The following is a 115343-nucleotide window of genomic DNA, read 5'->3' as shown; positions in this document are numbered from 1 at the left end:
CGCGGCGTTCAACGCGAAGCACCTCACCATCGAGGCGCACCATCACGGCAACCAGCTGGCCGGGGCCACCGGGTACCGCGAGCTGCTCGATCTGCCGCACGAGGAGGCCTATTTCGTCGAGATCACCGCCATCCCCGCGAAGACGCAGCTCCGCGCGGAGTCCCGCACGCCCTGGCCCCGCATCTACGGATACGAGAACGGCACCGTCGACGGCCCGGCCGAGAGCGAATACGCCCAGATCGACGATCTCGGCCGCTACAACGTGAAGTTCAAGTTCGACGAGAGCAACCTGAAGAGCGGGAAGGCCTCGACGTTCGTGCGCATGATGCAGCCGCACGGCGGCGGTATCGAGGGCTTTCATTTCCCGCTCCGCAGGGGCACGGAGGTGGTGCTCAGCTTCCTCGGCGGCGACCCCGACCGGCCGGTGATCGCGGGTGTGGTGCCGAACGCGCTCACGCCGAGCCCGGTCACGAGCGGCAACCACACGAAGAACGTCCTCCAGACCGGCGGGCGGAACCGGCTCGAGCTCGAGGACAAGACAGGGCAGCAGCGCGTCACCCTCTCGACGCCTTACTCGAACACGTACCTTCGCATGGGCGCGCCGAACGACGAGCACGAGCTCATCGTGAAGACGGACGACAACACGCTGCTCGACGCGGGCAAGAACTTCGACCAGACCGTGGGCCTGAACGGCGGAGGCTCGTGGGTCGCCACCATCAAGGACAACTGGATCACCCACGTGCAGTCCGGGATCCACGAGCTCTTCGTCGACGCCAACACCTCGTACACCGAGGTCAAGGGCGACACGTCGCTCCACGTCCTGAGCGGCAACCTCTTCACCGACGTCGACGCGGGCGTGATGACCACCACGGTGAAGGGAGACACCACCACGACGGTGAAGACCGGCAATTACACGGTCAACGTCGAGGCCGGGGACACCCTCGTCGACACGAAGGCCGGGACCACGACCGTCAAGAGCAAGGGCAAGATGACGCTCGAGACGCAGGACCAGTGCGAGGTCAGCGTCAAGAGCAACATGATCCAGAAGGTCGACGGCAACCTGATGGGGCAGATCAAGGGGGCTGAAGAGCTCAAGACCTACGGTCCGTTCAAGAAGCTCTTCGTCTCGAACAACGTCAACGTGACGGCCGGTATCAAGTCCGACACGTTCCTCGGCCTCTCGAACACCAACGCCGTCGGCGCCAGCGTCTCCACCTTCATCGGCGCGAAGGCGACGCTGGAGCTCTCGGCCGCGCTCACCGCGACCTACGCGGCCAAGCTCGACATCACGGGCGGCGTGGCGCTGGCGTTCAAATGGGGCGCCTCGCTCGCGATCAACAGCGCCGTCGAGGTCACGGTGAAGCCTGTCTCCATCCAGTCGGGCGCGGCGAAGATCTCTCAGCTGCCGACGCGGCTCGCGATGACAGCGCTGCGTTATCACCTCTCCGGCGTCCATGTGCTCAGCTGAGAGAGCGAGCAAGGTCATCTCGTCCAGGAGCTCGGCCTCGACCGCCGGCATCCGCGGCCAGGCCGCGGCTCGGCGCCCGTGAGCCCGAAGGGGAGATCGCGCAGCGACATGGGTACGATCATCGTCCTCTCTGCCATCCTCGTGCCGCTCCTCGTCCTCGCGGCCATCCTCTTCTTCGTCTTCCGCAGGGAAGAAGCCGGCATCCGCGCAGGGCAAGAGCGGATGACCCAGTTCGCCGCGAGAGCGGCTCGCGCGAGCCTCGCTCAGGCCACGGTGGTGTCGAGCCGGACCCTCGGCACCTTCGAAGACGGCGCCATGGCCTTCGTCGAGCTCCGGCTGGAGGTGCAGCCGCCCGGCGGGGCCGTGTACCTCGCGAGGACGGAGTGGGAGCTGAACATCAGCTCGCTGTCGATGGCGGAGCCGGGAAAGCGCGTCGCCGTCAAGATCGATGGTGACGACCCCGAGCTCGTTTATCCTGACGTGAGCTGGGCCAATCTGTCTCGCTCGTACATCGCGCGCGGCGCGAGGGACAATAGCGCCAATAGCGCCACCCGCGCCAACTGAGCGCTCGTCCGGCTTGAGCGACCCCCCATCCCCTATGCGCGTCATCAAACCCCAACGTGTCTCCGTCCTGCAGCGCGTGTTCGAGCTGCAGCAGCAGCGCTTCCTCGCGCTCGGCCTCACGGCGTACCTCCCGCTCGACGCTCCGGAGCTCCCGCTCCCGGAGATCGCGATGTGGCAGGAGATCCCGAAGCAGCTCGGCAAGGACGTCGCGCTCGACGAGGGGCTGCCGAAGCCGCGGGGCGAGGTCCTCGCCTTCGGCAAGGCCTTCGCGGCGGGCGGCACCCCGCGCCCGGCGTTCCGGGCCCGCGTCCAGGTCGGCCCGATCGACAAGGCCGTGTACGTCGTCGGCAAGCGCCGCTGGGAGCGCGGCGTGCCGAGCGAGCCCGAGCCCCTGACCGAGCTCGCCCTCGGCTGGGACAGGGCCTTCGGCGGGCCAGGCTTCGCCCCGAACCCGATCGGGACGGGGTTTGCCCCGGCCGAGGAGGACGGGAAGAGCTACCACCCGCTCCCGCAGCTCGAGCACCCGAAGCACCTCATCACCTCGCCAGGCGATCGGCCGCCTCCCATGGCGTTCGGGCCCCTCGACCCCACCTGGCCCGAGCGCCACGCGAAGCTCGGGACGTACGACGCGGCGTGGCTCGAGAACGACTTCCCGGGCTTCGCCCGCGATCTCGACCCGGAGTACTTCATGGTGGCGCCGCCCGATCAACGCCTGCCCGGCTTCTTCCAGGGCGGGGAGCCGATCGCGCTCGAGCAGCTCCACCCCGAGCAGGCCACGCTGACGGGCCGCGTGACCGAGCTCGTCGCGCGTTGCTTCGTGACCCGGACCTCGCGCGAGGACGCGCTCGAGGAGATCGGGACGAGGCTCGAGACGCTCGTGCTCCTGCCCAACATCCGCCGCATGATCGCGATCTTCCGGGGCGTCGCGCGCGTCGAGGAGGACGACGCCCGCGACGTGAAGTGCCTGCTGGCCGCGCTCGAGCGCCGCGGCGCCCCCCGGCCGAAGGAGCACTACGACGCCGTCCTGGCGCAGCGCCTCGACAAGAAGAAGGGGCACCTCGTCGCCCTGCGCGATCGCGATCTGCTCCCGGACCCCGACCCCGACGCCCCCGCGCTGCCGGACGAGAAGATCAGCGACATGGACGAGCTCCTGCGCCGCGAGGGCGTGCTGGAGCGGCGGTCGCGCGAGCGCGCACAGCGGGAGCTCGACAGCGCCCGCATGTCCGTGCGGGTGCTCGGGCTCGATCCGGACGAGAAGGGCATCCCGCGCGAGCTGCCGCCGCCGGAGGCGCCGCCGAAGCTCGACGAGCTGCCCGAGTACATGGAGCGGGTCGAGGCGGAGGCCGCCCGCCTCGAGGCCGAGGCCAAGGTCAAGCAGGCCGAGGCCCTCGAGCAGGCGCGCCAGAACCTCGCCGAGCACGGCATCGACATCGACGAGGTGATCGAGAAATCGAAGCGCGAGGCAGGCGGGCCGCCCAGGTTTCGCGCGGACGAGCACCTCGCCCGCATGCGAGAGACCGCCCAGATCGGCCGCGACCTCGGCGCCCCGATGGATGAGCTCGAGGCCCAGCTCGAGGATCCGGGGTTCCTCGCGAGGCTGCGCAAGCTCGAGGAGGCGCAGATCCTCGCCTACAGGCAGGCCGCGCACCACATGGCGCCCGCGGCGATCCTGGACGACGCCGCCCAGCGCGACCTCCGCGGGCGCGTGGAGGCGGCGGTCGCGTCGGGGAGCCCGATGACCGGCTGGGACCTCACCGGCGCCGACCTCCGCGGGCTCGACCTGTCCGGGGCCGTCCTGCGGGAGGTGCTCCTCGAGCGCGCGGACCTGCGCGACTGCGCGCTCGCCGGCGCGGATCTGTCGGGCGCCGTGCTGGTGCGGGCCCGCCTCGAGGGCGCCCGCCTCGAGGGCGTCCGCCTCGAGGGCGCGAACCTCGGCGAGGTCGAGGCGCGCGGGGCCGACCTCGGCGGCGCGCGCCTCGCCAAGGCGATCCTGCAGCGCGGCGAGCTCGAGGGCGCGCGCTTCGCCGGCGCCGACCTCCGCGGCGCCGACCTGTTCGAGGCGCGCCTCGCGCGCTGCGACCTCGCGGGCGCGCTCGCGGACGAGGTCCTCTTCTACGAGTGCGACCTCGAGGGGGCGCGGCTGGATCGCGCAAGTCTTCGGAAAGCCACATTTTTCCGGTGCCGCATGGCCGGCGCGAGCCTCGCGGAGGCCGTGATCGAGGGCGCGGCGCTCGTCGAGACGGCCGCCGAGGGCGCTTGCTTCCGAGCCGCCCGCGCGAACAACCTGCGCCTCGTGCTCGCGTGCCAGCTCGGCGGGGCCGATTTCTCGGGCGCGGAGCTCGCCCTCGCGACGATGCGCGGCGCCTCGCTGAAGGGCGCCGGGCTCGCGCGCGTGCGGGCCGACGGCTGCGACCTCAGCGAGTCGGACTTGCAGGAGGCCCGCCTCGCGGGCGCGAGCCTGCAAGGGGCGCGGCTGATGCGCGCGGATCTCGGCGACGCCGAGCTGTCGGACGCGAACCTGATGGAGGCGATGCTGCAAGGCGCGAAGGTCCACGGCGCGTCGTTCCTCCGGGCGAACCTGTTCCGGGCGAACCTGATGGGCACCGAGGGCGACGCGCGCACGAGCTTCAAGGACGCCCACGTCGTCCGGACCTTGTTCCCGAGGCGAAAGCGATGACCAAGGACGATCTCCTCGCCCGCGTCGCGAGCGCGGATCCGGTGGCCGACGAGGATCTCTCGGGCATGGACCTCCGCGGCGCGGATCTCTCCGGAGCCGTCTTCGAGCGCGTGTCGTTCCGGGGCGCCGACCTCACGGGCGCGCAGCTCCACGAGGCCATCTTCTCGGATTGCCGGTTCGAGGGGGCGCAGCTCGCGGGGGCGCGCCTCCGCCACGGCACGTGGGACCGGTGCACGTTCCTCGCGGCCGACCTGCGTGAGGCCGATCTGGTCGCCGCCAGCCTCGTCGAGTGCGATCTGTCGCGGTCCTCGCTCGACGGCGCCGACCTGACCATCGCGAGCCTGATCAAGCCGCGTCTGGAGGAGGCGAGCCTGAAGGGGGCGAACCTCGACCGCGCCGCGCTCGTCGACGCCGACGCCCCGCGGGTGAGCTTCGAGGGCGCGAACCTCGTGCAGACCGTGCTCCTCAAGGCGGACCTGTCGACGGCGCGCCTGCGCGGCGCGCGCCTAGAGAAGGCGATGCTGATCGGGGGCAAGCTCGCTGGCCAGGATCTCTCGGGGATGGATCTCACGCTCGCGCAGCTCATGGAGGTCGATCTCAGCGGCTGCGACCTCCGGGGCGCGCGGATGGCGCAGGCGAATTTCAAGGGTGCTTCGCTCGCGGGCGCGCGCCTCGACGAGGCGAGCCTCGAGCGGGCCCTCTTCGCGGAGGCCTGCCTGTCGGACGCGACGCTCAGGAAGGCGAAGCTCGACCAGGCGCTCTTCGTGAAGGCGCGGCTCGAGGGCGCGAGCCTCGCGGGCGCGAGCGCGCACCAGGCCATCTTCAAGCACGCGAGCTGCGCCCGCGCGACGTTCGCCGGCGCCGACCTGACGTACGCCGATTTCTCGTACGCGGACCTCGCGGGCGCCGACTTCTCGCACTGCACGCTGTTCCGCGCGCGGTTCCACCGGACGCGCGAGCAGGACACACGATTCACGAACCGATCCGCGGCGCTCGGCGACGACGAGGAGCTCAGCAACGCGGAGCGGCGTACGGAGGGCCGATGAGCTCGGCACGGAGGTACCGATGAGAGACAATCTGGCGAGGAAGCTGGCGTGGCCTGCGCAGGAGGTCGCGATCGTGGTGGGCGTCTCGGGTCGCAGCCTGCGTGTCAGGTCGAGCTCGGGCGAGGTGGAGGCGCGGCGGGCCGCCAGCTGTCTGCTCGATCCCGCCCTCGGCGATGAGGTGCTCGTTGCGCACCACGAGCGCGGCTCGCACGTGCTCGCGGTGCTCGAGCGCGACGACGCGGCGCCGGCGCGGCTCTCGGCCGAGGGCGATCTCGAGATCGCCGCCGCGTCGGGCAGGGTCTCGGTGAGCGGGCGCGATGGGGTCGAGCTCATCACGCCCGCCGAGGCCACGATCGCCGCGGGATCCGCGCGCCTCTCGGCGGCGCGCGCCGACGCGGTGGTCGGGGTCCTGAGCCTCCTCGGCGACAGCCTCACGGCGAAGGTCGACCGCATCAAGACCGTGGCGCAGTCGGTGGAGACGGTGGCCGAGCGCCTCGTCCAGCGGCTCGACCGGGCCTATCGCTTCATCGCGCGCTCCGAGACGGTGCGCGCCGAGTACCTGGAGCTCGAGGCGCGGGCCGCGTTCCACGTCAAGGCGGAGACGACGCTCGTGAACAGCGGCGGCCTGACCAAGATCGACGGTTCCCAGATCCACCTTGGCTGAGGGGGCGAGATGTTCGCGAACACGCAGATGATGGGCATGTCTCTCGGCGCACCCGACGTGTGCCTCACGCCGATGCCGGCCCCGACCCCGGTCCCGTACCCGAACATCGCGATGCAGCCGATGGGCATCCCGGCCGCGTACAACGTGCTGTTCATGTGCACGCCGGCGCACAACCTCGCGACCACCGTGCCGCTCACGAACGGCGACAATCCCGGCGTCGCCCTCGGGGTCGCCTCGGGCATGGTGATGGGCCCGTCTCGGCATGTCACGGCGTCGTTCACCGTGCTCGCCGGCGGCATCCCGGCCACGCGACTGACCAGCATGACGATCACGAACTCGACGAACTGCCCGGCCGTCTCGATCGTCCCGAGCCAGGTCAAAGTGCTCCTCCTCGCGCCGTGAGGGACCATAGCAGGCACCGCCTGGCGCTCATCACGAGCCGCTATGCGGCGCGGCAGCAAGAGAAGCTCGCGAGCGATCGCCGGGCCTTCGACGACGCCTTCCGGGCGGTGAGCGGCGAGGTGATAAAGCCCGTCCTCGAGGAGGTCGCCTCCGAGCTCCGCTCCGCCGGGCATGTTCCGCGCATTGCGCTCGATGAGGAGCCCGAGGCGCCGAGCATCGCGCTCGAGCTCGGGATCCGGGGAGCGAGCGCCCCGCCGGGGGCGGACCGCATCGCCTTCGCGGTCATCCAGCGGCGCGAGGCGCCGGAGGTCCTCGCCTATCTCATCGTGAGGCCGCCGCCGATGGATCTCCTGCGTTTCGCGAGCCCCGCCGAGATCACCGCATACCAGGTGGAGCAGCTCGTGATCGACGCGATCGAGCACATCTTCGCGTGCCGCTCCGTGTGATGCGGTGAGCACCGCACCACCCGCGGAGGGGTCGACAGGCATGTCGCGAGAGGATCGGGAGCCTCGTGGAGCAGGCCGGCAGGCAGGTTGCGACCCCGCGACCGGCGCTCCTCGACGCACCCGCGCGCGGCGCGGGGCTCAGCGCACGGTCCGCGCGGGGGACGCCTCGTCGAGCTCGTCCTCGGCGGCGCGCTCGAGCGCCGCGCGGAGCTCGTCGTCTGCCGTGGCCTCGGCGGCGACGCGGATGAGGTCCTGCGCCTCGGGAACTCCGGCAATCCGCAGGAGGAGGGCAGCGCCGATCCGGCGATCCGGCGGAGCCCTGGTGTCGTCGAGGGCGTGGCGCACGTCCTCCACGGTCAAGCCGGCCGCGCGGTAGTCGTCGGCGTTGAGCACCTTGCGGAGCTCCTCGCGCCAGACTGCGGGGTTGCGGCCGCGCCGCTCCAGCGCCTCGACGCCGCGCGGGGCGGCGCCCCTCGCGGCGCGCTTGCGCGCCTCGCGGATGCGCATGGCGAGCGCCTTGGCCATGCCGCGCTCCGCCCGGAGATCGATCGGGCGATCGTCCCCCTGTCGGACCAGCAAGAGGCGATCGCCCCGCGTCCTGATCGCGGTGAGCACGGCGTAGGGGAGCCAGGTGCGCGACAAGGGGCGCTCGACGAGCACGCCGTCGCTGCCCACGACGAGCCGCACGGGACGAGCGACGCTGCGGCTGAACCAGCTGAACAGCACGTAGAGCATCAGGTACTTCGTCTTCAACAGGACGGAACGATCGACGAAGGCGCTGAGGTTGTCGAACAAGGCGCTCGCGGAGCCCATGACGAGCATGTAGGCCAGCATGCCGGTCCAGAAGGCCGCGCGGTCGCGCTTGGTGCTGGCGAGCGAGGCCGCGACGCGCCGCGCTTCCGGGCCGAGTCCGAGGGCCGCGAGGAGCCGCGTGCCCTCCTCCTCGCTCTCGACTTGCACCTCGAGCTGCCGTCCGCCGTGGAGCTCCAGCGCGACGTGGGAGCGCGGCTCGGGCACGACCAGGCCGGAGCGGATCGCGGCGCGCGGGATCCAGCGCGCCGCGGCGCCACGGGTGAGGCGCAAGCCGGTCGCGCCGGCGGCCACGCGCACGTCTCCGCGCTGGGTGAGCGGCGTGAAGGTGACGAGAAAGCTCACCAGCGCGAAGGCGATGCCGGCGAGGAAGCCAGCTTCGCTCAAGGCCAGGATGCTGCGAGCCATCTGCTCGAGGAGCGGGGAGGCGAGCTCCTGCCCGAGGACGGCGGCGAGCGCGCCGGCAAGCAGGGTTCCCACGCTCGCGAGCAGCGCGAGGCACTCGAGGACACGTCCCAGCCCCGGGTGACGCTGCGCAACGCGGGAGCTCGTGAGCTCGAAGGAGAGGTTGGTGGTGGCCGGCATGCGGTGGAATTGCCTTTTCGGCAGACTCGGACCCGAGCATAAATCGTGTCATCCGGCCGTGCCACGATCGCCGTGCATGCCCCGGATCTTCGACCCGATCACGGTCAGCGCCCGCTATCAGGCCAGCCGCAACCGCTGCCGCTGCCAGGCGGCGCCGCCGCGATGCCTTCGGGCCGGTTGAACCACAACAACCAGCACGCAATCGACGACGGACGCTGTGCGAGAAGCGGATGACCTCTCGATCTAGGTCCTCGCAGAGGCGCACCTGACGTACATCGAACTCATGAAGCGCGATGGGTGGGAGGTCGAAGATAAGGCGACGTTGCGAACATGGCTTCGCAAGCGGATCGACCGTCAAACGGGGGCGGGCCGATTGGTCAAAATTGACCAGTAGCTCGCAGAGCAGGCGGCGGGGATGTCGCGATATGGTAGGGCGGCCGGCCGGTCAGCTCGACCTGTTCTCGTGGAGGCGGAAGCTGCGAGCTCCGGTGCAGCCGTCGCTGTTCGGGGATCCGCCAGCCGACACGGAGTGATCACCTGGGTCCGGCTGCCTGCAACATCCGATGGTTCCATGGAACTGGACTCCGCTTGGCCGTCACCTGTACGATCCATGCAATGTCTTCGGAGACAATCGGCCATCGAGCCACTCATCGCACCACTGGAATCATCGTGATCGGAAGCCTCTTGCTCGTCGCGTGCGGCAAGGGGGATCAGTCGACGCCTACCCAGCGGGCCACTGCCACGACGCCTCCGAGGCAGCCACCCCCGACGGTTCTCTCCGAGGGAGAAGAGGTTCGGGCGGTGGTCCAATTCATGTGGCCACATGCCAAAAAGGTCGGTTCGGTCGATTTTCGATGGGCAGGATGCTCCGATCATACCGTTGGATTCGAGGCGTCGCGAACATGTCTCGAAGAGGCGTTGAACGAGGTCAAGGTGCTTCAGTCGAAGATGCCATCGAAGCTCAAGGTGCAGTCTGCGTGCGGCATTGAGGTCGAAAATGTGCATCGTGACTTCGTTGACGGTCGTGTTGCCTACCTTGGAGATGAATTGGCATGGATGGATCAAAACGCGGCCACTCTGAAGAGGCTCATGACCAAGAAGTCCCTGTCTGATGCGTGGGATATGATGCCGGCCAAGGCACAGGAAAGCCGGCCGCTGGGAATCAGCGAGAAATACACGCAGGGCCTGCTGGTCATCACGCAATTGCCATGCATGCAAAAGTTTCTCAGCTGCCGGTCCCTGGGGTGCGGTAGCGACGTCCTCAACAGGGTTGCCGGCCTCCCCGATTGAGACCTAACCGGCAGCGCCGCTTCCTCCTCGCTCCTCCGTTCGTTCACCTAGCGGGTCAGCACGTGGGCGGCGGTCAGACGATAAGTGGCGAAGGAGTTGCTGAAATGGCGCTCAGGTCGCGAGCGGGAAGTCACGCCCGAAGCGTGCTCTCCTCCACGTCCCACCAGTTCCGCTTCATCAACTCCACGAATGGCAGGTGCGCCTCGGGGAAGACCTGCATCAGGACCCTGGAGGAGATCATGGTCGCCGCGCTGGCCGAGCCCGCTGGCGAGAAGCCCGAGCCGCAGCCGCTCGTCGGCCCGAAGCCGGAGGGCGCCGCTCGTGCGCTCACCGCCGGGCGTGGATGGCTGCGGGTGCTCCCGGGCGGCTCCGCTCCGCAGTGCCCAGTGCTCCACGACCGCCGCCCAAGGCGCCCGCCCCGGTGGCTCCTCCGCTGGTCCTCGCGCCCGTCGCAACACCCGCGACGCCGGCCGCCGTCGAGCCCGCTGGGCCTCCACCGGAGCCTCCCGTCAGCTCGCCCTGTTCGCGTGGCGTCCGAAGGCGAGAACGCCGGTGCAGCTGTCGCTGCTCGGAGATCCGCCGGCCGAGACGACCAACGCCCAGTGATTCCCCAGGTGCACGCGGGGCGCCTTGACACCCGTAATGGGCCGCAAGAGGCTGCGCGTCATGAGAGGCAGGAGACAGTCCGCGCCGGCAACGGTGTGCCTATGGGCCGCTGCTGCGGCTGCACGCGGCGGCTGCGCGCAGATCCTTGGCGTGGATTGGGGGGAGTATGGGCCGGGCGCTGGAGCTGGCGGCGTAGCGGGCACGGGCGGCAGTGGCGGAACCGGGACTGATCCCGGCTTGGGCGGCCATGGCGGCACCGGTGGCGCCCAGAACGGTGGCGGGTTGAACGGAAGCACGTCAGATGGTGCGGGCGCAGGTGGCCCCCAGTCATTGTGTGCGTTCCAAACCGAGAAAAGCAATGTTCGGGGAATACGCCACGGCGGTGCAATGATGATGGCCAATGGGAGGATGAGGAGCCGTGCCCGAAAGAGGATCCAGTGTGCAATCGAGGCACGTGTGTCTTACCACCGAGCTGCGAGAGTGTACCGGTGACATGCGGGCCTAGTGGCGATGAAAACTGCTGCTCGATCGCGGAGGCGGTGCCTGGGGGCATGTTCAACCGGGACAACGATACGAGGTATCCAGCGACGGTGAGCGGGTTCTTGCTGGATCGATTCGAGGTGACGGTGGGGCGGTTCCGCAGGTTCGTAGAGTCGTATCCCGGGAGCAAGCCGGCGCCGGGAGATGGGATGAAGGTGCCGAGAATCTGCCGATGAACTGCCTGAGTTGGTATGTCGCGTTCGCGTTCTGCGCGTGGGATGGGGGCCGTCTGGCGACGGAAGCGGAGTGGAACTTCGCGGCGGCGGGTGGAAGGGAGCAGCGGGCGTATCCATGGTCGAATCCGGCGACATCGACCACGATCGATAACGCTTGCGCAGTGTATAACTGCACAGGGGATGGGTCTGCGTCCGACGCATGTGGGCTCAGCGATATCCAGGCGGTTGGGTCGCGGTCGCCGAATGGAGATGGGATGTGGGGACACGCGAACCTGGCTGGGAATATGTGGGAGTGGGTGCTGGACTGGTACGCAGACTACCCCAGCAAATGCGCTAACTGCACCAATGCGAACGCTTCCTCAACCTCGGAGCGGGTGCGCCGGGGCGGGAGCTGGAACAACGCGGTGGCGGACCTGCTCTCGTTCGCTCGCAACAGCCACGATCCGTCGAACCGGTACTACCACGTCGGGGCCAGGTGTGCGAGGACGCCATAGCAACGAACCGAGGCTTCCACGGGGCTGCCTGCTGCACCGGTGGCGCCTCCGCCGCCCGAGGGGCCCGAGCCCGGTAGTGCTCGATTTTGAGCAATGGGCCTCGGTCGATCTTGACGTGCGACGTGCTTCCGAAGGCCGCTCGGACCGCCGCGCAGGCTTGGTGGCGATGCGCGCGGCGCGGGTGCCGATCCATGCCTGTGCACAGTCGGCCCCACCGCAGCGGGATCGGCGCAGCGTCTAGTTACAGCCCTGGCTGCTGAGCCACGACACCCCGCGGTTCTTCTCCGAGGTCCCGTTCGAGCCGCCTCCGTCCGTGTTCGCGAACGACATGGAGACGCTGCTCCCGGTGGAGCGGTTGGTGATCTCCATGGTCATGTTGTTCGGGATGAGCGCGCTGCTGTTCGGGTAGTTCGCGCCGATGTAGTAGCGCAGCCGTCCGCTGGGCAGCGAGCCGCAGGTGGCCATCTTGTTCTCCAGCGCCACCCAGTTCCCGCGGTTGAAGTTCGCGTCCTGGGGCACGAGGTTGGCCCGTCCTCCCCATCCGCCGAGCTGCGAGCCGATCATGTGACCGCCATCGTAGTCGTTGGACGGATTCTCGGCGTCTCCCCAGCGTCCCACATTCGTTTGACAGGTGTCCTTGCGAGGAGCGGCGGCGATCGGCGGAAGATAGGCGTATGCCCTGTAGGGCCGGCCAGAGCCGTCGAGGTAATAGAACTCCCCATCGAAGGAATGCCACACGTTGCGGTCGACCGAAGGGAAATACTGCGGGCAGTCGCTGATGAGCTCCTGGACCGCATAGCCGATCCCGTACTCGTCGAGCGTGGCGCGGATCTCGTCCTCGCTTCCGCTCTCGAAGAGGTCCATCACGCCGTCGGGTCCGCCGAAGTCTCGCTCAAGAGCATCCAGCGGCTCCCCGTCGCCGAACGGCTCGGCCGCGCACCCGACCAGAGCGAGGAAGCTCGCGCAAAACAACGCAGACATCACCTTCATGGTCCTACTCCGTTCCAGGTCCGTATCTGCCAGAGCAGCTGTCACTCGACCCGGTGACAGCCAGGTCGCTGCACGCTCGGCATCGCGGGAGCAGGTCATGTTATGAGAAGGGCAGGGTTTTGTATGGATACGATTTGATTGAGTTCGCGTTTCGGGAATGTTGAGAGTCGCTCCTGTTTGGTGACGTCAACGCTCTCGAAACGGGCGATAGATGTGGACTTGTCGCGAACGCGCGCCGAGTACCGGCTGCCTACGAGCCAGGGCATTCCGTCGGCAGACGGTTCGTGGACCACCCAGTGCGGAGTCTCACCTGTCACCTCGCCCGCCAGCGAGGTGAGTCGTGGGAAATGAGAGAGGGGACTTCTGGGGGACGTTTACGTTCACGAACGGCCGTTGACGACCACGTTCGTGACCGAGGGGGGAGCGGGTTTCACCTGTTTCGCTCGCTCACGCGAGCTCGATGGTCAGAACCTCATGCGCAGGGTCGCGCCCGTGGGGCCGACGGTGAGCTCGGGGGCTTGGAACGACACCTTGTGAGGGATGTCGTCGCGCACCCAGACCCGCTGGTTGGAGGCGAGGCCCGCGATGAGCAGCACGCAGCCGGTCACCTGCGTGGCCCCGTCGAGGAGGAGGAGGGCGGCGGCGAGCTGGCCGTCGTCATCGTCGACGTCGACATCCTCGCCCGTGCCGAGCGTGATGAACGGGCCGCCCACGGGCACGAGCATCGGCGAGTAGCTGACGGCATCCCTGTCTCCCTCGCTGAGGATGGTCCCCGCCGTCAGCGCCGCGAGCGCCCACGCGCTGCCGAGGACGATCGACCCCGCGACCACCAGCCCGCGGTTCATCTGCGTCTCAACGCGATAGCCCGCGGGCCGGATCCCGCCTTCCGTGTAGGTCAGCTTTCGCGGCATGCCGAGGATGACGGACGGCGAATACGGCACGTAGCCGGGCGGCACGTGGTCTGGCGCCGGCGCGTATCCAGGCGGCAGCGCGTAGCCGGGCGGCGCGTGCCCAGGCGGCGGCGCGTAGCCAGGCGGCGCGTAGCCGGGCGGCGCGTAGCCGGGCGGCGGCGCGTAGCCTGGCGGCGGCGCGTAGCCGGGCGGCGCATAGCCTGGCGGCGGCGCGCTCTGCGCGGACGGGGGGGCCTCGCCCTCCGCCGTAGCCGGCGCTGCGAGCGCAAGCGCGCCAACCAGCGCGGCCAGCGAGAGGACGGTGCGGATCGCGGTCACGTGCGTCTCCCTTCGGGGTGAGGGCTGTCGGCGCGGGGTCGCCGGTTCAGAATCGCCATCGGAGGCCAGCGGAGGACGCGCCGATCGAGACCGCAGGCCAGCGGGACACCGCGGGCCCGGGGTCGCGTGAGCTCACCGTGAACTGGCGCTCGAGGTAGACGTCCTCGTTCGCGAGACCGGCGGCGTACAGGAGGAGCCCGCCCACCTGGGTCACGGCGTCCATCGTGAGCCAGAAGGTGCCCGCGCCCTCCGCTTCCATGGTCCCGGCCGCGAGCATCGGGCCGGCAAACGGGATGAACAGCGGCCCGAACTCGTCGAAATCGTCGTTGTCGAGCGACGCGATGCCTGCGACCGTGAACGTGAGCGCGTACGGGATGCCGAACGTCAGCAGCCCCGCCGTGACGAGCTTGCGGTCCGCCCTGGTCCGGAGCGCGTAGCCGCGCGGGATCGGGTCACCCTCCTCGTACTCGATGGTCCGTGGGTTGGCCCACGGCGGGAGCGGCGGCGTCGGCAGGTAGTAGCCCTGCGCGATGGGCAGCAGCGCGCCACCCGCCGGAGCGATCGGGGCGGGCGCCGGGGCGATCGGGGCGGGCACCGGAGCGATCGGGGTGGGCGCCGGAGCGATCGGGACGGGCGCTGGAGCGATCGGGGCGGGCGCTGGAGCGATCGGGGCGGGCGCTGGAGCGAGCGGGGCACCCGCTGTCGCGGGCGCCGTGCCTGGCGCGCCGGGCCTCGCTGCGTCGCCGCGGGCCGGCTTCGGCGCGCCCTGCGCCTGCGCGGCCGCCGGCGCGGCGAGCCCGAGCAGCGCCGCGAGCACCGCGGCGGCCCGCGCGCCGCGGGCGCGCGGCGCGGCGATGCGGCGATGCGGTACGATACTCCCTTTCGTTTGCCCGATCGGCATGCTGGCTCCCGTCACGCTCGCGCGACGACTCCGAGGAACTGCGGGGGGCTTCGGTGCAGCGAGGCCAGGATACGCGGACCGTTCACGAACTCAATCCGCCCGCACACCGTCGACGGGCGCGGCGCTGGAAGCCCCGACGCTGGCGAGCCGCTCGCCCGCTCCGTCGTCGAGCGCGGCCTGAGCGCCCGCGCGGCGCCCCCGCCCCGCCGCGACGGGTCATGAGCCGCCGGCGACGCGCGGTCCAACCATGCACCTGGGACAACCCTGACGGGCAAGGACGTAGCGAGTGGACACGTGGGACAACCACGATGGGTAAGGGGCATGGCGAGTGGACGCCTGGGATAACCCTGACAGGTAAAGACTGTATGTCTCTCACCTGCTCTGGCTCAGCTCGCCACCGTCTCATCGGGCGCTACGCTGTTGTCTGATCAAGGGTGATGTCGCAGCCGCCCCCATGGCGAGCTCGGCAGAACCATGGCCTTCCATGACATGGCGGCGACGACCGCCCGCGGAGGAGCGAAACGATGACAAGGACCTTATTCATGGTGTTGGCGTGCGCGGCAGCCGCGCTGAGCAGCGCGTCGTGCGGAGGGACGGACAAGGGCAATCGGTCCACGGGCGGCGGCGATACGGGCAGCGGCGACGCGGGCGGCAGCGACGCGAGCGGCGGCGACGTGAACGGCAGCGACGCGAGCGGCGGCGCCACGTCGGGGACCGGCGCGCAGCCGGGGTCCGGGCAGCAGTTCTCCGTCGATGCGCAGGGCGCGACCTTCACCGCGGAGGACGGCTTCACGATCGACGTGCCGCCAGGCGCGGTGAGCGAGGACACGGTGATCACCATCGAGCGCATCGATGAGGCGCCCGAGGGCGCGGTGGGGCCCATGTACGTGCTCGGCCCGGAGGGCCTGACCTTCGCCAGGCCGATCACGCTCACGCTGCCGATCACCGTCGAGCTCAAGGCGGAGCTTGGCGAAAACACGGTCCTCGGCGCCTATGGCTTCACCGCGCAGGAGGGCTCGGACGATTTCGCGCCGCTCGCGCGACACGACGTCTCCAGGGACAGCGTCGTCACGGAGACGGACCGCCTCTCCAGGATCTATCCCGGGATGATCCTGCCGACCCCGATGGCGAGCCAGCACCGCTACCCGAGCGCGCTGGCCGCCGACGAGTCCTTTCTCTACTTCGCGAGCGGCGGAACCGAGGACGTCGCGACCGGGGACAACAACGACGGGTTCATCTACCGCGTGAGGCTGGGCACCGCCGAGCCAGAGGCGATGATCCCCGCCGATCCCGATCCCAAGGCGCTGTGGGTCGACGGCTCCCACGTGTACTGGGCGAGCGGCGGCGACGATGATCCCGTGATCCCCTCGGCGCTCCGGCGCGTCGACAAGGCGAGCCTGGAGGTGGAGACGCTGGCCCAGGTCGGCTATGTGGTGAGCGTCATCGGCGACGCGTCGGCCCTCTACTTCGGCGACGGCGACGGCGGGAACATCTACACGATGCCGCTCGACGGCGGCGAGCCGGTCGTCCTCGCGTCGGACGCCGGGAGGCCCGCGTACCTCGCGCAGGACGCAGAGAACCTCTACTGGACCGGCGGAGCCGCGACCAACAAGGTCTACAAGGTGGCGAAGTCGGGCGGGGAGGTCACCGTGATCGCCGACGACGAGGCCGAGCCGGCCGGGATCGCGGTGGACGCGGAGTTCGTTTACTGGGCCAACGCCGGCGACGGCGGCGTCTTCAAGGCGCCCATCGCCGGAGGGCAGAAGACCTTGGTCCATCAGGGGAGCTCGATGTCGGGGCTGGCCCTCCGGGGCTCGACGCTGTTCTCGACGGATACGCGCGGGAACCGCAGCGTCAACGCGCACGATCTCGAGAGCAACAGGACCGTCCTGCTGGCGTTCGGACAGCCCGTCCCCTGGCGCGTCATCGCCCCGGAGGGGCAGGGCGTGTTCTGGTCCAACGCCGGCGACTACCGCTACCAGGGGCAGGTCGCGTCCTACCACGCTCCTTGATCGTCCCTGTCCCCGTTGCCACGATCGCGGCCCTGGCGTTCACCAGCCGGGATCGAGCGCCGGCTCGACAGGCACGAACGGACCGACCTCACCAAGGCTCCCGCCGAGGTGGAGGCGCAAGCCTTCACCGCCCTGCCGATGGAGGAGGCTGCCGCCTCCATCGCTGGGGGCGAGCGGCGGTCTGCCCCACGGCCCGCATCGCGATCCTGCGCTGCGAGATCATCGAAGGCACGGGAGCGCTCAGGGGATCGTCGCAGGCACGCTCCCTGCTCTCTGTTGGAGTGCGGGCGCGGCCGAGAGGCCGGCACACCAAGGGGAGTCGAACCATGAAGATCGCTGCGTATCATCTCTGTCTCGGTCTCATCACCTTCTCGATGGTCACGGGCTGCGTCGCGGCGGACGACGGCAGCATCGATGAGGAAGACACCGTGGAGAGCGCCGAGGCGCTCGGCGGAAACCCCGACCCCTGCGCGATGGGGACCGACCCGAACTTCACGAGCGCGCAGCTCACCGCGGTCGGAGCAAGCGAGAACTACGTCCGCGCCTACCAGTGGATCGACGGCATCTGTCCTGATATCGGGCAGGATCGAGCGACGACGATCGTGGATTTCCCCGTGCCGGGCTATTACCAGCACCAGATCCCGGAGACCTACCGCTTCGATGTGCAGCCGTCCTTCTGGGGGGCCTCTTCCACCTCGTGGAGCGACGCGTCGCAGGCGATGAGCGAGTGCGCGAACACCAAGATGGCCACGCGCGTGCAGCGCTGGGACGCGGCCACGAGCCAGTTCGTTCAGCTCACGTACAAGGAGCAGGCGGGCGCATGGATCTGGGACAGCCCGCTGGCCGGCCGCGGGCACTGCTCGACGCCGGCGTTCGTCTATTTCCACGAGAACTACGGCACCGCGCAGCAGGTCGCCACGAGCAAGTACCGGGTCCGCACCTGGGCCACGCAGCCCGACGGCTCCCACGCGACCGTCTGGATCACGGGGACGCACACGGGCCTGTGATCGGCGCGCGACGATCCGCGGTGTCGAGCGGCCCGATCGAACGCTACTCTTGGGGTCGAGGAGCGCCCATGTCCGATCCGCACGACCTGCAACGATTCGTGGACGCGCAGGCTCCGGTCTATGCCCGCGTCCTGGCCGAGCTGCGCCGAGGAGAGAAGACCAGCCACTGGATGTGGTTCATCTTTCCGCAGCTGAAGGGCCTGGGCCACAGCGCCATGGCCCAGAGGTACGGCATCGCTTCGAAGGCCGAAGCCGAGGCGTATCTGCAGCACCCGACGCTCGGTCCGAGGTTGATCGAGTGCGCTCGCCTCGTGAACCAGATCGAGGGGCGCTCGCTCTACGACATCTTCGATAGCCCCGATGACATGAAGTTTTGCTCGTCGATGACCCTGTTCTCCCGCGCGGCCCCCGACGAGGGGGCGTTCCTCGCGGCGCTCGACAAGTACTGCGGCGGCGAGCCCGATCCGCGAACGCTCGCGCTGCTCGAGTAGCGCTGGCCGTCGTCGGACGCGCCGCTGGATCGCCCCCGTGCTCCGCGCGTCGACGCGCGCTCTCTCTCGTCGCCGTCGCGCGCGTCGTTTCTATCTGTAATATTCCGATGTCACGGTCTCCGATGGCTTGCGCGGGAGCCAGCAAGACCGGCGTTGCGGACGCCAGGTTCCCGGAGGCCAGCTCAAGATTTCGCCCCGGGCGGCCGTCTGGAACCGAGGCAGCGCAATTTCCTACTTGATCCGCCGTCGTGGACGGACAAGTGAGCCGGCGCTCGCTCCGGCCGGGGGCGATCGAGAGGACCATCACCCGTGGATGCATTGTCGTACCAGTCGCTCGTAACGGGCGCCGTCGCGCTCATGGTCGCACGCACCTTCTACGTGCGTGTCAAGAAGGCCCCTGAAGGCAACGAGACGATGGCGCGCATCGCGCGCTACGTCCGCGAGGGGGCGATGGCCTTCCTCGCGCGCGAGTACAAGGTGCTCGCCGTCTACGCCGCCGCCGTCTTCGCGCTCCTGGCCGCGACGCTCGGGCTCCTGTCCGCGGGCGCCTTCGCCGCCGGCGCGTTCCTGTCGCTCATCGCCGGCTTCTTCGGCATGAAGGCCGCGACGTACGCCAACGTTCGCACGGCCGAGGCCGCCCGCGCGCACGGCAAGCCCACCGCGCTCGTCACCGCGCTCGACGGCGGCGCCGTCATGGGCCTCTGCGTCGCGGGGCTCGGCCTCATCGGCCTGGGCGGCATCTATGCCCTGTTCCGCAGCCACGAGCACCTCGCGACGATCGTCCACTCGTTCGCCGTCGGCGCGAGCTCGATCGCGCTCTTCGCCCGCATCGGCGGCGGCATCTACACGAAGGCCGCCGACGTCGGCGCCGACATCGTCGGCAAGGTCGAGGCGAACATCCCCGAGGACGACCCCCGCAACCCGGGCGTCATCGCCGACAACGTGGGCGACAACGTCGGCGACATCGCGGGCATGGGCGCCGACATCTACGAGAGCTACGTGGCCGCCGTCGTCGCCGCGATCGCGCTCGGCCTCACGCTGCCGATCGCCAAGCTGCAGCAGCTCGCCCCGTCGGTGAGCGAGCAGGAGCTCCGCGCGATGGCCGTGTCGCTGCCCCTGCTCCTCGCCACGATCGGCCTCGCGGTCTCGGTCGTCGGCATCTTCATCACGCGCGCGCTCAAGAACCTGCCGCCGGCCCGGGTGCTGCGCCTCGCGCTCATCGTCCCGCCGTTCCTCGTCGTGCTCGCGGCGGCCGGCATCCTCCCCGGGCTCGGCTTCAGCTCCGGCACCGTCATCACCCTCGCGGCCGGCGCGGCGGGCGGGGCCATCGTCGGCCTCGTGACCGACTACTACACGTCGATGGGCCCCATCCACAAGGTGGCCCAGAGCTCGCTCACCGGCCCCGGCACCAACGTCATCCGCGGCATCGCGGTCGGCCTCGAGAGCGTCGCGATCCCCCTCATGACCCTCGTCGCCGTGGGCTGGATCTCGAACCACTACCTCGGCCTCTACGGCATCGCGCTCGCCGCGGTCGGCATGCTCGCGGGGACCGCGATCGTCATGACCGTCGACGCGTACGGCCCGATCGCCGACAACGGCGGCGGCATCTCCGAGATGGCCGGCCTCGGCAAGGAGGTCCGCGCGATCACCGACGAGCTCGACGCGGTCGGCAACACCACCGCGGCCGTCGGCAAGGGCTTCGCGATCGGCTCGGCAGTGCTCACCGTCGTCGCGCTGTTCGCCGCCTTCAACATGGAGGTCGACGCGGTCCGCCGCGCGAAGGGCCTGCCGGAGCTCGTGCTTTACCTGACGGACGCGAAGGTCCTCATGGGGCTCCTCTTCGGCGCGCTCCTCCCGTGCCTCGTCGGCGCGCTCACGATGACCGCCGTCGGCCGCGCGGCCGGGGCGATCGTCGAGGAGATCCGCCGTCAGTTCCGCGAGATCCCCGGCCTGCTCGAGGGCAAGCCGGGCGTCGACCCGCAGCCGAAGGTCATCGTCGACATCGCCACGTCGGCCGCCATCCGCGAGATGATCGCGCCCGGCGCCATCGCGGTGCTCGCGCCGGTCGTCGTCGGCTTCGTGGCCGGCCCCGAGGTCCTCGCGGGCACGCTGGCCGGCGCCCTCGTCGTCGGCGCGGTGCTCTCGCTGATGATGGCGAACGGCGGCGGCGCCTGGGACAACGCCAAGAAGCACATCGAGAAGGGCGGCCTCGACGGCCACGCGAAGGGCTCCGACGCCCACAAGGCCGCGGTCGTCGGCGACACCGTCGGCGATCCCTTCAAGGACACCTCGGGCCCCGGCATCTCGATCCTCATCAAGGTGATGGGCGTCGTGTCGCTCCTCATCGCCCCGCTCATCGCCTGAGCGGACGCGCCGTCGCGGCGAGCGACGATGGAGAACGCGGCCCCTACCGGCCGCGTTCTCGCTTTTGTGGCCTCGCGCGCGCTCGCGAGCGACTGAGGCGGATGTCCTGCCTCAGCCATCGAAGTTCCTCTGCTGACAGCGGAGCTTCCGTGCTGTAAATGGCCTGTCTTCGGCGGGGGAGAAGGATGGTCGGGTGAGGATCAGCCGCCGCTCGCAGGTGCCGCCGTTCGCTGTCATGGAGGTGCTCGCTGCCGCCAACGCGCGGCGCGCGGCGGGTGAGCCGGTCATCAGCCTGTGCGCGGGCCAGCCGGGCTCGGGGGCGCCCGCCGTCGTGCGCGCGCGCGCGGCCGCGCTCCTGGCGGAGGGCGACCTCGGGTACACCGAGGCGCTCGGCATCCCGGCGCTGCGCCGCGCGCTCGCGGAGCACTACGGCCGCTGGTACGGCGTGGATCTCGACCCGTCGCGCGTCGCGCTCACCACCGGGTCGTCGGGCGGGTTCCTGCTCGCGTTCCTCGCGGCGTTCGAGGCGGGCGACCGCGTGGCGCTCGCTCGCCCGGGCTACCCGGCGTACCGGAACATCCTTCGCTCCCTCGGGGTGGAGGTGGTCGAGCTGCCGTGCGGCCCGGAGAGCCGGTTCCAGCTGACGACGTCGCACCTCATGGCCGCGCGCGACGGTGGAAAGCTCGACGGCGTGATCCTGGCGAGCCCGGCGAACCCGACGGGCACGATGGTCGACGCCGCGGAGCTCGACGCGATGGCGCGCTGGTGCGCGGAGCACGGCGTCCGGCTCGTGAGCGACGAGATCTACCACGGCCTCACGTACGGCCCGTGGGCCGGGCGCCAGGCGACGGCGGCGCGCCACGTCGACGCGGGCGCCGTCGTCGTCTCGAGCTTCTCGAAGTACTGGGCCATGACGGGCTGGCGCCTGGGGTGGCTCGTGCTCCCGCCCGAGCTCGTCCCGACGGTCGACGCGCTGGCGGGGAACCTCGCGCTGTGCCCGCCCGCCCTGGCGCAGCACGCGGCGCTCGCGGCCCTGACCCCGGAGGCATACGCCGAGGCGGACCGGCTGGTGGAGGGCTACGCGGCGGCGCGCGACCTGCTGCTGCGGCGGCTGCCCGAGCTCGGCTGGAAGGTCGCGCCGCCCGACGGCGCCTTCTACCTCTATGCCGACGTCGGCACGGACGACTCGGTGGCGTGGTGCGAGCGGCTGCTCGCCGACACGGGCGTGGCGCTCACGCCGGGCACGGACTTCGACGGCATCGGCGGCGCGCGGTACGTCCGGCTGTCCTTCGCGGCCCCGGTCGAGCAGGTCGACGAGGCGGTGACGCGGATCGTCGCCTGGCAGCGCCAGCGCGCGCGGTGAGCGGCGGGGGGTCGCTGGAGGCGCCCGGGGAGGTCACGAGGCGGCGCGCGTCTCATTCGGCTTCCGCCGGCCCTTGGGCATGAGCACGGCGAGCGCCATGTCGATGAACGCGCGCAGCTTCGCCTGCGTCTGCGCGCGGGCGGGGAAGTAGAGGAAGAATCCGGGCCCCGTCGGCGCATGGCGCTCGAGCGCCGTCGCGAGCGCCCCGCTCGCCAGATCCTCGGCGACGGCCAGATCGAACATGTACGCGAGCCCGAGCCCGTCGCGCGCAAGGGACACCGCCAGATTGGCGTCGTTCACCGTGAGCGTGCCAGGAGCGTGCACGGTGATCTCGCGGTGATCGCGCACGAACTCCCAGCGATAGAGCGCGGAGCTCTGGAATCGGTACCGGATGCACGTGTGGGCGAGCAGATCTTCGGGGTCCTCCGGGCGGCCGTGGGCGGCGAAGTACGACGGTGCGCCGACGACGAGCCAGCGGAGATCCGGCGTCAGGCGCACGGCGGTCATGTCCTGGGCGAGGTCCTCGCCGAGCCGCACGCCGGCGTCGAAGCCGCTCTCGGCGAGATCGACCAGGGCGTCGTCCACCGAGATCTCGACGGCCACGTCGGGGTAAGCGCGGCGGAAGCGCGGGAGCACCGGCTCGATCACGAAGGGCACGGCCGTCCGAGGGACGGTGAGGCGGAGCAGCCCCGCGGGCTGGCCGCGGAGCTCGTCGAGCGCCTCGAGCGCGGCGCTGATCTCCCCGGCCGCGGGCGCGAGGCGCTCGTGCAGCCGCTCGCCGGCCTCGGTGAGCCCCACGCGGCGCGTCGTGCGCGAGAAGAGCGGGAGGCCGACGCGGCGTTCGAGCGCGCGGATCGCCTGGCTCACGGCGCCCGTGGTCACGCCGAGCTCCGCGGCGGCGGCGCGGAAGCTGCGGTGCCTCGCCACGGTGAGGAAGACGGTCAGACCCTCGAAGCGGTCCGTCGCGCGGTTCATGGCGCGATTGTATAGCAGCGCTGATCGGCTCGTTTGGCGCCGTGGGTCTACCTGTCGCGGCGGGGCGGGTACATCTAACCAGCGCGCGGCGGGGCATTCCGCCCTGCGCGCAGGGAGAGGACGAAGGAGGCAGCATGGCCATCACCCTGGTGAACCCCAGCGGGTTACCGAAGATCGAGGCGTATCGACAGGTGGCGATCGCCACCGGGTCGAAGCTCGTGTTCATCGCAGGCCAGGTCGCCTGGGATGCCGACGCGAGGACGATAGGCAGGGGCGACTTCGCCGCTCAGGTCGAGCAGTGTTATCTCAACGTCGCCACCGCCCTGGCCGGGGTTGGCGGCTCCTTCAATGACGTGGCGAAGCTGACCATCTACGCCGTCGGCTGGACTCCCGACAAGATGCCGCTGCTGCTGGAGGGGATCGCTCGGGCGGCCGCGAAGCTGGGAGTCACCCCGGTGCCGCCAGGCACGCTGCTGGGGGTCAGCGCGCTCTCCGACCCCGAGCACCTTGTCGAAGTCGAGGCCACCGCGGTCATCGACTGAGCGCAGCAGAGTAGCCCGCGAGTTGCGCGCCGCTTCCGCCGTTGCCGGCGAGCTGGGTCTGGTACAACGCGTGGTAGTGGCCCCCTGCGGCGAGGAGCTCCGCATGCGTGCCGCGCTCGACGATGCGCCCTGCGTTCATCACGAGGAGCATGTCGGCGTCGCGGATCGTCGAAAGGCGATGCGCGATGACGAAGCTCGTGCGCTGGGCGCGCAAGGCGGCCATCGCGCGCTGGACGAGCACCTCGGTCCGGGTGTCGACCGAGGAGGTCGCCTCGTCGAGGATCAGGATCGCCGGGTTCGCGAGGAACGCGCGGGCGATCGTGATGAGCTGCTTCTCGCCGGCGCTCAGGTTGCCCGAGTCCTCGTTGATGACCGTATCGTAACCGGCGGGCAGGGCGCGCACGAAGCGGTCGACGTGCGCCGCGCGCGCGGCCTCCTGGATGTCGGCCTCGGTCGCGGCCGCGTTGCCGAAGGCGATATTGTCGCGGATCGTGCCAGAGAACAGCCATGTATCCTGCAGCACGATACCGAGCTTCGCGCGCAGCTCGCGGCGAGGCAGGCGCGCGATGTCGACGCCGTCGATCAGGATCCGACCGCCGTCGAGCTCGTAAAACCGCATCAAGAGGTTCACGAGCGTGGTCTTGCCGGCGCCGGTCGGGCCGACGATCGCGACCGTCTGGCCTGGCATGATCGTGAGATCGAGGTCCTCGATCAGGGGCTCGTCGGGCTTGTAGCGGAACGTGACGTGCTCGAACCGGACCTCGCCGCTGACCTTCGGCAGGGCCGCGGGCGGGGTGGCGTCGGGGGACTGTCCCTGTTCGTCGAGCAGCTCGAACACCCGCTCTGCGGAGGCAACGCCCGATTGCAGGACGTTCGTGACCGACGCGAGCTGGCCGAGCTGCTGAGAGAACTGGCGCGAGTACTGGATGAACGCTTGCACGCTGCCGAGCAGCATCGCGCCCGACGCGACGCGCAGGCCGCCGACGACGGCGATCGCGACGTAGGTCAGGTTCCCGACGAAATTGACCGCCGGCATGATGATGCTGGACATGAACTGCGCGCGGAAGCTGGTCTCGAACAGCTCCTGGTTCGTGGACTGGAAGCGCGCCTCGACGTCGCGGCGTCGCCCGAGCACGTTGACGAGCGAGTGGCCGGTGAACGCCTCCTCGATCTGGCCGTTGAGCACGCCGACCTGCGCCCACTGCGCGACGAATTTCGCCTGCGCGCGCTTCGCGACCGCCGCGGTGGTGAGCACCGAGAGCGGCACGGTGAAGAGCGTGATCACCGCGAGCACCGGCGAGATCACGACGAGCATGACGACGATGCCGATGAGCGTCAGCGCGCCGTTCATGATCTGCGTCAGCGTCTGCTGGAGGCCCTGCGCGACGTTGTCGATGTCGTTCGTGACGCGGCTCAAGAGCTCGCCGTGCGGGCGGCCGTCGAAGTAGGCGAGCGGCAAGATGGCGAGCTTGTCCTGCGCCTCGGTGCGGAGCTGCCGCACGGTGCTCTGCACGACCTTGTTGAGCAGGTAGCCCTGCAGCCAGGCGAACAGCGACGCGCCGGCGTAGAGCACCATCACGAGCAGGAGCAGCTCGGCGAGCTCGCGGAGCTGGATGCCGCGGCCGGGTACGACGTCCATGTGGCCCACGAGCTCGGCGAGCCGCGCCTGGCCGGAGCGCTGGAGCTCGGCGATGGCCTCGGCCTTCGTGGCGGCCGCCGGGAGGCGAGCGCCGATCACGCCGGAGAAGATGATGTCCGTCGCGTGGCCGAGCAGCTTCGGACCGGTCAGGCCGAGCCCCACGCTGAGCAGCGAGCAAGCAAGCACGACCGCGAGGCGCACGCGCTCGGGGGCGAGGCGGCCGAGGAGGCGCCGCGCGGAAGGCGCGAACTGCTTCGCCTTCTGGGGCGGCGCGGCCCCCATGCCAAAGGGGCCGCGCGGCAGGATCGGGGAGCGCGCCCCCGCGGGGGCGGCGGGAGGGGGACCAGCGTGACGCGCGCTCATGCGGCCACCGCCGTCTCGCGCTGCGAGGCCACGATCTCGGCGTACGTCGGGCACGACGCGAGCAGCTCGCCGTGCTTGCCCTGGCCGACGATCTCGCCGTTGTCGAGCACGAGGATCTGGTCCGCGTCGACGATGCTCGACACGCGCTGCGCGACGATGATCACCGTGGCGGCGCGCGTGCGCTCGGCGAGCGCGGCCCGCAGCCGGGCCTCGGTCGCGACGTCGAGCGCGGAGAAGGCGTCGTCGAACAGGAACACGCGCGGCCGGCGCAGCAGGGCGCGGGCGATCGACAGCCGCTGGCGCTGGCCGCCGGAGACGTTCGTGCCGCCCTGACCGATCGGCGAGTCGAGCCTTCGCGGCATCGCCTCGACGAAGTCGCGCGCTTGCGCGGCGGCGAGCGCCGCCCAGAGCTGCTCGTCGTTCGCCGCGGGGTCGCCGTAGCGCAGGTTCGAGGCCACCGTGCCGGAGAACAGGAAGGGTCGCTGCGGCACGAGCCCGATGCACGACCACACCGCGTCGAGAGCGAGCATGCGCGCGTCGACGCCGTCGAGCCGGACCTCGCCCCTCGTCGGATCGATGAGCCGCGCGATCAGGTCGAGCAGGGTGGTCTTGCCCGAGCCGGTGCTGCCGATGATCGCGGTGACCTGCCCGGGGCGCGCCACGAACGAGATGCCGCGCAGGACGGGCAGCTCGGCGCCCGGATAGCGGTACTCGACGTCTCGCAGCTCGACGAGGCCGGCCGGCTCGACGAGCGTCACGGGCTGGTCGGGAGCGCGCACGGACGGCTCGGTGTCCAGCACCTCGACGATGCGCTCCGCGCACGCGGCCGCGCGCGGCAGCATGACGGCCATGAACGTCACCATCATCACGGCCATCAGGATCTGCACCAGGTAGGCGAGGAAAGCGGTCATCGAGCCGATCGCGAGCGTGCCGTCCGCGATCCGGTGCGCGCCGAACCACAGGACGGCGACGCTCGAAGCGTTGAACACGAACATCACGGTCGGGAACATCAGCGCTTGCAGGCGCCCGATGTGCAGCGCGGTCTCGGTGAGGTCGCCGTTCGCGTGCTCGAAGCGCGCCGCCTCGGCGCGCTCGCGCACGAAGGCGCGGATCACGCGCACGCCGGTGATCTGCTCGCGCAGCACGCGGTTCACCGTGTCGATGAGGGGCTGCATCCGCCGGAACTGCGGCACCATCCGCGACATGATCGCGACGACGGCGCCCGCGAGCAGCGGCACCGCGATCGCGAGCAGCCAGGCGAGCGACTCGTCCTCGCGCAGCGCCATCACGATGCCGCCGACGCACATGATCGGCGAGAGGACGAGCATCGTACAGCCCATCATCACCACCATCTGCACCTGCTGGACGTCGTTGGTCGTGCGCGTGATGAGCGACGGCGCCCCGAACCGCGACAGCTCGCGCGCGGAGAACGCGCCGACGCGGTGGAACACCGCCGCGCGCAGGTCGCGACCGAAGCTCATCGCGGCGCGCGCGCCGGCGTAGTTCGCGGCGACCGAGCAGACGATCTGGACGCCGGTGATCGCGAGCATGATCGCGCCGAGCTCCAGGATCCGCGACGTATCACCGAGCGCGATGCCCTGATCGATGATGTCGGCGTTCAGGCTCGGCAGGTACAGCGAGGCGAGCGTCGCCACGAGCTGGAGCGCGACGACGAGCGCGAGCAAGCGCGCCTGCGGGCGCAGGAAACGGCCCAATAGCTGCCTCAGCAAGGCTCCTCCTCTTCGGGGCGGCGGCGGATACCATCGAGCAGGATCGCCACGACCTCCGCGGCGGTCAGGGGCATGCCGTCGGTGATCCGCGGGTGGGTGCCCGCGAACGTCATCATGCGCAGCAGCCGCGCTGCATACGCCGGATCGCAGCGCAGCTCGTCGCGCGACGCCTCGAACAGGCGCTCGAGCTGCACGTGAACCTGCTCATCCTGGCGCGGCGTCTGAGCGCACCCGGACTCGGGGCGTATGGGGGGCGGCATCGTCATGCCGAGCATCGATATGAGCTGCCAGATGCCCTCGACGCGGCGCTGCAGGATCTCGACCGCCTGGATCGAGCGATCGCGCAGCGGCGCCGCGAGATCGATGCGCTCCAGCTCTCGCAGCGTCGGCGTCGGATCGAACAGGGTCGCGATCGCGGCCTGGATCAGCGACTCCTTGTCGGGGAACACGCGGAACAACGTCCCCTCCGCGGTACCCGCAGCCATCGCGATCTGCGCCGTCGTCACGTTGCGGCCGTACAAGCGCAGCAGCGGGATCGTCGCGGCGATGATGCTCGCGCGACGCTCCTCCGGACGCAGGGGAGGAGCTCGCCGGCTAGGTGGTGCCATGCGTCCCGTGTACCGGAGTGAGCGCTCACTCGTCAAGAGTGAGCGCTCACTCATTCTGTCTGAGGACGGGATCTGGCCTTACTTCGCGGGCATCCTCCGGGTCACGGGCCGACGTGTTCCGTCCCTCGACGGCCAGCCGGCGCATCCGGCGCGCTGGCCTCGCCCTCGCCCGGCGCGCTGGCCTCGCCCTCGCCCGCCGTCCCCGCCGACTCCATCTGCTGCTCGACGACGAAGAGGACCCCATCAAGGGTGTACCCCGCGACCCGGTTGACGAGGCGGATCGCCACGTGGACGCCGGACACCCCCCCCCGGTGCCGGGGCGCCGCGGCCGGCCCCCCGCCTCGCCGGCGCGCAGCATCCGAACGGCGAAGAGCATCGACAGGGGGATGGCCGAGGCCACGATGAGCCCAGCGCGGAGATTGCCCGGGAAGGCACCGCTGCCGCGAGAAGCGCTGATGCTCGTAGGCTTGCCCATAAAGGGGTCGCGCAGCTCAGCCGAGAGGCCTCCGACGATGGATTCGTCGTTTCGTTCGGTAATGAACGGCATCAATAATCCGGGCACGTCGACCCAGGGGAGCCAAGTGCCGTAGAGGGCTTTCACAGCTTCCTTTGAGCTTGTATGGCGTCTGAACTCCATGTCTTCCTGCTTGCCGCCCCGCAGGGTTGCGGAGTGGAGGTGCCGCTACTGCAGGCCGAGCAAGAACTCCCGTATGCGGGCCGACACCACACCCCCTGCCTCGAGGAGCATCGCGTGGCCTGTGCGGGGCACGATCATCCACTGGGCACCCGGGATGAGGCGGCGCAGCGTGTCGAGATCGGCCCGCAAGGCCATCACGTCGCGTTCGGGCGCGATCACCAGGACCGGCACCCGCACATGGGGGAGGACGTCCGACGCGCGTGCCTCCATCAACGACCGTAGAGACGTCCAGTAAGCGCGGAGGTCCATGGTCCCGACGGCGCGGAGGAAATGCTCCAGCTCCTCCCGAGGCGCCTCGGGCCCGAAGACGCCCGCGGCCCGGCCCAGGGGGAAGAGGGCCCTGGACGCCGTGACGCGGCGCACGACCGGCGCAACGCGAGGGACGATGGGGGCCGCTGTCCGCAGCGCCACACGGAGGGCCGCGCGCGCGCCGGGGATCCGGAAGGCGGCGCTCGACGCGTAGGGGTGATCGGCGCCGCCGGCGATGAGCACCATCGCGCGCACGAGATCAGGGCGGCGGCGATAGAGATCGAGCAGCACTGTGACGCCCATGGAAAAGGCGATGTGCACCGGCGCGCCGGCGAACGTGCTGCGAGCACGGACCGCCTCCGTCACCCGTAGAAGGTCGTCTGCGTGGGTCCGAATGGCGTAGTCGCCCGAGCGCGCTATCTCGCTCTGCCCGTGACCCCGGTAGCTCCAGTGGACCAGGTGGGTCGTCATTGCGAGGGCGCTGACGAGGTGCTTCCAGAAGTTCTCCGTCGTGCTGAGGCCGCTCGTGAGGACGACGGGCGGTCGATCTCGCAGCTGCACCTCGCCGCCTGGGCGCTGGTGCGTGTGCCACGCGATGCGCGTCCCATCGCTTGCAACGATGTGCCGCAGAATCGAACCTTCCATGATGGGAACGGACGGTAGCATGCGCGACCTCGCGATCAGCGCTCGACAAGGTTAGCCTTCCACCTGCCGCCTGGCGTCCCAGGTCCGTGTCGCCGTGGTCGGACTGCCGTGCAGAGCAGCCTCGAGTACCGTAGTGTCCGCCGTGAGCCGTACGTTCCGGTCACTATCGCTGAGCGGCGCGGCCTCGCTGGCGCGTTCAGGCGTGTGCGCGCCCCGGGAAGCCCCGCGCACCGCGACGACGTCGGCGCGCCCGTCAAGTCATTGAAATTGTCGACCTATCCATTGTCCGCTGTCCGGCACCAGGGAAGAAGCCCAAGGTCGTCCGCGGTTGTGTTCCTCCGGTGGTCCCCCGGATCAGCGCGCGCCGGAGAGCCTCGCGATGAACCCCCGGGACTCGTTGTCGCTCTCGCTCCCGAGCGGCGCGTCGAGCCCGTCGAGGTGGAGCGCGCCCGTCACGGTGCCGGCGACGTAGACGGGCCCGCCGAGCGCCCCGTCCACCGCGACGACGCGGAGGGCGACGGTGCCGGCTCCTTCGACCTTGGCCGCGGAGATCAGGTTGCCCTGCGCGTCGAGCCGCATCAGGAACCCCGCCCGCTTCTGCGACGTCGTGAGGCTCCCGGCGCTCCCCAGCGGGATCTCGCCCGTGAACTCCCCCGTGACGTAGATCGCGCCCGCGCCGTCCACCGCCACGCCGGCCGCGACCTGGCTCTCCTTGTCGTCGCCGAAGCCGCGGCTCCACACGACGCCCTTCCTCGAGACGCGCGCGACGAAGAAGCTCTCCGTGTCCCCCGCGTCGGGCAACGCCGGGCAGCCGCCGCCGAAGTCGACGACCCCCCGGTACGAGCCGGCGATCACGACGTCGCCGCCCGGGAGCAGCGCGGCGCCGTGCTGCGCCACCTGCTGATCCCCCTCGAGGCTCAGCGTGGTCACGTCCACGAGAGCGCCGCTGATCGCCGCGTAGCGCGCGACGAAGACGTCGCGTTGCTCGGCGGCGAAGGGGGTGTCCCCGCCGAACGTGACCGCTCCGTCGAGCGACTCGTAGTCGCCCACGACCGTCACGAGGTTGCCGCTCGCCTTCGGGTTGACGGGGAGCGCCTTGACGGTCACGGCCGCCCGCGGCCCGAGGCGGTGTTGCCACTTGCACGCGCCGTCCGCCGGGTAGAGCGCGGCGAGCAGCGCCGACTCCGCCGGGACGCTCTTCAGCTCGCACGGGCCGAAGCTCCGGGCGGCGTCCGACACGTCGACGGCGAAGACGACCGCCTCGGAGCTCGCCGCCATGGCGCGCGCCGTGGTGTTGTGCTGCGCGTCGAGGCTCCACGCCCACCCGCAACGGCCGTTCGCGTCGAGCGCCGCGACGAAGCTCGTCGTGTAGCTGGTGGCGACCAGCGGAGGGCCGACGCGGCACGCGTCGAGGAGCCCACCGGGGAGATTGGTGGCCCCCGCGGCCTCCCCGGCCACGTAGGTGGCGCCGTTGCTCGCAGCCAGGTGCAGGCCCCAGACATCGTTCGCCGACAGCCCGTACCGGGAATCGTTGGTCCCGCCGGAGGTCCACTTCGCGACCGAGAAGCGAAACGCCCCGCTGTCGAGGACCTCCGTGATGACCGCCGTCAACGCGCCGTCCGACGCCGCGAGATCGCCGACGTCGAAGCCGAGCGTCGCTCCCCAGCTGGCCGACGGCTCGACGAGGGTCCCCTCGGCGTCGCTGCACAGCGGACCCCCGCCGCCGCTGCCCCCGCCGCCGCCCCCGCCATCGCCGCTGCTGCCTCCGCCGCCGCCATCGCCGCCTGCTCCCCCGGTGCCCGCACCACCGGCGCCCGTACCACCGGCGCCCGAGCCTCCCGTGCCAGGGCCCCCCGAGGAGGAGGAGGCCGAGGCGGCGTCCGCGCTGGACTCCGACGGAGCCAGCTCGCCGACCTCCAGCCCGATGAGCGCGTTGCAGCCTCCCGCCGCCGCGGCGAGCAGGCAGGCGCACGACACGACGGACCGGATGGCACGCGGTTCGGGTCTCATCGGGTCGGCTCTCCGTTGCGTGGCATCCTCGATCCGCCACCGAGGCAGCGCGGGCTCAATGGCATTCCCTGACGTAATTGGGAAAAGTGATGGTCGACTTGCAGGTGAGGTCGCAGGAGCCGAACGGGCCCCGGCTTCCGCACGCGACGTCGCTCAGGAACACGTTGTTCTTCGCGGTACAGACGAGCAGGCCAGTGCATTTGACCGCGTCGAACTCCGTCTCCTCCACGCCGCTGCAGTCGTAATCGAAGCTGCGTCCCGGAGGGATCGGCGTGTCATAGAAGGTGCTCGGCTGGTTCGGGTGGACCGAGGGGTTGTCGTCGTTGCAATCGTCGCCGCCCTCGCACGCGGTCGACAGATAGCCATCCCCGTCGGCGTCGCAGTCGACGGTGCCGCCGCTGGCGCTGGAGGTCGCCGGGCCGGCGCTGGTGCTGGAGGTCGTCGCGCCGCCGCCGGCGCCGGAGGTCGCCGGGCCGGCGCTCGCGCTGGAGGTCGCCGAGCCGCCGCCCGAGCCGGAGGTCGCCGGGCCGGCGCTCGCGCCGGAGGTCGCCGAGCCACCGCCCGAGCCCGCGGAGCTGCCGCCAGCGCCCGGCGCGTCGCCGCCGGCGCCCGTCGAGCCGTCGCCGTTCCCGCCGGCGCTGGAGGTCGCCGAGCCGCCGCCGGGGCCCGCCGCGCCCGAGGACGCGGCGGCGGTGCTCGCCGATTCCGTGGCGCCGCTCCCGTCGCCCGTGCCGGTGCTGGAGCGTTCCGTGAAGGTGGCGTCGGGGAATCCACAGCTGAGTCCGGCAGGAAGGGCCAGGCAGAACAGGAAGAGGCGGTGAAGCGAGCGCATCCTCTCATGGAAGCTGCCAGTCCCCCCTTCGTCAACCCGGGCCGGAATGCGCGCCGCTGCGGTCCGGTCGCAGGCTCCGTGTCGTCGTGCGGAAATGTCATGGACTGCTCGTGTGGTGCGCTGGCGTCCGCGCATGGCGCTCACGGCAACCCCTTCACCCGGGCGATGAACCCTTCGCCCGACGCAGGGCTGGAATGGTCGCTGGGGACGAGAGAGAACGTCTCCGTCAGCTCACCGCCGATGGTGAAGGGATCGCGGATCGTCGCGCCCGGCGCGACCGCCCACACGCCCACGGTGCCTGTCCCCGCGAACGCGGTCGCGGAGAGGACGTTGCCGCCGGGATTGAGCACGATCAGAAAGCTCTGCAGCTCGTCCGCCCCGGCCGTGAGGCTCTCGCCGTTCCCCAGGGCGATCTCGCCCTCGAGCGTCCCGGCGATGTAGATCGCGCCAGCTCCGTCCACCGCGAGACTGACGACCATCTGATCTCGCTTCTCGTCGCCGAACCCGCGGCTCCAGACCACTCCCTCCTTCGAGACGCGCGCGACGAACGAGTTCTCCGTGTCTCCCGTGGGAGGAAGGAGCGGGCAGTCGTCCTCGAAGCTGAAGGACGGCCCGGTGTAGGTCCCGGCGACCACGACGTCGCCGCCCGGGAGCAGCGCGGACCCGTGCCGCGCCGCCGCCTGGCTCCCGGCGGCGGTGAGCGGGATGAGGCCCGTCAGGGCGCCGTCATCGAGCCGGAAGCGCGCGACGAACAGGTCGCGATCCGGCGCGCGGGGCAGCGTTCTCCCCTGGATGGCGAGCGGCCCGTCCGGCGCATCGTAGTCGCCGACGACGAGCACCTCGCCGGTCTCCGGCGCGGCGATGACCTCCGCGACGTGCACGGCCGCGGAGGATCCGAGCGCGCGGCTCCACCGGCACCTGCCGCCTGCGTTGAAGGTCACGAGATCCGTGACCCCGCGCTGGTCGGCGGCCCCGAGGACGCAATCGTCGGTGGTCGCGCTCGTCGCCCGTGATCGCGAGACGGCGAAGGCGACCCGGTCGGCCGTCGCCGCGAGCCCGAGCGGGTGGGCGTTGGACTCGGCCTCCACGCTCCAGGCCCACCTGCACTTGCCCAGCGCGTCGAGCGCCAGCAGGAAGCTCGGCCTGCGGCCGGTGTCCGCGCCCGCGCTGGCGGTGCACCTGCCGCCGGACGCGAGCAAGGTGAGGGGAGCTTCCGACCAGGCGGCCACATAGGCGAGGTCCGAGACGACGGCCAGGTGCTCGGCCGAGACGCTGCCGAGCATGTCGCCGGTCGTCGTCCCGTACGCGCTATCGCGGACCCCGGACGCGCTCCACCTCGCGACCGAGAACCCCGTCCTGATCTTGGTGGGCTCGCTGGCGAGCTCCCGGCTCTCCTTGATCAGGGCCGTCACCTCGCCGTCTCGCGCCGTGAGGCCGACGACCGACAGGCCGGACAGCTTGCCCCACTCTCCCGAGGGTGCCCGGACGGCTCCCTCGCGGGTGTAGCTGCACAACGCCTCGTTCCCGCCGCCCGAGCCGCCCTCGCCGGCGCCGCCCTCGCCGGAGCCGCCCTCGCCGGCGCCGCCCTCGCCGGAGCCGCCCCCGCCGCGACCGCCTTCGCCTCCTGCGCCGCCGGCCGACACGCTCGAAGCGGTCGCGCCCGCGCCGCCCGTCGAGGAGTCGAGCTCGCCGACCTCGAGCCCGATGATCGCGTTGCAGCCCCCCGCGGCCGCGGTGATGAGCAGCCCGGCGCAGAACATGGGTCGAGTGCTCCTGAGATCGCGCTTCATCTCCCGTCTCCTGGTGGCGCGGCGCCGCCGCGGCCGTCAGCGAGAGCTCTCGCCTCGCTCGCCACCATCGACTTCATGGCGAGCGTCGCTCCAGGAGTCGAGAGGGTTCCGGCGCATCCCCCACCGAAAGGCGCGCTCTCCGCCGTCAGCCATCGGCCGGAGCGCGCGCCGCGGCGATCCGGTCGCGGCGGCCGACGCGGGGGGCGGGGCGTCGAGCGCTCACGGCCCGGCGCGCCGGACAGCGGGGATCACCGCGCGCCCGGGAGCTCGGCGATGAACCCGTGCCCCATCGCGTCGGTGAGCGGCGGGTCGCGCCCGATATCGAGGGTGCTGCCCAGCTCCCCGCCGAGATAGAGGGCGTCGCCAGGGGCCGGGCCGGGCGCGGCCGCCCACACGTAAGCGTCGCCCGTCCCCTTCAGCTCGGAGGCGGAGACGACGTTGCCGCGGGCGTCGAGCACGATCAGAAACCCGACCATCGGATCGGCGTCCGTCGCCGGAGCGACGAGCTTCCCGCCGTTCCCGAGGTCGATCTCGCCCTGGTAGTTCCCCGTCACGTAGATCAGGCCATCGGGGTCCGCCGCCACACTGGTGACCCACTGCCGATGCCCCGCGTCGCCGAACCCGCGGCCCCAGACCACGGAAGGGCCGGAGACGCGCATGACGAAGAAGTTCTCCATGTTCGGCGCGTCCTCGTCGGGCGCCGGCGGGCAGCCCTCGCCGAAATCGAGCGAGCCGGCGTAGGAGCCGACGATCACGACGTCGCCGCCCGGGAGCAGCGCGGCCCCGCGCTGATCCACGTCCTGACGCCCGGGCAGGGGGAACGCGTCGATGCCCTTGAGCGACCCCTCGGTCAGCGCGAAGCGCGCAACGAACACATCGCGATCCTGCGAGGGAGGGAGCAGCGCTCCCCCGACGACGTAGCCCTCCTCCCCCTCGTAGCGGCCGATCGCCAGCACCTCGCCGCGCGCCTCGTCGACGAGGAGCTCTCCGACGGTCACGGCCGGCGACGGGCCGATGGGCATCCCCCACAGGCAACCGCCCGCCGCCGGATCGAGCGCGGCCAGCCCCACGGACGTCTCCGCGCCGCCCATCGCGAGGGTGCACGTGCCGTCGTTCACGCTCGGCCCCTTCACCGAGGCGGCGATCACCACCGCGCCGGGCGCCGCCGCGAGGCCGAGCGGGGTGGAGGTGGCGCCGCCGTTCGGCGACCACGCCCACCGGCACTGGCCCTTCTCGTCGAGGGCAGCGAGGAAGCTCGGGTGAGAGAGCGCGCGCCCGGTGATGGCGCACCCGGTGGACGCGCCGGGCAGCTGGGGGCCGCTGCCCGACCACCCGGCCACATAGGCGAGCCCCTGGCCGATGGAGAGGTGCGTGGCCTTGATGTCGCCTTCCAGCAGATCGGTCGCCGTCAGCCCATACCCGGCATCGCGGGCGCCGCCGCGCGCCCACCGCGCGACGGAGATCGTGCCCTTCTCGTTGACGATGGCCGTCACCCCGTCGCCGTGCGCCGCGACGTCGGCGACGTCGAGCCCGAGGGTCGTGCCCCAGCGCGCCTGCGGCCCGCGGATCGCGCCTTCGCGATCCCCGCTGCAGAACGGCGCCTCGCCGCCGCCCCCGGCGCTGCCGCCAGCACCAGCGCCGCCGCCGTCGCCTCCGCCGCTGCCGCCCGCGCCAGCGCCGCCGCTGTCGCTGCCGCCGCCGCCCTCGGCCCCTCCGCCCGCGCCTGCGCCTGCGCCGCCCGTGCCGCCCGTCGATGCGTCCAGCTGGCCGACCTCGAGGCCGATGAGCGCGTTGCAGCCTCCCACGCCCGCCGCGACGAGCAGGACGGCGGAGAACAAGGCTCGGACGCTCCTCTGATCGCGCTTCACCACCCGGGCCCCTCCCTCGCGGCGACGCCGCGCAGCTGCCGTCAAAAGACCACCGTCGCCACCGCACCTCCCGGCACCACGCCGATCGTGGCTCGGGGCGCGGCAGACCCTTGCCCCGAGGAGGGCGCCGTGAAGACGAGCACCGCGCCCGTGCCCAGCGCCGCCGCCCCGACGAGGAACGCGACCGTCGAGATCGTCCCCGCGGTCACGCCCTGCTTCTGCAGCTTGATCCCCTGATCCAGGCAGACGTTGTCCTCGTCGCAGTACGCCTCGGCGTCGCCCTTCTTCCCGATAGCCCGCGCGCCGAACACGGCGCCGACGCCGATCCCGACCGCGCCGACGCCGGCGCTGATCCAGCCGGCCGTCCGCCGGGGCGAGCCCCCCGCCTCCTGCGGCGCTGCCTTCGGCGGGAGCGCAGGCCCCGCGCCCGCGGCGGCCGCAGGCTCCTCCGGCGCCACGAGCAGCTCGATCTGCGCGCCCTCGGCGAGCTGCACCGTGAAGGTCTTCTGCTTCCGGCCCGGCGCCGCCGCCGTCACGTGGACCTCCCCCGGATCCACCGGCAACGGCGAGCCCAGCGAGCCCGCGCCGACCGGGACCCCCGCGCGCTGCACCGCCGTGTCCGCGGGCGCCCCCGGCGCGAGCCGGATCGTGAGCCTCGGGACGCGGGCCTCGAGCGCCGCCGCGCGCGACTGGGCGATGGGGCGGCGGTCGTCGTTCGCGGGCAGATCGCGCGCGAGCTGCCGGAAGATCGACCACGCGGTCGCGACCCTGCCGCGCTTCTCCTCGCAATCGCCGAGGTTCAGCAGGGCCCCGGGCGCCGGATCGAGCTCGTAGCTCTCCCGGAATTTCGGGCACGCGGCGTCGTAGTCCTTCGCCTGCAGCGCCGCCCTGCCGGCGTCGAACAGCGCCTCCGCGGCCGCAGGATCACGCCCCTGCGCGGAGGCGTCGGGGCAGGCGAGGAGCACGGCTCCTCCCACGGCGAGCACCTCCGCCGGGAATCGTCTACGCGAGCTCGATCTACGCATCCGTGCGGCCTCAACGTCTCCGGTTGTACGGGTCCTCCGCCGGCGTCGGCGCGGGGGCCGGCGTCGGCGTTGCGGGCGCCTTCGTCGCGGTCGCGGGGGATCGCGCCCTGCCCCCGGCGGCGGGCCGCGGCGCGGCCGCGCTCGCGCTCGCCGGCGCCGCGGCCGTCGTGGGCGCGGCCTCGGGCTCCGGCGTCGTCGCGGGCGCGGACGGCGCGATCGCGGGGACCGCATCGCCGGACGGCGCCGGCTGCACGCCGGCCCCGGGCGAGCCCGCGCCGTCGGGCGGCGCTGTCGTGGCCCCGGCGCCCGCGGTGAGGCGCGGCTCGGCCTCCACCGTGGAGCCGTGCGACGGATCCTCCGCGCCCCTGGCGCCAGCGCGCTGCCACCACACGAGCGCGACAAGGGCGCCCACGGCCAGCGCGCCGGCGAGGAGCGCGCCCGCGGCCGCCGCGCGCGGCGCGGAGCGCTCCCCGCTGGCCGAGCGCTCCACGACCGGCGAGACCGTGCCGGTGCTGGCCGCGCCGCCGCCGGCCGCGACGCCGCTGGCCGTGCCCGCCGCGGCGAACTCCGTGCCGCGCGGCCCGCTCCCGGGACCTCGCGCCTGCGCCGACGGGCGCCCTGGAGGATCCGAGTGCAGGAGCGCGCGCCCGTGCTCCGAGTGCAGGGGCGCGCGTCCGGCAGAGGGCGCGCCCGGGGCCGGATCGAGCGCCGCGCCGCCGCGCGCCTGGCGGAGCGCGCGCTGCATCGCGCGGGCGTTCGGCCAGCGGCGGTCGGGGTCGAACGCGAGCGCCACGTCCATCACGCCGGCGATCGGCGGGGGCAGGGCGGGCAGGACGCTGCCGACGGGCGGCGCCGGCTGCGTCATCGCCGCGAGGAGCAGCAGCGGGAGCGTCTCGGCCTCGTGCACGTACCGCCCCGAGAGGAGCTGGTACATCGTGCTCCCGACGGCCCACAGATCGCTGCGCGGGTCGACCCTGTCCCACTGCCCCCTCGCCTGCTCCGGCGGCATGAACTGCGGCGTCCCCATCAGGGTGCCGGCGCGCGTGGAGGCGTTCGCCGGCGAGGAGAGCTCGCGCAGCCGCGCGATGCCGAAGTCGAGCACCTTCAGCTGCCCGTGGCGCGTGAGGAACAGGTTGTCCGGCTTGAGGTCGCGGTGCACGATCCCGCGCTCGTGCGCGACGGCGAGCACGTCGAGCAGGTCGTCGGCGATGCCGAGCACGTCGCTCACGGCGAGCACGCCGCCCGGCTCGCGCGCGCGGCGCGCCTCCACGGTCTCGCCCTCGAGCAGCTCCATCACCAGGAACACGGAGCCGTCCTCGGTGACGTCGTCGTCGAGCACCCGGACGATGCCCGGGTGCTCCACGCGGTTGGCGACGTAGCCCTCGCGCAGGAAGCGCGAGCGCGCCTCCTCGTCCTCGGACAGCTCGCGGCGGAGGATCTTCACCGCGCCGCGCATCCCGTTGCGGTGCGTGGCGGCGTAGACCATGGCCATCCCGCCGAAGCCCAGCAGGCGCTCCAGCCGCCACTTGCCGCGCAGGACCTGGCCTACGAGCGCCTCGGGCCGGAAGCCTTCAGGGACCCGGGTCATCGGCGAGGATCACCCCCGGCCCGGGCGACGTGGGTCGTCGCCTCGCCCGCGAGGCCAGCGGAGCCAGCGAGGCCGGCGCGGCTTTGGCGACGGGGACGGCTGACGGGCGCGCGAGGCATGACGGGCGCATGTTACCCCGGTCTGCCGCCGCGGTGCGTGAAACCGTCCAAGGTACGCCCGCGCGCTCGCCGGAACGGGCGGATCCCGGGCGTCGCCGGGCAGCGGCGCGCGGCTCGGCGCGCCCGACGACCTTGACGTCGCGCGCGAACGGGGACGCTTCGCCGGCCTCACAGGGGCCTCACAGGGGCCTCACAGGGGATCGAGCGAGCATGCGCAACACGACCAGGAAGCCCCGGCGCGTCGCCGGCCCGCCGCCCGGCGCGCCGAGGCGACGCGCCGGCGCCCGGGGGGCGCGCTGCCTCCGGAATTCACCGGAACCGCAGGCGCACACGTGCTACGCCCGGCGCCGCTGAGATGATCACGCTCGAAAAGCTCACCAAGCGGTACGGTCCCAAAATTCTCTTCGAGAACGTCACGATGCGCTTCGACCCCGGCAAGCGCTACGTGCTCGTCGGCGCGAACGGAGCGGGGAAATCGACGCTCCTCAAGGTCATCTCCGGCGAGGAGGAGTCGGATCAGGGCTCGGTCGAGATCCCGAAGCAGCTCCGCGTCGGGGTGCTCAAGCAGGACCATTTCGCCTACGAGTCCTGCCGGATCATCGACACGGTCCTGATGGGCAACCGGGCGCTCTGGGACGCGATGCAGGAGCGCGATCGGCTGTACGAGGTCGAGATGACCGACGAGGTCGGCATGCGGCTGGCCGAGCTCGAGGGCACGATCGGCGAGGAGGACGGCTACACCGCCGAGTCGCGCGCCGCCGAGATCCTCGAGGGGCTCGGGATCGCGACCGCCCGGCACGCGAGCGCGGTGAGCACGCTCGCGGGCGGGTACAAGCTCCGCGTCCTCATCGCCCAGACGCTCTTCGGGGGCGCGGACGTCCTGCTCCTCGACGAGCCGACGAACCACCTCGACCTCGACTCGATCCGGTGGCTCGAGTCGTACCTGACCGACACCTTCCGCGGCACGCTCCTCGTCGTCAGCCACGACCGGCACTTCATGAACGCGATCGCGACGCACGTCGCCGACGTCGACTACCAGACGGTCACGCTCTACACGGGCGACTACGACGACTTCATCGAGCAGAAGACGACCGGCAAGCGCCAGTCGGAGGCCGACGCCGCGCAGAAGAAGAAGAAGATCGCCGAGCTCAAGGACTTCGTGGCCCGCTTCGGCGCGAGCGCGAGCCGGTCGAGCCAGGCGCAGTCGCGCGTGAAGGAGATCGAGAAGCTCGAGGCGGGCATCCAGGTGCGGCGCTCGAGCGTCGTGCGCCCGTACATCAAGTTCGAGATCGAGAAGCCCTCCGGCCGTGACGTGCTGCGCGTCGAGGGCCTCTCCAAGGGCTTCGGCGATCGGCGCGTGATCCAGAAGCTCGATTTCAACCTGAACCGCGGCGACAAGCTCGCGGTCATCGGGCCGAGCGGCATCGGCAAGTCGACGCTGCTCAAGCTCCTCGTCGGCGAGTACACGCCGGACGCCGGGGCCGTCACGTGGGGCCACGACACGAACGTCGGCTACTTCGCGCAGGATCACCACGAGGCGATCGAGGCGGGGTTCACGGCCTACGACTGGCTGTACCGCTTCGACCCGTCCGCCCCGAAGGAGCACGTGCGCTCGGTGCTCGGGAAGCTGCTCTTCAGCGGCGAGGCCGGGCTCAAGAAGACGGAGAACCTCTCCGGCGGCGAGGCGGCGCGCCTGTTCCTCGCGAAGCTCATCCTGGTGAAGAACAACATCGTCGTGCTCGACGAGCCGACGAACCACCTCGACGTCGAGAGCATCGACGCGCTCCTCCAGGCGCTCGTCGAGTACAAGGGGACGGTCGTCGTGACGAGCCACGACCGGCACTTCGTGGGCAAGCTCGGCACCCGCGTGCTCGATCTGTCGGCGAAGGAGCCGCGCGTCTTCAACGGCACGTACGACGAGTACCTCGAGGGGCCGGGGAACCCGGAAGCGCTGAAGAACGCCAAGGCCTCGTAGCGCGCCCGCCTGCGCCCTGGGCGCGCGAGCCCCGGGGCGTGTTCGAAAGGGCACTCCTGGGCCCGTGCGGAGCCGTTCGTCCGCTCGGGGCGCGGCCACGGTGGCTATCACCGTGGCGACCCCCTCTCAACTGCTCTCTCCACCGAGCTCCGACCGGCGCAGACGCAACGAACGCTGGGAGACGCTCACGTACCTGTGCGGGGCGTGGTCGTCCGACGAGAACGGCAGCTGCAGCCGGCGGACCAGGGAGAGCCGCTGCTCGACCCAGGCCAGGACGTCCACCGTGGAGCCGAAGCGCGCCGTGTCGGCCCGCTGCAGGGGCTGCTCCGAGAACACCCAGCCTGCCGCGCTCGATCGGAGCTCGTGACCGAAGTGCTCGAACCTCCCGATCGACGGCGGAGGGAACACCGGCACGCTGTCGTTGGCATGGATAGGGCGGATACGGCAGAGGACATGGCGGTAGAGCAGGTGTCCGTAGGTATTCTGACATCTCCGGGCGAAGATCTCGTTTCCGATGCGCGGCTGCCCGTACGTGTAGATGCCGCGCACCACGTCCCTGATGCCCTCGTGCTCCTTGTCCTGGAAGATCGTGGCTGCAGCGAGGGCCGCCAGCGCGCCACCCAGGCCGTGTCCTGTGATGTAGAGCGCCTTCAGGTGGTGCCTGAGGGGCTCGCCGGTCGCGTCGGAGCATACGGGGGCGTCCACCGATACGAGCTCGCCCTCCTGGTCGACGACCGACCGCGCGTTCATCGCCCTCCTCAGACGGCAGGCGATGTAGCGCGCCATCGGCTTGCGGCTGCGGTAAACGCCGCTCCGCACGGCGTCCCACGCGTGGAGCCGATCCGGCGCGACGCTGGCGTCCGCCAGCCGGTCGATGGTGCTCGCCGGCTCTGTGCCGCGTAAACACAGGATCGCCGCCGAGCCATCGACGTGCTGGAGGAGCGATGCGCTCGTGCGCGCGAAGCGGGCGTCGTTGTTCAGCGTGATGGCGTAGCACCGGTTCTCGAACCCGAGGCTGTTCATGACGTCGTGGAGCGCCTGCGGGTCCGCGTAGGACCACGCCGACGCGAGCGAGAGGGCATACGCGATCGCCTCGTCGTACTCTCGCTCGTTCCGCTCCATCTTGCCCAGCAGGTCGATGGCCCTCCCGTTGGCAGGGGCCCCTTTGCGCTCCTCTCGGCGCTCGACGTTGGTGACGAACATGCTGTGCTGTCGCTTTCTGCGCTCGGTGGGGGCTGCGCCACTGTGCCATTTGCTCCGGACGACCCGAGCCGGCCTCGCAGCGAGCCCTCGATGCGTTGAATCCCGAGGCGATTCTTTCGATGACGATGGGTGCGTTTCTGTGCGCGTTCAGGCGACGCAATTCGAATTCGTTGATGGTGATTGCGAGCGCGTGAGTTACCTCACGGCTGCTGGCCATCGCTTGCAGAGTAAGGAATCGCACGCTGCATCAGGATCACGTCGAGCCAGCGGTCGAACTTGTGCCCGACGTCGCGGAGCAACCCGGCGTCCTCGAACCCGAGCGCGCGGTGCAGCGCGACGCTCGCCGCCTGGTCGCCGGCGATCTGCGCGATGATCGTGCGGTGGCCGAGCGAGATCGCGCGGCTCACGAGATCGGCGAGGATGCGGCGCCCGAGCCCCCGCCGCTGGAGGCCGTCGCGCACGTAGACCGAGTTCTCGACGGAGCGGGCGTAGGCCTCGCGCGGGTTCCACTGGGAGAGCGAGCCCCAGCCGACCACGGCTCCGGCCCCGTCGCCCTCGACGGCCACGGTGGCGGGGTGCAGGGGGCCGTGCGCCGCGAGCCAGGCGCGCCGCTCCGCCGGGGTCGGGACGGTGGTGGCGAAGGTGCAGGTCGAGCGCTCGACGTAGAACGCGTAGATCTCCTCGATCGCCGCGAGATCGGCCTCGGTCGCCAGGCGGATGCGCACGCCGTCGCCTGGAGCCGGGAGCGGCGCGAGGTCGGGCGCGACGAACGCGGCGCGGGCGTAGTCCGAGAGCAGCCGCGCGCGAGAGTAATGGGCGAAGAGCGCCTTGCTGCTGCGGTAGCGGTCGAGGAGGCCCTCCGCGAGGTCGTGGACGGCGGCGCTCCCGTGCTCGGCGGCGTGGCCGGCGACGAGCGTGAGCCAGGCGGCCGTGATCGTCTCGTGGTAACCGTTGGTCGGCGGGTGCCGGGCGTTGAAGGCCTGCACCGCGGAGCGCATGCGCGCGAGCGCCCCCTCGGGCCCGTGGGCGCGCACGTAGTGCAGGGCGAGGAGCAGGTGGCGCGCGTGCGAGAAATCACGCTGCGGGATCGCGGCGTCCTCGATGGCGGCCGCGAGCGCCGCGAGGTCGCGCTCGTCGAGCGGGCGATCGCGGCGCTCGCCGGGATCGCTTCGATCCGCGAAGGGCGGCAGTCCGTCGCCGCCGCTCACGGCGCCTCCTTCCGGGAGGCCCCGCGGCCGGGCGCCTTGCGGGGGCGCGCTTCGCCGTCGCGCGCCTCTTCGGACGGCAGGGGCGGGAGCGCGGTCTCCTTGGCGGTGGACAGGACGACCGTCGTGCGCGTGCGCACCACGCCGTCGTGGGCCTTGAGCTCCTGGGTGAGCAGGCGCTCGAGCGCCTCGGTGTCGCGGCAGCGCACCTTGAGCAGGTAGTCCTCGTCGCCGGCGACGTGGTGGCACTCCTGGATCTCGGGCGCGCGCTCGATGGCGCGCAGGAACTCGCCCCGACCGCGGCGGTTCGCGATCGAGACGGAGATGAAGGCCGTGAGCCCGGCGCCCACGGCCCGGGCGTCCAGGCGCGCTTCCCACCCCGTGATGACGCCGCGCTCCTCGAGCCGCCGCACCCGCTCGGCCGCGGCGGGCGCGGAGAGGCCGACCGCCTCGCCGAGGTCCGCCCACGACCGGCGGGCGTCGCGGGCGAGGAGGTGAATCGCTTTCAGATCGATGGCATCCATGGTCATTGTCATTCGAAGTGAATGCAGTATCGAATGAAATTTTTCGATTTGCAAGTGAGGCGCACCGAAGCGTCGCGCCGCCGAGGCGGCGCGACGGCCCGTGGGACGCTGCCGCCCTGGGCCGTGGGCCGTGAGGCACGCCTCGCTGGTCTTCGCGTCTTCGGTCTCTTCGGTCGGGTGGCGGAGCCGGCCTCGACGGTGGGGGACGGCGCGGCAGGTCAGCAGCGGAGCAGGGAGAGCTGCGGGGTCGCCGCGCGTGGGCCCGGCGAGCGGGTCGGCTCAGCGAGCCCTGTAGTGGGCTCGGTAATGGGCGATGAGCTGCTGCCAGCGCGCCTCGAGGGCGGAGTCGCCGCGCATCCGGGCCTGCCACACGGCGTCCGTCGCCTGCCACGCGGCCGCGTCGCGGAGGCCGTAGCGCGGGTAGATCGCCGCGGCGCTCCGCGGGTGCAGCGAGAGCTCCGCGCAGAGCGCGGCGTACTGCTCCAGCGAGAGGGCGGGCGCCGTGTGGGCCGCGGCGCTCGGCGGGGGCGTGGGGGCACCCCGCTTTTCCGACGCCGGGACGAAGGGCAGGGCGGCGATGAGCGCGGGCATGTCTGGGAGCGGGGCTGTGCCGGCGGGTGCGGCCAACGCCGCGGGTACGGCCAACGCCGCGGGGGTGGCGGCGGGCGCCGCGGGGCGCGGCGCTGGCGCGGCGAGCCGCGGTGCGGCCGGCGCTCGACCGGACGGCGCGTTCGGCACGAAGGGCAGGGCGGCGACGAGCGCCGGCATGTCTGGGAGAGGGGCTGTGCCGGCGGGCGCGGCGAGCGCCGTGGGTGTGGCCGGCGCCGCGAGTGCAGCCGGCGCCGCGGGGCGCGGCGCTGGCGCGGCGAGCCGCGGTGGGGCGGGCGCTCGACCGGGCGGCGCGTTCGGCACGAAGGGCAGGGCGGCGACGAGCGCCGGCATGTCTGGGAGAGGGGCTGTGCCGGCGGGCGCGGCCAGCGCCGCGGGCGCAGCCGGCGCCGCGGGTGCGGCCAGCGCCGCGGGCGCAGCCGGCGCCGCGGGTGCGGCCAGCGCCGCGGGCGCAGCCGGCGCCGCGGGTGCGGCCGGCGCCGTGGGGCGCGGCGCTGGCGCGGCAAGCCGCGGTGCGGCCGGCGCTCGACCGGACGGCGCCCTCACCGGCGGCGAGGCCGCGACGAACGCCCGCAGGTGCTCGAGGAAGGTTCGTGTGTAGCGGTTGGTCAGCTCCGAACTGCCGCGCTCGAGCTCCGCGCCCATCCGCTCGAGCCATTCGCGCTGCGCGGCCGTCCACTCGTCTGCCGTCAGCCCGGCGCGCGCGAGCACCTCGTCGCGGAGCCTTCCGGCTTCCATCTGCGCGCGCATCTCCGCGTAGCGCTCCACCGTCAGCGCCGTACCCATGACGCGCATCCTAGCCTGAAGCCCCGCTCTTGCGCTGCGCCGCATCGAGCGGCGCACGACATCGAGCCCGCCTGCTCGCTGCAGGATTGAGTCCTGCAAGCCGCTCTGGCCTGCACATGTGAGCTGGTGATTTCGGCGGCGCATCGACGAGCGGTGAGCGTCCTGGCGAGCGCCGTCCCTGCCCGCCGCCTTCCCCGTGCGGCCACGCTGCTCGCGGCGCAGCAGCAGAGCAGCATCGTTGCTGTCCCGCGAGCAGCGGCGATCGTGATCTGCCGCGCGCGGGTCCTCGCCGCCCGCGCGGCGCCCCGGCGCGCGGGCCCTGCCGGCGCGGCGCCGGGCGCCGGCACGGGCCCTGCTCGGGCGGCCGGGATGACCACCATCAGCCTTTCTCTCGACACCCCTGAGCTCGCCCAGGCCTACGAGCACGGCAGCGACCGGCAGTTCAACCACGGCAAGCTCCTCGTCGAAACGCTGGGCGTGCGGCGCGGCCAGCGTGTGCTCGACGTCGGCGCGGGCACCGGCCGGCTCGCCGCTCACGTGGCAGAGATCGTCGGCCCCGAGGGCAGCGTGACCGCCATCGATCCCCTGCCGCTCCGCGTCGACATCGCCCGGCAGAAGGCCCGCGTGAACCTCGCGACAGCGGTCGGCCGCGCAGAGGACCTCTCCGCCTTCGCCACGAAGAGCTTTGACGTCGTGTACCTGAACAGCGTCCTTCACTGGCTGAACGACGCTCAGAAAGAGCGCGCCATCGCCGAGGCGGCGCGCGTGTTGAAGCCGGGCGGCAAGCTCGGATTCAGCACGGGATCGCGGGAGAAGCCGCACCAGCTCGAGCCGATCCAGCGCAAGGTGCTGGCCGAGCTCGGGAGAGACGCGCAGGGCAATCGCCCGTACAAGCTGACGGTCGACGAGGTCCGGGCGCTGCTCGAGCGCGCCGGCTTCATCGCCGACACGGTGGAGATCCTCACCTTCGTCGACCACGCCGCCGACGTCGACGAGATCTTGAAGCACAGCGGCTCGAGCTCGTTCGGCAACCACCTCTCGCACCTGACCTCCGAGGAGAAGCGCGAGGTGCGCGAGCGGCTCGCGAAGGAGCTCGAGGCGCTCCGCACGCCGCAGGGCATCCGCCTCGAGCGCAACCTCATCTTCGCGATCGCCCACACGGCAGGCAACTAGCCCGCCCGCGGGCGCCGCTTCAGTCCGTCGTGCCTCGCGCGTGAGAGCTCTGTTAGGATCGCGCGACCATGCGAGGGGAAGAGTGGAAAGGCACATGCTGCGGCGCGGGCTGAGCGGCGCGGCGGGGTTGCTGCTCCTCGGTGCTGCGGCCTGTGGCACCACCCCCGACGGCCCGAGCGCAGCGGCAGGCGGCGCCTCCACGGGAGCTTCGAGCGCCGGCGCGGGCGGCGGAGGAGACGCGACAGCTGGCAGCGGCGGCTCCGGGACCGCCGGGCCATCCGGGGGCGGGCAAGGGGGATCTCCCGAGGGCCGTGACTGCGGGACGGCGGGAGAGGTGATCGCGGTGGGCGCGAACCTCCTTCAAGACACGACCGGGCCCGCGCCCGAGCTGGAGCGCTTGCGTGGCTGTACGCGCTTTCTCGGCACGCTTCATCTGCTGGGCCTGGGCGGCCCCGAGGCGATCGACGCGCTCACGGATCTCAGGGAAATAGCGGGATCCTTGCTGCTCTATTCGCCTCCTGAGGATCTCGGACCTCTCTCCAACCTGACGCGGATCGAAGGTCGGTTGCTGGTCGTGACGGCGCCGGAGGCCCTGCGCGGCCTGGAGTCGATCCAGTACGTCTCCGGGCTGTGGCTCTACCAGAGCGGCTTTGCCGACCTCTCGTGGCTTCCTGCTCTCGCGGAGATCGGCGCCTCCATGATCGCTCGGCGCAACGCGAGTCTGACCGCTGAAGCGTTGGAGTCCTTCGCGACGTCGCACGTGCGCAGGGGCGCGCTGGTGTCCCTCACGAACGCCGTTCCCAAGGAGCCGCCGGACCCCGATGCCGATGCGGTCGTGTGTGGCCAGCCGGGCGATCTGCTGATCGAGCCCTACACGAGCGTGGCCGGATGCACCCGCTTCCGGGGCTCGATCCACCTGAGCGATACGTCGCCGGGCGCCTTGGAGCCGCTCTCCTCCCTCGTCCACATCGACGGCTCGCTGACCCTCTTCCGCAACCACACGGACGACTTCACCGCGCTGCGCAACCTGCGCCGCGTCGGCGCGAATTTTCAGATGCATCTGCTGGAAGGCCCGGGCCTCGACGGGTTTGACGCCCTCGCGGAGGTGGGTGAGCTCAGACTCGTGAACTCGGGTGAGCTCACCGGCTTCGACTGGCTCCCAGCGCTCACCATCGTGCGTGAATCCGCCTTGATGGTGAGGGCGGCCCCTCTGTCCATGGAGGCCGTACAATCGCTTCTCTCGCGCCTGGACATCGGGGGCGAGACCGCGGTGATGGCCCTCGAGTGAAGCGTCCTCGTTGCGTTCAAATCCGAGCGTCTCGGCTGGCGAGGAGGCGCCTCGACTGCCTCATCGCGCCGCCCGCACGCGGCTGACGAGCGCCGCTGCGGCGGCGAGCCCGGCGAGGCCAGCCACCCAGGGCCAAGGGGACGTCTTCGTCGCCGAAGGGACGGTGACCTTGCCCAGGTCCGTCGCTTCGACCACCTCCTTGATGTGCGGGTACACGCGGATGAAGGCGAGCGCTCCCGCGACCATCCCGAGCAGCCCGAACATCGCGTCGCGTCGGCCTTCGCCGACAGCGGCGAGGGTCGTGCCGGGGCAATAACCGAGGACCGCCATCCCGGCGCCGAACGCCACACCGCCCAGGATCACCGAACGAACCTGGAACGGCTTCACGTCGAGCTCGGTCGCGCCGGCTGCGCGCAAGGTGTGCGTCCCGATCGAGCCGGCAGCCGCCGCCGTCGACATGATCCGCGCGACGGCGCCGTCGCGCAGCAGGAGCTGGCTCATGATGAGGTCGGCGTCCGAGGCCCCTCCTCGCTGGAGAAAGGCGCCGAACGCGGTCCCGGTCGCGAGGCCGAGCGCCAGTTTTCCGAGCGGATCCCGCTTCATCGCGCACCTCCTCGAAACAGGAGCTTCGCCGTCAAGGCGGCGCTCACGCCCATCGCGACGTCGAACGCGAGGCTCGCCGCGGCGAGCTGCATCGTGCCGCTGATGCCGTGCCCGCTGGTGCATCCTTTGCCGAGCCGCGCGCCGAACATCATCAGGGCGCCACCGCAAAACGCGGCAGCGTAGCGCTTTCCGCGGCTCTCCCCGAACCGTGCCCGCCACGCGTCCGGCAGCGTGGTTCGTCGCGTGCCCGAGGCGCGCGAGGCGAGGAACGCGCCAAGAACGATGCCCGGGGCGAGCAGCACTTCCCAGTCGATCTTCGGCGTCGTCTCACGCTTGGCCACGAACTCGTTCACTCGGCTGGCCTGCGGCGCGAGCCGGCGCGCCAGCGTGCTCGCCGCCGTCTCGAACGCGGACGTCACGCCGAGAGGCCGCTTCGCGGTCCCCATCGCGAACGTCTCCAGCGCTCCGATCGCGAGTCCCGCGATCTCCGGTGCCCAGCGCGTGCCTCCCTGCGAGCTCATCGTCGCGCTCCTTCGATATCCACGGTGGTCACCGTGCGTTCGGGGCCCTGCCTCCTCGGCAACCCGAGCTTCTCCCACGCCGTCATCCCGCCGAGGACGTTGGTGACCTCGGTGAAGCCGCGGCGGCGGAGGATGCTCGTCGCGAGGCCAGCGCGGTGCCCGACGCTGCAGACGAGCGCGATGCGGCCATGACGCGGCAGCGCGGGCTGGATCTTCTCGACGTGCTCATCGAGATATCCCACGTACATGTGCCGCGCGCCTTCGATGTGCCCCTCCGTCTCGAACTCCTGATCATCGCGGACGTCAAGCACGGCGAAGGCGTCGCTCGCGTCGTGGAGCTCGCGCGGGGTCATCGTGCCCGTCTTCTCGATGGGCATGCCCGCGTCTCGCCATGCGTCGAACCCTCCGGCGAGCACGCCGGAGACGCGATCGACGCCGACGCGCGCGAGGTGCAGGAACGCCGCCTCCACGTCCGTGGCGCGCGGGAGGACGAGGTAGACCCGCGTCGTCTCGTCCGCGATCCACCCGCCGAACACCGGGAGCCCAGCGAGCCAGAGGTTGAACGAGCCGGGCAGGTGCCCCGACGCGAACGCCTCGGGGTCGCGCGCGTCGAGCACAAGCCCCTGCTTCGAGTCCGCCGCGAACATCTTCGGCGGCAGGGAAGGGACGTCGCCGGGCTTCGCGGCGAGCGGCTTGCCCCCTTCGAGGTTCAGCTTCTCCATCAAGCTGAAATAGGGTGGGCGCGGGATGCGCTCCGCGACCTTGGCACGGACGAAGTCGTCGACCGACCTCACGAAGACGGGGTTGTAGGCCCGCTCGAGGCCGAGCGTGGAGTCATCGCGCTCCGCGATGTTGCCCCCGCAGGCCGAGCCGGAGCCGTGGGCGGGCCAGAGGAGGGCCTGATCGCCGAGCGGGACGAGCTTCTCGTGCACCGAGGCGAAGAGGAGGCGCGCATTGTCGCTGGTCTTCTCGCGGTCGGGCAGGTCGGTCCGGCCAGTCTCCCCGATGAACAGCGTATCGCCGGTGAAGACGCCAAAGGCGCGCCCGGGCGCGTCCGGGAGGAACACGGCGTAACAGGTGCTCTCCGGCGTGTGCCCCGGCGTATGCAGCGCTCGGACGCGCAGCCCGATCAGGTCGAGCTCCTCGCCGTCCCGCATCCGGATGTCGCTCTGTCCGAAGAGCGGATGATCTCCGCTCACGATCTTCGCGCCCGTCGCCTTCGCGAGGGCGCCAGACCCGATGACGAAATCCTCGTGGCGGTGCGTCTCGAGGATGAACTTGATCACGAGATCCCTCTCTCTCGCCGCCGCGAGGACCTCGTCGATGTCCCTCCGCGGGTCGACCACGATCGCCTCGCCCTCGTTGCCGAGCAGGTAGGCGATGTGAGCGAGACCCGGAGTCTTCATCCGGTGTAGATGCATGCGCGGGAGCGGATGCAAGCGAGGCGCCAGACCGACGGCTGCGGCCGATCGGCTGGACGCGCGAGCTCAAGGGGTCACCCGTCGCGCGCAGGACCGCCACACCTCGACCTGTCCCCTGTGGCGAGATGGTGCGCCACGAGGAGCTTGGTCGACTACCAGTCTCGTTTCCTCCTCCAGGGGCCCCTGCTCCGTCTCGTGCAGAGGATCTGCTCGGAGCGGGCGTCGCCGTGATCATCGACTTTGCTCGCGGTCCCGCGCGGAGCGCAAAGCCATCAGGCAGATCGCCTTGCGAGCCCGGGCATCGACCGCCCTGAATCGGCGCTCACGCCGCGCGGATGTCGCTCTGGAACGGGGAGACGTTCTCCGGAAACATGAGCCACACGAAGAGACAGCGCATCTCGAAGTATTCGTCGGCCGCGATGGCCGCGAGCGTGGGGTCGAGCTCGCCGATGTCGTGCCCTTCCCAGGCGAAGCCCGGCACGCCGCGCGCCCGGCTGACGAGCCCGCCGCTCTGCAGCTGGTCGCGCGCGCGGAACCAGCGGGTGAGCGACATGTTGACCGCCGCGGTGAAGTCGGGCCGGTGCGCGATGCGATCCGGCAATGCGACGTGGTCGAGGCCGGCCGACCAGCAAAGCCAGCAGAGGGCGGCCCACTCGGCTCGGGCCCTCCGCATCAGGAGAGAGACCGGCAGGGCTCCTGGGTCGAGCGTCTCGTCCACGGTGAGCTCGACCGTCTCGACGCCATTCTCGGTCTCCTCGGTCAAGGTCGCCTCCGTCCGCGCGAGCTCCACCGGCCCGTCCGGCAAGAGGTGCGACAGGTCGGGCGGGAGCCACGGACAGGGCTCCGTGCCCGGCAGGCTGCGCAGCACGGCCTCGCGCAGGCGCAGCAAGCGGGTGGCGTAGAGCTGGATCTTCCGCCGAACCTGCTCGATCGGCTGGTCGAGCTCGACCGTGATCGACGCGTCGCCGGGCACCGGATCGATGGCCTGGCGCGCCGGCCAGAAAGCAAACTCCGGGTACAGCAGCCGCACGAAGGTCCTGAGGTGCTCGGCCACGGCGGGGGCCTCGACCTCGATGCGGTCGGCGTCCTCGAGCACCCCGCGCGTGTCGCCGAGCTCGAGCCGCAGGAGCGCGCGCGTGATGCAGGTCGAGCGGCGGTCGGGCACGAGCAGCAGCGCCGCCTCGACGAGCGAGAGCGCCACGCGGCGCGAGCCCCGGAAGACGGCGGCGAGCGTGCGGTAAGCCGCGCTCGGCTCGGCGCCGAGCAGCAGCTCGTCCAGGACGCCGAGCGCGGTCGCGTCGGACGCCTCGAGCAGCGCTCGCCCGCGTTGCTCCACGACCTCGGGTTTCGGCTGCAGCGTCGCTGCGCGCAGGAACTCGACGAGCCTCTCTCGCTCGCCCCCGCAGGCCGCCGCGCGGGCCGCGGCGCAGCAGGCTTCGCGCGCGCGGCCATCCTGCAAGAGCTCTCGCGCGAGGGCCCAGACGCGCTCGGCGTCCCACGCCGCGAGGTCTTCGGCGAGCGCGGGCGACGCGCCGAGGCTCGCCTCGTCGAGCGCCGCGCCGAGCTCGCGTCGCACCACCAGCGCCCCGTCCGCGTCGAGCGCGGTGAACGCACCGACCGGGTGACCGTGCGTGTACTGGCCGCGCTCCTCGCGCACGCGCCGGTCGAGGTAAGGGCTCGTGTCCGGATCGGGAAACCAGCGGACGGACGGGCCGTGGAAGCGTCCCTGGGGATCGAGGTGCCGCTCCTCGGAAGGGCGGCCCAGCGCGTCGTACCGGAGCTCGCGATAACGCGCGCCAGCGCGGATCTCGATCTCCTGAGAGGGCTTGCCCTCGCACGTGAAGTAACGGTCGATGAGCGACGCCGAGGCTTCGTCCTCCTCGCGGACCAGCCATCGTTGCGAGCCGTGGTCGTAGTCGGCCTCTCCGGCGACGCCGGCGGGTCTGTCGGGCCAGCGGGAGCCGTCCGCGGAGATCGGGTGCCCGTCGCGGTCGTGAAAGACCTGGCGTACGATGCTCCCTTGCCGGTAGCGCGTTCGCAGCTCCCAGGCGCCAGGCGGCACACAGCACGGTCGCAGCTTGAGCTCCGTCGGAGCGTCGCTGCCGTACACAACCACCTCGCCGTCGAGCTCGCCGCCCCGGTAGCGCCCGCGCTGCGCGGGTTGACCGTTCGGGTGGAACAAGGTGAACGGCCCGTCCTTCACCCCGCCCGCGTAGCAGCAGCGCGAGAGCAACGAGCCGTCGCTCGCGCGGTACACGTGGCACTCGCCCGAACGACGGCCGTCGGCGTCGGTCACCACGAGCTCGAACGTGCCGTGCTCGGGGTCGTACCTGGCTGAAGGCGGAACCGACGGAGGCCGCTCCGCGCCGTGGTGTGCCGTGGAGTCCACGCGTCGCAGTCTATCGGCTTTCGCGCCGAGAAGGCGGCCCTTCACGCTGATTGCAAAGATCCACGAAGCGCAGGTGGGGACGAGCGGCGCCTGCCCCTGCGCCGCTCCGAAGGACCGAAGCTCGACCACCTCAAATGCCGCGTCCAGCGCAGCGGAGCGGAGCGCTAGAGCGTGCGCCGCGCTACTGGTTGGCGGTGTCGCCGGAGCAGATGACGAACTGCGTCGCGCCATCCAGGGCTTCGCCGTCGCCGGTGAACCGGATCTGGCGGCGCTCCGTGGACGGGCACTTGGCGACGACCTCTTCTTGGCCGAGGCCGAGCCGCGGGTCGACATAACACCACCCGTGCACCTTCTCGCCGCCGATCTCGACCGGCGCCGGAGGCACCGTGTTCTGGCAAGCCGCGAGCTCGTCCGGCGCTCTCAGCTGCTCGACCTCGCAGACGCAGTTCCAGCCGTTCGCCGCCGCCACCGGATCCTCGAGCACCCTTTGCTTCGCGGCGAGGTTCTCGTGGAGCACCTCCCGCCGCGCCGTGAGCCCGTCGCAGCCGCACTTCCCCTCGGCCGTGCTCCGCGCCTCGAGGACGAGGCAGCTGACCTGTCCGCTCTCGTTCGGCTGGAGCGCGCGGGGCAGGCACTGCCCGCCGAGCTTCGTCTTCAGGCGATCGACGATCGCGCCGATCGCCGGCCGATAGCCGAAGTCGAGCCGGCCCTCTTCCGGGAACTTGAGCTGCGCCGGGCACACGGAGCCGACGATGCCCTGCTCCCCGAGGTTCCGGATGAGCTCGAGCTGCCGCAGGCCCGGATAGGCCTTCGCGCTGACCTGGAGGTTGCTGTCGGTGCCGTCGGGGTTGTCCTTGCACAGGGGGCTGTCTCGGTCTTCATTGCCCTTGCAGTCATCGCCCGTCACGGGCTCGAGCAACGGGAACGTGCAAGCGTACTGGAGGTCGCCGAAACCCGGGTTGGGGTTCCATTCATGGCCGTTGATGGTGTTGGCGTCGTCCGGCGAGTCCGGGCTGGCGATGCGCGTCCCGGTGATCGGGTTCTCGCCCTCGCGGGGGAGCGGCGACTCGATCATGTGGGGATCGCCGGGGCTCCGGCGCGACTTCGGATCTCCGAGGATGATGTCCCAGGTGCTCGCGAATCCCGCGTTCGGAGCGCTCAGCTCCTTGGCGCTCTTGAAGCCGCCGACGAGGTTGCCGTCCTGGTCCCTGCCTTCCCGGAGATCGGGCTGACCCGCGTCGTCCTGGCGCGCGATGTCCTGCCACGGGACGCCCACGAGGCCCGCGAAGAACACGTACTCCGGCGGACGGACAGCGCTGTTCTCGTCGTCCGGGTCGAGATCCGAGAAGATCGGGTTGTCGACGAGGTTGCCCTGGTGATCCTGGATCCGCGCCTGCGTGAGCGCGTCCGTGTAGCGGTCGATCGGGTAGAGCAGATCGATGCCGAACCGGCGCTTCTGGTCGAAGCAGCGCAGGTTGTGCGGGTCCTCGTTCGGGAGGAGCGTCTTGGGCCGTCCATCCGGGCCGCAGGTCTCCTCGTCCAGCGGGCACTCGCCCCTGGGCGCCCCGCAGGACTTGCAGCACGGGTCGTCCAGGCCCTTCTCCGCGCACTCCCTGCGCGGCGCGAACATCCGAAAAAGGTTGTCGTTTTCGTCCTTCTGCCTCGCGACCCAGAAGGCGTTCCCTCCCTCCTTGATGGAACAGTCGTTCTCGTCCGACAGCATGACGATCGCGAGGAGCGAGTCCGGCCGCAGGAACGCCTTGCGCTGGTCCAGGAGCTTCTTGTCCAGGCCGCGCCGCTCCGCCTTGCCGTTCACCACCTCGAGGGTCTCGTAGGGCGCGGGGTCCACGAGGAAGCGGTACCAGCTCTCCAGCTGCGACTCGAAGCCGCAGCCGTTGTCGGCCACCCCTCGGACCATGTTCGTCAGCGTCGGTACGAGGCCGCGCCCCGCGCTGTCGTCGAGGATCGACTCGCCCGCGGGGTTGAGCTTCTGCTCTGGATCCCAGGCGAGGAATCCCATGTTCTGGTAGGTCGGCGGGTCGTTGTCTGCGTCATTGTGGTCGTCCCTGTCGCTCCGGGCGATGAGGTGTCCCTTGTCGTTGTTGAAGACGAGCGGCCCGTCGGGGCACGAGTCCGCGCCATGGCTGCCGAGGCTCGTGCTGAGGATGCCGATGTGGATGTCGACGACGGGCTCGAACTCGCGCTCCTTGCCGCTCGGGCAGCTGCCGTCCTCCCGCGGCGGGGACGAATCCAGGGGGTTCAGCGGATCGATGCACCGGGGGTCGACCAGGCGTCTCACGAGGTCGGGAACGGCCAGCGCGAGGATGTCCTGCTTGTCCTTCATCGACGACGAGTTGTCGATGGTCAGGAGGAGATCGATCTTGTCGACGCGCCGCGGGAGCCGCTCGACGACGGTGCCAGTCGTGCGCGTGTCCTGATGGGCTATCGGGCGGCTCAGGCACCCCGGGAGGAGCGATGTGCCGCCGACGACGAGGGAGCACAAAAGCAACGCTGCCGCGCGGGCAGCACGGGACGGAGGACGAGCGGGCATGGATCCTTCCTTGCGCGAGAGATGGAGTGGGCCCTTTCGCGCGCCATGCGCGCGGAGCCGGCGAGCCCGTCTCGCGCGGAGTGGATGACAGGCTGCCTGGCGATCGCGTATCAGACGCCGAGAGGGGGCGTTCTCTTGGCTACGTGGCGAGATGAGCGCGACACCATCACGAAAATCCACGAACCATGGAGAGAGCGCGGCGCTGCGGGGGCGTCGCACAGTGGCGGCACAGCCGCCGTCGCGGCATGGGCGGCACACCCGCCATCGAGGGCGGAGGCGCCGCCGTCACGACACGGGCAGCGCAGCCTCCATCGCGGGCGGAGGCGCCGCCGCCTCGTCGGATGCGGAGGCGGCGTGCTCTGATGTGCGATGTTATCGCAAAATTACGTGTAGGAAGGAATCGTGAAGGCCGGGCGCCAGGGCGTCCTCGGCCGGCGGCGGGAGCTCAGCTCTCGGCGGAGGCGGCCGTCTCGGCGCCAGCGACGAGCGGCGCGTACTGCGCGAGGAACTTGCTCCAGCGCTTGTGCTTGCGGCCGGGCTTCCGGGAGCTCTGGGTGCTCCTCTCCTGCTTCTGGGTGACCTTGAGGGTGAGGTGCTGGTGCTGGCGCGTAGGGCGATTCATGGCGGCGGATGCTGGTCGAACGCGCCCCGCTCTGCAAGCCTCAACGCGACGGAGCCCGCGCCTGCTCGCTCTGCCCGTCCTGCTCCGTCCCCAGCCGGCCGAAGCTGTGGATCCCGTAGATGAGCACCACGAGCGCGAGCACCGTGAGCGCCATGCCCGCGTCCGACGGCCCGACGCCGACCAGCGCGAGCCCGGCCACGAGGAGCAACCCCCCGCCGCCGAGCGCGCGTCGCGCGCGCTCCTCGGCGTCTCGCTCTCTCCGGCGCCCCCGACTTCGCGCCGCCCCGCCCTCCTCGAGCTCGCTCACTGGAACTTCTGCGTCCGCGCGTAGGTGATGAAGTCCTGCACGTCGCGCGTCAGCTCGCGCTCGGCGGTGATCGTCGTGCGCTCGTGCGACTCGCCGACGAGGTCGTCGTAGAGGTAGTTCTGCTGATAGAGGAGCACGAGGCGGATGGCCCCGTCCGCCCCGCCGCGGACGATGCGCAGCTTCTCGTCCCGGCCGTTCGGCGGCGGGATCGCGGCGCCGAGCGCCTGGGCGTCCTCCTCGGTCACGTAGACGACGCCGTACGAGCGGCTCTGCACGCCGACATCGACGCGCACCTTCTTCCCGCTGGTCAGCTCGACCTCGCGCCCGCGCGCCGGCTGCGCGCCCTCGTGCGCCATCGCCCGGCGGATCACCTCGATCGCCCTGCGCTCGTCCAGGGCGCGCATCGGGTTCGGCGCGCGCGCCTCGCCGCCGCTGCACGCCGCCAGCGCGAGCGCCGCGGCCGCGATCCCCAGCGCGAGGCGCGCCGCCCATCGCGCGCCGCCGAGGAGACGGCGCGCGTCCCGAGCCTGCCCGGGCGCGAGCTCGGGCGCTGAAGGCCGATGCTGAAGGGGGCCGAGATGGCGAGCCCCCGAGCCTTGATGAAGCTTCCTCGACATGAGCGGCATGAGAGTAGCCAACCGCCCGGAGCTTCGCTACTTCTCCCGACATGGCGCGGCTCGCTGCGATCGACATCGGATCCAACGCCATCCGACTTCGCATCGTCGACGTCGATCCTCCGGCGCTCGGGGCGTTCGGGGCCGGCTGGGATCCGGCGCTCGCCGGGGCCGCGACCGGCGCGCCCGACGCGCCGCGCTTCCACCCGTTCCGCGATGTCCATGCGGATCGCGCGTCGGTGCGTCTCGGGCACGACGTGTTCACGAAGGGCCGGCTCGAGTCGGGGGTCATCGGCGCCGCCTGCGAGGCGCTCCGGCGCTTCCGCACGGCGATGGATGCGGCCAAGGTCGACCGCTACCGCGCGGTGGCGACGAGCGCCGCGCGCGAGGCCCAGAACGGCGACCTCTTCGTCGAGCGCGCCGCGCGCGAGGCCGGCGTCCATATCGAGGTCATTGAGGGGGTCGAGGAGGCGCGCCTGGTCCAGCTCGCCGTCCGTGAGCGCGTCGCGCTCGGCGAGCGGACCGCGCTCCTCGTCGACATCGGCGGCGGCTCCACCGAGCTCACGCTGCTCCGCGGCCGCGGTGCCGTCTTCTCGCGCTCGCTCCCCGTGGGGACGGTGCGGATGGTCGAGGCCTTCCTCGAGGATCGCCGCCCGGTCGACGCGGGGCACCGGCGGCTCGTCGAGGAGTACGTCGATCGCGTCATGGTCGAGGCCACGCGCGAGATCGTCGAGCTGCTCGGCGAGGGGTCGGGCTCGGGGATCGATCTGCTCGTCGGCACGGGCGGCAACATCGAGACGCTCGCGGATCTCTGCCCCGCGCCGGGCGCGCCCCCGGAGGGGCGGGCGATCGACGTGCCCGCGATGTCCCGCCTGCTCGACGAGATGGCGTCCAAGACGCCCGAGGAACGCGCGCAGATCTACGGCCTGCGCCCGGACCGCGCCGACACCATCGTCCCCGCGGCGACGATCCTGGGCCGCATCGCCCGGGCGTTCGCGCAGCGGGTCATCGTCGCTCCCGGGGTCGGGCTCAAGGAGGGCGTGCTCGTCGATCTCGCCCACGCCCACTTCCTCGGGCCCGACTTCCGCGGCGAGGCCGCCGCGGTCAGCGACGCCTGCGTCCGGCTCGGCCGCCGCTACCACTTCGACGAGAAGCACGGCGCGCTCGTGGCCCGCTTCGCCGAGCGGCTGTTCGACGACCTCGCGCCGCGCCACCGCCTCGGCCAGCGCGACCGGATCCTCCTGCGCGCGGCGGCCCTGCTCCACGACATCGGCGACTTCGTCCGCTACGAGGGGCACCACAAGCACAGCTATTACGTCATCGTCCACAGCGACCTCATGGGCCTGACCCCGGAGGAGCGCGCGATCGTCGCGAACATCGCGCGCTACCACAGGAAGTCGCCGCCCAGCATGGATCACGACAACTTCCGCGCGCTCTCGCGGGACGCGCGCGCCAAGGTGAAGTCGATGGCGTCGATCCTCCGCATCGCCGACGCGCTCGATCGCGAGCACCGGGCCAAGGTCGCGGAGGTGACCGGTCGCATCGAGGGCGACACGCTGGTGATCGAGGTGCAGGGCGCGGAGGACCGGGCGCTCGAGGAGTGGACGGTCGTCGCGAAGGCGGGGATGCTGCGCGACGCGCTTGGCCTGGAGGTGCGGATGGTCGACGCCACGCCGAGATCGCGCCCGCCTTCGGCCGCGAACGCGGGAGGCTGATGCGAGGCACCACCGCGCTCGCGGCGGCTGACGCGAGGCGCCGCTGCGAGCGCGGGCGGGGTCGACGCCCGAAAAAGTCGCCGTGGCCTTTGCGTGGAGCCGTGCGGGCCACCATGAACCTCGGCACGGGGGAGGTTCTGCCCCCGTGGACGAGCGCGGCGATGCCGTACCGACGGGCGCGGCTGCGCCGCCGTAGAACAAGGGCGAGCGACCGTTGACGCTGAAATCTCCGAAGCTGATGGAGGCCCGCCGCGCCGCCGGCATCCTGAGGTCCGCCCTGCGCGGGCACACGGGCGATCTGACGCTCGCCGACGCGTCGGCGAAGAGCGGCCTGCCGCTGCGCGACGCGGAGAGCGGCCTGCACCTGCTCGTCAGCGAGCACCGCGGGCACCTCAAGGCGACGTCCGAAGGGGAGCTGCTCTTCCGCTTCCCGTACGGCTTCACCAAGCCGTGGGAGACCCGCACGCGCCTCACGCGCGCGCTCCAGGCCGTCCTCCGGGCCGCCGCCGGCGTGGCCCGCTTCGTCGTGCGGGCGTGGATCGCGATCGTGCTGATCGCGTATGTCGCGATCTTCGTCGGGATCCTGATCGCCCGGCTGTTCGCCCGCTCGAACAGCGACTCGCGCGACCACGACGACTTCTCCGGATCGTTCGCGGGCTACTTCCTCTTTCGTCTGGTCCTCGACGCGATCTTCTGGACGTTCCACCCGTTCTCGCCGTTCGTGTGGACGGCCGAGCCGGCGTGGTCCTCGTCGTATGGACGCCGCGGGGCGTTCGGGCAGCGGCGCGACGAGACGCCCTTCTACGAGAAGGTGAACCGGTTCTTCTTCGGCCCGACGCCCGCGCCGCGCGATCCGCTCGAGGCCGAGAAGCTCATCCTGGCCGAGATCCGCGCGCAGCGGGGCCGGATCGGGCTCGCCGACGTGATGCGCGTGACGGGGCTCTCGCGCGACGAGGCGGATCCGCTGATGGCGCGGCTGATGCTCGACTACGACGGCGCGGTCGACGTGTCCGAGGAGGGGGGCATCGTCTACCGGTTCGAGGCGATCCGGCGGACGGCGGCGGAGGCGCCCGCGCGGGCGCCCGCGCCGGTCTGGGCGAAGCGCGAGGAGCTGCCTCCGCTGACCGGGAACGGGCCGGGGATGAACGCGCTCATCGTGGCGCTCAACGGGTTCAACTTGCTGATGAGCCTCTACGCGCTCGGGGCCCACCTTACTTTGGACAACCTCGGGCTCCTGGCGCGGGGCGTCCCGATGACGGAGCTGCCCGCCACGGGGACCGCGGTCGCGCTCGGGGTGGTGCCGCTCGTCTTCTCGCTCGCGCTCTTCGCGCTGCCGCTCGGCCGGGCGCTCCTGCGCCCGCTGAAGCAGCGGAGGCTCGCCCGGCGGAACGGCCGGCGGGCCATGCTACGCGCGATCCTTACCCGCGTCGGCGCGCAGCACGGCCGGGAGCCGATCACGGAGGCGGTGCTCCAGCGGGCGTGGCAGGAGGCGGCGGGGGAGCCGCCGCGGTCAGAGGAGATCACCCGCGAGGTGGTCGCCCTCGGGGGCGACGTCGACCTCGAGGCAGGCGAGGGGATCCGGTACCGCTTTCCCGATCTGGAGACCGAGGCCAAGGCCCTCGAAGCCGAGCGGGAGGCGGCCTCCGAGGAAGAGGCGCGCGCCGGGAAGGTGATCTTCTCGTCCGACGCGTGAGCGCCGTCGCAGACGGTTTTTTCTGTGGTGCTTGATGAGGGCGCTGACAAAAACCGTCGATGGCGTGTGCGCGCGTACGGCGCCGTGCCGCGCGGAACCGCCGTTCATTGACGCGCTCTGGTCTGGACGTCTACGGTAGGGTGAATTTCGCGCATGTACTCCGTTGACAACAGGGCCGGTCGTCTCATCGAGGTGAGGCTTGCATCACCGCTCCCGACTGGCGAGGTCGACGCGTGCATCGCCCGGATCCAGGGCATCGTGACCCAGAACCGGCACGGCGCTGTCGTCTGCATCGAGCTGCTCCAGGTCGACGTGCTCGCGCCCGAGAGCGCAGAGAAATTCCTGGAGATGATGCGGGTCCAGAACGCCACGGTGCACCGGACGGCCTACCTGCTGCCGGTGTCGAACGCGATCCTGGGGCTCCAGGTCGAGCGGCTCATCCGGGACGCGCACAACTCGAGCCGAAAGGCGTTTCGCGACACGACCTCGCTCGAGGCCTGGCTCGTCCCGGTGATGACGATGGTGGAGGCGCAGCAACTCCGGAAGTTCCTGTCGCAGCTCGGCTGAGGCGGAGCGCACCCGCGCCGCGGGGGCGCGGGCGCGCTCCGGGGCAGGCCCTAGCCGCGCACGAACGGCAGGTACTTCGGCTGCCAGAACCGCGCCTTCACATAGGCCTCGACGTTCCCGGGGTCGACCTTCTTGCTCCTCGCGACGCCGTCCTCGAACGCCGCCCGGATGACCGCGACGGCGACGCGCGTGGAGACCTCCTGGAGCTCCTCCACGGGCGGGTAGATGAGCCCCTTATCGAGGTGCTTCTCCGCCGTGTAGTCGACGAGCGCGTAGGCCGCCGCGAGCACCATGCCGTCCGTGATCTCGCGCGCGTCGGACAGAATGGATCCGAACCCGAGCCCCGGGAAGATGAAGGCGTTGTTGCCCTGGCCGATGGGGATGGTCTTGCCGTCGAGCTCCACGGGCGGGAACGGGCTGCCGGTCGCGACGAGCGCGCGGCCCTCGGTCAGGGCGAGGATCTCCTCGGGGAGCGCCTCGCAGGCGCTCGTCGGGTTGGAGAGGGCGAAGATGACCGGCCGCGGGGTGTTGCCGGCCATCGCCTTGATCACGGGCTCGCTGAATGAGCGGGGCTGCCCGGACAGCCCGAGGAGCACGGTCGCGCGCGTGTTCTCGAGGGTCTCGAGCAGCGTCGGCACGGCCCCGGCCTTCTTCCACGCGGCGATCTTCCCCGGATCCTGCGCGAACTTGCGCTTGTACTCCTCCATCGGGCGGTCCTTCGCGAGGAGGCCCTTGGAGTCGAGGACGAAGATGCGGGCGAGCGCCTCGTCCTCGGTGAGCCCCTCGCGGAGCATCCCCTGGCAGATGGCCCAGGCGACGCCGACGCCGCCAGCGCCTGCGCCGTGGATCACCACCGATTGATCCCCGAGCCGCTCGCCGCGAAGCCTGCACGCGGCGACCACGCCCGCGAGGGTGACTGCCCCTGTCCCCTGGATATCGTCGTTGAAGGAGGGGATCACCTTCCGGTACCGGTCCAGCACGGAGAAGGCGGCCTCCTTGGAGAGGTCCTCCCACTGGATGACGGCGCGGGGGCAGCTGCTCTTCACGGCGTCGACGAACCTGTCGAAGAAGTCGAAGTACGCGTCGCCGCGCAGGCGGCGCTGGCGAACACCGAGGTAGAACGGGTCCTCGATGAGATCGGCCCGGTCGGTCCCCACGTCGAGGACCACGGGCATCGTGTGGAACGGGCTCACGCCGCCGCCCGCGGTGTAGAGCGCGAGCTTGCCGATCGGGATGGCGAGCCCGCCATAACCCTGGTCGCCAATGCCGAGGATCGCGGAGGAGTCGGTCGCCACGATCATGCGCACGTCCTCCCACGGGAAGCTCGCGAGCACGCGCTGGGCGCGATCGATGTTCGCGGGAGAGAACGAGACGCCGCGCGCGCTCTGATAGAGGAAGTTGAACTGCTGCACGGCCTCGCCCACGGTCGGCGTGTAGACGATGGGCAGCATCTCGCCGAGGTGGCGATTGAGCAGCGCATAGTAGAGGATCTCGTTGCGCTCCTGGAGCGCCCGCAGATACTGATACTTGGCGATCGGCGTCGGCTCGCGGCGAAACCCACCATAGACGCGGGCGAGCTGCTGGTCCATGGTGTTGACCTGCGGCGGGAGCAGCCCGTCGAGCCCGAGGTTCACGCGCTCTTCCGGCGTGAAGGCCGTCCCCTTGTTGGTCATGACGAGCCTGAGGAGGGCGATCCCATCGAAGTATACCTCCATGTACTCGCGGCCATAGGCGTCTTTCTTGACGTCGAAATACTTTGAGATCCTCACCATGGGAGGCATCCTAGACCGATGGGCGCGCGCCGGCGAGCCTTCCTTGAGCGCTTGAGCGCGTAAGCGGGCGAACTCGGGTGGTTCCCGCTCGGTGAATGGAGTGTTTCTCACAGTGTTATCGCCGGCGGGCGAGCCCGGGCGGATCCTGCTCGCCGGATGCAGTGTTTCTCACATTGCTATCGCCTCGTGGTATAGAGGCGCGATGCGACGCATTGCCGTCATTGGAGGCGGTCTGGCCGGGTGTATCGTTGCGTTCCGGCGAGCTATGGCGGGCGACCAGGTGACGCTCGTCGAGGCGGCTCCGCGGATCGGCGGGCAGCTCTGGACGGAGCGGGCCTCTGGCTTCGTCATCGAGCTCGGCGCCGAGGGGTTCATCGCGCGGAGCGAGGCCGTCCCTGGGCTGGCGAGCGCGCTCGGCATCGCCGGCGATCTCGTCGGCCAGGAGACGCACCGGTCGTTTGGCTTCGACGGCGTCGCGCTGCGGGAGCTCGCGCCGGGCGAGGCGGCGGAGTTCCTCGGCTTCCAGGTGCCGCGCGACGAGCTCGGCAAGGGGATCCGGACCTTCCGCCTCGGGATGGCGCAGCTGACCGAGACGCTCGCGCTCGCGATCGCCGGGCGCGTCGACGTGCGCACCTCCGCGGCGGTCGCCTCGCTCGCGCCGGTGGCCGGCGGCCTCCGCGTCGCGCTCGCCGGAGGGGCCGAGATCGACGCCGACGCGGTCGTCCTCGCCACCCACGCCGCCGGCGCGGCCGCGCTGCTCGGCGAGGCGGGGCGGGCGCTCCGCGACGCAGAGACGCTCTCCAGCGTGACCGTATCGCTGGCGTACCCGCGCGCCGCGATCGAGCACCCGCTCGACGGCACCGGCTTTGTCGTCGCCGCGGGGCACCAGGCGCACGGCTTCCGCGCGTGCACGTTCACGACCTCGAAGTTCGCCGAGCGCGCCCCCGCCGGCCACGTCACGCTTCGCCTCTTCTTCCGCCCCGATCCGGCGGACCTCGAGCAGATGAGCGACGAGGCCTGGACGGCGCGCGCAGAGGCCTCGCTCGCGCGCGTGCTGCCAGTGCACGGGCCCTCCGAACGCGCGTGGGTCTCGCGCTGGTCGAGCGCGCTCCCGGTCTCCACTCCCGCGCACGCGGCGCGGGTCCGGGAGGCCGAGCAGGCGCTCGCGGGCAGCGGCGTGCTGCTCGCCGGCTCGGCGTTCCACGGCTCCGGGATCGACGCCGCCGTGCGCTCCGCCGAGGCGGCCGCGGAGCGGGTCGCGGCCCTGTAGCGCGCTGTCGCGCTCCGGCGCTGCGAGCAGCGCGGCCCGCCGGCATCGATCTGCGGTGACAGGCTCGACCCGGACGGGCGAGGATACGTACCATGACCACGGAGATCACCGGCCCTCGCTGCGCGTTCGACGTCGGGGGGCGCCTTGCGCTCGGCTTCATCGCGGCGTGCGTCGCCGCGGGCTGCCGTGACCAGCCGCCGCGGCCGACCGCCGAGAGCGCGCCGCCCGTCGCGGCGAGCTCACCTGCCGCCGTCGCGTCGGCGAGCGGCGCTGTGCCGCCGGCGCCGTCGGCGTTGCCCGCGTCGCCGGCTCTGCCCGCGCCGAGCGCGCGCCCGCTTACCGAGAAGGAGAAGCAGGCCCTCGCCACGTACAAGGCCGCGCTGGCGAGAGGCCGGCTCGCGACCAAGAAGCAGGACTTCAAGGCGGCCATCCAGGCGTTCTCCGAGGCAATCGCCGCGGACCCGAGCGACGCGCGGGCGCTCGCGGAGCGAGGCTTCGCGCACCTGACCGCGGGCGACCGCGACGCGGCGGATGGCGATTTCAACGCGGCGCTCGCGGGGGCGGGCGATCCCGAGCTCCGTTCCCAGATATGGTTCAACCTCGGGCTGCTGCGCGACGGGGCGGGCGACGCCGAGGCGGCCCGGGTCGCTTACGCCAACGCGCACCTGCTCAAGCCCTCGGCGGCGACGCGCGGCAAGCTCGCCGGCAGATCGACGTGCACCGTGGAGGTCCGCAAGGCCGACCTCGAGGGCGCCGAGCTCGTGAAGGAGTGGAGCGAGCTCCTCGCGCGGATCGGCACCGCCGAGGAGATGCCCGGCGAGGCGACGAGCGAGGCCGCGGCGCGAGAGCGCCTGTGCAGGCCCGACTCGAGGTGGGCGGACAGCCCGTGCGCCGGCGATCCGCCGTGGGTCTTCCCTCGCGACTACATGATGTACGTGCACCACAGCAACCATGTGGTCTTCCCCCGCAAGCCGGACGGGTTCCTGGTCGTGAACGGCGGTCATTCGGGGGGCTGGCCCGCGCACTGCCAGGGGACACGCAGCGTGAGCGGCTCGGTCGAGGGGGGGTTGCTCGTGGTCGAGGGCACCTTCGACGGCGCGGGCGCGGTCTACGATGGAGAGGTCAACGACGAGATGCGCTGCCGGGACGGCGCGAGCTACCGCGAGCGGACGTTCTATGACGCGCGCACCGGCCGGGCGATGGTCGCGCTGCGCTGGCCGGCCGGGAGTGAGGCCAACGTGAAGGTGCAGGGCGGTCAGCTGGTCGTCTCGGGCGGCGGTTGCGACGAGCGATTCCGGCTCGACGTCGGCGCCGGCGCCGGCACCAACGTCAGCACGAAATAGGCCACGAGGTGCGCTGCGCGTGGGCGCCTCCTGCCGTCGCTTCCGCCTCAGGGGGCCCGAGCGCCGTCGCGGGTCGCGCCTGATGCCCGTGGCATATCCAGGTCCAGGGCGGGCGCCGGCAAAGGGAAGATGGCGTGATTGCTTGATTGCTCCGACGATTGCGCCGACCGCGCCCGGACCGGGGAGCGCCAATGTTGAAGGCGTTGAAGGCACCGAAAAAAAGAATCGACTCGAGGAACTTTTCTGTTGCGCAGCCCCTCCAAGAGGGGTACTTAGTCGGAACACGAGGATTCGCCATGTTCAGCCGCCGCGACAACCTGCAGCTCGTCACCATCCTGTCCAAGTCGGGAACGCCCGATGCGGCCATGGCATGGGATCGCCTGCTGGGTGGTGAACATTTGGCGCATAATCCAGGCTACCCTTGCAGCCTCCGCCCGTCGCGGAAGCTCGGTAACCCGGAGAATAGCGCCTAGAGGCAGCTAAGCACGCGTCGATCGACGACGTTCGCGAAGGCCGCCTCGGGAAACCCAGGCGGCCTTCGGCGTTCTGGGGGCTTGTGAGCTGTCAGCTCGTTGCGGCTATCGGCCCGCTCGTGGGCGGTAGATCTGCTGTGGGCTGTCGGCCTGTTGGTGGGCTGGAGATCTACTGTGGGCTGTCGGCCTGCTGTGGATTGCAGGCTGCCGGCGAGTCGAGGCAATGAGTTGTCTTGCGCAGCGCGCGGCCTCGTCGCGCGCTGCGGAGGGGGAGTTGCGCCTGGAGAAAGGGGGGCGCGGCAGAGAATGCGTTGGGAGCATTCTATTCGAGAATGAGAGCCGCGGCGCGTTCACGGCGCCGGGTGATGATTTCGCGGAGTGGCCGACGTGCATTGGCTTGCTGACACAGCAGGCCATGCGGAGGTGTGCCCTCCGCGCGGACCCGTAGCTCAAATGGATAGAGCAGCCGCCTCTTAAGCGGACGGCTGGAGGTTCGATTCCTCTCGGGTCCACCTGTCCTCGCCGGCGCAGCAGCGCAGGCGTCGGGGCACCTGATCTGTGACAATCCAGGATGATGTAGATGGAGGCGCGCTGCGCCTCCATGTTCCGGTGTAGCTCAATGGTAGAGCGCCCGTCTGTTAAGCGGGTGGTTGGAGGTTCGATTCCTCCCGCCGGAGCCGCGCCCCCATCGCGGGAGGCAGGCCCGCCTCGATCACGCGAGGCGCCGGCTCGCCACCGGCCAGAGGCGCGTCGGCGCCTCGTTCGAGCAGGCGCTGCGGGATGTAGCCTAGTGGAAAGGCGCCTCATCTGGGGTGAGGAGATCCGCCGGTTCGATTCCGGCCATCCCGACGATGGTTTGCGTGGGTGTTTCTCTTCTGGTGAAGAGGGCAGGTTGTGACCCTGCGGAGGCGGGTTCGATCCCCGTACGCCCACCCAGGACGGGTCGAACGTGCTCGGTTATCTTTGGGAGATCAACCCGAGCACGCTCTTTTATCCGTCCTCTTTGCCCGGGGGGCCGGGCCGGAGGTGGTGTGATGGCCAATTATCTGAAGCACTTCGCCGCGCTGGTCACCCCGCAGCGGCAGAAGGCCCGCGCCGATCAGGTGAAGAACAGCGCCGGCGGCTTCGCTTTCGCCCTCGACGAGTGGGCGAGGCTCGACCGCTGGCTGATCCTCGGCGCCGAGGGGGGGACCTACTACGCGACCGAGCGGAAGCTCACGGTGGAGAACGCCCGCGCCGTCGAGGCGTGCCTCGCCGCGGACGGGCCCTGCGCCGTGCAGCGCATCGTCGACATCAGCGGCTCGGGGCGAGCGCCGAAGAACGCGCCCGCGATCTTCGCGCTCGCGATGGCCGCCGCCGACGCGAAGCTCGAGACCCGGCAGGCCGCCCTCGCGGCCTTGCCCGAGGTGTGCCGCACGGGGACGGATCTCTTCCACTTCGCCCGCGACGTGCAGGGGTTCCGCAAGTGGGGGCGCGGCCTCCGGTCCGCCGTCGCCGCCTGGTACAACGACAAGCCCGTCGACAGGGTCGCGTACCAGGCGATGAAGTACCAGCAGCGCGACGGCTTCAGCCACCGCGATCTTCTGCGGCTCGCGCACCCGGTCGCGCCGACCCCGCAGCACGACGCCCTTTACCGCTGGATCGTCGGCGGCATCGAGGCGCTCGGCAAGGAGTCGGCGCGCGGCAAGGCGCTGCCCATGACCGATCTGCCGGACGCGGTGCGCGCGTTCGAGTCGCTCCGCGCGGCGACGAACCGCAAGCAGGTCACCGCGCTGATCAGGCAGCATCGCTTCACGCACGAGATGCTCCTGACCGAGTGGAAGAGCGACCCCGTGGTCTGGGAGGCGCTGCTCGAGCACATGCCTCAGACAGCGCTGCTCCGGAACCTGGGGAAGATGACCGCGATCGGCCTGCTCTCGCCGATGAGCGACGCGTCCCGCAGGGTGGCGCAACAGCTCACCGACGCCGGGCGGCTGCGCGCGGCCCGGGTCCACCCCATCGCCGTGCTCTCGGCCCTCAAGGTCTATGAGCAGGGCCACGGCGAGCGCGCTCGCCGGCGCGCCAACGCGCGCTCGTGGACCCCGGTCCGCGAGGTCGTCGACGCGCTGAACGAGGCGTTCTACCTCGCGTTCCGGGCGGTCGAGCCGACGGGGAAGAAGCACCTCCTGGCGCTCGACATCTCCGGGTCCATGACCAGCGGATCCATCGCCGGCGTCCCTGGCTTGACGCCGCGCGTGGCGAGCGCGGCCATGGCCATGGCGACGGCGAGGATCGAGAGCGAGTACGGCGTTGTCGGCTTCTCGGCGGCGTCGGGCGGGTACGGCGGCAAGTGGGGCGGGGGCGTCTCCGGCCTCATGCCGCTGTCGATATCGCCGGAGCAGCGCCTCGACGACGTGCTGCGCGCGGTGGGTGGCCTCCCCTTCGGCGGCACCGACTGCGCGTTGCCGATGGTCTGGGCGAAGCGGAACCGGGTAGAGGTCGACTCGTTCGTCGTCTACACGGACAACGAGACCTGGGCGGGCGGCGTTCACCCGTTCCAGGCGCTCAGGGAATACCGGCAGGCGATGGGCCGACCGGCCCGGCTGATCGTCGTCGGAATGACGTCGACCGGCTTCTCGATCGCCGATCCGACGGACCCCGGCATGCTCGATGTCGTGGGGTTCGACGGGGCGGCCCCCCAGGTGATGGCGGATTTCACCCGGGGTGTCTCGTGACAGGCAGCGTGACGGACGGGCTCCGCCGGCCCGTCCGTCCGACGAGGGCGCGTCACGAGCGCCCTCCTTTTGCGGGACGCCGCCAGAATGGATGGCGCCTGTCCTTCACCCTTCGCCCGGGATCCCCCGGGCCTCAGAGGGACAGTTCTCGTGGTTCGACTCCAGCGTCCCGCTCTCAGCAACAGCCCCCGAGCCCGAATGGATAGGGGCCGGCCTACGAAGCCGGTCGATGCGGGTTCGAGTCCCGCCGGGGGCGCCGGGATCCCCTCTCCGTCGCCCGCTCTCTCGCCCGATCCGGGCCGAAGGACGACGGTTCTCGGATCCCGACCTTGCCGCCGTAGCTCAGCCTGGTAGAGCACCTGACATTCCGCTCTCCACCCGTTTGCCCGATCCGGGCCGAAGGAGGACGGTTACCGTTAATCTGGATGACGCGGGTTCGAATCCCGTCGGCGGCGCTGGTTTGCCCTCGTATGCATCTGGTGAGGCAGCCTGATTGTCGATCAGGTGAGGGGAGTTCGATCCTCCTCGGGGGCGCCACGGGGTGTGCGTCATGGAGACGGCGGAGCCTCCAAAACTCCTGCGAGAAGGTTCGATTTCTTCACACCCCGCCGCAAAAAAAAAGGAGCGCGATGATCCCAATAAGATCGATGGGTGATCGTCCAATGGGCAAGGAGGTAAAGGATGTGCAGAGGCAAGGAGATGGATGTTCGATGATGAAGATCTGACGCCAGGACCGCTGGCTCGGGGTGATAGTTCAACCGGGAGAACACTGCTTTCGCACGGCAGGGATCGAGGTTCGACCCCTCGTCGCTCCACCGGACGGGCCAATGCTCGTGGGTTACCATGCCGCTTGGCATTTCCCCCTTGGGGCCTCCCCACGGCGCTCTTTGCCCGTCCGTTCGTCTCGTTGCCGAGGCGGGCCGCCGTCCGGCGGCCATACACGATGTGCGGGCGCGCGGCGCCCGGCGGCCCGCCTCCTTTTTCTTTCGATGAACCCGCGGTGGTAGCTCAACGGTAGAGTGCGAGCGTGCCAGGCTCGCGACGGGAGTTCGATTCTCCTCCACCGCTCCAGTCAGGGCTCGCGGAGCTCTGCGCCCGCGACATCGCGGCGCCGGGGCCGCCGCAGGTCGGCTCTCCGCATCATGTGCCCCTGTCCCCATCTCGCTAGAGGCTCAGGCGGCCGGATTTTCGCTCCGGAGGCGCGGGTTCGAATCCCGCTGGGGACACTGGGCCGCTCCGCTCGCCAGCGTGCACCTTCGGGAGCCCGCGCCCGAGCGAGCGAGCCTGCCAATTCCATCTTGATGATAGATTTCTGGGTGTGGCTCAACCTGGTAGAGCACCGGCTTCGGGAGCCGGGGACTGGGGGTTCGAATCCCCCCACCCAGACCGCGGAGGGGCGAGAGCTCCGCCGCGACGCGCGACGAAGACCCTCTGGGTGTGGCTCAACCTGGTAGAGCACCGGCTCGGGGAGCCGGGGGGTGGAGGTTCGAATCCTCCCACTCAGACCGCGTCGCGCAGACGTCACCGTGACGGAACGGCATACGTGGCAGGCTGAGATCCTGCGCCCTTCGGGGTATGTGGGTTCGAGTCCCACCGGTGACACCCTGCCCGGGTGGCGAAGCGGCAAACGCTGCTGGCTTAGACCCAGCCATCTGGGGGTTCGACTCCCTCCCCGGGCACCGATTGCGTTTAACCTGGAGTGACGTCATGAAGAGAAAGAGACGATAGAGAGGTGGGCCATGACCGCGCAGACGCTGCTTTTGACGCCATGGATGGTACCCCATAAGGTCATCCCGTGGCAGACCGCCGTCACGATGAGCTTCCTGGGCAAGGTGGAGGTCATCGAGGTGTACGACGACGTCATCCGGTCGCCGTCGCTCTCCATCAAGGCGCCTGCTGTGGTGCGGCTGAAGCGGCCGACGCTGGGGATGAAGCGCGGCGTGAAGTTCTCGAGGATCAACGTCCTCCTGCGCGACGGCTTCCGCTGCCAGTACTGCGGCGTGCAGAAGGTGGCCCGTGAGCTCAACTACGACCACGTCATCCCGCGTGTGCAGGGGGGCAAGACCGTCTGGGACAACATCGTCGCTTCCTGCTATGCGTGCAACTCGGCGAAGCGGGGGCGTACGCCGGAGCAGGCCGGCATGAAGCTGCTCCGCGCCCCGGCGAAGCCGAAGTGGCTGCCGCCGGCGCCCGTCATGGGCCTGAGCGAGCGGCGCATCCCGGAGCTGTGGGCAGGCTACTGCGCGAGCTCGGGGTGAGCTGACCCCCTCGCGCCGGCGCGGCCCGTCGTGCAGACGGCGGGTCGGGCGCGCCGGCGCGCGTCGGGGCTTCCGCCGGCGGCCGCGCGGGTGCAGGATGGCCAGGCATGGAGACGCGGCAGGCCGAAGGCCGCGCGGAGGACGAGCACGCGCCGTTCCCCGCGATCCTCCGGGGCTGGCTCATCGAGGGAGAGCTCGGCCGCGGCGGGATGGGGCGCGTCTTCCGGGCGCGGCACCCGAAGACGCGGGCGCGGGCGGCGATCAAGGTGCTGCTCGGCGACTACGCCCGCCGGCCGGACGTCGTGGCTCGCTTCCGGCAGGAGGCGATCGCCGTCAACATCATCAACCACCCCGGCATCGTCCGTGTCTTCGACTCCGGCGAGCTCGAGGACGGCTCGCCCTACATCGTGATGGAGTACCTGGACGGGCGGGGGCTGCGTGACTGGGTCCAGGCCGTGCCGGCCGCGGATCGGCCGCGGCAGGTCGTGCGGCTCGGCTACCAGATCGCGTCGGCGATGGCCGCGGCCCACGCGTCCAAGGTGGTCCACCGCGATCTGAAGCCGGAGAACATCATGGTGATCGACGACGAGCTCGCCCCCGGGGGCAGCCGCGTCAAGATCCTCGATTTCGGCATCGCGAAGGTCCTCTGGGGCGGCCTCCCCGAGGTGCTGGAGCTGGAGGCGAGCGGCCCCCTCGCGCCCGCGTCCGTGCCCGCGCTCCGCACCGAGCTCTCGGCGCCGACGGCGCCGACCGTGGGGATGGCACCCGACCCCGAGAGCGCCGTCGGCTGGGCGGGGATCGCGAGCGGTCCCGCGAGCGACGCGCGCTCGACAGCGGAGAGCGAAGGGAGCTCGCCAGCGGAGAGCGACCCGCGCGAGGACGACGCGCTCCGGAGCCTTCCTCGCGTGAGCCTCGAGAGGCCTGCGATCCAGGTCCTCCCCGCGCCGGTCGAGATCCCGCCCGGGGTGGTCTCCTCTGCAGCAGGGCGCGTGTCCGTCGAGCCTGCCGGGCCCGCGAGCGGCGGGGGCGCGGGACAGCCCACGATGCCGTTCACGCAGGAAGGCGTGTGGGGCCTCGGCACGAGGAGCTACATGGCGCCGGAGCAGGAGCGCCACTCCGGGAGCGTCGACGTCAAGGCGGACGTCTACTCCCTCGGCGTCATCCTCTACGAGCTGCTCGAGGGGCAGACGCCCGACGCGCCGCGCGGCGCGTGGCCGCCCCCGATGAGCACCGCCACGCCGCCCGATCTCGTCGCCCTCGTCCACCGGGTGCTGTCGTTCGACCCCGATGCGCGGCCGCGAATGGCGGAGGTGGCGACGGCGCTGCACCGGCTCGGCCGGGCGAAGAAAGAGCTCGACGAGGCGCTCTCGAGGTGGGTCGCGAGCGGCAGGGCCCCGAGGCTCCTGCCGCGCGGCAAGGTGCTGCACGAGCTGTCCGCGTGGGCCCGGGACATCGACGACCTCTCGGGCCTGGAGCGCGGCTTCCTCGACGCGGCCCTGGGCGCGGAGGCGCGACGCGAGCGGCTCACGAGGGTGCTCCTTGCGCTCGGCGTGGTCTTCCTGATGGGCATGGTCGCGACGACCTCGGTGTTCTGGGTGCATGCGACGCGGGCGCGGGCGACGGCCGAGGCCGCCGAGCGCGCCGCGCGGGAGCACAGCCGCCTCGAGGCGGCCGCGAACGCCTCCGCGCAGGAGGCCCTCGCGAAGATGACCGAGGCGCAGCGCGCCACCGAGGAGGCGCTCGCGCTCGCGATGAAGGCGAGCGACGACGCGAAGAGCGCCAACTCCGCCAGGGAGTCGATGACCGAGGCGAAGCGCCTGGCCGAGGGCGCCGAGCTCCGCGCGAGGCGCGCGGCTCAGGCGGCGGCCGCCGCGAAGGCGGAGGCCGACGAGCGCTACGAGCAGTCGAGGAGCGCCATGGAGCGCGAGATCGCCGGGCTCGAGGGCGACCGCGAGCGCCTGTCGGCGCGGCTCGGACAGGCCGAGGACGAGCGCGAGAGGGTGAGGGCCGCCCTCCGATCGAGAGAGCAAGAGCTCAGGGCGGCCCTGTCGGAGCTGAGGCGCGAGTCCACGCGCGTGGGCTTGCTCGAGCGCAGGCTCGACGAGGCCTCCGCGCAGATCGACGCGCTGGAGAGGCAGAACGAGGAGTGCGCCCTGCGGCAGCCCAGGGCGCAGCCGCAGCCAGAGCCTCCTCCGGACGGGGACATGGCCCCTTCGAAGGAAGAGAGAGAGGATAGCGCGACGCCGCCGGCCGAGCCCCCGGTGAACTCGAGGCCTCGGCCGGCGCCCCGCTGGCGGTGGCGACGCGATACGACGATATAGCCGCAGCCTCGGCGGACAGCCGGGGAAGCGGAGCTCGCGCCGCGTGTCCGAGCCCCGCGCGCGTCCTGCGCATTCCGGCTAGCTGAGCGTAGGTATCTCCTCGCGGCTACGGTTGCCGCCGCGGGCGTCCACGACGCGCACGCTGCTCGCCTGAGGCCCCTCGTCGCCGTCCTCCTCGGTGTAGGCGACGCCCATGCCGACCCTCAGATCGGAGAACGGAGCCGATACGATGCTTCGCTCGTGGAAATAGATCTCCCGACCATCGATCGTCGTGATGAACCCGTAGTCGTTGAACAGCTTCGCGATGACGCCGGCCGTGTCCTGCGCCGGGTGTGCCTTCACCTCGCTGCGCTGCTCGTCCGAGAGCTTCTTGAGCTGGCGACCGGCGCGCTGGAACACGTCGCGCACCGCCGCCGGCAGCAGGTTCCTCGCCGCCCGCTCCTCGCTCACGATCTCATGCTTTCCGGCCACGTGGAGGTCGACGCGCACGCGGTACTCTCCGCCCGTGCCCATGCTCGCGTGGTCGCGCTCGACCACCACCGCGCAGCTGTTGATGTGGTCGTTGAAGCGCTCGATCTTGTTCGCTTGCTCCCGGATCAGCTCCTCGAGCGAGGGGCTTTTGCCGATGTGTCGGAAGGTGAGCTCCACTTGCATGCTCTCTCCTTTCATCCTGCGTCGCGGGGACGCGTCACTGCAGTCGCTGTGGGTCGCTGATCCGCATCAGCTGATTCCAGCACATGGTTTGGAGTTCCGGTCCAGGCGCCGGGCGCCGCCCCCGCTTCGTGGCTCTCTGCGCCGTCGTTCGGAACGCGCCGCTCCAGGGCTGCCAGATCGATGGCGTGGTGCGGCAGCCGGGCCTCCTCAGGCAAGACCGGGATCTCCCGGAGATCGGCCGAAGCGAAGCGCTGCAGCCGACCCGTCGGCTCCTCGATGTCCGGCGCGCGCTTCGCGCCGGGATCCAGGGGGGAGGGCCCGTCCCCGATGTCCTGCCCGCCCACGTGGCTCGGCTTCAAATCACGCTGTAGCATCGTCGGCATGCGTCTGCTTCGCCGGAGGCGCAGGCTCCGAGGGGTTGGCCCTGGGACCGTGAACACTTCGCGTGTGCTCAGCGTGATCAGGTAGCAAGTTCGCTGCCACGGCCGCTCAGCCGCGCAACGGCCGTGCAGCGCGCTCCTTCACGGTCGAGCGCGCCAGGCGCGTGCGCGGAGGCGCAGGCTCTGCGCGGAGGGAGCCACTTCTTGCGTCCCTCGTGGATCTCCAGGCTGGCGCGGTGGTGAGGCACGAAGCGACGGGGCGTCCTTTCCTGGGGCAATTTGCGACGTGCGGCGCGCGTCACGTCGTTCCATCAGGTCTCGTCGGCGCTCCACGCGTGTCGGGTCCGGGCGCGATGCCGCCCGCTCCTGACGAGCTCTGCCATCAGGGGGGCCGCGAGGGACGGCGGCCACGACGGCCCCTCCCGGAGCGCGGAGCGACGCGAAGGCCCGCCCGCCGTGCCGATCGGGAGCACGTGCGCGCGGTGCGTCGTTGTGTCGTCGTGCGGCGCAGGAGCAGCGACAGGACGGCGAGCACGAGGGCGAGCGCTCGCGCCGCGAACGTCGCGGCGCCGCCGGCGCGCGCTCCTCCGGCTCGGCTCGCCCTGCGCCGTGCGCCGAGCTCGCCCTCGTGCTCGCCGTGGCCTTGTCTCGAGCTCGCTCCTCGGCGCCTCGGGGCGCCGCTTCAGCGGATCTCGAAGACGTAATCCGTGTCGTAGGTGCGGACGAAGAGCTTGCCGTCCTTCTCGACAAGGAACTCGGGGCCGCTCTTCAGCGGCAGCTTCGAGACCACCTTGCCGGTGGCGCGCTCGAGGACATAGAGGAAATCCGGCTCGGCCGTGAAGCCGTATCCGCAGAGGAGGTGATCTCCATGCAAGGCGAAGTTCTCGGCGTTGCAGACCAGCGGCGCGCTCTGCCAGAGGAGCTGTCCCGAGGCGAGCTCGATGGCCGACAGGTAGGCGTTTTTGCCCTTCGACGAGGCTGCATACGTCCTGTGCCCCGACGAGATGTAGAGGACGCCGTCCTCGACCATGGCCCAGCCGATGCTGCCCTTCACGAAGCCGGCTTCCTTGGGATCGAACTCAGGTGGCATGAGGAAGCTCTCGAAGTCGAAGAAGGCGACGATCGTGTGCGCCGCGTCGAGGATCGCGACGAAGCGCGCCTCGGCGAAGTTCGGGCCGTAAAACAGCGCGAGGTGGTCGCCGTGGCCGATCGCCTTGACGAGCACGTGATCGCGGTAGCGCTCGGGAGCGAAGGAGGGGAAGGTGTCGCCCGCCCCGCCGGCGTCCGCGTTCGGCGCCGGCGTGCTCATGGGCAGCGCGAGGCCGTTCGTGGTGAACCATGCCGCCTCGTCCGTGATCTGGTTCTTCTTCTCGGCGACCTTCACGAGGCGCGGCGCAGCGGAGCTTCCGGCAGGCGCGCGCCGGAAGAGCGCCGCGCCGAACGGCGGCGGCGGGAGCCTCACCGGAGACCGGCTATCGAGCGCCGCGCCGTCGTCCGCGGCCACCAGCGCCGGCTTCCCGTTGCCGCCGCGGCGGGGCGGCGCGGGCTGCGGCGGCGGGGCGCCGTCGTGAGGCGCCGGCGTCGCGGCGCCGGCAGCGCCAGGGGGCGGCGCGGCGGCGTCCTGGGAGGCGCGGGCCGGCGGCGCCGAGGGTGGCTGACACGCGCATACGGCGAGCAACGCGGCGGCTAGCCAGCGCGCGGGGCGAGGTGGCTGAGGCGGAGGCGGGGCGGCGAGCACGCGCGCAGCGTACCGCATCCGCCCCCGCGAGAGGGCGCTCCGAGGCGCGGGAGCTCAGCGGGCGGGCGTGAAGGAGAGGTTGAGCGTGTAGGGGCCGGCGTCCCGCGAGCGGTACGGCTCGACGAAGATGAACAGCGGCACGCCGCCGTCGACAGCGATATCGGTCCTCTCGTCGCGGCCTTCGATCTGCTCCTCGATGCACGTCAGCTGGCGGCCCGTGCAGCCGGTCCGCACGTAGAAGCCCTGGTCGGTCGCGGAGGACAGCACCAGCCTGAGCCCGCCGGCGCTCGGCGGCGTGAACGCGTGGATCCCCTCCCGCATCCCGGTCCTGGTGCAGGTGCCCTCGAACACCATCGTCCCGCTCGCCGTGTCGCCCCGGTTCTCGCCGAGGACGGCCACGGGCGCGTCCGCGCAGATGTCGTCGAGCTCCAGGATACACTCGGCGGAGCAGCCGTCGCCGTTGACTGTGTTGCCGTCGTCGCACTCCTCGGGCGGGCTGACGATGCCGTCCCCGCACATGGCCGGCGAGAACAAGAGATCCAGCGTGTACGGCCCCGCGCCAGCGGACGTGACGGCGTCGACGAAGATCGGCACCTCTTGGTCCTTGCGCACGACGATCTCGATCACCTCTTCTTCAGGCCCTGCGCCCGAGGGGGCGGTCTTGTCCTGGCAAGCGAGCTCGGTGGACCCGTCCGCGCATGCCGTGCGGGCGTAGAGGACGTGATCCCTCCCCGACTGGAGCACGACGCGGAGCGTGCCCGACTGCCCGGCGGGAGGCGTGAACAGGTGGACCTCCTCGGGCCCCACGCCCCCGCAGGTGCCTTCGAACACTCGCGTGCCCAGCGACGTATCGCCCTCGAACGTCGTCGTCGTCGCCGGCGGCGCGTCCGCGCAGGCGGCGTCGACGAGCGGGCGGCAAGTCGCGGCGCAGTCGCTGTCCGCGCAGTCGACGCGCTCGTCGCCCTCGTCGTCCTTGCCGTCGTAGCAGTCCGTCTCGCCGAGCTTGCAGAGGCCGTCGAGCGTGTCGCACACGCCGAGCGCCGCGCACTGCGAGTTCTCCGTACACCCAGGGATGCACGCGGTGCGCTCGCCGCTGATCTTGCCGCACCGGTAGCCGTCGCGGCAATCGTCCGGCCCGCTGCACCGAAGGAGGCACAACCCCAGGCCCTCGCCGAAATCTTCACAAAGGCCGCCGTTGGGACAGTCCCCCACGGCGGGATCGCATTGGCCCGCACAGGCTCCGGACGGCCATCCCCACTCGCGCTCTGTGATGCAGTAGTCCTCGGGACAGGCCGCATCGCGAGTGCACGCCGCTCCATAGGGCGCGGGGCTCCCTCCGCCGGAGCCGCCGGTGCCCGTGGGCTCGGCGCCGCCGGCGCCGCCGGTGCCCGTGGGCTCGGAGCCACCCGCGCCGCCGGTGCCCGTGGGCTCGGCGCCGCCGGTGCCTGTGGGCTGGGCGCCACCGCTGCCGCCGGTGCCCGTAGGCTCGGCGCCACCGCTGCCGCCCGTGCCGGTCGCGTCCGACGCACCGGCGCCGCTGCCCGTGGGCTCGGCGCCGCCTTCGCCACGTTCGCCGTCATCGCCGCCGCACCCAGCGGTCGTCGAGAGCGCGAGCACAAAGAGACCTGCTACGAGTCGTACGTTCATCCACCCGCTCCACCAGAAGAGAGATTGTCGAGACGCGAGGTGCACTTCACCCCACGGCGCAGCGCCGCACCATCTTCAGTGCAACGGCTTCGCCTGCCAACCCCCGGTTCACGGCATCCGTGTTCGTTGGAGCGCCGCGTTTGCCGCGCGCCGCGCTCGTCACACGCGATCCGCGCAGGACAGCGGGCCGTTTCGCGGAAAGAGAGCGCACGGAGGCGGCGTGCGTAGCATGCGAGCCCACTGGCCCACGCCCGCCAGCGCGCCGGTCGTGCAGCGCGCGTGGGTCCGTCCGGGGGCGCACATCAACGCGATGGGCGCCGACGCGCCCGGCAAGCAGGAGCTCGATCCCGGCATCCTCCGGGACGCGCGCGTGCTCATCGACGACTGGCACCAGGCGACGGAGAGCGGTGAGGTCAACGTGCCGCTGCACGCGGGCGCCCTGCGCCGCGAGCACATCCAGGGGACGCTCGGCGAGATCGTCGCGGGCAAGTCGAGCGGGCGCGGTGAAGCGGTCATCACCGTGTTCGACTCGACAGGGCTCGCGATCCAGGACGTCGCGCTCGCGCGCGTCATCTACGCCGCCGCGCGCGAACGGGGCGCCGGGACGGCGTTCGACTTCTTCGGCTGAGCGCGGCCGCTACGGCGTCCTCGCGCACCGCACGCCGAGGCTGTAATAGGGCGCCGACGGCGCGACGCTGACCCGCTCGGACGTCAGCAGATAACTCGCTGTGCCGAAGCTGCTCCCGCCGCGGACCACCCGGTTCGAGGTGTCCGTCAGGTTGGCGCAGTCGACGCATTCCGCCGGATAGGTCCCGTACCCATCCAACATCCATTCCCGCATGCTCCCGCCGAGATCCGCCTGCGTCCACCGCCCGTCGCCCTTCGGCGAGCGGGACCCGACGTGCACGATGTCGCTGAAGTCGCTCTGGAATGTGCAGCCGGGCGCAGCGCTCTCCCTGCAATCGTAGGAGGCGTAGCTCGCGTCGATGGTCGTCGACTCCGGCGGATTCGACCACGGATACCGCCGCTGCTCGTCCCCGCCGGCCGCCGCATAGTTCCACTCGGCTTCTGTCGGGAACCGGCCCCCGTCCCACGCGCAGAACGCGAAGGCGACATACCAGCTCACGCAGTTCATCGGCAGGTGCTCCTGGGCGCCCGCCTCCTCTGTCCACGTCCGCATGTCCGCGTTGTCCGGATTGCACATCACCGCTGCTCTCAGCGCCGCCGCGTCCGGGGGCAGCTCGCTGTTCCAGGCCGGGTTCCACCCGCTCCCCTGGATGCCCGGGTGCGCTCCCGCGTCGGCCGCGGGCTGGCTGCCGGGGTACGCCTCCAAGAACTTCCGGAACCTCCCCACCGTCACCTCGAAGCGATCCAGCCGGAAGTCGCTCACCGTCGCTGGATATGCGGCATCGTTGCCGCGGTCGAAGGTCCCCCCGGGCACCACCGCGCTCACACAGCAGCTCTCTCTTTCGCCCGGCCCGCACGTCGATGGCAGCCCTTCGCAGCTCGGAGGCGTCGTGCACGCCCCTCCGCTGCACACGGGCGCCTCCGCAGGACACGGCTCCGGGGCGTCCCACTGATCGCGGTCGTTGCACCGCTCCAGCCGGTTGTCCGAGCACCGCGCGTCGCCGCGCGTGCACTCGCCGGCGCCGCCGCTGCCGTTGCCGGCGCCGCTGCCATTGCCGGCGCCGCCGCGGCCCGAGCTTGCGTCGCCTCCGCCGGAGACGGCGTCGCCGCCTGCGCCTTCGAACGGGTGATAGTCCTTGTCCAGCCCCAGTATCGCCGTGCAACCGCTCGCCATGAAGGCCGATGCCGCCCACCACCACCGACGCGTGCGCTTGCTCTTCATATCTCCTCTTGGGCCGCTCTCCCCGCGCTGTCCACCGCGGCGCGCGCCCGCGATCTTATCCGGCGATGCGCGCGGCTGCGCCGCCTCCAGCGGTATGGCTGCGCTCGACGCGCTTCACTCTTCGGGAACGGAGGAGCGACGGCTGGCTCGTGAGGGCACTCCGGGATGGGCGGGAGAGCGACGGTTGGCTTGCGGGGGCATCGTGAGATGGGCGGAGGAGCGACGGCTGGCTCGCGGGGGCATCGCGGGATCGCTCGCTGGACGCCGCGTGGGGCCGCGGTAGACGGCGCCATTCCACCGCGTGCGCCCGTCCGGCTGGCCTGTGGACGACGAGGCCGTCCCGTCCCCAGGAGCTGCTCTTACGCAGGCGCTATCGCCGGCGTCAGAAGCGCCCTCGCGCGCCGAACACGGCCCCCTCTGGCCCTGCCTCCAGCACGCCCGCGCTGATCCACCTCGGGCTCGCGCTGGCCGCCCGCGCCGCGGTCTTCGGCTCGGTGAGATAAAGGACGAGCGCCGTCCCGGCCCCGGCCAGGCCCACCGCGAACCCGATGGTGCTCACCGTGGCCAGCGTGTTCGCGCTGTCCCCGGCGTCGCGCCCTGTCGTGTCGCAGGCCTTCGGGTCCGTGGCCTGGATGCCGCTGCCGCAGTGCTCGTCGATGGTGCCTTTCTTGTCGAGCACGAGCCCGCCGGTGATGCCGCCCAGCACGAAGCCCGCTGCGCCGAGCCCGCCCGCCAGGTAGAGGGCCGTTCGACGGCCTGCGGGCGCCTCCGGAGCATCCGGCGGGGCCGGTGCAGGCGCCGGCACGATCGCGGGCGTCGGGGACGCCGGATGCGGCGCGGGGGCTCGGGCGGCCGGCGCGTCCTTCAGCGCCAGCGTGAGCTCTTTCGTCTCGCCCGCCGCGATCGTGACGTGTTGTTCCCGCACGGGCTCTCCCGGCGCCTGGATCGACACCCGGTGATCTCCCGGGTCGACCGGCAGCGCGACGCCCAGCGCGGCCTCGCCCAGCACGGAGCCGTCGCGCTGGACCACGGTGCCCGCCGGCGCCCCCGGCGGCAAGGAGAGCGCGAGCCTCGGGATCCGGGGCGAGAGCCGATCGCGCTCCTTCATCGCGAGCTTCGGCCGCTCGCCCTGGCGGGCCTGCTCGGCCGGCGTCATCCGATCGAAACGCGCCAGGTAGTCCTTGAAGCGCGCGACCGCCGTGGCGATGCGGCCCCACTGGGCCTCGCAGGACGCCAGCGTGAAGAGCGTGCCGGGCTGAGGGTCGATGCGCTCGCTCTCGGCGAGGGCCTTGCAGCCCGTCTCGTAACGGCCTGCCTGCATGTCGGCGAGCCCCCGTTCGAAGAGCGCCTCGGCGGCAGCGATGTCCTGCGCCGCCGCAGGAGCCGAGAGGGAGAGCACGCCGAGGGCGGCGAGGAGAGGGGCGGAGCGGCGGAGACAAGGGGGCATGCGCTGGCACTCGGCAGGTGAGGAGAGAGCGGGAGACGCGGGCACTGGCGCGGTGGGCGGGCGGATTGGAGCACGAAGGCGGCGAGGTGGGAAGGCGGGGAAGGGGAGGAAGGAGAGGGGAACGGGGCGCCGTGCCGTGCTCTTCACGACGGCGCTCGAACCGCTCGGGGGCAAGAGGAGGTGGAGCTGGGCGCCCAGGGCGCGCACGGTGTTGCCGTGGACGCGGAGCTCGGCGCGCAGGGCGCGAGCCGGCGCTGCCGCGGAGGTACAGCTCAATACCGGCCGTACGGGGAGGTCGATGTCGTTGGCTGCAGCGCGGGCGGCTTCTTGTCGCTCGAGGGCGGCCTGGGGCCCGATAGCGATGGCTTGGCCGCGGGGGCCCGCGACGGCGCACCCGGGCGGAGCGTTGTCGACGTGGGTGCCGCGGAGACTCGCACTGCCGCTATGGACGGCGCGCGTGGCGCCGTCGTCGAGGCGGGAGGAGGCGGCGCTGTGGCGGACGGTTCCGCTGCCGCGGGAGCCGACGCGGGCGCCGGCACGAGGGTTGGTTCGGGCGTCGACGCGGGCGCCGGTGCGAGGGTCGGCTCGGGCGCTGCCGCCGTCGACTCCGGCGTCGCTGCCGCCGTCGTGACGTCAGCCGCCGCCGGCTCACCGCCGCGGCTGGCGCGCAGCGCGAGCCAGCCGCCGCCCAGCAGCACGAGGAGCCCGAGCGCCGAAAGCCCCGCGGCGAGCGGGGCGCGGCTCGGTCTCGACGGGCTGGACAGCATGCCGGACACCGCGACGCCGGTCGAGCTCCCCACGAGCGCCGGACCGGACGAGCGCGCGTCGCGCTCCGCGCCCGCGCTCATCGCCGCCGCCGGGGCCGGCTCGGTCGTGACGAGGGCGGGGGACAACGCCGCCGCGGCGGGGGCGACCTCCGCCGCGGTGGGGGCCGTTCCGGGCCAGGACGGCGGGCTCGGGAACGTCGCCTGGCCGCCGGCGACGGGGACGCCGAGCACCTCGCCGAGGGCCCGCACCGCGTCCGTGGCCCGCTGGAACCGCGCCGCGGGATCGACCGCCGTGGCCCGGGCGAACCACGCGTCGAAGGCCGGCGGCAGCGTCACGCCCATCGAGCGCGCCCGCTGCACCGGCGGCTCCTGCGGGCCGCCGACGGCGATCATCGCGAACGCGAACACGCCGTCGACGGTGCTCGCCTCGGGATCCCAGTACGAGGCGCCCACGAGCAGCGTATAGGCCATCATGCCGAGCGCGAAGATGTCCGCGGCGCCGGTGAGCCTCGTGCGGCCGTGGAACTGCTCGGGGGGCATGTAGATCGGCGTGCCGAGGCTGCTCGTGGCGCCCGCGGCGGTGGAGCCCTCGGCGACGAGCTTGGCGATGCCGAAGTCGAGGATCTTCACGCGGACCGAGCCGTCCTCGCGCTGCGACAGGAAGATGTTCGCGGGCTTGAGGTCGCGGTGCACGATGCTCGCCGCGTGGGTCCGGTCGAGGGCCAGCGCGGTCTGGTAGAGGTAGGTGACGGCCTCGGCGGGCGGCAGGCGGCCGGCGCGCTCGACCCGCTCGCCGAGCTCCTCGCCGCGCAGGAGCTCCATGACCAGGAACGGCATTCCGGTCGCCTCGTCGACGCCCGCGTCGAAGACGTCGACGATGTGCTCGCTCTCGACCCTGGCCCCGATGCGCGCCTCTCGCTTGAAGCGCTCGCGCATCTCCTCGCTCTGGAAGAGGTGAGCGTGCATGACCTTGAGCGCGCGGCGGCGCTCGGTCTCGAGGTGAATCACCTCGTGCACGGCCCCCATCGCGCCGGCGGCGATGAGGCGCACGACGCGGTAGCGGCGCGCGAAGACCGTCCCCTCCGCAAGGATGACCGACACGGGCCGAGGCTCACGCGCCGGGTGGGCGGCGTCAAGGGGACGGAGGGCCGCTGTCCGCCGGTGACGAACCCGGGAGGCAGCGCGCCGCGTGGGGCGCGGGGGGAGGCGGTGCGGTTGCGCCTGCACCCGCGCCGGCTCGGCCCGGGGGAGCCCGCGGCGGGCGCCGCGGGCGCTCTTCGCGCCCCGAGGGGCGCGGCGCCGCGACGGTGGACTGTGGAGCACCACGCGTGGAGCACCACGCCCGGCGCGACCGTGATCGCACCGGCTCCGGGTGTCCTCGCGAGGGGGAAGGTCATCGTCTTCGCGCACCGGGCCCCGACGTCATTGTCGCGGTCCGACGGGTCGTCGTTGTTGCGCGTGGAGGAGAGCAGGGAAGACGCATCGTTGTTGAAGCTCCCGCCGCGGATCACCCGGTCCGAGGCGGGGGGGGTTAAATGGGCACAGTTGCTGCAATATGAGTCGTATGGGTACTTGTACCAATCCAGGACCCACTCCCACAGGTTCCCGGACAGGTCGGCCTGACCCCACTTCCCATCCCCCTTCGGCGACTTCGACCCCACCGCCTGAATATCGCTGAAAGCGCACGAACCGTCGGGCCCGCAGTCATACACAGCGTGATCGGCATCGATCGCGGTTGAGCTCGGCGGATCCGACCATGGATATGCCCGCTGCCCGTCTGCTCCTCCTCCCGCTGCCGCGTAGTTCCACTCCGCCTCCGCGCCAGCCTACCCCCATCCCACGCACAGAACGCGAACGCCACGTACCAGCGCAGGCAGTTCATCGGAAGATGCTCGTTCGCTCCGGAGACATCCGTCCAGGTCTGGTAGGTCGAGTCGCACTTCACCGCGGCCTTCAATGCCGCAGCATCCGCGGGCAGGCTGCTGTCCCACGCCGCGTCCCACCCGCTGCCCTCAATCAGCGGATGCGCACCCGCTCCCGCCGCCGGCTTGCTCCCGGGATACGCCTCCACGAACTTCCGGAATCGACCCACCGTCACCTCGAACCGATCCAGCAAGAACCCGCTCACCGTCGCTGGATACGCTGCGTCGTTGCCCCGGTTGAACGTGCCCCCGGACACCGCCTCCCCCGGCGCGCAGCAGCTCTCGTTGCTGTCAGGGCCGCACGTCTCGGCCAGTCCGACACAGCTCGGCGGCGTCACGCACGTCCCTCCGCGGCACACCGGCGCTGCAGCTCCACACGGCGCCGCGTCCCTCCATCGCCCACGCTCATCGCAGTGCTGCGGCCGGTTGTCCGTACACCGCACCTGCTCCGGCCCGCACTCCCCCGTGCACTTCCCAACCACGCACGTCTGCTCCTCGCATTCCTTTCCCTCGGCGTGCACTCCACGCTCCCGCCCTCGCCTCCGCTCCCGCCCCCTCCCGCGCTGCCTGCCTCCCCGCCGACGCTCGCTGCCCCTCCACTGCCACCGCTGCCCGCTTCCACCACGTGGTAGCTGGGCTCCAGCCCCGCCACCCACCCGCATCCGCCCGCCGTCAGCGCCATCCCGCCCACAGCCATCTCGCGCCCGTCCGCTTCTCCATGCCTTGTCCTACTGCCGACACGCTTCCGCTGTCCACCCACGCCCGTCCTCCACCTCTTGCCCTGCTGCGTCGCCGCACGCTCGACCCGCGCACACCCGTGCTGGGGCGGCAGGCGGTTTCGAGCGTGACGGACACCGCCGAGGCAGTACGAGCGGTCCGTCCTCTCTGCCCTGGCTCACGGCGGCGGCGAGCGGGGCACGCAGATTGCTGCCGCAGCGCTGCCCGCCCTCCGCGACCTCGATGAGGAGAGGGGCAGGCTCCGTCGCGATTCGGCGCGACCAGGGCCGCAGAGAAAGGCGCCTCGAAGGAGAGCGTGCCGTGCTCCTGCGGCAGTTCCGCGCTCGTTTCGGCGAGTTCCCGGAAGCCGCCATCGCCCGAGTCGAGGGGGCCGAGATCGCAGCGCTCGAGCAGTGGGCCGAGCGGGTGCTCAGCGCCAAGACCCTCGCCGAAGTGCTCGACGGGCCGAGCTGAGGACCCCTGCTGGGGATTCCGCCCGACACGCGATGCTGCTGGCGCGCCGGCTCGGGCCCGGGGGAGCCTGCGGACCGCGATCTCCGGCGCTGCAGCCGGGCCGGGGACGGAGCCCCGGATCGCCGGCTCCCTGCGTTGCGGCTGCTATCGCCCGACATCGGCGGTGAGCCTTGCTTGATCAAGAGTTCAAGGATCAAGCTTCAAGGGAAGCGATGCGTTGAGCGAAGTTGATGCCATGTTACCGCGGTGTCCTCGCGCACCGGGCCCCGACGTCGATTTTGCGGGCCGACGGGTCGTCGTAGTTGCGTCCGGAAGAGAGCAGGGTCGACGCAACGTCGTTCCAGCCCCCGCCCCGGATCACCCGATACGAGGCCATGGCCATATTGGCGCAATCTTTGCAGTCGCCTGATGGGTACGGCTCCGCGTACCAGTCCAGAACCCACTCCCGCAGGTTCCCGGCCAGGTCCGCCTGTCCCCACCTCCCATCTCCCGGCGACCTCGACCCGACGGCCTGCATGTCGCCGGGGGGGCGCACGAGGCGTCAGGCCCGCAGCCATACACCGCGTGATCGGCATCGATCGCCGTCGAGTCTGCCGGTTTCGACCATGGATACACGCGCTGCCCGTCCGCGCCTCCTCCTCCCGCCGCCGCGTAGTTCCACTCCGCCTCCGTCGCCAGACGGCCCCCATCCCACGCGCAGAACGCGAACGCCACGTACCAGCTCAGGCAGCTCATCGGCAGGTGCTCGTGATCACCCGCTGCATCCGTCCATGTCTGGAATTCTGACTCGCAATTCACCGCCGCCTTCAGCGCCGCTGCATCCACAGGCAGCTTGCTCGCCCAATCCGCATTCCACCCGCTACCCGCGATCTTCGGGTGCGCACCTGCTCCCGCCGCCGGCTTGCTCCCGGGATACGCCTCCACGAACTTCCGGAAGCGACCCACCGTCACCTCGAACCGATCCAGCAAGAACCCGCTCACCGTCGCTGGATACGCTGCGTCGTTGCCCCGGTTGAACGTGCCCCCGGACACCGCCTCCCCCGTCGCGCAGCAGCTCTCGTTGCTGTCAGGGCCGCACGTCTCGGCCAGTCCGACACAGCTCCGTGGCACGCACTTCCCTGCGTCGCATGCGGGCGTCGCCGCACCGCACGGTTCCGCGTCCTCCCACGACCCGCGCTCTCCGCACCGCTGCGGGCGATTGTCCTCCGAGCAGCGCACGTCCTCCGGACCGCACTCCCCGGTGCACTGCCCATCGACGCACGTCTGACCGACGCACCGCTGTCCGGCCAGCGTGCACTCGTCCTCGCCGCCAGCTCCCCCGGCGCCTTCCATACCGCTGCCAGCTCCCCCGGCGCCTTCCATACCGCTGCCAGCTCCCCCGGCGCCTCCCCTCCCGCTGCCAGCTCCCCCGGCGCCGGCTTCGGCTCCGGTTCCGCCACTGCCTTCTTTCTGCACGTAATAACCGTCCTCCAGCCCCGCCGCCAGCGCACATCCGCCTGCCGTCACCGCCCACGCCGCCCACAGCCATCTAGCGCCCTTCCGCTTCTCCATGCCCTGTCCTACTGCCGCTCGGCGCCCGCTGTCCACCGACGCGCGTCCTCCCACGCGTTCCCTGCTGCGCCGCACGCTCGACATGCGCCCGCCCGTGCCGAGCAGCAGGCGGTGCCGAGCGCGACAGACACGGTCGAGGCGGCCCGTCGCCCCGAGCGCGCCATCCTCCCGGGAGAGGGAGTTCGTGGCGTGGCGGTGCGCGGGGGAGGGCCGATGTCCGAGCCCATTTGACGTCCTCTGTCCGGCGTGCGCAGCGCGCCGGGCAGAGGACGTCCCAGGCGAGTTCGGCGGGGCCCCCGCGCACCGCCACGCCACGAACTCCCTCTCCCGGGGCCGGGCCGCCCTCGAGGGGCTCCTCACACCGCCAAAAACTCCCTGGCGATCTCGTCGTCGAACTCCGCCACGCTCCCCCGCCGCACGATCCCCCCGTTGTCCATGATGAAGTACTCGCTCGCCGTCGAGAGCGCGAAATCCAAAAACTGCTCCACGAGCAGGATCGCCATATCCCCCTTCTTCCCGAGCCCCTTTATCACTTCGCCTATCTCCTGCATGATCGACGGCTGGATCCCCTCCGTCGGCTCGTCGAGCAAGAGCAGCTTCGGCTTCCTCAGCAGCACCCGCGCGAGCGAGAGCTGCTGTTGCTGTCCGCCGCTCAGCGTCCCCGCCGCCCGCGCGTGAAACTTCTTGAGGATGGGGAACATCTCCATCATCTCTTCCAGCGCAGCAGGGCCAGGCGTCGCATCGCTCTTCGCCTCGAAGCCCATGAGCAGGTTCTCTCGCACCGTCAGGTAGGGGAAGATCCCTCGCCCCTGCGGCACATAGCCTATCCCCGCGCGAGCCCTGTCGCTCGGCGACCTCGCCGTGAGGTCCGCCCCGTCGAGCGTCACCTTGCCGCGCCGCGGCTTCAGCACGCCCATGATCGCCTTGAGCAACGTCGTCTTGCCGACCCCGTTGCGGCCCAGCAGGCACGACACCCGCCCTGGCGCGACGTCCAGGCTGACCTGCGACAGGATGCAGCTCTCCTCGTAATAGACCGCGAGATCCTCGACAACCAGCATGCTCGCTACCGCTCCTCCGCCTGAGCCTCGGCCGGCGCCTTGGCCCCGCCGCGCGCGTGCCCCGCGTCGTGCGCCCGCCCGAGATAGACCTCGATCACCTTCGAATCGCGCTGGACCTCCTCGACCGGCCCCTCGCACAGCCGCCTGCCTGCGTGCAGCACCGTCACTGTGCTCGCGTAGCGCCGCACGAACTCCATGTCGTGCTCCACCACCAGCACCGACCGCTGCTTCGCGATCTCCTGGACGAGCTCCCCCGTGCGGTCGCGCTCGCGCCGGGTCATCCCCGCCACCGGCTCGTCGAGCAGGAGCAGCTTCGGCTGCTGCACGAGGAGCATGCCTATCTCCAGCCACTGCCGCTCCCCGTGCGCGAGCACCGCGGCCCGCACGTCCGCGCGCCGCCTGAGCCCGACGCGATCGAGCGTCTCGGAGATCTCCCTCTCTTGCGGTGCCGACAGCCCGCGGAGCAGCCCCGGCGCGCTCTCCCGGAAGCCCATGGCCGCCTCCAGGTTCTCGAGCACCGTGAGGCTCCCGAACACCGCCGGCGTCTGGAACTTGCGCCCGATCCCGAGCCGCACCAGGGCGTGCTCAGGCAGGCGATTCACCTCCACGGCCTCCTGTCCGGACTCCCCACCTCCGTGGAACACCACACGTCCGCTCGACGGCTTCGTCTTGCCGGTCAGGATGTCGAGCAGCGTCGTCTTCCCCGCGCCGTTCGGCCCGATCAGGAACCGGAGCTCCCCGCGCTGGATGGAAAAGTCGAGCTCGTCCAGCACCTTGAAGCCGTCGAAGCTCACCGTTACCCGCTGGACCTCGACGATGTTGCCGCGGCTCATCGCGCTGCTCCTCTCCTCGTCTCCGCGCTCGTTTCCGTGCTCGCTTCCGCTCATCTCCGCGCCTCCCCCTCAGCGCCCCGTCGTCGCCGGCGCCTCTGGGCCCGCCGCCGGGTCGACCTCACCCCCGCCCGCCGGCCCCGCCGCGACGTCCGTGCCGCGGCGCGAGAGCTTCGCGACGTGCCGCTGCAGGAAGCCCGAGACGCCCTTCGGGAGCAGCATGACCGACGCCGCGAAGAGCGCGCCGAAGCCGAGCTGCCACACCTCGGGGTACGACTCGCTGAGCGCGCTCTTGCCCAGGCTGACCAGGATCGCCCCGACGACGGCGCCGATCAGCGTGCCGCGCCCGCCGACAGCCACCCAGGTCACCATCTCGACCGACGGGATCACGCCCATCGAGGAGGGCGAGATGAGGCCGACCTGGCAGACGAACAGCGCGCCCGCGACGCCCGCCATGCCCGCCGACAGCGCGAACACCAGCGTCTTGAGCGTGACCGGGTTGTAGCCGAGGAAGCGCACCCGGTTCTCGTCGTCCCGCATCGCCACGAGCAGGCGCCCGAAGCGCGACTGGGTGAGCTTCCGGCACAGGAGATAGAGCGCCCCGAGGCAGAAGAGCGTCACGAAATAGAGCACCGTCTGCGTCCCGGCTGCCCCCCGCGTGAAGCCGAAGATCGTCTTCAGGTTCGTGATCCCGTTCGTGCCGCCCGTCACCGCCTGCTGGCCGATGAAGAGGATCGACGCGATCAGCGTGAGCCCCTGGGTGATCAGCGAGAAATACACCCCCTGGACGCGGCTCCGGAAGACGAGATAACCCACCGCGGACGCGATCGCCATCGGCAGGAGGACGACGGCGCAGAGGGCCACGACCGGCGAGCGGAACGGCTCCCAGAAGATCGGCAGCGCCTCGAGGCCGCTCCAGCTCATGAAATCGGGCAGCCGCGAGCCGGAGGTCTCCAGCTTCAGGTACATCGCCATCGCGTAGCCGCCGAGGCCGAAGAAGAGCCCCTGCCCGAGGCTCAGCATCCCGCCATAGCCCCAGATGAGATCGAGCCCCAGGGCGACGATGGCGTACGTGAGGAACTTGCCGAGCAGGTTCAGGCGGAAGTCGGAGAGCACGAGCGGCGCGACGAGGAGCGGCAACGCGACGGCGAGCGGCGCTCCCCAGGTCCAGACGAAGGTGCGAAGGGCAGAGTCTCGAGGGGCCATGTCCGTGTCCTCTCCTATCGTGTGCGCAGGGCGAGCAGGCCTGTCGGACGCCACTGCAAGAAGGCGATCACCAGCGCGAACACGAGCGCCTTGCCGAGCGACGCCGTCGTCGAGAGCTCGAGCAGCGTGTTCGCGACGCCGATCACGAGCGCGGCCACCACCGTGCCAGGCAGCCGCCCGAGGCCCCCGAGGATGACCACCATGAAGGCGTCGACGATGTAGTTCGTCCCGAGCGACGGACCGATCGAGCCGAGCTGCGTCAGCGCGCACCCCGCGATCCCGGCGAGCCCGGCGCCGAGCGCGAACGTCGCGGCGTCGACCCGGCGCGCGCGGACGCCGAGGCACGAGGCCATCTCGCGGTTCTGCATGACGGCCCGCAGCCGCCTGCCCCCCGCGGAGCGGTGCAGGTACGTGTAGACGGCGGCGATGCACGCGATCACGAGCGCGATGAGGAAGACCCGCTTGTAAGGCAGCTGCACGCCGCCCGAGAGCGCCACGCCGCCGCTCAGCCACGACGGGCTCGAGACCTGCACGTTGGACGCGCCGAACAGGCTCCGCGCGGCCTGCTGCAGCACGAGGCCGACGCCCCACGTGGCGAGCAGCGTGTCGAGCGGTCTGCCGTAGAGGAAGCGAATCATCGAGAGCTCGAGCAGGAGCCCGAGCACGCCGGCCACGAGGAACGAGGCCGGCAGCGCGAGCAGGAACCAGAGCCCGGCCTCGGTCCCCCCGACGAGCGGCGCGACGTGCTGCCCTATGACGTACGTCGTGTACGCCCCCGCCATGATGAACTCGCCGTGGGCCATGTTGATCACGTTCATGAGCCCGAAGGAGAACGCGAGGCCCATCGAGATGAGCAGGAGGATCGAGCCCAGGCTCAGGCCATTGAAGGCGTGGAGGAGAACTTCGTTCATTCTAGAGCACCCAACCGATCGAGACGCCGCGCACAGAGAGGTTCGAGCTGCGGAGGCACGGAGAGCATCATGACGAGGCCCCGCGCCCTCCGCGGCTCAGCGGTCCGGGCTTCAGGCTTCGCGCCCGCGCCCCGCTACTTCGCGGCCAGCTCCTTCGCCCAGGGATACGCGCTCAGGTACGGATCCGGCTGGACCGGCTTGCCCGAGCTCCACACCTCCTCGATGAGGCCGTCCTTCCGGACCGCGCCGATACGGACCGTCTTCCAGGTGTGCTGGTTCTTCCCGTCGAGCCGGACCAGGCCCTCGGGCGCGGCGTACTCGATGCCTCCGGCCTTCACCGCCTCCTTCACCTTGGCGACCTCGGTCGACTTGGCCTTCTCGACGGCCATCTTCCACAGATAGACCCCGAAGTAGCCCGCCTCGATGGGATCGTCCGTGACGCGCGTGGCGCCGTATTTGGCCTTGTACGCGTCGACGAACTTCTTGTTCTCGGGGGTGTCCGTCGTCTGGTAGTAGTTCCACGAGACGAGGTGTCCGGCGATGTTGTCGGCGCCGATGCCGCGCACCTCCTCCTCGGCGACGCTCACCGAGAGGACCGGCAGCTTGTCGGCGGTGTAACCGGCGTCCTTGAACTGCTTGAAGAACGCCACGTTGCTGTCGCCGTTCAGCGTGTTGAAGATCGCGTCCGGCTTGGCCGCGCTGATCTTGCTGATGATCGTGCTGACCTCGGTCCCGCCGAGCGGCAGGTACTCCTCGCCGGCGAGCTCGCCGCCCTTCGACGCGAGCTGAGCCTTGATGATCTTGTTCGCCGTGCGCGGAAAGACGTAGTCGGAGCCGAGCAGGTAAATGCGCTTCTTGCCCTTCTCGAGCAGGTAGTCGACCGCGGGGACGATCTGCTGGCTCGGCTCGGCGCCGGTGTAGAAGATGTTGGGCGACTGCTCCAGGCCCTCGTACTGGACCGGGTAGAAGAGCAGGCCGTTCAGCTCCTCGAACGAGGGCAGCATCGCCTTGCGGCTGGCGCTGGTCCAGCCGCCGAACACGACCGCCACGGCGTCCTGCTGCACGAGCTTCCTGGCCTTCTCGTTGAACGTGGGCCAGTCGCTGGCGCCGTCCTCGACCACGGGCACGAGCTGCTTGCCGAGCACGCCGCCCGCCTTGTTGATCTCCTCGATGGCGAGCAGCGTCGCGTCCTTCACGGCCACCTCGCTGATCGACATGGTGCCGCTCAGCGAGTGGAGGACGCCGACCTTGATGGAGGCGCTGTCCGAGGCGGGCGCCGCGGGCGTCGTCCCGGGCGCAGGAGCCTCCTCGTTCGCCTTGCCGCACGCAGAGAGCAGGGCCGCGCCGGCGAGCGCCGCCATCGCGACGCAGAGCGCCCGACGCCGAGAGGTGCCCGCCGCCGGCCGATCCTCAACGTCCAACCCAGACGTGTACATATTCAACGCATCCTCCTTGGGTGCCGGGGGCGCGTCCAATGCCCTGCATCGACGCGGCGCGGCGATTCGACTGCACAAGAGCCGTTGGGAGTTCGGGAGCCGGCCAGTGGAGACTCCCGGCTGGACACACCGGAGGGCCGCCCTGCGCAGCAGAGCGCGGTCCCCGGACAAGGGCCAGCCACACGACGTCGTGGTGAAAGGCCTTATGCCGAGTGGCATGTTTCGTCGAGGTTTCGTCGACGTGAAATGTCGCCCGGCCGGGAGGCGCGGTGCGTTTTCCGCGGGCCGTTTGGATTTCTGACCACAAAGCGCGTCGCGCGATCCATCGTTGTTCCCGTTCCGCTCGAGAATCGCTCCGGCTCCGGTGTGATGCACCGCACGCGGGGCGCGGGGCGCGGGGCCGTTGCACGCGCACGCTCGACCTCGCCCCGGGTCGTCACGCCCGATGTCGCTTGAGCCGACACGGTGTGGGGCGCTCTGGCCGCTGCGCGCACGAGCGCCGAGCGCTCCGGCGCTGTTGCGAGCTGTTGCGAGCTATTGCGATGATGTGCGCTCTCCAGTGCAATAAAAAACTTGTATCAAGAGCGGTAAATGGCGAGTACACTGGTAGATGCTGTCTGCGCCCTGTGCTCGGTCGACACGGAGGGCAGGCGGGGTGGAGCGTATGAGAAGCACCAATCACTTGCCCGGCGAGACGGATGGCCGATCCACGAGCGGCGGAGCGGCGCCGGACGGCGTTGCGGCCGGGCCGCGGGACGAGAACTCGGTGGTGATCTCCCTGAGCGCGTTGCTCGCGGTGGAGAAGGCCGCCACCACGACGAACGGCGCGCGGGCCGATCACGGCGCGAGGAGCTCCGGGATGGCGGATATCCACGGGTCCGCCGCAGGCGACGGAGAGCGCAGCAGCTACCTGGAGATCTTTCCGTTCGGCGTGCCTTCCGAGCTGCCGGCGTTCAGGCCACCCGATCTCACGCCCGTGCCGTCCGAGGTCCCGATCGACCTGCGCCCGCCGCGCGCGCGACGGGCGGCGGGCGTGCGCTACGGAATCGTGGGCGTCCTCGCGGCGGCCGCCGTTGCCGGCGCGGTGTGGTTCGGCGCCCCGCGCGAGACGCTCCAGGCCGCTGCGCAGCCCGGCGTGCGGCACGCGGCGAGCGCGGCGCTGACGCAGCTGCCGAAGGTGGAGGCGAAGGTCGCGGCCGCGCCCGCCGAGGCGCCTCCGGCCAAGAAGAAGAAGGGCGACAAGGCGCGCGAGGGCGGGGCGAAGGCCCCACCCGCCGCCCCCGCAGCCGGGGGCAAGGCCTCGGCGAAGCGCGCCGCGGGGAGCAGTGGACCGGCGGCCGCCGCCCCGCCGGCGAGCCCAGGCGGCGCGCGTACAGCGGGCGACCCCTGCAAAGGCGACCTCGACTGCGCCATGCGGCGCGCCGCGGGCGGCTCGTAACGCCGCGCGCGCAAGCAGAAGGGCCGAGAGCTCCCCGCCGTTCCATCGAGATCTCGATCGTTCGGAGCGCGACAGGCCACCAGCGAGCTCTGGTTGGCGCTTTCTGCCTCACCTTTGCCGTCGAGGTCGCCCGCGTGCCCAGCGCGTTCCCCTGGAGCAGGTTATCCACGCAGAGCCGCTTGATCTCCCGCACCTGCCCTGTGCTAGGGTCTGCTCCTGTTGCATAAAACGGCTGACAACCGATCTGTCCCGGTGGATTGTGCGCACATTGTGCAGAGACATGCGTGCTCCTGGCGCGGCCGCTTGCGGCGCGGAGGCGCAGCTGTAGGCACGAAGCAGATACCATCACGTAAAATTCTGGTGTAGGAACAGCGCCCGGCGCCGACGGTGGCGTTGAAGTGCACAGGGAGCGTGGCCCGGCGACGTCGCTCGACGTGTAGTGCCGAGTTACGAGCCGCGCGGCGCGACCCTACTCGTCTGGAGGTGGATTCATGAAAGCTTTCGGTTTCGCAGCGATCCTGATCAGCGTGGGTATGATGGCGGCCTGTACGGTCAAGAGCGGTGACGGCGACACGAGCGGCGACGGCGGCTCGGGCGCCTCGGGCTCGACGACCACGTCGTCGGCCACCACGGGCGAGGGCGGATCAGGCGGGACGGGCGGAGGCGAGGGCGGCGCGGGGGGCGGGGGCGAAGTGTGCGCCGACGCCGAGACCGCGGACGATTGCTCGGACTGCTGTGATGAGACGTACGCGGAAGGGGTGGAGGCCCTCGGGATTCACGGGTTCGAGCAGTGCGGTTGCGCGGCTGACTCCGCGTGCGCCAGCGTGTGCGATACCACCGATGCCACGAGCGACGTCTGCAATGATGACGGCACCATCAACCTGGATGCGAACAACGCCGACTGCGTGGCGTGCCTGAATGACCTCGCCGAGGACGATGCCTGCATCGAGGCCGCCGCGGCCGCCTGCGAGGACGACGCGGCGTGCAGCCCGTACCTCGAGTGCCTGGGCACCTGCCAGTGATGGCCCTCAGGCGCCGAGCCGGCGTCGTGCGTCATCGATCCTGAGGTGATCCGAGCCGGCCGGACAGGACAGGCGATCTCGTCGAGATCGCCTGTCCTGTTTTGTCGCGTACCGTCCTGCCGGCGACCATCGAGGGTCGAGCGCGCCGAGGAGCCCCCCTGCGATGAGCCGTCCTGGCGGATGATACCCTGCCGGCGATCGTCGGCGCCCTACGGCGAGAGCCGCGCCACCAGGATGTCGGACCAGGTCGATTCGGCCGTGGCGCCGTCGAGGTCCACGCTGCCCTCCACGGTTCCGGCCAGCAGGATGTGGCCGCGGTCAACGAACGACGCGACCCCCGCCGCGGACCGGCTCCCGCCGCGGGTCCCGGCGGCCGCGCTGAGCCGCTTGCTCCACACGTGGCGCCCCCCGGCGTCGAGCCGCGCAACGACGATGTCGCTGCCGCCACCGGCGCCGTCGAGCGGCCCCCCTCCGAGGTTGGTCGGGCCATCGACGTCGCCCGCCAGGACGAGCCCGCCGTCCGCCTCGAGCGCGAGGCGCGGCGGCCGCTCCGCGGGGTAAGCCCGGCTGAAGCGGTGCTCTCGCGCAGGCCCGAGCTCGGCCACGAACGCCGACATCCCCTCCGAGAACAGCGCGCTGCCGCCCAGATCGAGCAGGCCCTCGAACGTCCCGCTCAGCGCGATCTCGCCGCCCGGCCCGATCTCGATGTCGCCCCCGTGCTGCCGGCGGCCGTCGCCGAAGGCCAGCGACGCGACGTGCTCGCCGCGCTCGTCGAGCTTGGCCAGGAACACGTCGCTCATCCCCGCGGACGAGAGCCGGGGCGCCTCCTCGCCAAGCTGGAGCTCGCCTTCGAAGGTCCCTGTCATGACCACATCGCCGCGCGGGTCCACCGCCACACCGGTCGGCTCCTGGTTCCCCGCGCCGCCGAACTGGTGCGTCCAGAGCTGCAGGCCCGCGGCGCTGAGCTTGGTCACCGCCACGTCGGTCCCGCTGGGCTCCATCAGCGTCGAGACGACGACGACCTCGCCTGCCGCCGAGACCGCGACGTCCTGCGGCCTGCCAGGGAGCCTCGCCCCCCAGCGCAGCCCGCCCCCGGCGTCCAGCTTGATCACGAAGCCCTGCGGCGCGTCGGCGGTGAGCCCCACGGCGCTCATCACCCCCACGAGCTCGCCCGTGATAGCGACCTCTCCCTCGAGATCCACCGCGAGCGCCTGCAGCGAGCCTCGCCCCTCGTCGACGAGCCGGCGCGTCCACGCCACGGCGCCGTCCGGATCGAGCCGCGCCACGAAGACGTCCTGCTCCGCGCCGGTCGCGACCTGCCCTGCGCCGAGATCGAGGGAGCCCTCGAACTCGCCGCCCAGGATCGCGAAGCCCCCGGGGCCCGCCGCGAGCGCGCGCGCCCTCTCCTGGCCTGCGCCGCCGAGGAGCGCGCCGAGCGGTCCGCCGGGGAGCACCGCGCCGCAGTCCCATCCGCCGTTGCAGTCCTCGTCGGCCGGCGTCGTGCAGTCCTCGACCCGCGGCGTGACCTCGCCGGCGCAGGCGCCCCACCGGCCGTCGACGCCGCACGTCCGCTGGCCGGCGCTGCACGCGCCGACCCCCACGGTGCCCGGCGGTCCTCCGTACGGGCACGGCTCGACGGTCCCGGGGGCGCAGGCGCAGACGGCGCTGCCGCCGTCGGCCGCGGGATCCTCGGGGCGGCCGCCGTCGCCGTCCGCCTCGTCGATCGCGCCGTCGCAGTCGTCGTCGGCCGCGTTGCCGCAGCGCTCCGGCGCAGGCGTCACCTCGCCCTCGCAGGGGCCGTAGCCGTCGCCGGCGGCGTTGCACCGCATGAGGCCGGTCTGGCAGGCGCCGACCCCCTCGGTCGCCGGCGGCCCGCTGTAACAGGCGATGGTCGATAGCGGCACGCAGCCCTCGTCCACGAGGATGCCGTCCTCGAGCCCGAGCAGCGCGTTGCAGCCGGCGCAGCCGAGCGCCACGAGGGTGAACCGCAGGCCGAGCCCGGTCGTGCCGCGTACGCCCACGTCAATAACTCCCACCCACGACGAGGGAGAACGCGCCGGGGCCGGCGGCGGCCGTCGCCGTGGCGCGGCGCGAGGGCGGGCCGGCGGGGCTGGGCGGGGCGGTCCAGAGGAGCAGGCCGGCCGCGAGCAGCGCGGCGGTGCCGGTCGAGAACGCGATCGTCGAGGCGGTGCCGGCCTTCTGCGCGTCCTCGCGCAGCGCGACCCCGACGGCGTCGCAGCGGCTCCGCGCGTCGCAGTGGCCCCGGTTCGAGGCGTCCCTGCGGGCGATCGCCTCCGCGCCGAACACGGCGCCAAGGCCGAGCCCGACCAGGCCGGCGCCGCCGGTCGCGAGCGCGATCACGCGCTGCACGCGCCCTGCGCCGGCGTCGCCTCCGCGGTCGTCGATCGGCAGGACGGGAGGCGCATGCGTCCTGGGGCCTCTCGGCGCGGCGGCGAGCGCGCGAGGAGGCGGCTCCTGCGCCAGGAGGGGCAGCTCGATGACGATGCCCGCGCCGTCGGGCGGGACGACGCGCACGACCGACCAGCGCTTCCTGCCGGGCGCCTGCGCCTCGATCGTGTGTGTCCCCGGGTCGACCGGGAGCGCCTGTCCCCACTGGGAGGGCAGGAGCAGCACGCCGTTGCGGCGGATCTCCAGGCCCGGCGCGGCGCTCCCGGGGGGCACGGCGATCGCCATCCGCGAGAGCCGCGGCTCGAGCGCCGCCGCGAGCGCGGCCGCGCGCGCGGCGCGGGGATCTCCCGCGCTCTTCGCGATGGCCGCGGTCTCGCTGAAGACGTTCCAGGCGCCCGCGGTTCTGCCTGCGCGCGCGAGGCACTCGCCGAGCCGCAGGAGGAGGTTGAGGGCGGTTGGATCGAGCGTCCGGCCCTGCTCGAGCATGGCACACGCCTCGGCGATGCGGCCCGCCTCGAGAAGGCGCGTCGCGGCCTGATAGAGCGCGAGCACCTGCTCCTTGTGCCCGCCCGGCTGTCCCGGGTCGGGTTTTGGCTGCTCCAGGTCGGGCTGTCCCAGGTTGGGTTTGATGTGTCCCAGGTTGGGCTGTCCCGGGTTGAGCCGTCCCGGGTTGGGTTTGGCCTGTCCCGGGTTGAGCCGTCCCGGGTTGGGTTTGGCCTGTCCCGGGTTGAGCTGTCCCGGGTTGGGCTGTGCCAGATCAGGGCTCGTCTGTGCCATGTCGGACTGCGCCGGACCGGGCCCGCCAGCGTTGCCGCTCGCCGGCGCGATCGACAGCGACAGGGCTGCGAGGGCGGAGGCGAGCCCGCGCGGGCGCGAGCAACAGGGGACCTTCGGCAGGGCTCCTCGGCGCATGGCGATCACCACGGGCTGTCCGGCGCGCCCGCCGGCGCCGCGGCTTCAGCGCCGCTACCGGGCGTTGCCGCGAGGGACGGCGCGCCTGCAGCCGCGCCCCGGGCGGGCGCCGGCGCATCCGCCGCCGTCCGCACAGCGGCTCCAGCTGCGGGCGCCGGCGAGGTCTCAGACGCGCGCGCCCCGCGCGCTGGCGCGCGCTGCGTACTCCCCGCGGCCGCCCGCGCGGGCGGCGCGGTCCTCGTGGACAGGACGGCGCCGGCTCCGCTGCGCGCGGCCGGGCGCGCGCCTCTGGCGTCGGCCTGGGGAGCGTCGCACGCGCTGGCAGCGCCGTCGTGCGGTGCACCTTCGGCCATGTCATCGGGCTCCTGGAACGACCTGGCTGCCACCGCGTTCCCCTTCGGCACCGCGGCGAGCCCCTGCGGCACCGCCGCGAGGTGCTGCGCGCCGGTGCCGTCGGCCCAGGTCAATCCCGCTGCCCGTGGCCACCCGGGCGACAGGAGGATCGCGGCGAGCGTGGCGCTCGCGGAGACGGCGCCGGCCGTGGCCGCCAGCCAGGTTCGCCTGGGGCGGCGGCCTTCGCGCCGCGTCTCGGCAGGCCCGGAGGACGTCGTGGGCGGCCTCGCGGAGATCGCGGCCGGCCGAGCGGAAGTCATGGCCGGCCGCGCGGAGGTCATGGGCGGCCGCGCGGCGGTCGTGGGTGGCCCATCGTCGAGCCACGTGAACGTCGGCTGGCTCCGGTGCACCCCCGTGGGCAGCGTCGCGTCGGGCGCTCCGCGCAGCGCGAACGGCGCGAGCGCGGCGGCGAGCTCGCGGGCCGAGGCCGGGCGGCGCGTCCGGTCCTTCTCGAGGCAGCGCATCACGATCTCCTCGAACCCCTCGGGCACATCGGCGCACACGCTCCGGAGCGGCCGGGGCGCCTTCTCCGACACGACCAGCACGAACTGCTCCAGCGTCTCCGCGCCGAACGGCAGCGTGCCGCTCACGAGCTGGTAGAGCACGACCCCGAGCGCCCACAGATCCGCGCGCAGATCGATGTCCTTGGGCGTCAGCATCTGCTCCGGCGCCATGTAGCGGCGGGAACCCATGACCGACCGCGCCGTCGTCATCTCGAGCCCGTCGTGCTCCGGCTTCGCGCTCGTGAACTTCGCGACGCCGAAGTCGAGCACCTTGAGGAGCGGCGTGCCGTCGGTCCGGTACGTCAGGAACAGGTTCGCGGGCTTGAGGTCCCGGTGGACCATCCCGAGCGCGTGCGCCTCCGTCAGGGCAACGCAGGCCTGACGGACGTACTCCGCCGCCTCGTCGACCGGCAGCCGCCCGCGGCGCTCCAGGATCGAGCGGAGATCGTTGCCCGAGAGGTGCTCCATCACGATGTACGGCACCGGCAGCGCGATCCCCGGCCTCGGGGCGAGCGCGCCCAGGTCGTAGATCCGCGGCACGTGCTCCGTCTTCATCCGGAACATCCCGCGCGCCTCGCGCTGGAACCGCCTCAGCAGCGCCGCGTTGCCGCAGTGCTCCGGCCGCATGAATTTGACGGCCACGAGCTCGCCCAGCGACAGGTGCCGCGCCGCGACGACGGCCCCCATCCCGCCGATGCCGAGCGGTCGCTCGACCCGGTAGCGGTCTGCGATGACCTCGCCGCAGTGCACGGGCACCACTCCCTCTTCATCGCTCACCACGCGCCCCCCACTCCGTCGCTCTGAGCTTGCAGACCGGCCAGCCGCGATCTCGGACCGGATGGTTCCTTGCAGGGCCGCGCTCGACGCGCTCGCCGCAGGTGTCTGGTGAGATTCGATTCTCCGGAGAGGCGATACGTCGCGTCGTCTGTCGAATTTTCCGGCGCTCCTGTGGGCGCGTGGAGGTGCGCTTCGTCTGCTGAGGGCGATACGAGGGCGCCTCCGCCCAGCACGCGTCGTCGCGCCGGAGGCCGTGATGGGCCGCGCCGAAGGCCGGGATGGATTGAAGTGTCCCGGTTCCTTTCTGCCGTCCTCTGCGATACAGACGCGCCGTGTCTGCCTCTCCCGCCCTGGTCTGCCGCGGCCTGGTCAAGCGTTATGGGGACGTCGTGGCCGTGAACGGGCTCGACCTCGAGGTGCAGCGCGGCGAGTGTTTCGGTCTGCTCGGCCCGAACGGCGCGGGCAAGACGACCACGGTGGAGATCCTCGAGGGGCTGAGCCGCCCCGACGCCGGCGAGGTCGAGGTGCTGGGCGAGCGCTGGGTGGGGGACGGCATCGCGCTGCGCGCCCGGCTCGGCATCCAGCTCCAGGAGACGCGCTTTCCGGACAAGCTCCGGGTGGGCGAGGTGATCGCGCTGTTCCGCAGCTTCTACCCGCGCGGCATCGAGCCGGAGCAGGCGCTGCGCTGCGTGGCCTTGCAGGAGAAATCGAGCGCGTTCGTGCGCGCGCTCTCGGGCGGGCAGAAGCAGCGGCTGTCGCTCGCCTGCGCGCTCGCGGGCGATCCGGAGGTGCTGTTCCTCGACGAGCCGAGCACCGGCCTCGACCCCGCGTCGCGCCGACAGATATGGGCCATCGTCGAGGATCTGAAGGCCCGCGGCCGCACGATCCTCCTGACCACGCACTACATGGAGGAGGCCGCGCGCCTCTGCGACCGCGTGGGGATCGTCGATCGCGGGCGGCTGCTCGCGCTCGGCACGCCGGCGGCGCTCGTCGCCTCGCTCGGCGCCGAGCACGTCGTGGAGGTCGAGGTGGACGCGGAGATCGCCGAGGAGGAGCTCATGGGGCTGCCGGGCGTGGAGGCCGTGCGCTCCGCGCAGGGGGCGCTCCGGCTGACGGTGCGCGACGTCGCGCGCGTGATCCCGCCGCTGCTCGCGCTCTGCGCGGCGCGCGGGGCCACGCCCAAGCGGCTCGCGACGCACCACGCGAGCCTGGAGGACGTGTTCATGGCGCTCGCCGGGCGGACGCTCGCGGACGACGGGGCGGCGTGATGGCGCGGTGGCTCCGCTCCCTGCGCGCCTCGTCGCTCGCGCTCCTCATCCGGGCGCGGGTCGCGGAGTTCCTGCGCGAGCCCGAGGCGATCTTCTGGATGTTCGTGTTCCCGATCCTGCTCTCGTCGGCGCTGGCCGTCGCGTTCAGGGATCAGCCGGCGGAGCCCGTGCGGGTGAGCGTCGAGGAGGGCGCCGGGGCCGAGCCGCGGCGCGCGGCGCTCGAGGCGTCGGGGCAGGTCGTCCCGCGGGTGGTCCCGCGGGCGCAGGCGCAGCAGGAGCTCCGGACGGGCAAGGCCGCGCTGGTCGTGCTCGCCACCGATCCGCCCACGTACTGGTTCGATCCGGCGCGGCCGGAGAGCCGCCTCGCCCGGCTCGAGGTGGACCAGGCGCTCCAGCGCGCGGCGGGCCGCGCCGACGCCTTCCGCCCCGCCGCGCTCGAGGTGACGGAGGCCGAGAGGGGCTCTCGCTACGTCGATTTCCTGGTGCCCGGGCTGCTCGGCATGAACGTGATGCTGACCGGGATCTGGGGGATCGGGGTCGCGATCGTGCAGCAGCGCATCGGCAAGCTCCTGAAGCTGTTCGTCGCGTCGCCCATGCCGCGGTGGCAGCTCCTCGCGTCGCACCTCGGGGCGCGGCTCGTGTTCCTGGCGCTCGAGGTCGCGGCCCTGCTCCTGTTCGCGGTCCTCGTGCTCGGCGTGCCGATCGCCGGCTCGCTCGCGGCGCTCGCGCTGGTCGCCGTGGTCGGCGCGCTGTCGTTCGCCGGGGTCGGCCTCCTCATCGCGGCGCGGCCGCGGACCCTCGAGGGCATCTCGGGCCTGGGCAACCTCGTCACGTTCCCGATGTGGATCTGCTCCGGCGTCTTCTTCTCGGCCGATCGCTTCCCCGACGCGATCCAGCCTTTCGTCCAGGCCTTGCCCCTCACCGCGCTGAACGACGCGCTCCGCGGCGTGATGCTCGAGGGCGCGCCGCTCGTCGCGATCGCGCCCGAGCTCGCGCTCCTCGTCGTCTGGGGCGTCGCGACCTTCGCGCTCGCCCTCAAGCTCTTCCGCTGGGAGTAGCCCCCGCGGCCAGCGCCACCGGGCCACGGTGCGCGAGCTCACCGGCGCACGCTGTGCGCCAATCGATCTCTCGCTGAGCCAGCATGTCAGTCAACCTGCGTCGAGGTGGCGGCGCAGTCCTCGTGAGGCTCGCATGATCCTACCGTGTGTCCATATTTTCTGTTCGGGACATTGACCTTCCAAAGTGGCGCGGTCCTGTATTCGTGTACGATGACCGCATGAATGAACGGGGGGAGCGGAGCAGCCAACGCCCTCGCACCGCACCGAGTCTGTCCTTCTGGGTCGCGGGGCCGCTGGCTGTCGCGCTGCTCGTGTTCGTGGGGCCGGGGCTGTGGATCGCGGCGTGGGCCATCGAGGGCGCGATCCTGAAGAACGAGCTGGGCGTTCTCGCGCGGACGCATGACGAGTGGACCCGCCGCATGAACGACCGCCTGATCCAGGCCGAGGCGAGCGTCGTCCGGTACGGCCGCCTGCTCACCTCGGCATTGCATGAAGTCGAGGGAGAGTCCCCGCAGAAGTTCGACGCCCTCGTCGGGTCGTCGCGCGACGGCGGCATGGTGTCGCGCAACGCGGGCTTCGAGCCCAAGCGAGACGCCATCATCTGGCTGCCCGCCGGGTACCCGCTCGACGACCAGGAGAAGGTCTTTCTTCTGCAGTTGAAGCGCATGACCGAGCTGTACTCGGCCGGAGCGCCGGGGGAGCCCATCAACACCTGGCTCATCCCCAGGCGGAACGGGCTCGTGATGTACTGGCCCAGCTACACGAGCTACATCGACCAGGTCGACACGACCGTCGATTTCGTCAACTCGGAGTGGACGACGCTCGTGCTGCCGGCGAACAACCCTGAAGGAAAGCCGCGCTGGACGCCGACGAGCTACGACCCAGGGGCGCGCGAGTGGATGGTGAGCGTCGTGGTGCCGTTCTTCCACGACGGGGTGTTTGCGGGCAGCGCCGGGCACGATGTCACGGTCAACGCGGTGATGGACAGCTTCCGGGAGCTCTCGCTGTATCCGGGGACGGAGCACGCCCTCGTGAGGGGCGACGGGACGGTGCTCGTCTCGAGCGTGCACCAGGACAAGATCCACGGGAGCAAAGGGGCGCTGACGGTCGACTCCATCGGCGACGACGATCTCAAGCGCGCTTTCGAGGCGGCGAAGCGCGACAACGCCGTGGCGGCGCACGTGGTCGGCCGCACGGACGAGCGGGTGATCGTGGCGGCGCGCATCGCCGCGCCGGACTGGTACCTGCTCACCGACGTACCTCGGGCGGCGCTGCTCTCGTCGGTGAAGGGGCTGTACTGGGACTACTGGCTGATCGCGGCGTTCTCGATCCTGGCGCTCGTGGCGCTGCCCGTGCTCGTGATCATGCGCGTGACCTTGCCGTCCGTGCGGCAGCTCGTCACAGCGGCCGAGCGGATCCGGGGCGGTGACCTCGAGCAGCGCTTCGAGGCGTCAGGCACCCGGGAGTTCGTGCACATCGGCGACGCGCTGAACGGCATGGCCCAGCAGCTCCGCGAGACGTTCGCCGCCCTGGCGAAGACGAACGAGGAGCTCGAGCAGCGCGTCGAACAGCGCACCGCCGAGCTCAAGGAGGCGACGGTCGCCGCGGACGCGGCCAACAGGGCGAAGAGCGACTTCCTCGCCAACATGAGCCACGAGCTGCGGACGCCGCTCAACGGCATCCTCGGGTACGCCCAGATCCTGCGGCGCTCCAAGAGCCTGGGCGAGCAGGATCTGCGCGGCGTCGAGGTCATCGCCGAGTCCGGCTCTCATCTGTTGACCCTCATCAACGACGTCCTCGATCTGGCGAAGATCGAGTCGCGGACGATGGAGATTCACCCCAACGATTTCCATTTCCCGTCGTTCTTGCACGCGACGGCCGAGATCTGCCGGATCCGCGCGGAGCAGAAGGGGATCGCGTTCGTGTTCAAGCCCGGCCCCACGCTGCCCGCGGGGGTGCGCGCCGACCAGCGGCGCCTGCGTCAGATCTTGCTCAATCTGCTCGGCAACGCCATCAAGTTCACCGAGAACGGCAGCGTCACCTTCACGGTCGTGGAGGTGACGGGCGGGCCCCAAGGCGCGCGCAAGGATCTCCCGGAGGGCGGCGCGAGCCCCGAGTCGCGAACCCAGCTGCACAGGATACGCTTCGAGATCGAGGACACGGGGACCGGCATCAGCGCCGAGCACCTGGGCGAGATATTCCTGCCCTTCAAGCAGGTAGGAGACAAGAGTCGTCACCGCGAGGGCACCGGGCTCGGGCTGGCGATCAGCCAGCGCATCGTCACGCTGATGGGCAGCTCCATCCAGGTCAGGAGCGAGCTCGGGAAAGGCAGCGTCTTCTGGGTGGACCTGACGCTCGCCGAGGCGCCCAACTGGACGGACACCGTGAGGCGCACGGCGCAGGGGCAGATCGTGGGCTACAGGGGCCCGCGACGGAGGCTCCTCGTTGTGGACGACAAGCCGGAGAACCGCGCCGTGGTCATCAACATGCTCGCGACCCTCGGGTTCGAGCTGGCGGAGGCGAACGACGGCCAGGAGGGCCTGGCCAGGACGGCGAGCGAGAGGTTCGATCTGATCATCACCGATCTCGCGATGCCCGTGCTCGACGGCTGGGAGATGATGCGCCGCATGCGCAAGGTGCCAGAGCTCGGAGGGACGGTCATCATCGCGTCCTCCGCCAGCGCGTTCATCACCGACCAGGACAAGAGCCTGGAAGCAGGCGCGGACGATTTCCTCGCCAAGCCGCTCCAGATGGATGAGCTGCTCGAGAAGCTGCAGCGGCACCTCAAGCTGGAGTGGATCTACGAGCGGCAGGACGGCGCCAGCGAGGAGACGGAGCCGAGCCCGAACTCGGGTGTGGCCAGCCCCCCCGATGTCGTCCTGCCCCCGGACGAGGACCTCAAGGCCTTGCGCGAGCTCGCGCGCAAGGGGCTAGTCAACCACATCCAGAAATACGCGGACAAGCTCGAGCTGGGCGACCCGCGGCTCGCGCCTTTCGCCAAGCACCTGCGCGAGCTCTCCGAGGACTTCCGGCTGGAGTCGATAGAAGAGTTCGTCGCCGGGCGCATCGACGGTAGCGCCCCATGAGCGTCGGTTTGGGATTTGCTGTGAGTGTAGTCATCCTCATGCAGCGTCGCTGGCGCGAAGGGTGAGGTTAGCCGCTGGAGAGGGCAGTGTGACGAATGTGAGTGATACGGGCACGGTCCTGATCGTCGACGATGAGCCACGCAACCTGAGGCTGCTCCGCGACAACCTCTCGGGCTGGGGGTTCGAGATCGCGGCCGCGACGAACGGCCTGCGAGCCATCCAGCTCGCGAAGGAAGTGGCGCCGGATCTCATCTTGCTGGACGTGAAGATGGAAGGGATCGACGGCTTCGAGACGTGCCGGCGGCTCAAGGCGGATCCGGTCACGAGCGACATCCCTGTCATCTTCATGACGGCGAGCACGGAGATGAACGCGGACAAGGTGAAGGGGCTGAACCTCGGCGCCGTCGAGTTCCTCCTCAAGCCGTTCCAGAGCGAGGAGCTGCTCGCGCGCGTCCGGGTGCAAACGAAGCTCAGGCAGCTGATGAAGAGCCTCGCGGCGCAGGTCGAGGAGCGCGTCGCCGCCGAGGCGGCGCTGCAGAAGCTCACGCACGAGCTGGAGCGGCGCGTGGCGGCGCGGACGGCGGAGCTCGAGCGGGCCCTGGAGGAGCTCACGCAGGCTCAAGCCCAGATGGCGACGGTCATCGGGGCAGCGCAGACGGTCGCCGGCGAGGTCGTCCTCGACAGGGTGCTCGATCGGCTGCTGCGGATCACGCTCGAGCACGCCGGCGCCGAGCGGTGCGTCCTCGTCCTCGCGCGCGAGGGCGGGCTCTTCGTGGAGGCTTCGATCACGAGGGATCGCCCGGACGCGGTCCGGCTGGGGCTCGCGACGCCCGTCGAGGCGGACGCGCAGCTCGCCGTGACGGTCATCCAGGGAGTGGCGAGGACCAAGGAGTCCGTCTTCATCCAGGATACGCGCGGCGAGCCTGGCCTCGCCGGGGACCCATACCTCGGGGCGAGCGGACCGAGGTCGATCCTGTGCATGGCGATGATGCATCAGGGCGAGCTGACGGGCGTCCTGTACGTCGAGCGCGAGGCGGTCCCTCACCCCTACACACCGACGCAGCTGGAGACGCTGCGGCTCCTCGCCTCCCAGGCGGCCGTGGCCGTGAAGGTCGCTCTCCTCTACGCCGCCCTCCGCAGGTCGAACGAGCAGCTGGAGACGGAGGTCGCGCGCCAGACCGAGGAGCTCCGCAGGACGAACGAGCGGCTGACGCTGGAGCTCACCGAGCGCGAGCGCGCGGAGCTGGCGCGCGCGGCGCTGCAGGAGGAGATCATCCGGGTGCAGAAAGAGCGGCTGGCGGAGCTCTCCACGCCGCTCATCCCGATCACCGAGCGGATCATGGTCATGCCGCTGATCGGGACGATCGACGCGAGCCGCGCGCAGCAGGCGCTCGAAGCGGCGCTGAACGCCGTGCACGGGAACCGGACGGACGTCGTGATCATCGACGTCACGGGCGTGACGATCATCGACTCCGCGGTCGCGACCACGCTGATGGCCACGGCGGCGGCGCTCCGGCTGCTCGGCGCGACGACGGTGATCACCGGCCTGCGCCCCGAGCTGGCGCAAACGCTCGTCTCGCTCGAGATCGATCTCAGCACCGTGGTCACCCGGGGGACGCTCCGGAGCGGCATCGACTACGCGCTGCGACAGGTCCGCTGACGTCGTCTTGCCGGCACGCCTGCGGGATCGCGGTGAGGCGGCACACGGTAACTCGATATCATGACAGTCACGCTGTGCGACCACGTAGCCAGCTCACCGCCAACGAGATGGCCATGACGGCGCGACCGCTCGAACGCTTTTTTTGTTGTTAATTGTATTTATTTTTCCTAGCTTGAAAGAATGCTGCCATCACGCTGTCTGCGCCGTTCCCTGGCTGTGAGCGCAGGTGCTACGGCCATGCTCCTCGCCGCCGCTCTCCCCGCGGCGGCCGCCACGCCGTTCACGACGTTCGAATCGGGCCAGGTTCGCCCCCTGGCCCTGTCGGCGAACGGCAAGCTGCTCTTCGCGGTGAACACGCCCGACAACCGGCTGGAGATCTTCCGCGTCGAAGCCAATCGTCTGCAGCTCAAGGCGTCTGTGCCCGTGGGGCTCGAGCCGGTCGCCGTGGCTGCCCGGGGCGACGATGAAGTCTGGGTGGTGAACCACCTGTCCGACAGCGTGAGCGTGGTCGACGTTCGAGACCCCGCCAGGGCGCGCGTCGTCCGCACGCTGCTCGTGGGCGATGAGCCGCGCGACATCGTGTTCGCCGGTCCGCAGCGCTCGCGGGCCTTCATCACCACGGCCCACCGCGGGCAGAACGCCCCCTTCGATCCGCAGCTCTTGACGCCCGGCATAGGGCGCGCGGACGTCTGGGTGTTCGATGCGAGGCGGCTCGGGACGTCGCTCGGCGGCACGCCGCTCTCCATCGTGACGCTCTTCAGCGATACGCCGCGCGCGCTCGCTGTGACGCCGGACGGCAGCCGGGTCTACGCCGCCGCCTTCCACTCGGGGAACCGCACGACCGTCATCGACGAGAGTCTCGTGCCGGACGGCGGGGAGGCCGCGGGCGGGCTGCCAGGGCCCGACACCAACTTCGAGGGAGTCCCCCGGCCGGAGGTCGGGCTCATCCTTAAATTCAACGGAGCCCACTGGGTCGACGAGCTGGGCCGCCCCTTCGACGACGCGGTGCGCCTCTCGCTGCCCGACAAGGACGTCTTCGTCATCGACGCGCTCGCCAATCCGCCGCGCCAGGTGGACGGGCCAGGCGGATTCTTCACGGGCGTGGGGACCATCCTGTTCAACATGGTCGTGAACCCCGTGAACGGGAAGGTCTATGTGTCCAACACCGACGCCCGGAACGAGCAGCGCTTCGAGGGGCCCGGGATCTTCGCTGGCCACAGCGTGCGCGGCCACCTGCACGAGAGCAGGATCACCGTCCTCGGTCCGGGCGGCGTCGCCCCGAGGCACCTCAACAAGCACATCGATTACAGCAGCTGCTGCGCGCCGGTACCGAACGACGAGAGCAAGAAGAGCCTTGCGCAACCGACGCAGATGGCCGTGACGCGCAACGGCGCGACCCTGTATGTCGCGGCGCTCGGCTCGGACAAGATCGGCGTCTTCGACACAGCGAAGCTCGAGAACGACACGTTCGTGCCCAGCGCCGCGAACCAGATCCGCGTCCCTGGCGGCGGGCCGACCGGCCTCGTCCTCGATGAAGACAGGCAGCGGCTCTACGTGCTCGCGCGCTTCGATAACGCGATCTCGGTCATCGATACCCGGACCCGCCGCGAGGTCGCGCACGTGCCGATGCACAACCCGGAGCCTCCGAGCGTCGTCCGGGGGCGCCGCCTCCTCTATGACGCGTCGTGGAGCTCGAGCCACGGCGACTCGTCCTGCGCGAGCTGCCATATCTTCGGCGACTTCGACAGCCTCGCGTGGGACCTCGGAAACCCGGACGGCACCGCGCTGGAGAACCCGGGACCGTTCTGCACCGATCTCTTCGGCCAGGACACGAGCTTGCACCCGATGAAGGGGCCGATGACGACCCAGAGCCTGCGCGGCATGGCGAACCACGGGCCGATGCACTGGCGCGGCGACCGCACGGGCGGCCACGATGCGCCGACGTCCCAGCCGGACAGCGGGGTGTTCGACGAGCGGGCGGCGTTCAAGAAATTCAGCGTATCGTTCGTCGATCTGCTCGGGCGAGACGAGACGATCTCGGAGGAGGAGATGGACGATTTCACGGACTTCATCCTCCAGGTCACGTATCCACCCAACCCCATCCGCGCGCTCGACGACTCGCTCACGCCCGATCAGAGCGCGGGGCGCGACTTCTTCGGGGGGCCCGTGTCGAGCATCCTCGGCGCCTCGTGCATCGGGTGCCACGTCGTCGACCCCGACGCCAACCCCGACGACTTCGCGCCGGGCTTCTTCGGCAGCGACGGCGGCTCGGCCAACGCCAACGAGACCCAGCTCTTCAAGGTCCCGCACCTGCGCAATCAGTACCAGAAGGTCGGGATGTTCGGCATGGCGGAGTCGTTCGTGTTCCCGTTCGGCGGCTCCAACGCGCACATGGGCGATCAGGTCCGCGGCTTTGGCTTCCTCCACGACGGCGCCGTCGATACGCTCGTTCGGTTCAACGCGTTCTCCGATTTCGTCCAGACGCCGGAGAACCCCGGCGGCTTCCCTGTCGATCCCGAGGGGGAGCTCCTGAAGCGCCAGGTGGCGGAGTACATGCTGGCGCTGGAGTCGAACCTGAAGCCCATCGTGGGCCAGCAGATCACGCTCACGTCGTCGAACGCGGCGGTGGCCGGCCCGCGCGTCGATCTGCTCGTGGCGCGCGCCGACGTCGGCGACTGCGATCTCGTGGTCAAGGGCTGGTCACAGGGGGACGAGGTGGGCTTTCTGTACGTCGGCAATGGCCGTTTCGACGCCGACCGCGCGCGCGCGCCGCGGCGATCGGACGGCGAGCTCCGCTGGCTGGGCACGAGGGGCGGCGGCGAGCTGACGTATACCTGCGTGCCGCCCGGGTCGGGCGAGCGCATCGGCGTCGATCGCGACGGCGACGGCTTCCGCGACGGTGACGAGCGGGACGCCGGCAGCGACCCGGCCGACCCGCAGAGCATTCCGCGACGGGGACCGCACGGGCCGCCCCCGTGGCCGCATCGCTGAGCGGAACGATCGCGCGCGCTCACCCGCCCATCGACCGGTGAGCTGCCGCGGACGGGTGCTTCCCTGACAGCAATGCTTCCGCAGCGCTGGTGGTCCGTTGCTGCCCTCGCAGCACGTCGGGGGGCAGGGGAGGGGCGGCCCTTCGATCTCCGCCGCTGCGCCCGTGGCTCCGGCGCCGGGCACGGCGCTTGCGCTCTGGGCGTGGTGATCGCGTGCGGCGGTCGCGCGGCGACGCGCCCTCGCGCGCACGTGAAGGACCGAGACCGAGGACATCCATGAGCGACAATCAGCGGAAGATCCGTTTGGGCGCCTTTTTGCCTGGCGCAGGACACCACGTGGCGGCCTGGCGGCACCCGCAGGCGCAGGCGGACGGAGGCATCAACTTCGCGCATTACAAGCGCATTGCGCAGGCGGCGGAGCGGGCCAAGTTCGACGCCGTGTTCCTGGCGGACGGGCTCGCCTTGCAGAACCGGCCCGGAGCGCAGGGCCGCACCGCTTATGGGGCCAGCTTCGAGCCGGTCACCTTGTTCTCTGCGCTCGCGGTCGTCACCGAGCACATCGGCTTCATCGCCACCGCGTCCACCACGTACGAGGAGCCTTATTTGCTGGCCCGCAAGTTCGCGTCGCTGGACCATATCAGCCAGGGGCGCGCAGGCTGGAACGTGGTCACCACCGGCGGGGGCGAGGCGGCGGGGAACTTCGGGCTCGACGCTCACCCCGATCACGCGCAGCGCTATGTCCGGGCGCGCGAGTTCGTCGATGTGGTGACCGGCCTGTGGGACAGCTGGGAGGACGACGCCTTCCTCCGCGACAAGGCGTCGGGGTCTTACTACGACCCGGCGAAGCTGCACACGCTCGATCACAAGGGGAAGTTTTTCTCCGTTCGAGGTCCGCTCAACATCCCGCGTCCGCCGCAGGGACACCCGGTGATCGTGCAAGCGGGGTCGTCGGAGGCGGGCAGGGAGCTCGCGGCCGAGACCGCCGAGGTGATCTTCACCGCGCAGCAGACGCTGGAAGACGCGCAGGCCTTTTACGCCGACGTCAAAGGCCGGATGGCCAAGTACGGGCGGCACCCCGACCAGCTGAAGATCATGCCGGGGGTGTTCCCCGTGGTCGCAAGGACGGAGTCGGAGGCCAGGGCGAAGTACCAGGAGCTGCAGGACCTCATCTTGCCGGAGGTCGGGCTGTCGCTGCTCTCGGGCCTGTCCGGCGGGATCGATCTGTCCGCGTATCCGGTGGATGGGCCGCTCCCCGAGCTGCCCGAGACCAACAACAACAAGAGCCGGCAAGCGTTGATGTTCGACATCGCGCGCAAGCGCAACCTCTCCATCCGGGAGCTCTACCTCTGGGTGGCTGGAGCGCGCGGGCACTGGACGATCGTGGGCTCGGTGGAGCAGATCGCGGATCAGCTGGAGGCGTGGTTCACGCGGGGCGGCGCCGATGGGTTCAACGTGATGCCGCCGTGGCTCCCGGGCGGGCTGGACGACTTCATCGAGCTGGTGATCCCGGAGCTGCGGCGGCGCGGGTTGTTCCGAACGGAGTACGAGGGCCGCACGCTGCGGGAGAACCTCGGGCTGGCTCGGCCGGCAAACCGCCACGCGGCCGGCGCGAAGCCGCGGGCGTCGGCGGCCTGAAGGCACCTGGTCTGGCTCGAGCTCGTGGAGCTGGCCGTGCCGATGGGTCCGGCAGAGAAGCAGAACGCCCGGCCCACTGTGCTGGACGCTCAGGGCTCGTGCCGCTCGCTCAGGGCTCTTGCCGCTGACGGGTGGCGGAGTAGTGTCGGGGAGGGCACGCCGCCCCGCCCGAGGCGCCATGAGCATCCAGGTCCCCATCGGCATCGACGATTTCCGCCGGCTCCGCGAGCTGGGGCTCGAATACGTCGACAAGTCGCACCTGATCCAGGAACTCCTCGACAGGCCGGGCACCGAGGTCGTCCTGCTCCCGCGCCCGCGGCGCTTCGGCAAGACGCTCAACCTCTCCATGCTGCGCTGTTTCTTCGAGCGGCACGCACAGGATCTCTCCCCGCTGTTTCGTGATCTTCGGATCTGGCAGGCCGGCGAGCAGTACCGCGCGCACTTCCAGCGCTACCCGGTGCTCCACCTGACCTTCAAGGGGGTGAAGGCCGAGAGCTTCGACGCGTTCTGGGAGGGCGTGCAGGACAGGATCGCGCGCCTCTTCGACGAGCACCGCGACCTGCTCGACAGCGGCGCGCTGAGCGAGCGTGAAGCCCGGCGGTATCGCGAAGTCCTCGACGGCACGGCTGGCAGGATCGCATACGAGACAGCGCTGCTCGACCTGTCGAGCTATCTCCACCGATCCCACGGCGAGCGTGTGGTCATCCTCCTCGACGAGTACGACGAGCCCCTCCACGCCGGGTATCTCCACGGCTACGCCGCGCAGGTCATCGGCTTCTTCCGCGCGTTCCTCACCGAGGGCCTCAAGGGCAATCCGCACCTGTTCAAGGCGGTGCTCACGGGCGTCCTGCGCGTGGCCCGCGAGAGCATCTTTTCAGGTCTCAACAACGTGGCTGTCTACTCGCTGCTCGCGCCGGAGTTCGACACCTGCTTCGGGTTTACTGAGCCCGAGGTCGAGTCGCTGCTCACGAGGTCTGGGCGGCTTGAGCGGCTCCCGTCGCTGCGCGCCTGGTACAACGGGTATCTCTTCGGAAATACCGTCGTTTACAACCCGTGGAGCGTCCTGAACTTCCTCTCCCGTGAAGATGGCGCGCCGCAGCCCTACTGGGTGAACACGAGCTCGAACGATCTGGTGCGGGAGCAGCTCGAGCGGCGCGCGCTCGCGCTCGAGCCGGCGTTCGCGGCGCTGCTCGACGGCGGCAGCGTCGAGCGCGTGCTCGACGAGAGCGTGCCGCTCGGGGAGCTTGACCGGAGCGACGAGGTGCTGTGGAGCCTCCTCGTCTTCACGGGGTATCTCAGGGCCGAGAAGCGCTCGCGCGGACCGATGGAGCAGCCTTCGCACCTGCTCTCGATCCCGAACCGCGAGGTCCGGGGCGTGTACACGACGACGTTCCGTCGGTGGCTCGGCGCGCGCCTCGAGCGGCAGAGCGGTGGGCTCGACCGGCTCCTCGACGCCCTCCTCGCGGGCGACGCGGCGCGCTTCGAGGCGCAGCTCCAAGCGTTCGCGACCGACGTGCTTTCGTACCACGACACGGGCCGGCCCGATCCAGAGCAGGTGATGCAGGGCTTCGTGCTGGGGCTCCTCGCGGCGCTGGAGCCGGAGCACCAGGTGCGGTCGAACCGCGAGTCGGGGCGCGGCCGGCCGGACGTGATCATCCGGCCGGCGCAGCCGGGGAGGCCGGGCGTGGTGCTCGAGCTGAAGGTGGCGCGAGCGGGCAAGACGCTGGAGCAGGCGCTCGACGAGGGGATCGAGCAGATCCGGCGGAACGACTACACAGCGGAGCTGCGGGCGGCGGGGGCGTCGCCGGTTCTCGCGCTGGCGGTCGCGTTCGATGGGAAGGTGGTGCGGGTGGCGAGCGTCCCTGTAGCGGTCTCGCCGTGAAGCTCAGGTGCGATAGAGCGGAGCGCAGACTCGTGCGCCCCAGGGGTATGCCGCTCAGCCGCAGCCGGGCGCGCCGGCCGGCTCTGTCGCCGCCGCGCGCAGGCGCTCCTTGATCTCCTCGGACAGGCACATCCGCGAGACCATGTCCTCGAACGTGTCGCGCCGCCGGATCAGCCGGCTCTTCCCGCCGTCGATGAGCACCTCGGCCGGCCGCAGCCGGCCGTTGTAGTCGTAGCTCATCACGTGGCCATACGCGCCCGCATCCATCAGGACGACAACGTCCCCCGCGGCGACGTCCGCGGGGAACTCGCGCTCCGCGATCCACATGTCCGTGTTCTCACAGACCTGGCCCGTCATCGCCATCGGCGCCGTCGGGCCGAGGCGGCCGTTGATCCGGACCTCGTGGTACGCGCCGTACATCACCGGGCGCGCCATCGTGTTCATCGAGATGTCCGTGCCGATGATCGTCTTGTATCCCTGCTTGATCGAGATCACCCGCCCGAGCACGTAGCCCGCGTCCCCGACGAAGTAGCGCCCCGGCTCCATGACGAGGCGCGGCTCCTTCAGGCCGTGCTCCGCGCACTTCTTGCGGACCACCGCGGCGATCCCGCGGGCGACGGCCTCCACGTCGAGCGGCGGCTGCTCCCTCCGGTAAGGGATGCCGAGCCCGCCGCCGATGTCCATGAACGCGAGGTCGAAGCCGAGCTTCCGGGCCACCGGGCCGATCAGGTCGAGCAGCTTGCCCGTGACGTGCGCGAAGTTCTCCGGCTTGTGCGCCTGCGAGTGAGGCATCATGTGCACCCCGAGCCGCTCGACCCCGTTCTCGAGCGCGGTGCGATAGGCCTCCTCCACGTAGCGCGGGTGGATCCCGAACTTCGCGGACGGGCCCGCGAACGGCTTCAGATCGGGGGTCGCGATGTCCTCGCCGCTCGGGTTGATCCGGAACGACAGACAGCGCGGCTTCCCGAGCGAGAACAGGCGCTTCAGGATGCCGTGATCATCCACGTTGAAGACCACCCCGGCGCGCAGCCCCGCGGCCAGGTCCTCGTCCGACAGGCTGTTGCCCGTGTAGATGATCTGCTCGCCCGAGAGCCCGAGCGCCTGCGCCAGGCGGATCTCGTTCGGGCTCGCGGCGTCCACGCCGGAGCCCTCGTTGACCAGGAGCTTCGCTATCTCCAGGTTGTTGCACGCCTTGATGGCATAGAAGACGGACACCTCCGGGTAATTGCCGCGCAGCGCCCGCGTGAGTCGACCGAAGTTCTCCCGGATGCGCTCGGCATCGTAGGCATAGAGCGGTGTTCCGTATTGCTCCGCGAGGTCGCGGACCGAAATGCCCCCGATCTTGATCTCTGCCTCTTGCATACTCCTCGTCGCGTCAACGCTTCAACTTTGAGAGACAACCTGAAGAAACCGTTCGCAATTCCGCGGCACAGCCTACCATGTGCCCCTGGCGGCCGGAAGGGGCGCGCCCTGCCTCGGGGTCCAGGAAGACCGCGGGTGCCCGGGCCCGCGCCCGCGCCTCCCAGGCGCCCTCGCCCGGAGCGCCTCGCGCGCGCCTATTTCGCGGGGTCCCGGCTGGCGAAGAGGTGCCGCCAGAGCGCGCCGAGCCCGCCGACGAACAGCGAGCCCTGGCGCTGGTCGATGTCCTCGACCGCGGCGGGGTCGAACGGCAGCTGCTGCGGGTCGATCACCTCGAGCAGGGCGCGCTCGTCCGCCGTGGGCGAGGGGTGGAGCCTCAGCCGGCACGAGCTCCCAGGCGTGCGCGGCCCGGTCGCCGGGCTCGCCAGCCCGTCGAGGCAGGCGACGAGGTCGTCCACCCGATCGAAGTCCGTGTCCCCCAGGTGCTCGCCGATGAGCGACGCGCGCGCCGCGCGGATCGAGCGGCCCAGCGCGTCGTCGGGGTCGTCGGTCTCGACCGAGGCGTTGATCTCCGTGTCGATCGAGAGGCTGCGGTTCGTCAGGTTGGCCGAGCCCACGGTGAGGAAGCGGTCGTCGACGATCATCAGCTTCGAGTGGATGTACGTGGCGCGATCGGCGGTCTCGTCCTCGCCGCACGCCGGCAGGGTGTAGTAGACGCCGAGGTGATGGCCGGTCTCGGCCGCCACGTCGCGCAGCCCGCCGAGCACCTTGGCCTGGGAGAGGCCGACGGCGATCTGCTCCTTCATCGTCTCGGCCTCCATGTTGAGCACGAGCACCACGTCGAGGAGCGGCCGGCCCTCGGCGCGCATCCGCCGCGCGAGCCCCTCGGCGATGACGTGAGAGCTGAAGTACTGCGTCTCGATGTAGATGAAGCGCTCCGCGGCGTCGATGGCGTCGAGGTAGAGGTCGCGTATCTCCGTGCAGTGCGCGGCGCCGGTGGGCGCGCCGTGCGGATCGGTGCGGCTCAGCGTCACGTGCGCCGCCGCGAGGGGGACGCCGCCCTCGGGCCGGTAGTCGGGGAACGTCGGATCGGCCCCGTCGAGGTCCGGCAGCGTGATGTCGACGCCGCCCGCGCGCCGCCAGCGATCCGTGAAGATCTCTGTCAGCGCCCGCGCGACCGCGCGGCCGCGCAGGTAGGCCTGCACGTCGTGAAACGGCTTGTGCGGCTCTCCTCGGCTGACGCGGAGCGGGTTCTTGTTCGTGTGGCTGCGGTCGTCCCAGCGGTGGTCGCAGAGGTCGAGGCCGCCGAGGAACGAGAGCTCGCCGTCCACCACCACGAACTTCTGGTGGTGCGAGGCGCGCTCGACGTGGGTGGCGTCGAAGAGGAAGCGCAGGCGATGGTTCGTCCACTCGAAGACGAGCTGCTGGAGCCATTCGCGCTCGAGCGCGAACACGAGGTGGAAGTCCCACGCGAGGATGAAGATCTGGAGATCGGGGCTCTGCTCGCAGAGGTGGTTCAGGAACTTGAGCAGCGTGATCGGGCTCGACACCTGCTCCTCCCTACCGCCCCGGAGCAGGGCGACGTCGCTGTCGAACTGCCAGCCGGCGAGGAGCAGATACCGCCGCGCCCTGGACGCGACCC

The 115343-nt window shown here is 71.1% G+C and carries 87 protein-coding genes, 14 tRNA genes and 2 pseudogenes (2 of these 103 only partly in view); 52 read left to right on the top strand and 51 right to left on the bottom strand.

Features of this window, described 5'->3' with window-relative positions:
- The 7 genes from WMF19_RS32190 to WMF19_RS32160 all read left to right on the top strand — a co-directional run.
- Positions 1-1468, top strand: partial view of a type VI secretion system Vgr family protein gene (locus WMF19_RS32190; protein ID WP_437893876.1) — the 3' portion only. 926 nt of this gene lie to the left of the window's left edge; only the last 1468 of its 2394 coding nucleotides appear in the window; its start codon lies off the left edge, out of view; its stop codon occupies positions 1466-1468.
- Between the two features lie 108 nt (positions 1469-1576).
- Complete coding sequence (locus tag WMF19_RS32185) at positions 1577-2032, top strand: hypothetical protein (RefSeq protein ID WP_437893875.1); 456 nt, start codon at positions 1577-1579, stop codon at positions 2030-2032.
- A 34-nt stretch (positions 2033-2066) separates the two neighbouring features.
- A complete protein-coding gene (locus tag WMF19_RS32180; protein ID WP_437893874.1) occupies positions 2067-4709 on the top strand; it encodes a DUF2169 family type VI secretion system accessory protein in 2643 nt (880 codons plus the stop codon).
- Positions 4706-5755, top strand: a complete 1050-nt coding sequence (locus WMF19_RS32175) for a pentapeptide repeat-containing protein (RefSeq protein ID WP_437893873.1) — start codon at positions 4706-4708, stop codon at positions 5753-5755. The genes WMF19_RS32180 and WMF19_RS32175 overlap by 4 nt, the downstream gene beginning before the upstream one ends.
- Positions 5756-5774: 19 nt before the next feature.
- Entirely contained in the window at positions 5775-6419 is a 645-nt protein-coding gene (locus tag WMF19_RS32170; RefSeq protein WP_437323697.1) for a DUF3540 domain-containing protein, read from the top strand.
- A 9-nt stretch (positions 6420-6428) separates the two neighbouring features.
- Positions 6429-6821 (top strand): DUF4150 domain-containing protein, encoded by a 393-nt coding sequence (locus tag WMF19_RS32165; RefSeq protein WP_012238290.1) that lies wholly within the window; start codon positions 6429-6431, stop codon positions 6819-6821.
- Positions 6818-7267 (top strand): hypothetical protein, encoded by a 450-nt coding sequence (locus tag WMF19_RS32160; RefSeq protein WP_437893872.1) that lies wholly within the window; start codon positions 6818-6820, stop codon positions 7265-7267. The genes WMF19_RS32165 and WMF19_RS32160 overlap by 4 nt, the downstream gene beginning before the upstream one ends.
- Positions 7268-7405: 138 nt before the next feature.
- Here WMF19_RS32160 and WMF19_RS32155 read toward each other — a convergent pair whose 3' ends face one another.
- Complete coding sequence (locus WMF19_RS32155; RefSeq protein WP_437893871.1) at positions 7406-8662, bottom strand: hypothetical protein; 1257 nt, start codon at positions 8660-8662, stop codon at positions 7406-7408.
- An 801-nt stretch (positions 8663-9463) separates the two neighbouring features.
- Between WMF19_RS32155 and WMF19_RS32150 the strand changes: the two genes are divergently transcribed.
- On the top strand, positions 9464-9952 hold the full coding sequence (locus WMF19_RS32150) for a hypothetical protein (protein WP_437893870.1): 489 nt from the start codon (positions 9464-9466) through the stop codon (positions 9950-9952).
- A gap of 130 nt (positions 9953-10082) precedes the next feature.
- On the opposite strand, the gene WMF19_RS32145 is transcribed toward WMF19_RS32150, so the two are convergent.
- The gene (locus tag WMF19_RS32145) at positions 10083-10283 is read right to left on the bottom strand and encodes a hypothetical protein (RefSeq protein WP_437893869.1); all 201 of its coding nucleotides are present in this window, start codon (positions 10281-10283) and stop codon (positions 10083-10085) included.
- A 987-nt stretch (positions 10284-11270) separates the two neighbouring features.
- On the opposite strand from WMF19_RS32145, the gene WMF19_RS32140 reads away from it, so the two are divergent.
- Positions 11271-11768: a formylglycine-generating enzyme family protein gene (locus WMF19_RS32140; RefSeq protein ID WP_437893868.1), complete on the top strand. Its 498-nt coding sequence runs from the start codon at positions 11271-11273 to the stop codon at positions 11766-11768.
- 237 nt (positions 11769-12005) lie between these two features.
- Here WMF19_RS32140 and WMF19_RS32135 read toward each other — a convergent pair whose 3' ends face one another.
- From WMF19_RS32135 to WMF19_RS32125, 3 genes are all read right to left on the bottom strand, one after another.
- Positions 12006-12758, bottom strand: coding sequence for a DNA/RNA non-specific endonuclease (locus WMF19_RS32135; protein ID WP_437893867.1), 753 nt, complete (start codon positions 12756-12758; stop codon positions 12006-12008).
- 464 nt (positions 12759-13222) lie between these two features.
- A complete protein-coding gene (locus WMF19_RS32130; RefSeq protein WP_437893866.1) occupies positions 13223-13987 on the bottom strand; it encodes a hypothetical protein in 765 nt (254 codons plus the stop codon).
- Between the two features lie 46 nt (positions 13988-14033).
- Entirely contained in the window at positions 14034-14888 is an 855-nt protein-coding gene (locus WMF19_RS32125; protein ID WP_437893865.1) for a hypothetical protein, read from the bottom strand.
- Positions 14889-15412: 524 nt separating this feature from the next.
- Here WMF19_RS32125 and WMF19_RS32120 point away from each other — a divergent pair.
- The 5 genes from WMF19_RS32120 (at position 15413) to WMF19_RS32100 (ending at position 22125) form a co-directional block, all read left to right on the top strand.
- Positions 15413-16900, top strand: a complete 1488-nt coding sequence (locus WMF19_RS32120; RefSeq protein WP_437893864.1) for a DUF5050 domain-containing protein — start codon at positions 15413-15415, stop codon at positions 16898-16900.
- A gap of 326 nt (positions 16901-17226) precedes the next feature.
- Complete coding sequence (locus tag WMF19_RS32115) at positions 17227-17907, top strand: hypothetical protein (RefSeq protein WP_437893863.1); 681 nt, start codon at positions 17227-17229, stop codon at positions 17905-17907.
- Between the two features lie 68 nt (positions 17908-17975).
- Complete coding sequence (locus WMF19_RS32110; protein WP_437893862.1) at positions 17976-18398, top strand: DUF1810 domain-containing protein; 423 nt, start codon at positions 17976-17978, stop codon at positions 18396-18398.
- Positions 18399-18707: 309 nt separating this feature from the next.
- Positions 18708-20762, top strand: a complete 2055-nt coding sequence (locus WMF19_RS32105) for a sodium-translocating pyrophosphatase (RefSeq protein ID WP_437293578.1) — start codon at positions 18708-18710, stop codon at positions 20760-20762.
- A 193-nt stretch (positions 20763-20955) separates the two neighbouring features.
- Positions 20956-22125: a pyridoxal phosphate-dependent aminotransferase gene (locus WMF19_RS32100; RefSeq protein ID WP_437893861.1), complete on the top strand. Its 1170-nt coding sequence runs from the start codon at positions 20956-20958 to the stop codon at positions 22123-22125.
- A gap of 33 nt (positions 22126-22158) precedes the next feature.
- Here WMF19_RS32100 and WMF19_RS32095 read toward each other — a convergent pair whose 3' ends face one another.
- Positions 22159-23100 carry a LysR substrate-binding domain-containing protein gene (locus WMF19_RS32095; RefSeq protein ID WP_437893860.1) on the bottom strand — a complete coding sequence of 314 codons (942 nt, stop codon included), beginning with the start codon at positions 23098-23100 and terminating at the stop codon, positions 22159-22161.
- A 134-nt stretch (positions 23101-23234) separates the two neighbouring features.
- On the opposite strand from WMF19_RS32095, the gene WMF19_RS32090 reads away from it, so the two are divergent.
- On the top strand, positions 23235-23642 hold the full coding sequence (locus WMF19_RS32090) for a RidA family protein (RefSeq protein ID WP_437893859.1): 408 nt from the start codon (positions 23235-23237) through the stop codon (positions 23640-23642).
- Here WMF19_RS32090 and WMF19_RS32085 read toward each other — a convergent pair.
- The 11 genes from WMF19_RS32085 to WMF19_RS32035 all read right to left on the bottom strand — a co-directional run bounded on the left by WMF19_RS32085 (position 23632) and on the right by WMF19_RS32035 (position 38686).
- A complete protein-coding gene (locus tag WMF19_RS32085; protein ID WP_437893858.1) occupies positions 23632-25644 on the bottom strand; it encodes an ABC transporter ATP-binding protein in 2013 nt (670 codons plus the stop codon). The genes WMF19_RS32090 and WMF19_RS32085 overlap by 11 nt on opposite strands.
- On the bottom strand, positions 25641-27374 hold the full coding sequence (locus WMF19_RS32080) for an ABC transporter ATP-binding protein (RefSeq protein ID WP_437893857.1): 1734 nt from the start codon (positions 27372-27374) through the stop codon (positions 25641-25643). The genes WMF19_RS32085 and WMF19_RS32080 overlap by 4 nt, the downstream gene beginning before the upstream one ends.
- Positions 27368-27982 (bottom strand): TetR/AcrR family transcriptional regulator, encoded by a 615-nt coding sequence (locus WMF19_RS32075; RefSeq protein WP_437323680.1) that lies wholly within the window; start codon positions 27980-27982, stop codon positions 27368-27370. The genes WMF19_RS32080 and WMF19_RS32075 overlap by 7 nt, the downstream gene beginning before the upstream one ends.
- A 101-nt stretch (positions 27983-28083) precedes the next feature.
- On the bottom strand, positions 28084-28269 hold the full coding sequence (locus WMF19_RS32070; protein WP_437901784.1) for a hypothetical protein: 186 nt from the start codon (positions 28267-28269) through the stop codon (positions 28084-28086).
- Between the two features lie 395 nt (positions 28270-28664).
- Entirely contained in the window at positions 28665-29573 is a 909-nt protein-coding gene (locus WMF19_RS32065; protein WP_437893856.1) for an alpha/beta fold hydrolase, read from the bottom strand.
- 354 nt (positions 29574-29927) lie between these two features.
- Positions 29928-31583: a hypothetical protein gene (locus tag WMF19_RS32060; RefSeq protein WP_437893855.1), complete on the bottom strand. Its 1656-nt coding sequence runs from the start codon at positions 31581-31583 to the stop codon at positions 29928-29930.
- A 55-nt stretch (positions 31584-31638) separates the two neighbouring features.
- Positions 31639-32415 (bottom strand): hypothetical protein, encoded by a 777-nt coding sequence (locus tag WMF19_RS32055; protein ID WP_437893854.1) that lies wholly within the window; start codon positions 32413-32415, stop codon positions 31639-31641.
- Between the two features lie 140 nt (positions 32416-32555).
- Positions 32556-34205, bottom strand: coding sequence for a hypothetical protein (locus WMF19_RS32050; RefSeq protein ID WP_437893853.1), 1650 nt, complete (start codon positions 34203-34205; stop codon positions 32556-32558).
- A gap of 248 nt (positions 34206-34453) precedes the next feature.
- Positions 34454-36043, bottom strand: a complete 1590-nt coding sequence (locus tag WMF19_RS32045) for a hypothetical protein (RefSeq protein WP_437893852.1) — start codon at positions 36041-36043, stop codon at positions 34454-34456.
- Positions 36044-36114: 71 nt separating this feature from the next.
- Positions 36115-37050, bottom strand: coding sequence for a tetratricopeptide repeat protein (locus WMF19_RS32040; protein ID WP_437893851.1), 936 nt, complete (start codon positions 37048-37050; stop codon positions 36115-36117).
- A gap of 58 nt (positions 37051-37108) precedes the next feature.
- Complete coding sequence (locus WMF19_RS32035) at positions 37109-38686, bottom strand: serine/threonine-protein kinase (RefSeq protein WP_437893850.1); 1578 nt, start codon at positions 38684-38686, stop codon at positions 37109-37111.
- A 474-nt stretch (positions 38687-39160) separates the two neighbouring features.
- Between WMF19_RS32035 and WMF19_RS32030 the strand changes: the two genes are divergently transcribed.
- Positions 39161-40780 (top strand): ABC-F family ATP-binding cassette domain-containing protein, encoded by a 1620-nt coding sequence (locus WMF19_RS32030; RefSeq protein WP_437893849.1) that lies wholly within the window; start codon positions 39161-39163, stop codon positions 40778-40780.
- Between the two features lie 126 nt (positions 40781-40906).
- Here the strand turns inward: WMF19_RS32030 and WMF19_RS32025 are convergent, their stop codons facing one another.
- The 4 genes from WMF19_RS32025 to WMF19_RS32010 form a co-directional block, all read right to left on the bottom strand.
- Positions 40907-41983: a lipase family protein gene (locus WMF19_RS32025; protein ID WP_437893848.1), complete on the bottom strand. Its 1077-nt coding sequence runs from the start codon at positions 41981-41983 to the stop codon at positions 40907-40909.
- Between the two features lie 200 nt (positions 41984-42183).
- Positions 42184-43191: an N-acetyltransferase family protein gene (locus tag WMF19_RS32020; RefSeq protein ID WP_437893847.1), complete on the bottom strand. Its 1008-nt coding sequence runs from the start codon at positions 43189-43191 to the stop codon at positions 42184-42186.
- Complete coding sequence (locus WMF19_RS32015) at positions 43188-43712, bottom strand: Lrp/AsnC family transcriptional regulator (RefSeq protein WP_437893846.1); 525 nt, start codon at positions 43710-43712, stop codon at positions 43188-43190. Before WMF19_RS32015 ends, WMF19_RS32020 begins: the two co-directional genes overlap by 4 nt.
- A 279-nt stretch (positions 43713-43991) precedes the next feature.
- Positions 43992-45107 carry a hypothetical protein gene (locus WMF19_RS32010; RefSeq protein ID WP_437893845.1) on the bottom strand — a complete coding sequence of 372 codons (1116 nt, stop codon included), beginning with the start codon at positions 45105-45107 and terminating at the stop codon, positions 43992-43994.
- Between the two features lie 153 nt (positions 45108-45260).
- On the opposite strand from WMF19_RS32010, the gene WMF19_RS32005 reads away from it, so the two are divergent.
- Both WMF19_RS32005 and WMF19_RS32000 read left to right on the top strand, forming a co-directional pair.
- A complete protein-coding gene (locus WMF19_RS32005; protein WP_437893844.1) occupies positions 45261-46280 on the top strand; it encodes a class I SAM-dependent methyltransferase in 1020 nt (339 codons plus the stop codon).
- A gap of 343 nt (positions 46281-46623) precedes the next feature.
- Positions 46624-47568, top strand: a complete 945-nt coding sequence (locus tag WMF19_RS32000; RefSeq protein ID WP_437893843.1) for a hypothetical protein — start codon at positions 46624-46626, stop codon at positions 47566-47568.
- 60 nt (positions 47569-47628) lie between these two features.
- Here the strand turns inward: WMF19_RS32000 and WMF19_RS31995 are convergent, their stop codons facing one another.
- The 8 genes from WMF19_RS31995 to WMF19_RS31960 form a co-directional block, all read right to left on the bottom strand.
- Positions 47629-48171, bottom strand: coding sequence for a DUF6691 family protein (locus tag WMF19_RS31995; RefSeq protein WP_272094571.1), 543 nt, complete (start codon positions 48169-48171; stop codon positions 47629-47631).
- Complete coding sequence (locus tag WMF19_RS31990) at positions 48168-48692, bottom strand: YeeE/YedE thiosulfate transporter family protein (RefSeq protein WP_437893842.1); 525 nt, start codon at positions 48690-48692, stop codon at positions 48168-48170. Before WMF19_RS31990 ends, WMF19_RS31995 begins: the two co-directional genes overlap by 4 nt.
- Entirely contained in the window at positions 48689-50098 is a 1410-nt protein-coding gene (locus WMF19_RS31985; protein WP_437893841.1) for an MBL fold metallo-hydrolase, read from the bottom strand. The genes WMF19_RS31990 and WMF19_RS31985 overlap by 4 nt, the downstream gene beginning before the upstream one ends.
- A gap of 337 nt (positions 50099-50435) precedes the next feature.
- Complete coding sequence (locus tag WMF19_RS31980) at positions 50436-52502, bottom strand: toxin-antitoxin system YwqK family antitoxin (protein ID WP_437893840.1); 2067 nt, start codon at positions 52500-52502, stop codon at positions 50436-50438.
- Positions 52503-52683: 181 nt separating this feature from the next.
- Entirely contained in the window at positions 52684-55053 is a 2370-nt protein-coding gene (locus tag WMF19_RS31975) for a hypothetical protein (protein WP_437893839.1), read from the bottom strand.
- Between the two features lie 445 nt (positions 55054-55498).
- Positions 55499-55675, bottom strand: a complete 177-nt coding sequence (locus tag WMF19_RS31970; RefSeq protein ID WP_437893838.1) for a hypothetical protein — start codon at positions 55673-55675, stop codon at positions 55499-55501.
- A gap of 40 nt (positions 55676-55715) precedes the next feature.
- A complete protein-coding gene (locus WMF19_RS31965; RefSeq protein WP_437893837.1) occupies positions 55716-55982 on the bottom strand; it encodes a hypothetical protein in 267 nt (88 codons plus the stop codon).
- Positions 55979-56608, bottom strand: a complete 630-nt coding sequence (locus WMF19_RS31960) for a hypothetical protein (protein WP_437893836.1) — start codon at positions 56606-56608, stop codon at positions 55979-55981. The genes WMF19_RS31965 and WMF19_RS31960 overlap by 4 nt, the downstream gene beginning before the upstream one ends.
- Before the next feature lie 41 nt (positions 56609-56649).
- Between WMF19_RS31960 and WMF19_RS31955 the strand changes: the two genes are divergently transcribed.
- From WMF19_RS31955 to WMF19_RS31945, 3 genes are all read left to right on the top strand, one after another.
- Positions 56650-58311 (top strand): Ppx/GppA phosphatase family protein, encoded by a 1662-nt coding sequence (locus WMF19_RS31955; RefSeq protein WP_437323659.1) that lies wholly within the window; start codon positions 56650-56652, stop codon positions 58309-58311.
- 214 nt (positions 58312-58525) lie between these two features.
- A complete protein-coding gene (locus WMF19_RS31950; RefSeq protein WP_437893835.1) occupies positions 58526-60004 on the top strand; it encodes a hypothetical protein in 1479 nt (492 codons plus the stop codon).
- Between the two features lie 153 nt (positions 60005-60157).
- A complete protein-coding gene (locus WMF19_RS31945) occupies positions 60158-60571 on the top strand; it encodes a hypothetical protein (protein ID WP_272094562.1) in 414 nt (137 codons plus the stop codon).
- A 50-nt stretch (positions 60572-60621) separates the two neighbouring features.
- Here the strand turns inward: WMF19_RS31945 and WMF19_RS31940 are convergent, their stop codons facing one another.
- Positions 60622-62340: an NAD-dependent malic enzyme gene (locus WMF19_RS31940; protein WP_437901702.1), complete on the bottom strand. Its 1719-nt coding sequence runs from the start codon at positions 62338-62340 to the stop codon at positions 60622-60624.
- A 205-nt stretch (positions 62341-62545) separates the two neighbouring features.
- Between WMF19_RS31940 and WMF19_RS31935 the strand changes: the two genes are divergently transcribed.
- From WMF19_RS31935 to WMF19_RS31840, 20 genes are all read left to right on the top strand, one after another.
- Entirely contained in the window at positions 62546-63613 is a 1068-nt protein-coding gene (locus tag WMF19_RS31935) for a protoporphyrinogen/coproporphyrinogen oxidase (RefSeq protein ID WP_437893834.1), read from the top strand.
- 92 nt (positions 63614-63705) lie between these two features.
- Positions 63706-64956, top strand: a complete 1251-nt coding sequence (locus WMF19_RS31930; protein WP_437893833.1) for a tetratricopeptide repeat protein — start codon at positions 63706-63708, stop codon at positions 64954-64956.
- Positions 64957-65252: 296 nt separating this feature from the next.
- A complete protein-coding gene (locus WMF19_RS31925; RefSeq protein ID WP_437893832.1) occupies positions 65253-65429 on the top strand; it encodes a hypothetical protein in 177 nt (58 codons plus the stop codon).
- A 438-nt stretch (positions 65430-65867) separates the two neighbouring features.
- Positions 65868-65941 (top strand) — tRNA-Lys (locus tag WMF19_RS31920).
- A gap of 93 nt (positions 65942-66034) precedes the next feature.
- Positions 66035-66106: transfer RNA gene (locus tag WMF19_RS31915), tRNA-Asn, on the top strand.
- 99 nt (positions 66107-66205) lie between these two features.
- Positions 66206-66278, top strand: a tRNA-Pro gene (locus WMF19_RS31910).
- A gap of 12 nt (positions 66279-66290) precedes the next feature.
- Positions 66291-66365, top strand: a tRNA-His gene (locus WMF19_RS31905).
- 98 nt (positions 66366-66463) lie between these two features.
- The gene (locus tag WMF19_RS31900) at positions 66464-68143 is read left to right on the top strand and encodes a TROVE domain-containing protein (RefSeq protein WP_437893831.1); all 1680 of its coding nucleotides are present in this window, start codon (positions 66464-66466) and stop codon (positions 68141-68143) included.
- 184 nt (positions 68144-68327) lie between these two features.
- Positions 68328-68399 (top strand) — tRNA-Arg (locus WMF19_RS31895).
- A 75-nt stretch (positions 68400-68474) separates the two neighbouring features.
- Positions 68475-68598: transfer RNA gene (locus WMF19_RS31890), tRNA-OTHER, on the top strand.
- Between the two features lie 7 nt (positions 68599-68605).
- A tRNA-Asp gene (locus WMF19_RS31885) sits at positions 68606-68680 on the top strand.
- A gap of 206 nt (positions 68681-68886) precedes the next feature.
- Positions 68887-68958: transfer RNA gene (locus WMF19_RS31880), tRNA-Ala, on the top strand.
- Positions 68959-69140: 182 nt separating this feature from the next.
- Positions 69141-69214 (top strand) — tRNA-Gly (locus WMF19_RS31875).
- A gap of 81 nt (positions 69215-69295) precedes the next feature.
- Positions 69296-69369, top strand: a tRNA-Glu gene (locus WMF19_RS31870).
- An 86-nt stretch (positions 69370-69455) separates the two neighbouring features.
- Positions 69456-69529: transfer RNA gene (locus WMF19_RS31865), tRNA-Pro, on the top strand.
- Between the two features lie 45 nt (positions 69530-69574).
- Positions 69575-69648, top strand: a tRNA-Pro gene (locus WMF19_RS31860).
- A gap of 15 nt (positions 69649-69663) precedes the next feature.
- Positions 69664-69745 (top strand) — tRNA-Leu (locus tag WMF19_RS31855).
- 4 nt (positions 69746-69749) lie between these two features.
- Positions 69750-69822, top strand: a tRNA-Leu gene (locus tag WMF19_RS31850).
- A gap of 93 nt (positions 69823-69915) precedes the next feature.
- Positions 69916-70401, top strand: a complete 486-nt coding sequence (locus WMF19_RS31845) for an HNH endonuclease (RefSeq protein ID WP_437893830.1) — start codon at positions 69916-69918, stop codon at positions 70399-70401.
- A gap of 107 nt (positions 70402-70508) precedes the next feature.
- Positions 70509-72722, top strand: coding sequence for a protein kinase domain-containing protein (locus WMF19_RS31840; RefSeq protein ID WP_437893829.1), 2214 nt, complete (start codon positions 70509-70511; stop codon positions 72720-72722).
- Positions 72723-72800: 78 nt separating this feature from the next.
- On the opposite strand, the gene WMF19_RS31835 is transcribed toward WMF19_RS31840, so the two are convergent.
- The 4 genes from WMF19_RS31835 to WMF19_RS31820 all read right to left on the bottom strand — a co-directional run bounded on the left by WMF19_RS31835 (position 72801) and on the right by WMF19_RS31820 (position 77141).
- Entirely contained in the window at positions 72801-73376 is a 576-nt protein-coding gene (locus WMF19_RS31835; protein ID WP_437893828.1) for an HPF/RaiA family ribosome-associated protein, read from the bottom strand.
- A gap of 11 nt (positions 73377-73387) precedes the next feature.
- Positions 73388-73759 carry a hypothetical protein gene (locus tag WMF19_RS31830; protein WP_437893827.1) on the bottom strand — a complete coding sequence of 124 codons (372 nt, stop codon included), beginning with the start codon at positions 73757-73759 and terminating at the stop codon, positions 73388-73390.
- A 679-nt stretch (positions 73760-74438) separates the two neighbouring features.
- The gene (locus WMF19_RS31825) at positions 74439-75434 is read right to left on the bottom strand and encodes a hypothetical protein (protein WP_437893826.1); all 996 of its coding nucleotides are present in this window, start codon (positions 75432-75434) and stop codon (positions 74439-74441) included.
- Positions 75435-75548: 114 nt separating this feature from the next.
- Positions 75549-77141, bottom strand: a complete 1593-nt coding sequence (locus tag WMF19_RS31820) for a DUF4215 domain-containing protein (protein ID WP_437893825.1) — start codon at positions 77139-77141, stop codon at positions 75549-75551.
- A 229-nt stretch (positions 77142-77370) separates the two neighbouring features.
- Here WMF19_RS31820 and WMF19_RS31815 point away from each other — a divergent pair, with 229 nt between their 5' ends.
- On the top strand, positions 77371-77769 hold the full coding sequence (locus tag WMF19_RS31815) for a hypothetical protein (RefSeq protein WP_437901701.1): 399 nt from the start codon (positions 77371-77373) through the stop codon (positions 77767-77769).
- A 9-nt stretch (positions 77770-77778) separates the two neighbouring features.
- On the opposite strand, the gene WMF19_RS31810 is transcribed toward WMF19_RS31815, so the two are convergent.
- The 5 genes and pseudogenes from WMF19_RS31810 to WMF19_RS31790 form a co-directional block, all read right to left on the bottom strand.
- Positions 77779-78990 carry a formylglycine-generating enzyme family protein gene (locus WMF19_RS31810; RefSeq protein ID WP_437893824.1) on the bottom strand — a complete coding sequence of 404 codons (1212 nt, stop codon included), beginning with the start codon at positions 78988-78990 and terminating at the stop codon, positions 77779-77781.
- Between the two features lie 382 nt (positions 78991-79372).
- Positions 79373-80437, bottom strand: coding sequence for a hypothetical protein (locus WMF19_RS31805; RefSeq protein ID WP_437792103.1), 1065 nt, complete (start codon positions 80435-80437; stop codon positions 79373-79375).
- Between the two features lie 272 nt (positions 80438-80709).
- Complete coding sequence (locus WMF19_RS31800) at positions 80710-82305, bottom strand: protein kinase domain-containing protein (protein ID WP_437893823.1); 1596 nt, start codon at positions 82303-82305, stop codon at positions 80710-80712.
- Positions 82209-82961, bottom strand: a pseudogene (locus WMF19_RS31795) (formylglycine-generating enzyme family protein); the annotation flags it as partial. The pseudogene WMF19_RS31795 and the gene WMF19_RS31800, both read right to left, overlap by 97 nt.
- Before the next feature lie 125 nt (positions 82962-83086).
- Positions 83087-83788, bottom strand: a pseudogene (locus WMF19_RS31790) (formylglycine-generating enzyme family protein); the annotation flags it as partial.
- A 376-nt stretch (positions 83789-84164) separates the two neighbouring features.
- On the opposite strand from WMF19_RS31790, the gene WMF19_RS31785 reads away from it, so the two are divergent.
- Complete coding sequence (locus tag WMF19_RS31785; protein WP_437893822.1) at positions 84165-84317, top strand: DUF4351 domain-containing protein; 153 nt, start codon at positions 84165-84167, stop codon at positions 84315-84317.
- A 238-nt stretch (positions 84318-84555) separates the two neighbouring features.
- Here WMF19_RS31785 and WMF19_RS31780 read toward each other — a convergent pair whose 3' ends face one another.
- The 7 genes from WMF19_RS31780 to urtA form a co-directional block, all read right to left on the bottom strand.
- On the bottom strand, positions 84556-84780 hold the full coding sequence (locus WMF19_RS31780) for a formylglycine-generating enzyme family protein (protein ID WP_437901700.1): 225 nt from the start codon (positions 84778-84780) through the stop codon (positions 84556-84558).
- On the bottom strand, positions 84675-85649 hold the full coding sequence (locus tag WMF19_RS31775; RefSeq protein WP_437901699.1) for a formylglycine-generating enzyme family protein: 975 nt from the start codon (positions 85647-85649) through the stop codon (positions 84675-84677). The genes WMF19_RS31780 and WMF19_RS31775 overlap by 106 nt, the downstream gene beginning before the upstream one ends.
- Before the next feature lie 575 nt (positions 85650-86224).
- The gene (gene urtE, locus WMF19_RS31770) at positions 86225-86926 is read right to left on the bottom strand and encodes an urea ABC transporter ATP-binding subunit UrtE (protein ID WP_437893821.1); all 702 of its coding nucleotides are present in this window, start codon (positions 86924-86926) and stop codon (positions 86225-86227) included.
- Positions 86927-86931: 5 nt separating this feature from the next.
- Positions 86932-87759 (bottom strand): urea ABC transporter ATP-binding protein UrtD, encoded by an 828-nt coding sequence (gene urtD, locus WMF19_RS31765; protein ID WP_437323645.1) that lies wholly within the window; start codon positions 87757-87759, stop codon positions 86932-86934.
- Positions 87760-87828: 69 nt separating this feature from the next.
- On the bottom strand, positions 87829-88962 hold the full coding sequence (gene urtC, locus WMF19_RS31760; protein ID WP_437893820.1) for an urea ABC transporter permease subunit UrtC: 1134 nt from the start codon (positions 88960-88962) through the stop codon (positions 87829-87831).
- Positions 88963-88976: 14 nt separating this feature from the next.
- On the bottom strand, positions 88977-89873 hold the full coding sequence (gene urtB / locus WMF19_RS31755) for an urea ABC transporter permease subunit UrtB (RefSeq protein WP_437893819.1): 897 nt from the start codon (positions 89871-89873) through the stop codon (positions 88977-88979).
- A 134-nt stretch (positions 89874-90007) separates the two neighbouring features.
- The gene (gene urtA / locus WMF19_RS31750; protein WP_437893818.1) at positions 90008-91309 is read right to left on the bottom strand and encodes an urea ABC transporter substrate-binding protein; all 1302 of its coding nucleotides are present in this window, start codon (positions 91307-91309) and stop codon (positions 90008-90010) included.
- A gap of 664 nt (positions 91310-91973) precedes the next feature.
- Between urtA and WMF19_RS31745 the strand changes: the two genes are divergently transcribed.
- Positions 91974-92747 carry a hypothetical protein gene (locus tag WMF19_RS31745; RefSeq protein WP_437893817.1) on the top strand — a complete coding sequence of 258 codons (774 nt, stop codon included), beginning with the start codon at positions 91974-91976 and terminating at the stop codon, positions 92745-92747.
- Positions 92748-93238: 491 nt separating this feature from the next.
- The gene (locus tag WMF19_RS31740; protein ID WP_437893816.1) at positions 93239-93769 is read left to right on the top strand and encodes a hypothetical protein; all 531 of its coding nucleotides are present in this window, start codon (positions 93239-93241) and stop codon (positions 93767-93769) included.
- Positions 93770-93978: 209 nt separating this feature from the next.
- Here the strand turns inward: WMF19_RS31740 and WMF19_RS31735 are convergent, their stop codons facing one another.
- The 3 genes from WMF19_RS31735 to WMF19_RS31725 are packed head-to-tail and all read right to left on the bottom strand — an operon-like array spanning position 93979 to position 98763.
- Positions 93979-95790, bottom strand: coding sequence for an outer membrane protein assembly factor BamB family protein (locus tag WMF19_RS31735; protein WP_437893815.1), 1812 nt, complete (start codon positions 95788-95790; stop codon positions 93979-93981).
- A 1-nt stretch (position 95791) separates the two neighbouring features.
- Positions 95792-97090, bottom strand: coding sequence for a tetratricopeptide repeat protein (locus tag WMF19_RS31730; RefSeq protein ID WP_437893814.1), 1299 nt, complete (start codon positions 97088-97090; stop codon positions 95792-95794).
- Between the two features lie 5 nt (positions 97091-97095).
- Complete coding sequence (locus WMF19_RS31725; protein ID WP_437893813.1) at positions 97096-98763, bottom strand: protein kinase domain-containing protein; 1668 nt, start codon at positions 98761-98763, stop codon at positions 97096-97098.
- A gap of 332 nt (positions 98764-99095) precedes the next feature.
- Here WMF19_RS31725 and WMF19_RS31720 point away from each other — a divergent pair, with 332 nt between their 5' ends.
- From WMF19_RS31720 to WMF19_RS31690, 7 genes are all read left to right on the top strand, one after another.
- Positions 99096-100031 (top strand): ATP-binding cassette domain-containing protein, encoded by a 936-nt coding sequence (locus tag WMF19_RS31720; protein ID WP_437893812.1) that lies wholly within the window; start codon positions 99096-99098, stop codon positions 100029-100031.
- Complete coding sequence (locus tag WMF19_RS31715; protein ID WP_437893811.1) at positions 100031-101089, top strand: ABC transporter permease; 1059 nt, start codon at positions 100031-100033, stop codon at positions 101087-101089. The genes WMF19_RS31720 and WMF19_RS31715 overlap by 1 nt, the downstream gene beginning before the upstream one ends.
- A 218-nt stretch (positions 101090-101307) precedes the next feature.
- Complete coding sequence (locus WMF19_RS31710) at positions 101308-104175, top strand: ATP-binding protein (protein WP_437893810.1); 2868 nt, start codon at positions 101308-101310, stop codon at positions 104173-104175.
- A gap of 88 nt (positions 104176-104263) precedes the next feature.
- Positions 104264-105835, top strand: coding sequence for a response regulator (locus WMF19_RS31705; RefSeq protein WP_437893809.1), 1572 nt, complete (start codon positions 104264-104266; stop codon positions 105833-105835).
- Positions 105836-106072: 237 nt separating this feature from the next.
- Positions 106073-108826 (top strand): beta-propeller fold lactonase family protein, encoded by a 2754-nt coding sequence (locus WMF19_RS31700; RefSeq protein WP_437893808.1) that lies wholly within the window; start codon positions 106073-106075, stop codon positions 108824-108826.
- A 275-nt stretch (positions 108827-109101) separates the two neighbouring features.
- Positions 109102-110460 (top strand): LLM class flavin-dependent oxidoreductase, encoded by a 1359-nt coding sequence (locus WMF19_RS31695; RefSeq protein ID WP_437893807.1) that lies wholly within the window; start codon positions 109102-109104, stop codon positions 110458-110460.
- A gap of 178 nt (positions 110461-110638) precedes the next feature.
- On the top strand, positions 110639-112342 hold the full coding sequence (locus WMF19_RS31690) for an AAA family ATPase (protein ID WP_437893806.1): 1704 nt from the start codon (positions 110639-110641) through the stop codon (positions 112340-112342).
- Between the two features lie 54 nt (positions 112343-112396).
- Here WMF19_RS31690 and lysA read toward each other — a convergent pair whose 3' ends face one another.
- Both lysA and WMF19_RS31680 read right to left on the bottom strand, forming a co-directional pair.
- Positions 112397-113704 (bottom strand): diaminopimelate decarboxylase, encoded by a 1308-nt coding sequence (gene lysA, locus WMF19_RS31685; protein WP_437893805.1) that lies wholly within the window; start codon positions 113702-113704, stop codon positions 112397-112399.
- 194 nt (positions 113705-113898) lie between these two features.
- Positions 113899-115343, bottom strand: the 3' portion of a protein-coding gene (locus WMF19_RS31680) for a phospholipase D-like domain-containing protein (RefSeq protein ID WP_437893804.1). Its footprint extends 112 nt past the window's final position; 1445 of the gene's 1557 nt are visible here — the last part of the coding sequence; its start codon lies beyond the right edge, outside the window — the gene reads right to left on this strand; it ends in the stop codon at positions 113899-113901.

It is taken from the genome of Sorangium sp. So ce124 (assembly GCF_051525235.1).
GTDB lineage: Bacteria > Myxococcota_A > Polyangia > Polyangiales > Polyangiaceae > Sorangium > Sorangium atrum.
This window is presented reverse-complemented; position numbering and strand designations above follow the sequence as displayed.

Coding starts and splice junctions, on each gene's coding strand:
- WMF19_RS32185 (WP_437893875.1), top strand. CDS start 1,577: ATGGGTACGATCATCGTCCTCTCTGCCATCCTCGTGCCGCTCCTCGTC.
- WMF19_RS32180 (WP_437893874.1), top strand. CDS start 2,067: ATGCGCGTCATCAAACCCCAACGTGTCTCCGTCCTGCAGCGCGTGTTC.
- WMF19_RS32175 (WP_437893873.1), top strand. CDS start 4,706: ATGACCAAGGACGATCTCCTCGCCCGCGTCGCGAGCGCGGATCCGGTG.
- WMF19_RS32170 (WP_437323697.1), top strand. CDS start 5,775: ATGAGAGACAATCTGGCGAGGAAGCTGGCGTGGCCTGCGCAGGAGGTC.
- WMF19_RS32165 (WP_012238290.1), top strand. CDS start 6,429: ATGTTCGCGAACACGCAGATGATGGGCATGTCTCTCGGCGCACCCGAC.
- WMF19_RS32155 (WP_437893871.1), bottom strand. CDS start 8,662: ATGCCGGCCACCACCAACCTCTCCTTCGAGCTCACGAGCTCCCGCGTT.
- WMF19_RS32140 (WP_437893868.1), top strand. CDS start 11,271: ATGAACTGCCTGAGTTGGTATGTCGCGTTCGCGTTCTGCGCGTGGGAT.
- WMF19_RS32135 (WP_437893867.1), bottom strand. CDS start 12,758: ATGAAGGTGATGTCTGCGTTGTTTTGCGCGAGCTTCCTCGCTCTGGTC.
- WMF19_RS32125 (WP_437893865.1), bottom strand. CDS start 14,888: ATGCCGATCGGGCAAACGAAAGGGAGTATCGTACCGCATCGCCGCATC.
- WMF19_RS32120 (WP_437893864.1), top strand. CDS start 15,413: ATGACAAGGACCTTATTCATGGTGTTGGCGTGCGCGGCAGCCGCGCTG.
- WMF19_RS32115 (WP_437893863.1), top strand. CDS start 17,227: ATGAAGATCGCTGCGTATCATCTCTGTCTCGGTCTCATCACCTTCTCG.
- WMF19_RS32110 (WP_437893862.1), top strand. CDS start 17,976: ATGTCCGATCCGCACGACCTGCAACGATTCGTGGACGCGCAGGCTCCG.
- WMF19_RS32095 (WP_437893860.1), bottom strand. CDS start 23,100: ATGAACCGCGCGACGGACCGCTTCGAGGGTCTGACCGTCTTCCTCACC.
- WMF19_RS32090 (WP_437893859.1), top strand. CDS start 23,235: ATGGCCATCACCCTGGTGAACCCCAGCGGGTTACCGAAGATCGAGGCG.
- WMF19_RS32085 (WP_437893858.1), bottom strand. CDS start 25,644: ATGAGCGCGCGTCACGCTGGTCCCCCTCCCGCCGCCCCCGCGGGGGCG.
- WMF19_RS32075 (WP_437323680.1), bottom strand. CDS start 27,982: ATGGCACCACCTAGCCGGCGAGCTCCTCCCCTGCGTCCGGAGGAGCGT.
- WMF19_RS32065 (WP_437893856.1), bottom strand. CDS start 29,573: ATGGAAGGTTCGATTCTGCGGCACATCGTTGCAAGCGATGGGACGCGC.
- WMF19_RS32060 (WP_437893855.1), bottom strand. CDS start 31,583: ATGAGACCCGAACCGCGTGCCATCCGGTCCGTCGTGTCGTGCGCCTGC.
- WMF19_RS32055 (WP_437893854.1), bottom strand. CDS start 32,415: ATGCGCTCGCTTCACCGCCTCTTCCTGTTCTGCCTGGCCCTTCCTGCC.
- WMF19_RS32050 (WP_437893853.1), bottom strand. CDS start 34,205: ATGAAGCGCGATCTCAGGAGCACTCGACCCATGTTCTGCGCCGGGCTG.
- WMF19_RS32035 (WP_437893850.1), bottom strand. CDS start 38,686: ATGACCCGGGTCCCTGAAGGCTTCCGGCCCGAGGCGCTCGTAGGCCAG.
- WMF19_RS32030 (WP_437893849.1), top strand. CDS start 39,161: ATGATCACGCTCGAAAAGCTCACCAAGCGGTACGGTCCCAAAATTCTC.
- WMF19_RS32025 (WP_437893848.1), bottom strand. CDS start 41,983: ATGTTCGTCACCAACGTCGAGCGCCGAGAGGAGCGCAAAGGGGCCCCT.
- WMF19_RS32015 (WP_437893846.1), bottom strand. CDS start 43,712: ATGGATGCCATCGATCTGAAAGCGATTCACCTCCTCGCCCGCGACGCC.
- WMF19_RS32010 (WP_437893845.1), bottom strand. CDS start 45,107: ATGGGTACGGCGCTGACGGTGGAGCGCTACGCGGAGATGCGCGCGCAG.
- WMF19_RS31995 (WP_272094571.1), bottom strand. CDS start 48,171: ATGAAGCGGGATCCGCTCGGAAAACTGGCGCTCGGCCTCGCGACCGGG.
- WMF19_RS31990 (WP_437893842.1), bottom strand. CDS start 48,692: ATGAGCTCGCAGGGAGGCACGCGCTGGGCACCGGAGATCGCGGGACTC.
- WMF19_RS31985 (WP_437893841.1), bottom strand. CDS start 50,098: ATGAAGACTCCGGGTCTCGCTCACATCGCCTACCTGCTCGGCAACGAG.
- WMF19_RS31975 (WP_437893839.1), bottom strand. CDS start 55,053: ATGCCCGCTCGTCCTCCGTCCCGTGCTGCCCGCGCGGCAGCGTTGCTT.
- WMF19_RS31970 (WP_437893838.1), bottom strand. CDS start 55,675: ATGAATCGCCCTACGCGCCAGCACCAGCACCTCACCCTCAAGGTCACC.
- WMF19_RS31960 (WP_437893836.1), bottom strand. CDS start 56,608: ATGCCGCTCATGTCGAGGAAGCTTCATCAAGGCTCGGGGGCTCGCCAT.
- WMF19_RS31955 (WP_437323659.1), top strand. CDS start 56,650: ATGGCGCGGCTCGCTGCGATCGACATCGGATCCAACGCCATCCGACTT.
- WMF19_RS31945 (WP_272094562.1), top strand. CDS start 60,158: ATGTACTCCGTTGACAACAGGGCCGGTCGTCTCATCGAGGTGAGGCTT.
- WMF19_RS31935 (WP_437893834.1), top strand. CDS start 62,546: ATGCGACGCATTGCCGTCATTGGAGGCGGTCTGGCCGGGTGTATCGTT.
- WMF19_RS31930 (WP_437893833.1), top strand. CDS start 63,706: ATGACCACGGAGATCACCGGCCCTCGCTGCGCGTTCGACGTCGGGGGG.
- WMF19_RS31925 (WP_437893832.1), top strand. CDS start 65,253: ATGTTCAGCCGCCGCGACAACCTGCAGCTCGTCACCATCCTGTCCAAG.
- WMF19_RS31900 (WP_437893831.1), top strand. CDS start 66,464: ATGGCCAATTATCTGAAGCACTTCGCCGCGCTGGTCACCCCGCAGCGG.
- WMF19_RS31845 (WP_437893830.1), top strand. CDS start 69,916: ATGGTACCCCATAAGGTCATCCCGTGGCAGACCGCCGTCACGATGAGC.
- WMF19_RS31840 (WP_437893829.1), top strand. CDS start 70,509: ATGGAGACGCGGCAGGCCGAAGGCCGCGCGGAGGACGAGCACGCGCCG.
- WMF19_RS31835 (WP_437893828.1), bottom strand. CDS start 73,376: ATGCAAGTGGAGCTCACCTTCCGACACATCGGCAAAAGCCCCTCGCTC.
- WMF19_RS31830 (WP_437893827.1), bottom strand. CDS start 73,759: ATGCCGACGATGCTACAGCGTGATTTGAAGCCGAGCCACGTGGGCGGG.
- WMF19_RS31820 (WP_437893825.1), bottom strand. CDS start 77,141: ATGAACGTACGACTCGTAGCAGGTCTCTTTGTGCTCGCGCTCTCGACG.
- WMF19_RS31815 (WP_437901701.1), top strand. CDS start 77,371: ATGCGAGCCCACTGGCCCACGCCCGCCAGCGCGCCGGTCGTGCAGCGC.
- WMF19_RS31810 (WP_437893824.1), bottom strand. CDS start 78,990: ATGAAGAGCAAGCGCACGCGTCGGTGGTGGTGGGCGGCATCGGCCTTC.
- WMF19_RS31805 (WP_437792103.1), bottom strand. CDS start 80,437: ATGCCCCCTTGTCTCCGCCGCTCCGCCCCTCTCCTCGCCGCCCTCGGC.
- WMF19_RS31775 (WP_437901699.1), bottom strand. CDS start 85,649: ATGGAAGGCGCCGGGGGAGCTGGCGGCGAGGACGAGTGCACGCTGGCC.
- urtE (WP_437893821.1), bottom strand. CDS start 86,926: ATGCTGGTTGTCGAGGATCTCGCGGTCTATTACGAGGAGAGCTGCATC.
- urtD (WP_437323645.1), bottom strand. CDS start 87,759: ATGAGCCGCGGCAACATCGTCGAGGTCCAGCGGGTAACGGTGAGCTTC.
- urtC (WP_437893820.1), bottom strand. CDS start 88,962: ATGGCCCCTCGAGACTCTGCCCTTCGCACCTTCGTCTGGACCTGGGGA.
- urtB (WP_437893819.1), bottom strand. CDS start 89,873: ATGAACGAAGTTCTCCTCCACGCCTTCAATGGCCTGAGCCTGGGCTCG.
- urtA (WP_437893818.1), bottom strand. CDS start 91,309: ATGTACACGTCTGGGTTGGACGTTGAGGATCGGCCGGCGGCGGGCACC.
- WMF19_RS31745 (WP_437893817.1), top strand. CDS start 91,974: ATGAGAAGCACCAATCACTTGCCCGGCGAGACGGATGGCCGATCCACG.
- WMF19_RS31740 (WP_437893816.1), top strand. CDS start 93,239: ATGAAAGCTTTCGGTTTCGCAGCGATCCTGATCAGCGTGGGTATGATG.
- WMF19_RS31730 (WP_437893814.1), bottom strand. CDS start 97,090: ATGCGCCGAGGAGCCCTGCCGAAGGTCCCCTGTTGCTCGCGCCCGCGC.
- WMF19_RS31715 (WP_437893811.1), top strand. CDS start 100,031: ATGGCGCGGTGGCTCCGCTCCCTGCGCGCCTCGTCGCTCGCGCTCCTC.
- WMF19_RS31710 (WP_437893810.1), top strand. CDS start 101,308: ATGAATGAACGGGGGGAGCGGAGCAGCCAACGCCCTCGCACCGCACCG.
- WMF19_RS31700 (WP_437893808.1), top strand. CDS start 106,073: ATGCTCCTCGCCGCCGCTCTCCCCGCGGCGGCCGCCACGCCGTTCACG.
- WMF19_RS31695 (WP_437893807.1), top strand. CDS start 109,102: ATGAGCGACAATCAGCGGAAGATCCGTTTGGGCGCCTTTTTGCCTGGC.
- WMF19_RS31690 (WP_437893806.1), top strand. CDS start 110,639: ATGAGCATCCAGGTCCCCATCGGCATCGACGATTTCCGCCGGCTCCGC.
- lysA (WP_437893805.1), bottom strand. CDS start 113,704: ATGCAAGAGGCAGAGATCAAGATCGGGGGCATTTCGGTCCGCGACCTC.